The 115,343-nt window shown below is 42.3% G+C and carries 95 protein-coding genes (2 of these 95 cut by a window edge); 43 read left to right on the top strand and 52 right to left on the bottom strand.

Annotation, left to right across the window (positions count from 1 at the left end):
- Both NH462_RS02790 and NH462_RS02785 read right to left on the bottom strand, forming a co-directional pair.
- Positions 1–1,732, bottom strand: partial view of an ATP-binding protein gene (locus NH462_RS02790; RefSeq protein ID WP_253103745.1) — the 5' portion only. 965 nt of this gene lie to the left of the window's left edge; 1,732 of the gene's 2,697 nt are visible here — the first part of the coding sequence; the start codon lies at positions 1,730–1,732; its stop codon lies off the left edge, out of view.
- Positions 1,733–1,783: 51 nt separating this feature from the next.
- Positions 1,784–2,311 (bottom strand): hypothetical protein, encoded by a 528-nt coding sequence (locus NH462_RS02785; RefSeq protein ID WP_253103742.1) that lies wholly within the window; start codon positions 2,309–2,311, stop codon positions 1,784–1,786.
- Positions 2,312–2,956: 645 nt separating this feature from the next.
- Here NH462_RS02785 and NH462_RS02780 point away from each other — a divergent pair.
- A complete protein-coding gene (locus tag NH462_RS02780; protein WP_010379393.1) occupies positions 2,957–4,165 on the top strand; it encodes a site-specific integrase in 1,209 nt (402 codons plus the stop codon).
- Between the two features lie 69 nt (positions 4,166–4,234).
- Here NH462_RS02780 and NH462_RS02775 read toward each other — a convergent pair whose 3' ends face one another.
- Positions 4,235–5,788: a PAS domain-containing methyl-accepting chemotaxis protein gene (locus NH462_RS02775; protein ID WP_253103740.1), complete on the bottom strand. Its 1,554-nt coding sequence runs from the start codon at positions 5,786–5,788 to the stop codon at positions 4,235–4,237.
- A gap of 236 nt (positions 5,789–6,024) precedes the next feature.
- Here NH462_RS02775 and hemH point away from each other — a divergent pair, with 236 nt between their 5' ends.
- Positions 6,025–7,044 carry a ferrochelatase gene (gene hemH / locus NH462_RS02770; protein ID WP_253103737.1) on the top strand — a complete coding sequence of 340 codons (1,020 nt, stop codon included), beginning with the start codon at positions 6,025–6,027 and terminating at the stop codon, positions 7,042–7,044.
- Positions 7,045–7,100: 56 nt separating this feature from the next.
- Here the strand turns inward: hemH and NH462_RS02765 are convergent, their stop codons facing one another.
- The 4 genes from NH462_RS02765 to NH462_RS02750 all read right to left on the bottom strand — a co-directional run bounded on the left by NH462_RS02765 (position 7,101) and on the right by NH462_RS02750 (position 14,569).
- On the bottom strand, positions 7,101–9,647 hold the full coding sequence (locus NH462_RS02765; RefSeq protein ID WP_253103734.1) for a GGDEF domain-containing phosphodiesterase: 2,547 nt from the start codon (positions 9,645–9,647) through the stop codon (positions 7,101–7,103).
- A gap of 174 nt (positions 9,648–9,821) precedes the next feature.
- Positions 9,822–11,225 carry a TIGR00366 family protein gene (locus NH462_RS02760; protein WP_017216779.1) on the bottom strand — a complete coding sequence of 468 codons (1,404 nt, stop codon included), beginning with the start codon at positions 11,223–11,225 and terminating at the stop codon, positions 9,822–9,824.
- A gap of 94 nt (positions 11,226–11,319) precedes the next feature.
- Positions 11,320–12,909, bottom strand: coding sequence for a sensor domain-containing diguanylate cyclase (locus NH462_RS02755; RefSeq protein ID WP_253103730.1), 1,590 nt, complete (start codon positions 12,907–12,909; stop codon positions 11,320–11,322).
- Between the two features lie 475 nt (positions 12,910–13,384).
- Positions 13,385–14,569, bottom strand: coding sequence for an ectonucleotide pyrophosphatase/phosphodiesterase (locus NH462_RS02750; protein ID WP_253103727.1), 1,185 nt, complete (start codon positions 14,567–14,569; stop codon positions 13,385–13,387).
- Between the two features lie 249 nt (positions 14,570–14,818).
- Between NH462_RS02750 and NH462_RS02745 the strand changes: the two genes are divergently transcribed.
- Genes NH462_RS02745 through NH462_RS02735 form a run of 3 tightly spaced genes read left to right on the top strand, consistent with a single transcriptional unit; the run spans position 14,819 to position 17,717 of the window.
- Entirely contained in the window at positions 14,819–15,364 is a 546-nt protein-coding gene (locus NH462_RS02745; protein WP_010605404.1) for a MarR family transcriptional regulator, read from the top strand.
- A gap of 15 nt (positions 15,365–15,379) precedes the next feature.
- Positions 15,380–16,726 (top strand): cytochrome ubiquinol oxidase subunit I, encoded by a 1,347-nt coding sequence (locus NH462_RS02740; protein ID WP_010372946.1) that lies wholly within the window; start codon positions 15,380–15,382, stop codon positions 16,724–16,726.
- Positions 16,719–17,717 carry a cytochrome d ubiquinol oxidase subunit II gene (locus NH462_RS02735; protein ID WP_010372949.1) on the top strand — a complete coding sequence of 333 codons (999 nt, stop codon included), beginning with the start codon at positions 16,719–16,721 and terminating at the stop codon, positions 17,715–17,717. Before NH462_RS02740 ends, NH462_RS02735 begins: the two co-directional genes overlap by 8 nt.
- A 196-nt stretch (positions 17,718–17,913) precedes the next feature.
- On the opposite strand, the gene NH462_RS02730 is transcribed toward NH462_RS02735, so the two are convergent.
- Both NH462_RS02730 and NH462_RS02725 read right to left on the bottom strand, forming a co-directional pair.
- Positions 17,914–18,930, bottom strand: coding sequence for a lytic murein transglycosylase (locus NH462_RS02730; RefSeq protein ID WP_010372952.1), 1,017 nt, complete (start codon positions 18,928–18,930; stop codon positions 17,914–17,916).
- Positions 18,927–19,208, bottom strand: a complete 282-nt coding sequence (locus NH462_RS02725) for a YcgL domain-containing protein (protein WP_010372955.1) — start codon at positions 19,206–19,208, stop codon at positions 18,927–18,929. The genes NH462_RS02730 and NH462_RS02725 overlap by 4 nt, the downstream gene beginning before the upstream one ends.
- A gap of 135 nt (positions 19,209–19,343) precedes the next feature.
- Here NH462_RS02725 and minC point away from each other — a divergent pair, with 135 nt between their 5' ends.
- The 3 genes from minC to minE are packed head-to-tail and all read left to right on the top strand — an operon-like array spanning position 19,344 to position 21,125.
- Positions 19,344–20,048, top strand: a complete 705-nt coding sequence (gene minC / locus NH462_RS02720; RefSeq protein ID WP_010372958.1) for a septum site-determining protein MinC — start codon at positions 19,344–19,346, stop codon at positions 20,046–20,048.
- 5 nt (positions 20,049–20,053) lie between these two features.
- Entirely contained in the window at positions 20,054–20,863 is an 810-nt protein-coding gene (minD, locus tag NH462_RS02715; RefSeq protein WP_010372960.1) for a septum site-determining protein MinD, read from the top strand.
- Position 20,864: 1 nt separating this feature from the next.
- Positions 20,865–21,125, top strand: a complete 261-nt coding sequence (gene minE, locus NH462_RS02710; RefSeq protein WP_010372964.1) for a cell division topological specificity factor MinE — start codon at positions 20,865–20,867, stop codon at positions 21,123–21,125.
- Between the two features lie 125 nt (positions 21,126–21,250).
- Here the strand turns inward: minE and rluF are convergent, their stop codons facing one another.
- From rluF to NH462_RS02655, 11 genes are all read right to left on the bottom strand, one after another.
- Positions 21,251–22,237: a 23S rRNA pseudouridine(2604) synthase RluF gene (gene rluF / locus NH462_RS02705; protein WP_017216772.1), complete on the bottom strand. Its 987-nt coding sequence runs from the start codon at positions 22,235–22,237 to the stop codon at positions 21,251–21,253.
- A 65-nt stretch (positions 22,238–22,302) separates the two neighbouring features.
- Positions 22,303–23,376, bottom strand: coding sequence for an ABC transporter substrate-binding protein (locus tag NH462_RS02700; RefSeq protein WP_010372970.1), 1,074 nt, complete (start codon positions 23,374–23,376; stop codon positions 22,303–22,305).
- A complete protein-coding gene (locus tag NH462_RS02695; protein WP_248694138.1) occupies positions 23,369–24,466 on the bottom strand; it encodes a DUF418 domain-containing protein in 1,098 nt (365 codons plus the stop codon). Before NH462_RS02695 ends, NH462_RS02700 begins: the two co-directional genes overlap by 8 nt.
- Entirely contained in the window at positions 24,466–25,683 is a 1,218-nt protein-coding gene (locus tag NH462_RS02690) for an HDOD domain-containing protein (RefSeq protein WP_010372977.1), read from the bottom strand. Before NH462_RS02690 ends, NH462_RS02695 begins: the two co-directional genes overlap by 1 nt.
- 258 nt (positions 25,684–25,941) lie before the next feature.
- The gene (locus NH462_RS02685; RefSeq protein WP_253103725.1) at positions 25,942–27,477 is read right to left on the bottom strand and encodes a glycogen/starch synthase; all 1,536 of its coding nucleotides are present in this window, start codon (positions 27,475–27,477) and stop codon (positions 25,942–25,944) included.
- A gap of 16 nt (positions 27,478–27,493) precedes the next feature.
- The gene (glgC, locus tag NH462_RS02680; RefSeq protein WP_010372983.1) at positions 27,494–28,768 is read right to left on the bottom strand and encodes a glucose-1-phosphate adenylyltransferase; all 1,275 of its coding nucleotides are present in this window, start codon (positions 28,766–28,768) and stop codon (positions 27,494–27,496) included.
- A gap of 32 nt (positions 28,769–28,800) precedes the next feature.
- Positions 28,801–31,284 carry a glycogen/starch/alpha-glucan phosphorylase gene (locus NH462_RS02675; protein WP_253103722.1) on the bottom strand — a complete coding sequence of 828 codons (2,484 nt, stop codon included), beginning with the start codon at positions 31,282–31,284 and terminating at the stop codon, positions 28,801–28,803.
- The gene (gene glgX, locus NH462_RS02670) at positions 31,277–33,328 is read right to left on the bottom strand and encodes a glycogen debranching protein GlgX (RefSeq protein WP_253103719.1); all 2,052 of its coding nucleotides are present in this window, start codon (positions 33,326–33,328) and stop codon (positions 31,277–31,279) included. Before glgX ends, NH462_RS02675 begins: the two co-directional genes overlap by 8 nt.
- Positions 33,322–35,562 (bottom strand): 1,4-alpha-glucan branching protein GlgB, encoded by a 2,241-nt coding sequence (glgB, locus tag NH462_RS02665; RefSeq protein WP_253103716.1) that lies wholly within the window; start codon positions 35,560–35,562, stop codon positions 33,322–33,324. Before glgB ends, glgX begins: the two co-directional genes overlap by 7 nt.
- On the bottom strand, positions 35,563–37,542 hold the full coding sequence (gene malQ / locus NH462_RS02660) for a 4-alpha-glucanotransferase (protein ID WP_253103711.1): 1,980 nt from the start codon (positions 37,540–37,542) through the stop codon (positions 35,563–35,565).
- An 8-nt stretch (positions 37,543–37,550) separates the two neighbouring features.
- On the bottom strand, positions 37,551–37,850 hold the full coding sequence (locus NH462_RS02655) for an isoamylase early set domain-containing protein (RefSeq protein ID WP_010372991.1): 300 nt from the start codon (positions 37,848–37,850) through the stop codon (positions 37,551–37,553).
- A gap of 556 nt (positions 37,851–38,406) precedes the next feature.
- Here NH462_RS02655 and NH462_RS02650 point away from each other — a divergent pair.
- Positions 38,407–40,308, top strand: a complete 1,902-nt coding sequence (locus NH462_RS02650; RefSeq protein ID WP_253103708.1) for an EAL domain-containing protein — start codon at positions 38,407–38,409, stop codon at positions 40,306–40,308.
- 139 nt (positions 40,309–40,447) lie between these two features.
- Here the strand turns inward: NH462_RS02650 and NH462_RS02645 are convergent, their stop codons facing one another.
- Positions 40,448–40,876 carry an Lrp/AsnC family transcriptional regulator gene (locus NH462_RS02645; RefSeq protein ID WP_010372995.1) on the bottom strand — a complete coding sequence of 143 codons (429 nt, stop codon included), beginning with the start codon at positions 40,874–40,876 and terminating at the stop codon, positions 40,448–40,450.
- Positions 40,877–41,060: 184 nt separating this feature from the next.
- Here NH462_RS02645 and NH462_RS02640 point away from each other — a divergent pair, with 184 nt between their 5' ends.
- The 3 genes from NH462_RS02640 to NH462_RS02630 all read left to right on the top strand — a co-directional run bounded on the left by NH462_RS02640 (position 41,061) and on the right by NH462_RS02630 (position 44,202).
- A complete protein-coding gene (locus tag NH462_RS02640) occupies positions 41,061–42,266 on the top strand; it encodes an aspartate aminotransferase family protein (protein WP_253103705.1) in 1,206 nt (401 codons plus the stop codon).
- Positions 42,267–42,296: 30 nt separating this feature from the next.
- The gene (gene astA, locus NH462_RS02635) at positions 42,297–43,322 is read left to right on the top strand and encodes an arginine N-succinyltransferase (RefSeq protein WP_010372999.1); all 1,026 of its coding nucleotides are present in this window, start codon (positions 42,297–42,299) and stop codon (positions 43,320–43,322) included.
- 76 nt (positions 43,323–43,398) lie between these two features.
- Positions 43,399–44,202, top strand: coding sequence for a DUF1338 domain-containing protein (locus NH462_RS02630; protein ID WP_010373001.1), 804 nt, complete (start codon positions 43,399–43,401; stop codon positions 44,200–44,202).
- A gap of 79 nt (positions 44,203–44,281) precedes the next feature.
- On the opposite strand, the gene NH462_RS02625 is transcribed toward NH462_RS02630, so the two are convergent.
- Positions 44,282–45,172 carry a hypothetical protein gene (locus NH462_RS02625; RefSeq protein WP_010373003.1) on the bottom strand — a complete coding sequence of 297 codons (891 nt, stop codon included), beginning with the start codon at positions 45,170–45,172 and terminating at the stop codon, positions 44,282–44,284.
- 226 nt (positions 45,173–45,398) lie between these two features.
- On the opposite strand from NH462_RS02625, the gene NH462_RS02620 reads away from it, so the two are divergent.
- A complete protein-coding gene (locus NH462_RS02620) occupies positions 45,399–45,758 on the top strand; it encodes a hypothetical protein (RefSeq protein ID WP_010373005.1) in 360 nt (119 codons plus the stop codon).
- 161 nt (positions 45,759–45,919) lie between these two features.
- Here NH462_RS02620 and NH462_RS02615 read toward each other — a convergent pair whose 3' ends face one another.
- A complete protein-coding gene (locus NH462_RS02615; RefSeq protein WP_010373007.1) occupies positions 45,920–46,462 on the bottom strand; it encodes a cysteine hydrolase family protein in 543 nt (180 codons plus the stop codon).
- A 229-nt stretch (positions 46,463–46,691) separates the two neighbouring features.
- Between NH462_RS02615 and NH462_RS02610 the strand changes: the two genes are divergently transcribed.
- Both NH462_RS02610 and NH462_RS02605 read left to right on the top strand, forming a co-directional pair.
- Positions 46,692–47,582 (top strand): SUMF1/EgtB/PvdO family nonheme iron enzyme, encoded by an 891-nt coding sequence (locus NH462_RS02610; RefSeq protein WP_010373010.1) that lies wholly within the window; start codon positions 46,692–46,694, stop codon positions 47,580–47,582.
- A 145-nt stretch (positions 47,583–47,727) separates the two neighbouring features.
- Positions 47,728–48,666 (top strand): SUMF1/EgtB/PvdO family nonheme iron enzyme, encoded by a 939-nt coding sequence (locus NH462_RS02605; protein ID WP_253103702.1) that lies wholly within the window; start codon positions 47,728–47,730, stop codon positions 48,664–48,666.
- A gap of 23 nt (positions 48,667–48,689) precedes the next feature.
- Here NH462_RS02605 and NH462_RS02600 read toward each other — a convergent pair whose 3' ends face one another.
- Entirely contained in the window at positions 48,690–51,593 is a 2,904-nt protein-coding gene (locus NH462_RS02600; RefSeq protein ID WP_253103699.1) for a hypothetical protein, read from the bottom strand.
- 371 nt (positions 51,594–51,964) lie between these two features.
- Between NH462_RS02600 and NH462_RS02595 the strand changes: the two genes are divergently transcribed.
- Both NH462_RS02595 and NH462_RS02590 read left to right on the top strand, forming a co-directional pair.
- Positions 51,965–52,795, top strand: coding sequence for a hypothetical protein (locus NH462_RS02595; protein WP_010373016.1), 831 nt, complete (start codon positions 51,965–51,967; stop codon positions 52,793–52,795).
- Positions 52,796–52,798: 3 nt separating this feature from the next.
- A complete protein-coding gene (locus NH462_RS02590; RefSeq protein WP_253103696.1) occupies positions 52,799–54,112 on the top strand; it encodes a DUF2252 family protein in 1,314 nt (437 codons plus the stop codon).
- On the opposite strand, the gene NH462_RS02585 is transcribed toward NH462_RS02590, so the two are convergent.
- On the bottom strand, positions 54,109–55,062 hold the full coding sequence (locus NH462_RS02585; protein WP_253103693.1) for a ribonuclease Z: 954 nt from the start codon (positions 55,060–55,062) through the stop codon (positions 54,109–54,111). The two genes, NH462_RS02590 and NH462_RS02585, sit on opposite strands and share 4 nt — an antisense overlap.
- A gap of 103 nt (positions 55,063–55,165) precedes the next feature.
- On the opposite strand from NH462_RS02585, the gene NH462_RS02580 reads away from it, so the two are divergent.
- The 6 genes from NH462_RS02580 (at position 55,166) to NH462_RS02555 (ending at position 60,375) form a co-directional block, all read left to right on the top strand.
- A complete protein-coding gene (locus NH462_RS02580; protein WP_223193527.1) occupies positions 55,166–55,705 on the top strand; it encodes an isochorismatase family protein in 540 nt (179 codons plus the stop codon).
- Between the two features lie 44 nt (positions 55,706–55,749).
- On the top strand, positions 55,750–56,013 hold the full coding sequence (locus NH462_RS02575) for a DUF3081 family protein (protein WP_010373027.1): 264 nt from the start codon (positions 55,750–55,752) through the stop codon (positions 56,011–56,013).
- Entirely contained in the window at positions 56,006–56,335 is a 330-nt protein-coding gene (locus tag NH462_RS02570; RefSeq protein ID WP_253103690.1) for a hypothetical protein, read from the top strand. The genes NH462_RS02575 and NH462_RS02570 overlap by 8 nt, the downstream gene beginning before the upstream one ends.
- Positions 56,328–57,806, top strand: coding sequence for a deoxyribodipyrimidine photo-lyase (locus NH462_RS02565; RefSeq protein ID WP_253103687.1), 1,479 nt, complete (start codon positions 56,328–56,330; stop codon positions 57,804–57,806). Before NH462_RS02570 ends, NH462_RS02565 begins: the two co-directional genes overlap by 8 nt.
- Positions 57,807–57,930: 124 nt before the next feature.
- Complete coding sequence (locus tag NH462_RS02560) at positions 57,931–59,535, top strand: AbgT family transporter (RefSeq protein ID WP_026345549.1); 1,605 nt, start codon at positions 57,931–57,933, stop codon at positions 59,533–59,535.
- A gap of 222 nt (positions 59,536–59,757) precedes the next feature.
- Entirely contained in the window at positions 59,758–60,375 is a 618-nt protein-coding gene (locus NH462_RS02555; RefSeq protein ID WP_010373036.1) for a glutathione S-transferase family protein, read from the top strand.
- Here NH462_RS02555 and NH462_RS02550 read toward each other — a convergent pair.
- Genes NH462_RS02550 through NH462_RS02540 form a run of 3 tightly spaced genes read right to left on the bottom strand, consistent with a single transcriptional unit; the run spans position 60,372 to position 62,119 of the window.
- Positions 60,372–60,821 carry a DMT family transporter gene (locus NH462_RS02550; RefSeq protein WP_010373038.1) on the bottom strand — a complete coding sequence of 150 codons (450 nt, stop codon included), beginning with the start codon at positions 60,819–60,821 and terminating at the stop codon, positions 60,372–60,374. The two genes, NH462_RS02555 and NH462_RS02550, sit on opposite strands and share 4 nt — an antisense overlap.
- A gap of 2 nt (positions 60,822–60,823) precedes the next feature.
- Positions 60,824–61,459 carry a nitroreductase family protein gene (locus NH462_RS02545; RefSeq protein ID WP_253103684.1) on the bottom strand — a complete coding sequence of 212 codons (636 nt, stop codon included), beginning with the start codon at positions 61,457–61,459 and terminating at the stop codon, positions 60,824–60,826.
- Positions 61,460–61,519: 60 nt separating this feature from the next.
- On the bottom strand, positions 61,520–62,119 hold the full coding sequence (locus NH462_RS02540; RefSeq protein WP_253103681.1) for a Crp/Fnr family transcriptional regulator: 600 nt from the start codon (positions 62,117–62,119) through the stop codon (positions 61,520–61,522).
- A 53-nt stretch (positions 62,120–62,172) separates the two neighbouring features.
- Here NH462_RS02540 and zapE point away from each other — a divergent pair, with 53 nt between their 5' ends.
- Positions 62,173–63,255 (top strand): cell division protein ZapE, encoded by a 1,083-nt coding sequence (zapE, locus tag NH462_RS02535; RefSeq protein ID WP_253103678.1) that lies wholly within the window; start codon positions 62,173–62,175, stop codon positions 63,253–63,255.
- Positions 63,256–63,473: 218 nt separating this feature from the next.
- Positions 63,474–63,851: a nuclear transport factor 2 family protein gene (locus NH462_RS02530; RefSeq protein ID WP_253103675.1), complete on the top strand. Its 378-nt coding sequence runs from the start codon at positions 63,474–63,476 to the stop codon at positions 63,849–63,851.
- A 159-nt stretch (positions 63,852–64,010) separates the two neighbouring features.
- Here NH462_RS02530 and NH462_RS02525 read toward each other — a convergent pair whose 3' ends face one another.
- From NH462_RS02525 to NH462_RS02500, 6 genes are all read right to left on the bottom strand, one after another.
- A complete protein-coding gene (locus tag NH462_RS02525; protein WP_253103673.1) occupies positions 64,011–66,185 on the bottom strand; it encodes a jacalin-like lectin in 2,175 nt (724 codons plus the stop codon).
- A gap of 355 nt (positions 66,186–66,540) precedes the next feature.
- Complete coding sequence (locus NH462_RS02520) at positions 66,541–67,737, bottom strand: alpha/beta hydrolase-fold protein (RefSeq protein ID WP_253103670.1); 1,197 nt, start codon at positions 67,735–67,737, stop codon at positions 66,541–66,543.
- 239 nt (positions 67,738–67,976) lie between these two features.
- Positions 67,977–69,764 (bottom strand): CDC27 family protein, encoded by a 1,788-nt coding sequence (locus tag NH462_RS02515; protein ID WP_253103667.1) that lies wholly within the window; start codon positions 69,762–69,764, stop codon positions 67,977–67,979.
- Positions 69,765–69,894: 130 nt separating this feature from the next.
- Positions 69,895–70,791 carry a helix-turn-helix domain-containing protein gene (locus NH462_RS02510; protein WP_253103665.1) on the bottom strand — a complete coding sequence of 299 codons (897 nt, stop codon included), beginning with the start codon at positions 70,789–70,791 and terminating at the stop codon, positions 69,895–69,897.
- A 245-nt stretch (positions 70,792–71,036) separates the two neighbouring features.
- Positions 71,037–72,320, bottom strand: a complete 1,284-nt coding sequence (locus NH462_RS02505; protein WP_017216738.1) for a DEAD/DEAH box helicase — start codon at positions 72,318–72,320, stop codon at positions 71,037–71,039.
- Positions 72,321–72,375: 55 nt separating this feature from the next.
- On the bottom strand, positions 72,376–73,290 hold the full coding sequence (locus tag NH462_RS02500; protein ID WP_017216737.1) for a dihydrodipicolinate synthase family protein: 915 nt from the start codon (positions 73,288–73,290) through the stop codon (positions 72,376–72,378).
- 174 nt (positions 73,291–73,464) lie between these two features.
- Here NH462_RS02500 and NH462_RS02495 point away from each other — a divergent pair, with 174 nt between their 5' ends.
- Positions 73,465–74,118: a DUF6058 family natural product biosynthesis protein gene (locus NH462_RS02495; protein ID WP_017216736.1), complete on the top strand. Its 654-nt coding sequence runs from the start codon at positions 73,465–73,467 to the stop codon at positions 74,116–74,118.
- A 46-nt stretch (positions 74,119–74,164) separates the two neighbouring features.
- Here NH462_RS02495 and NH462_RS02490 read toward each other — a convergent pair whose 3' ends face one another.
- A complete protein-coding gene (locus NH462_RS02490; RefSeq protein ID WP_010373062.1) occupies positions 74,165–74,419 on the bottom strand; it encodes a hypothetical protein in 255 nt (84 codons plus the stop codon).
- A gap of 457 nt (positions 74,420–74,876) precedes the next feature.
- Between NH462_RS02490 and NH462_RS02485 the strand changes: the two genes are divergently transcribed.
- Together NH462_RS02485 and ykgO are read left to right on the top strand one after the other, a co-directional pair.
- Positions 74,877–75,134 carry a type B 50S ribosomal protein L31 gene (locus NH462_RS02485; protein WP_010373063.1) on the top strand — a complete coding sequence of 86 codons (258 nt, stop codon included), beginning with the start codon at positions 74,877–74,879 and terminating at the stop codon, positions 75,132–75,134.
- 5 nt (positions 75,135–75,139) lie between these two features.
- Positions 75,140–75,280: a type B 50S ribosomal protein L36 gene (gene ykgO / locus NH462_RS02480; RefSeq protein WP_010373066.1), complete on the top strand. Its 141-nt coding sequence runs from the start codon at positions 75,140–75,142 to the stop codon at positions 75,278–75,280.
- A 55-nt stretch (positions 75,281–75,335) separates the two neighbouring features.
- Here ykgO and NH462_RS02475 read toward each other — a convergent pair whose 3' ends face one another.
- The 4 genes from NH462_RS02475 to NH462_RS02460 all read right to left on the bottom strand — a co-directional run bounded on the left by NH462_RS02475 (position 75,336) and on the right by NH462_RS02460 (position 82,579).
- Complete coding sequence (locus NH462_RS02475; protein ID WP_253103660.1) at positions 75,336–77,411, bottom strand: basic secretory protein-like protein; 2,076 nt, start codon at positions 77,409–77,411, stop codon at positions 75,336–75,338.
- A gap of 17 nt (positions 77,412–77,428) precedes the next feature.
- Entirely contained in the window at positions 77,429–80,257 is a 2,829-nt protein-coding gene (locus NH462_RS02470; protein WP_253103657.1) for a TonB-dependent receptor, read from the bottom strand.
- Positions 80,258–80,452: 195 nt separating this feature from the next.
- Positions 80,453–81,901 carry a basic secretory protein-like protein gene (locus tag NH462_RS02465; protein ID WP_253103654.1) on the bottom strand — a complete coding sequence of 483 codons (1,449 nt, stop codon included), beginning with the start codon at positions 81,899–81,901 and terminating at the stop codon, positions 80,453–80,455.
- Positions 81,902–82,186: 285 nt separating this feature from the next.
- Entirely contained in the window at positions 82,187–82,579 is a 393-nt protein-coding gene (locus NH462_RS02460) for a cytochrome b562 (RefSeq protein WP_010373073.1), read from the bottom strand.
- A 189-nt stretch (positions 82,580–82,768) separates the two neighbouring features.
- Between NH462_RS02460 and NH462_RS02455 the strand changes: the two genes are divergently transcribed.
- Entirely contained in the window at positions 82,769–83,830 is a 1,062-nt protein-coding gene (locus NH462_RS02455) for an ABC transporter substrate-binding protein (protein WP_253103650.1), read from the top strand.
- Between the two features lie 142 nt (positions 83,831–83,972).
- Positions 83,973–85,616: a S8 family serine peptidase gene (locus NH462_RS02450; RefSeq protein WP_017216730.1), complete on the top strand. Its 1,644-nt coding sequence runs from the start codon at positions 83,973–83,975 to the stop codon at positions 85,614–85,616.
- A 21-nt stretch (positions 85,617–85,637) separates the two neighbouring features.
- On the opposite strand, the gene NH462_RS02445 is transcribed toward NH462_RS02450, so the two are convergent.
- From NH462_RS02445 to dnaK, 6 genes are all read right to left on the bottom strand, one after another.
- Positions 85,638–86,468 (bottom strand): EamA family transporter, encoded by an 831-nt coding sequence (locus NH462_RS02445; RefSeq protein ID WP_253103647.1) that lies wholly within the window; start codon positions 86,466–86,468, stop codon positions 85,638–85,640.
- Positions 86,469–86,471: 3 nt separating this feature from the next.
- Complete coding sequence (locus NH462_RS02440; RefSeq protein ID WP_010373082.1) at positions 86,472–87,410, bottom strand: phosphotransferase; 939 nt, start codon at positions 87,408–87,410, stop codon at positions 86,472–86,474.
- A 399-nt stretch (positions 87,411–87,809) separates the two neighbouring features.
- Positions 87,810–90,065 carry an acyl-CoA dehydrogenase gene (locus tag NH462_RS02435; RefSeq protein WP_010373084.1) on the bottom strand — a complete coding sequence of 752 codons (2,256 nt, stop codon included), beginning with the start codon at positions 90,063–90,065 and terminating at the stop codon, positions 87,810–87,812.
- Between the two features lie 277 nt (positions 90,066–90,342).
- Entirely contained in the window at positions 90,343–90,801 is a 459-nt protein-coding gene (ybaK, locus tag NH462_RS02430) for a Cys-tRNA(Pro) deacylase (protein WP_010373086.1), read from the bottom strand.
- 139 nt (positions 90,802–90,940) lie between these two features.
- Positions 90,941–92,077 carry a molecular chaperone DnaJ gene (dnaJ, locus tag NH462_RS02425; protein ID WP_017216728.1) on the bottom strand — a complete coding sequence of 379 codons (1,137 nt, stop codon included), beginning with the start codon at positions 92,075–92,077 and terminating at the stop codon, positions 90,941–90,943.
- Between the two features lie 153 nt (positions 92,078–92,230).
- Positions 92,231–94,153, bottom strand: a complete 1,923-nt coding sequence (gene dnaK, locus NH462_RS02420; protein ID WP_010373090.1) for a molecular chaperone DnaK — start codon at positions 94,151–94,153, stop codon at positions 92,231–92,233.
- A gap of 262 nt (positions 94,154–94,415) precedes the next feature.
- On the opposite strand from dnaK, the gene NH462_RS02415 reads away from it, so the two are divergent.
- The 4 genes from NH462_RS02415 to NH462_RS02400 are packed head-to-tail and all read left to right on the top strand — an operon-like array spanning position 94,416 to position 98,695.
- Positions 94,416–95,210 (top strand): thioesterase family protein, encoded by a 795-nt coding sequence (locus tag NH462_RS02415; RefSeq protein WP_253103644.1) that lies wholly within the window; start codon positions 94,416–94,418, stop codon positions 95,208–95,210.
- Between the two features lie 60 nt (positions 95,211–95,270).
- Positions 95,271–96,464 (top strand): PqiA/YebS family transporter subunit, encoded by a 1,194-nt coding sequence (locus NH462_RS02410; protein ID WP_010373094.1) that lies wholly within the window; start codon positions 95,271–95,273, stop codon positions 96,462–96,464.
- The gene (gene pqiB, locus NH462_RS02405; protein WP_253103641.1) at positions 96,461–98,116 is read left to right on the top strand and encodes an intermembrane transport protein PqiB; all 1,656 of its coding nucleotides are present in this window, start codon (positions 96,461–96,463) and stop codon (positions 98,114–98,116) included. Before NH462_RS02410 ends, pqiB begins: the two co-directional genes overlap by 4 nt.
- Positions 98,117–98,695, top strand: a complete 579-nt coding sequence (locus tag NH462_RS02400) for an ABC-type transport auxiliary lipoprotein family protein (protein ID WP_253103639.1) — start codon at positions 98,117–98,119, stop codon at positions 98,693–98,695.
- On the opposite strand, the gene NH462_RS02395 is transcribed toward NH462_RS02400, so the two are convergent.
- Together NH462_RS02395 and NH462_RS02390 are read right to left on the bottom strand one after the other, a co-directional pair.
- A complete protein-coding gene (locus NH462_RS02395; protein WP_253103636.1) occupies positions 98,690–99,199 on the bottom strand; it encodes a GNAT family N-acetyltransferase in 510 nt (169 codons plus the stop codon). The genes NH462_RS02400 and NH462_RS02395 overlap by 6 nt on opposite strands.
- 118 nt (positions 99,200–99,317) lie before the next feature.
- Positions 99,318–102,203 carry an insulinase family protein gene (locus tag NH462_RS02390; protein ID WP_253103633.1) on the bottom strand — a complete coding sequence of 962 codons (2,886 nt, stop codon included), beginning with the start codon at positions 102,201–102,203 and terminating at the stop codon, positions 99,318–99,320.
- Positions 102,204–102,320: 117 nt separating this feature from the next.
- Between NH462_RS02390 and NH462_RS02385 the strand changes: the two genes are divergently transcribed.
- The 3 genes from NH462_RS02385 (at position 102,321) to ushA (ending at position 104,690) form a co-directional block, all read left to right on the top strand.
- The gene (locus tag NH462_RS02385) at positions 102,321–102,743 is read left to right on the top strand and encodes an MAPEG family protein (protein ID WP_010373104.1); all 423 of its coding nucleotides are present in this window, start codon (positions 102,321–102,323) and stop codon (positions 102,741–102,743) included.
- Between the two features lie 102 nt (positions 102,744–102,845).
- Positions 102,846–103,037 carry a hypothetical protein gene (locus NH462_RS02380; RefSeq protein WP_039495063.1) on the top strand — a complete coding sequence of 64 codons (192 nt, stop codon included), beginning with the start codon at positions 102,846–102,848 and terminating at the stop codon, positions 103,035–103,037.
- A 63-nt stretch (positions 103,038–103,100) separates the two neighbouring features.
- On the top strand, positions 103,101–104,690 hold the full coding sequence (gene ushA, locus NH462_RS02375) for a bifunctional UDP-sugar hydrolase/5'-nucleotidase UshA (RefSeq protein ID WP_253103630.1): 1,590 nt from the start codon (positions 103,101–103,103) through the stop codon (positions 104,688–104,690).
- A 51-nt stretch (positions 104,691–104,741) separates the two neighbouring features.
- On the opposite strand, the gene NH462_RS02370 is transcribed toward ushA, so the two are convergent.
- Positions 104,742–105,668: a hypothetical protein gene (locus NH462_RS02370; RefSeq protein WP_045990333.1), complete on the bottom strand. Its 927-nt coding sequence runs from the start codon at positions 105,666–105,668 to the stop codon at positions 104,742–104,744.
- A complete protein-coding gene (locus tag NH462_RS02365; protein ID WP_253103628.1) occupies positions 105,658–106,395 on the bottom strand; it encodes a PhnD/SsuA/transferrin family substrate-binding protein in 738 nt (245 codons plus the stop codon). The genes NH462_RS02370 and NH462_RS02365 overlap by 11 nt, the downstream gene beginning before the upstream one ends.
- A 378-nt stretch (positions 106,396–106,773) precedes the next feature.
- Here NH462_RS02365 and NH462_RS02360 point away from each other — a divergent pair, with 378 nt between their 5' ends.
- Complete coding sequence (locus NH462_RS02360) at positions 106,774–107,634, top strand: S1/P1 nuclease (RefSeq protein WP_017216714.1); 861 nt, start codon at positions 106,774–106,776, stop codon at positions 107,632–107,634.
- 34 nt (positions 107,635–107,668) lie between these two features.
- Entirely contained in the window at positions 107,669–110,833 is a 3,165-nt protein-coding gene (locus tag NH462_RS02355; RefSeq protein WP_253103625.1) for a TonB-dependent receptor, read from the top strand.
- A 401-nt stretch (positions 110,834–111,234) separates the two neighbouring features.
- On the opposite strand, the gene NH462_RS02350 is transcribed toward NH462_RS02355, so the two are convergent.
- The gene (locus NH462_RS02350) at positions 111,235–111,720 is read right to left on the bottom strand and encodes a MarR family winged helix-turn-helix transcriptional regulator (protein WP_253103622.1); all 486 of its coding nucleotides are present in this window, start codon (positions 111,718–111,720) and stop codon (positions 111,235–111,237) included.
- 112 nt (positions 111,721–111,832) lie between these two features.
- Between NH462_RS02350 and hmgA the strand changes: the two genes are divergently transcribed.
- Positions 111,833–113,128 (top strand): homogentisate 1,2-dioxygenase, encoded by a 1,296-nt coding sequence (hmgA, locus tag NH462_RS02345; protein ID WP_253103619.1) that lies wholly within the window; start codon positions 111,833–111,835, stop codon positions 113,126–113,128.
- An 8-nt stretch (positions 113,129–113,136) separates the two neighbouring features.
- Positions 113,137–113,763, top strand: a complete 627-nt coding sequence (gene maiA, locus NH462_RS02340) for a maleylacetoacetate isomerase (protein WP_026000885.1) — start codon at positions 113,137–113,139, stop codon at positions 113,761–113,763.
- A gap of 74 nt (positions 113,764–113,837) precedes the next feature.
- Here the strand turns inward: maiA and NH462_RS02335 are convergent, their stop codons facing one another.
- The gene (locus NH462_RS02335; RefSeq protein ID WP_010373121.1) at positions 113,838–114,068 is read right to left on the bottom strand and encodes a TIGR02647 family protein; all 231 of its coding nucleotides are present in this window, start codon (positions 114,066–114,068) and stop codon (positions 113,838–113,840) included.
- A gap of 60 nt (positions 114,069–114,128) precedes the next feature.
- On the opposite strand from NH462_RS02335, the gene NH462_RS02330 reads away from it, so the two are divergent.
- Together NH462_RS02330 and NH462_RS02325 are read left to right on the top strand one after the other, a co-directional pair.
- Positions 114,129–114,410, top strand: a complete 282-nt coding sequence (locus tag NH462_RS02330; RefSeq protein ID WP_017216710.1) for a DUF1496 domain-containing protein — start codon at positions 114,129–114,131, stop codon at positions 114,408–114,410.
- A 32-nt stretch (positions 114,411–114,442) separates the two neighbouring features.
- Positions 114,443–114,685 (top strand): VF530 family protein, encoded by a 243-nt coding sequence (locus NH462_RS02325; protein WP_017216709.1) that lies wholly within the window; start codon positions 114,443–114,445, stop codon positions 114,683–114,685.
- A gap of 16 nt (positions 114,686–114,701) precedes the next feature.
- Here the strand turns inward: NH462_RS02325 and NH462_RS02320 are convergent, their stop codons facing one another.
- Positions 114,702–115,343 carry the 3' portion of a transporter substrate-binding domain-containing protein gene (locus NH462_RS02320; protein ID WP_039495054.1) on the bottom strand. Its footprint extends 69 nt past the window's final position, so 642 of the gene's 711 nt are visible here — the last part of the coding sequence; its start codon lies beyond the right edge, outside the window; it ends in the stop codon at positions 114,702–114,704.

The following is a 115,343-nucleotide window of genomic DNA, read 5'->3' as shown; positions in this document are numbered from 1 at the left end:
CAGTAAACTCCAAATAGGTTTTACCATCCAGAGTGACACTTGTTACCTTTGGCGCATAAAGATCGACAGAAGGAGCCGTTGTGAGCTCAAATATAAAGTCTGAACTGGCAGCATAAAGTTTGTCGCCCAAAACCTTAAGGCTTCCGATAGTAAAAGAGTGTGCCTTTGTACCTGGTACCAATTTTGTGTGATCTGCACCTCTTTCTAAAATGTGGACACCATTGTTGGTCGCTAAATACAAATTGTCATTAAACTCCACGAATTCTTTTACAAAACTTGGTGAGCTTAACTTTTGCCAAACTCCACTATTGGGTTTAAACCAGACGCCTTTTCCATAAGTCGCTGCAAATAGGCCTTCCTCTGTGACATAGCTATCAGTGACAACTACACCATCTTCAAATAGACTGCGCGTCCAGTCTTGTGTATCAACAACCAACAAACCTTGTTTGGTGCTTGCATAGATATAATTACCACTATGATTTATGTCTAAGACTTCCAGGCTAGGAAGCAACTGCCTAAGTTTTTTGTCTACTATTAATTCCAAGTTTGAGTTAACTTCAACAACTCCATAGCCATTTGTAGCGATATGCAATGTATTATCAATCACTGAGAAATTAAGCACATAATCATCATGAACTTTTGTTATTTTCTTACTCGCTAAATCAACGAAATAGGTGCCCATATCGGTTCCTATCGCAAGACCGCGATTGAAGAGTTGAAAAGCCGTAACCTCAAATGCTTGAGCTGATATCTGGCTATTTAACCAAGCTAATGGTTCAACACTATTTCTGCCAGCCTTTTGAAATATACCTTTGGTAGTACCAATCCACAATTCTCCTGCAACGCCTTCAAGTACATTATATTTAGACCCTAAAGACAACTCCGAAGACTTAAGACCAACTTCGATAGGCTCGAATGTGTTTAGGCCTAAACCCCACACCCTATTTTTGCCATCCACATGTAGTTTGCTGTAGTTCTTTTTCTTGGTGTTAATGCCTGTTCTTGTAATATTTAGGTCTGTGAGCGTAACTTCATTAACGCTTTCGTTATCTGTAAAATAGATAAAATAGGGAGCTGCAAATACGATATTATCAGCATTGTCTATTTCCATATTAGAGATAAGCTGCTGCTGTAGGGTAGAGTAGTAACTCATCCTATTATTAACAAAATAAACAACGCCATGCGGTGTTGCCGCTAAATTGCCATTATCGATGCTTAGTGCTTCAACGGTTTTTATTACGCCATCTTGTATTAAAAAAACACCTTCTGTTGTCATCAAATAGGCTAAATTTGCAAACGCGTCAATGTCTAAAACTCTGCTTGAGCTACTGTATATTGTGCTGACTACTCCTGACTCAATATCAATCCTTTTAACATCATATCTTCCTAGAGTGAAAAGCGAAGAGTTTGTTAACGCTAGTTTTGTCGCCTCCACAGAAGCTATTTTTTTCGATTCTAGACTCGTTAGATTCGTGATCCAAACGTCACCATTAGAATACAAAGAAAACAATGTTTTATGTTGCAGTTTGATATCACGAACTAAGCCTCTGGGTAATCCAGCAGCTTTGCTTAAAGGAAGAAAATGACGGCCATCGTATCTATATACCCCATTGTGTGAGGACAAATAAAAGTTGTCGTTTGAGTCATGAACGACACCATTTAAATGTTCAAATTGGAACGCTTGTAACTGCAACGAAAAAGCAGCTAGGAATAAAAGTACGAAGAAACGCATGAGACAATCCATTAATTAAATGCGGCCAACCACAAGAGCTGGCCTTACTTCCTAGTTGACCTCGTATGCATTGTGATCTCTTACGCCACAACCCGCTACGACAACAGGCAAATCGACTTTAGTATCATCAACTACCGTTTCATCAACCATATTACGCTTCATTGTAACACTTTTTAAGCTTTTGTTAAGTTTTTGATTTCCACTTTGTGACTTTGTCCAATTAAATTGTTTTTCGCGCTCTGCTAGCACAAACAAATAGGTGGGTTTACGAGGATCAGTTTCATTCTTTTTGTTATTCCAAGAATGCATTACTGCTTCGCCAGCTTCAACACCATATAAATGTGTGTAAGCAGCCGCTAATAACTGAGCGCCAGAATCACTCATCACCATCAGTGCCGTATTCTTATAGTCGCTACCACAATCGAATGACACGTCTACATTTAACGTAGAACCATCAGGCAACAGCAGATCTGCATTCATCCTAGAAACTCGAGCACGATCCTCTAGTGGAGTTAGGGCGTTAGCCGCACTAATACAAAACATAGTTGCAGCGATTGGAAGTAGTATCTTTTTAAACATAGAGATTTCCTTTTAGTCATAAAATATGCGTTCCTTCATCAACAGTTCCAACCATTACGTCATTGAGTTATATCTAGGTACTTTCTCCTACAATAATGGTAAGGATTGTTTATGTCTTAGAAGGCCACGCTCAGGTGAACAGATCTTGCCTTAAAACACAATTTTGCAAGACCGCATCAACCATCTTATTTGCAGCTAAAATATCTTCAACTACAAAAATACTGTGAGCTCAATATTTAGAGATCTTCTCTTTACTATTGTTGACTTGTAGAACACTAACTGTAAATACTTAGTTAAGAAATAATTCTTTATTTTATAATATCTATCCAAAGTAAACGATGCCTTTTGCTATTAATTATTACGACGACTAAAAAAGTTACTTGCTATTATGGAGATACAACATTAGCGGTGTTCTGAACAACTGCATGATTGGTGATATTAACACCCAAGCTTCTGCTGTAATGCGACGTAGAAATTAGAATAGGGGGCCTGAATATTTGAAAAATAAAGAAAAACCTACAGGATGAGGAATTTTAGCCCCCACAATTTAACATAACGTAAATTATAGGCTTGTTTATACAGTATTGCATAACAGGTATCTACATCACTATAATATGTCCAATACTAACCAATATCGGACTTACCATGATTTTACCACTGGTTGACACCTTAAAGCAGCTTAGGTATCAAATCGCCCATCTTGAAGATGATACGCTTGCGCATGAGTATCCTGAACTGACAAAGTTCTTGGCTAGTCATGGTAAATCACTACCTGTACATAACGAGCTGCAGTTCTTATTTCAGTTTTTGTATGTTTACGGTCGTAAGTCTGAAGCAACTTTTAACCGTTTTCGTAATGAGCTTGAGCGCTTTTATTTATGGTCTTGGCTGGTTGCTGAGAAGTCAGTGTTTGAGCTAAAACGCGAAGACATCGAGGCGTATGTAGATTTTGTGGTAGAGCCAGATAAAGCATGGACGCAAACTTCTGTACAGTGGCGTTATAAGCAAAACCAAGGAATCCGTCAGGTTAACGAAAATTGGCGACCCTTTGTTCTCAAAGAAAATGGTGCTAGCCAGCAAACGTTGGCCGCGATGTTTACCGCGCTGAATGTGTTTTACAAGTTTGCTATTTTAGAAGAAAAGTCGTTCGCTAATTTTGTTCCGGTGGTTAAGAAAAATAGCCCGTATTTAGTTGTTCAATCGCAAATCAATCTTCCTGATACGCTGAGTGATTTGCAATGGGAATATGTTTTTGGTGTAACTCGTGATTTAAGTGAACAGCAACCAGACCTTGAACGGAATCTCTTTGTATTAGCTTGTTTAAAGGGTTTGTATTTACGTATTTCAGAGCTGTCAGACCGCCCTCATTGGTCACCGGTAATGAGCCATTTTTGGCAGGATCAAGATGATTTTTGGTACCTAAGAATTATGGGTAAAGGCAATAAGCTAAGGGATGTAACGCTTAGCGAAGACTTCATCAGCTATTTAAAGCGTTATCGTCAGTACCGAGGATTAAGCGCCCTGCCTCGCGTTGATGAGCCCTACCCAATTGTTCATAAACTAAGGGGTCAAGGCGGTATGAACGTTCGTCAATTACGCCGTATTGTTCAGCAAAGTTTTGACTTAGCAGTGGCTAAACTAAAGGAAGATGGCTTTACGGAAGAGTCAGAGCAACTCGAAGCCGCAACTTCACACTGGCTAAGGCATACAGGTGCAACACATGATGCACAACACCGCCCGCTAAAACATCTATCTGAAGATTTAGGTCACGCCAAAATCGCGACAACCGATCAAATTTATATTCAAACCAATATTAAAGAACGCGCCAAATCGGGCTTAAAACGGAAGTTATAAATATAAGAAAAAAGGACATTCGAGAATGTCCTTTTGAATCTTCAATGAATAAGTGCACGACGCTAAAACTCACTTACGCTTAAAACGAACAATCAATTCGTGCATTTCTTTTGCGGTAGATTCTAAATCTTTACTTTCTTGATGCACTTTGTCTGCGCTATCTAGGCTGTTGTTTGCAAGCTGGGCAATATTCACCACCTGCTGATTAATGTCATCAGACACGGCTGCTTGTTGCTCAACCGAAGTCGCAATTTGCATCGACATATCACTAATTTGGATAACAGCTTGGGTGATTTGCTGTAGCATATCGGTGCTTTGATTCAGCTGCTCAATACCATGGAGCGATTCTTCTTGGCCTTGCTGAGCAATATCTACTGACGCTTGTGTGCTGCTGGTTAGCTCTTCAATAATTGCATGGATCTCTTTCGTCGACTCTTGAGTACGCTGTGCTAGATGTCTAACTTCATCAGCAACTACTGCGAAGCCCCTACCTTGCTCACCAGCTCGCGCAGCTTCAATTGCTGCATTTAGTGCTAGCAAATTAGTTTGCTCAGCGATTTGTTCAATAATCTGTGCGGCAGCAGCAATTTTATCAGTTTGCTTAGAGACGCCTTCAACAGAATTGCGGATGTCGGCAATGGTATTACTTAAATCACCAAAAGCAATTTTGGTTTTATTAGCGATCTGTTCTGTTTGAGAAGTCAAATCAAGGGAGTTCTGAGCATCTTTAGCACTCAATTGCACGCTGTTAGAGACATCGTTGATGGTTGTTGTCATTTCATTCATGGCAGTGGCAACAAGCTCAGTCTCAGTTTGCTGCTTTTGTAAATCGGCATAAGTTGCTCGCGCTTCTTTACTCGCTGTATGCGCTCCTTTTGACACGTTTTGCGCCGCATGTTCAACACGCGTAAGAATTGTATCTAGGTGTGCCCTTTCACTCTTTAAACGAACTTGGATTGATGCCATGGTGCCATCCCAAGTCGAATAAACTTGCTCAGATATCTCATCGCAAAAACTGTGCGCCAACTCAGATTCTAGTCGTCTCAGCTGTTCTTTATCGCGCCAAGTTGCATAGGCTGAATATGCCAGCATATTGGCCATTAACCAAAAAAAGCCTGCAGATTCTGAAGCAAAATACCAAAGTGCCAGTGACGAGACGATGTTAAATACTGGCCAAACGAAACGTAATTTGGGAAGACTGAAACTGCTTCCTTTATTAGTATTTACGTTTGTATAAAGTTGACTTGCCCGTTCAACCGTCGCTCTATCTGGGCAGCTTCTAACCGACTCATAGCCAATGATTTTGCCATTTTCTGTTATTGGCGTTACATAGGCATCGACCCAGTAGTGATCACCATTTTTACAGCGGTTTTTTACGATCCCCATCCATGGCTTACCTGTTTTAAGCTGCGTCCACATGGTTTGAAAAGCCACAGGTGGCATATCTGGATGTCGTACTATATTATGAGGTTGACCAACTAACTCATCACGGGAAAATCCACTAACATCGATAAACGCTTGATTGCAGTCAACAATATTACCTTTCAGATCAGTGACAGAGATAAGCTTTACATCGCGAGAAAAGGTTTTTTCTCTTTGGGTTACTGGGTGGTTGGTTCTCATTAGACATGTCCAAAACTAACAAAAAATTGATTTTCCCTTAAAGATTTGCAGGAAAATACGCCCTCAATCCATGAATAGCAATAGAGAAGGGATTAATTAACGATAATTACAACTATAGTGTGAGTTAATTTTAGGCGCAAATTGATTTATGCCAGTTTAGATCGAAATTAGGCTTACTACCGTATAGCCTTTCTTGTAAAATAATCCTATTAAAATGATAATCTAAGGAGCGTTAGGTGTCTCGCTTTTCAGCCATAACAGATAATCCCCATGAAGGCCGATTTAATTCCAAAACGGGTATTCTTATTACAAATTTAGGTAGCCCAGATGCACCAACGGCTAAAGCACTTAGAATTTATCTCGCGGAGTTTCTCTCCGATCCCCGTATTGTCGAAATTCCAAGACTAATTTGGTTAATGATTTTGCATGGCATAATTTTACGTGTTCGCCCTAAAAAGTCAGCACATGCCTATCAATCAATTTGGACCGATGAAGGCTCCCCTTTGATAACCATTAGTCGAGCGCAAACTGATAAAATAGAGAAGCAATTACGCAGTGAAGGTTTTGAAGACATCGAAGTTGAGCTTGCCATGCGCTATGGCAACCCGTCAATTGAATCAGGGCTTGAGAAGTTAAGAGATAAAGGCATCACACGAATTATCATCGTGCCGCTATATCCCCAATATTCCAGTGCAACGACAGGCTCAACCTTTGATCAGATCTCAAAGGTCCTAAGAGGTTGGCGCTGGGTACCTGAACTGCATTTTATTAATGGCTATCACAAACATCCGCTTTATATTGAATCTTTAGCTAATTCTATTAGAGAAGATCTTGAGGCAAATGGAGAGCCGGATAAATTGGTATTTTCATATCATGGCACACCAAAGCTATTTTTAGATAGAGGCGACCCGTATCACTGTTTTTGTCAGCAAACGACTCGCTTAGTCGTTGAAAAACTTAATCTTGATAAAGAAAAAGTGATGACGACCTTCCAAAGTCGTTTTGGTAAAGCTGAATGGTTGCAACCTTATACGGACAAAACACTCGAGAGTTTTCCGAGTCAAGGTATTAAAAATGTCGCTATTTTAAGCCCTGCTTTTAGTGCCGATTGCTTAGAAACGCTCGAAGAGTTAGAAGTTGAAAACCGTGAGGTATTTGAGTCTGCTGGCGGTGAAAAGTATCGCTATATTCCAGCACTAAACGACCGTGATGATCACATTAAAGCGATCACAGCGCTGATAAAACCACTGTTGTAATAAAGGCGCAGAAACAATCTGCTATTTCTGAGGTGTGATATCAAAATATCACACCTTTATTTTTCTAATGCACTTTGTGTTTGTTCAGCAAAAGCGTCTGTTGTGAGTAACTCAAGACAGGAATCTATTGGTTTTGCGGGACTGTAAAAGAATCCTTGAATGTGATGACAACCGAGCTCTCGTAACTTTTCTAGTTGAGTAAACTGCTCTACCCCTTCGGCTATCACACCAATTCCCAACTTATCACTGAGCTTAATGAGGCAGTCAATCATTACTTGTTTGTTGTAATCAGACATTAGGCTGTCGACAAAGCTCTTGTCTATTTTTAGGTAATCCACCTGATTTTCTATCAAGTTACTTAATGATGAATAGCCAGTACAAAAATCGTCAAGCGAAACCTTGATCCCATGCTCCCTCAGTTGATTAAGCGTTTTCCAAGTATAGCGATTTGTAGCAAGCGATTCGGTAACTTCAATGGTAATTGCTTCATACGGGATCTTGGCTTTTTCAATGGCAGAGGTGATTAGCTTCACCTGATTAATACTGGCTTTAAACTCACTAACAGAACGGTTAATAGAGATCCCAACCTCTGTAAAACCAGCTTGGTGGATTTTTGCTAAGTCTTGGCAGCTACGCTCAAGCACAAACTGTCCAACTAAATGAATAAGACCAAATTCTTCAGCGATAGGAATAAAAGTGCCAGGCGAAACCATGCCGTACTCATCGTCAAACCATCGCACTAGGGCTTCAAACTTTGTGATGTGGTTGGTATCAGCATTAACGATTGGTTGATAATAAACGGTAAGCGCTCCTTCTTTCAGTGCTTGTTTTAACTTGTCTTTAAGCTTTATTTTATTTAAATAGGCATTTTGAATTGCCGCATTGTGTAAGGCTACCTGTCCGCGCTCGGTCTTTTTCACGCTATTAAGTGCATGTGCTGCGTTTCTGAGTAAATTTGCTGCGGTGATCCGAGAGCCTGCTTCAAGCTGTGCAATGCCTGTAGAACAAGTGACTTCTATGGTAATTTCATTAAATACATAAGGCTGAGAAAGTTTCTGTGAGAGCTTTTGAGCAATCTTTAGCGCGCTTTCCACATCGCTGCGCGTAAGTAGTAACGCAAACTCGTCACCACCGTACCTTGCGATAATATCATTTTGGCGAACCGCATTTTTCAATCGTTTAGCTACAGAAATAAGTACCTTATCGCCAATCTCCGGACCAAAGACATCGTTGACTTCCTTGAACCTATCCAAGCCAATAAAAAGCAGTGAGCAACTGGTATTGTTACTTCTAGAACCCGATATTTGTTCTTCTAAGCGCTGCATAAAGCTACGGCGATTTAACAGCGCAGTTAATGGTTCATGGTTAGCGTAGAAGGTAAGTTGGGATTCATTACGCTTCCATTCGGTAATATCTCTAAAAATGCCGACGTAGTTAACGACTTTACCTTGCTCATCCTTCACCACGCTAAGTGTTAATTCTTCAGGATAAATCTGACCGTTCTTGCGACGGTTGTGGATCTCTCCTTTCCAGTGACCAACCGTACTCAACGATGCCCACATGGCTTCATAGAATGATTTATCTTGCTTACCAGATGATAGCACCGCAGGGTCTTGGCCTAATAATTCGTAGCCGGTATAACCCGTTAGTCGCTCAAAAGCACGATTTACCATAATGATTTTATTTTCATTGTTAGTGATCATGATGGCTTCTGTTGCATGCTCGAACACAACATTAGTGAGTTCGAGCTGTTTATTTAGCGATGAAATATAGCTAATATCTTGAATGGTCGCAGTGAATACAAGCTCATCGCTATGCTGCTCATCAGACTCTACTTGACCAATAATTCTTAATAACCCGTAGTGTTCGGTGCGAGAGGCCAACGAAACTTGTAAATCAACATGCCGAGTTCCACTTAGTCTGACTTTCTCTAAAGCTATCCGCAGTCGCTCACTATCTTCTATCGTAAGTTTATCTAGTAATAATGATAGAGAAAGAGAATCAGTTTTTGTCTTAATTAGATGATTAAGATGAGAGGAAAAGTAGTGTTTGTTCTGTTTAAGTTGCCACGTCCAAGTGCATAAGTCCGCTATTTGCTCGCCTTTTGCAAGTTGTTTGAGCAAAATTCCTTGTTTGGTCAATTCTAAATTATGGCTTAGCTCCGTTGAGATCAGGTGTCCTAACTCTTGAAACCATAGTTTTTCTTCTAGGCTGACTTGTTTTTCTTTATTAAACAAACAGACCATGATTCCAATGGGTGTATGATCTAATGCTCGCAAGGTTAAACCAAGATAACCTTCTATGCTTAAAACGCGAAGGATCTCATCCTCTTCATAAAGTTGCTGTAAACCACTTGTGACGCAACATACATCATTGCTTGCTTTAGCATCAAAACAAGGTGTCCCTTCAAGGTCATAAATAATATTATCGACTTCTTTACCATTCGCGAGGTACATCACGGTCTTTACGCGCTTATCGTTATCGATAAACTTACCCACAAAACAATGATCCGCATCAAATCGTTCATACAACTGTTTCAATGCGAATTGATATCGCTGATTAGTAGATGTTAAATTGTAAAAATGGCTAAACGTTAAATTCATAGAAGTCTGTATGGCTCATTCCCGACCAAGATTTTTGTTTAATAAATAATAATAGCTTATTAAACTACATAGAATATAAATACAGATCAATAAATTTGCTTTGTGTTGAGAAATTGAGTCTAGTAAAGGCGAGATAGCGCCGATTGACGCTATCTAAGAAGAAAATTTGTTTATCTACAGTTGCGGTTGTACGTCCAAACCATAACCAAACATCACAGCGAGTACCAGTACAGTTGCCGCAGCGACCATGAGTTTAGCCATCAACGGCATACAAAATCTAAACCAATGTGTATAAGGAACGCCGGCCATACCGAGTATCCCCATTAATACCGCATTTGTTGGCACTATCATATTTGAGAAGCCATCACCAAACTGATACGCAAGTACCGCAACCTGTCTTGGTACACCAACTAAGTCGCCCACAGGCACCATCAATGGCATAGTCACATATGCCTGACCTGAGCCCGACGGAATAAACATATTTAAAAGCGTTTGGATAAGTAACATACCAACAGCCGAAACTTCTGCAGCGACATAAGAAAGAGGAGTTGAAAGTCCATGTACAATCGTGTGAAGGATTTGACCATCTTCAAGAATAAGGGCAATACCACGAGCTACGCCAATAAGCACGGCAGTAGTGACCAAGTCTGAAACTCCTTCGATAAAACGATTTGCAGCTTCGTCTGCTGACAGTTTACCAAGAATTGAAATCACGACACCCCACGCAATAAATAAGCCACCTAGCTCGTATAAATACCACCCCTGAGTAGCAATTCCCCAAACTGCGCAAACAAGTGTCACAATAAAGGTAAGCAAAATGGTTCTATGACGACCGTTAAGCTGCGGATAGCTTGGCGCGGCCTGACCCGCCAGTGGGCAAGGCACATCTTTCATCATCGAGTGTTCAGGATTTTGTTGTACCTTTTTTGTATAGCTCCATACATGATGAAAGCCAATCAGTACAAATGGAACAAAAATAGCAAATCTTAACCATATGCCCGAATATACTGGTACTTCAGCAATTTGCTGAGCAATTAATACCGTAAATGGGTTGAATGCTGACACACCGTATCCAATACCGTAGCCTGCGATGATCATGCCAACGGCAGTCATGGCATCGAGCTTCATAGCCTTACAAAGCGCAACTAAAATCAGCACAAACGGAATGTATTCACCTGCAGTACCTATCGCACTTGACGCGATTGCAAAACAGAACACCACCATAAAAATCAGCTTTTGTGGTTTATCGCCATTCTTCTCAAGTAAGCGCCCGATCAACGCATCAACAGTGCCTGTTGCACGTGCAATTGCGAGTACACCACCCACTATCATCACAAAGAAAATAACGTCTTGCGCAGCAGCAAAAGCACGAGGAATAGCTTTTAACAGATCCCAAGGAGTAAGTTGAACAGATTCTTCTGCAATGTGGTAGGTACCAGCAAGTACAACTTGTCTGCCAGTATCAGTGGTTGCAGTATCAAAAAAGCCTTGTGGAATAATCCAGGTCGACAGCAATGCAATTAGCATCATACCTAGTAGCAGGACTAGTGTATGAGGAACTTTCAATGTTTTTGCCATGGAAAGTACAGCTCCAAATTAGGTAACGGTAAAAATTGCAACGCATCTTACCGATATTCGGAGCAGATTTCACTTTTTAATATCAAATTTCCAATTATGCTACATTGTGATTGGCTAAAACGGCATGTTCAACACGGTTCCTGCCGTTTGCTTTCGCTTGGTATAGACTACGGTCCGCTAGTTTGAGTGCGTGATGCAAATCCTCAGAGCACAGCGGCCAATGAGAGACCCCAAGAGAAATAGTGATATGCCCGGCTTCACCAAACTCAGTTTCAGCGGTACATGCGCGCAGACGTTCAGCGATCCTATCTGCTTTGTCTATATCTACATGCGGTAGAAACATTAAGAACTCCTCACCACCACTACGACATAGGTGATCTTGTTCACGTGCATTAGTGCGCATCAGCTCGGCGAGTTTTCTGATCACCGCATCACCAACATCGTGGCCGTAAGTATCATTCACATGTTTAAAGTGATCGATATCAAGCGCAATAATGCTAAACGGAGTTTGCTGCTCATAGGCTGTTTCTAGCCACTTCTCCATTCCTCGTCTATTGAATAAATGAGTCAGCTGATCTTGCTTTCTCTCATCGTCAAAGCGTTGGATCTGTGCTCCTAAGTTCTGAACACTACTGTGCATTGCCTGATAAAGCCATGCTGCTTCATAATACCATGTGGATACGTGTGGAAAATCGATGTTTCTGCCATCTTCGACTTGTTCTGATAACTTAGCTAATCGCCATAAAGGCTTAGCAATTAAAGTTCCGAGTCCAAGCACACAAATCAACAAGAATACAGTAAACGGAATGGTCGTTTTTAAGACATGCTGCATAGTGTTCGATAATTGTGACATCGTGACCTCTAATGGGCGTTGTGCCACGACCCCCCAACCACTTGTCGGTACAGAAGCATATCCAGCGAGCATTGCTACACCTTGGGTATTGACTATTTGGGCGGAACCTGAGGTTTTGCTGAGTAATGATTCAACGACCTCATTTTTGGTGACGTCTTGCCCAATGCGATGATCATCGTGATGATAAATGAGTTTACCGTTGGCCCCGGTAACATAAATATAGGTTTTGTCTTGGTGATGATGGTTTGCTAATAATCGGCCTAAGATATTGTCACCTTTAAGATAAATCCCAGCTGCGATAAAACCTACGAATATTCCTTCTTGGTCAAACATTGGATGAGTTGGGCTCACCATCAAATTCCCAGCCGGCGAAACAAATGGACCTACAATAAAAGGGGCTTTTTCACGAAGTGGCAAAGTTTCGACTTCATTTTTGAGTGTAGCTCCTATCACACCAAGTGAACTTGGTTGGGCACCGATAATTTCACCTTTTGCGTTTACTAACACGATAGAGTCAAAACTATGTGTCCTTGTAAGCATTTGACTCAATTCTTTATTAACCACCTCAGGGTTATCTAGCTGCGTCGCAATGGTTTCGCTCGACGCTTTTAGTTGCATCAATACTGATTGTAAGAAGAGATCGGTAACATCTGCTAACTTAGTTGCATAGGCACGATTTGCCTCTAACGTATCTTTTACCATCACTTGTTTTTGCACTTGGTAGCTCGAAAACAATGCGTTTAGTAACGATGTAAATACGCATAATGTGGCAAGAATGAGTATCAGCTTTTTAAGGTCTAACCAATGTTTTGCTTTATTTATTTGTACCACTAAGAACTCTCTTTAATGTACTTCCATGACATTTTAGCTATTCGTCTGAGTAAAACAGTTAATCTATATCAAACTCTGGTCAGACCAATAACGAATTAGCACGTCCACATTCTGTGTGCCCGTATTATAACCACATGGTCAAAAATATTTAGTTTTTTGAACGGATTATTGGTATTGTCTCAGTTATCAGGTGTAAAATAATCTGAACATAAATACAGCGAAGTTCTTAATGAAGAAAAAGACTACCAATCCACTAGTTGGCCACTTTACACTTGCTTGCCTTGCGCTTGCGGCGATATGGATGTTCGTATCTGATAAAGATGCATTGCTTGTCCTTAATTCCTTGGTTCTTGTCTATATTGTATTTGCTTTAGCAAAACGGCTAATGAAGTCTTCCAATAAAAAGTAACTTACTCTACTCACCTAGTTCAGAGCTAAGTTACTCATTAGCCCTGAACATGATAGATAGCCTGTTTTACGGCCTAACCAGCTTTAATAGGTTCTCTCCCTTACTATCAAGCTCATTAAGTGGCTTAAGCCCCATAATGCGTGTAAGTGTTGGGTAAACTTCTAAATTGCTCGCTTGTTCTATCGTTACACCCGATTTAAAGGCGGGGCCACTTGCGACAAAAAATGCGGCCATATCAGGTGTTACCTCATACCCATGCGTACCATAATAGCCTTGCTTACCTTTCTGCACGAAGACAATAGGTGCTTTTGCCTGCAGGATAATGTCACCGATACGAGAAGACTCACCGCCATTTAGTTGCTGTTTTCGCTGACTATTCAACACCTCATAACGACCCTCCGCTTTTTCACGTAACTGCTGCACAAGCGTCTCTGTTTCAAGGACTTTATCACCTAACGCATAAAGCGATACCCTCGTTCCGCTATTTTTTATCGTCCAATCTTCAGGTATATCTAGCTCTTCAAGGATCACGGCTTTGCTTGGTTCTACACTTGCCATACCGTGGTCAGAAACGAGTACTAAGTTCACTTTAATTTTGTCCTTTTTCAAAGCTGCGACAAAATCTCCAATTAAGCCATCAACAAATTGTACTGCTTCTCTCGTTTTTTCATGGTCCGGTCCGTATCCATGACCCATTGTATCCACTAAAGAAAAATAGCTGGCAACAAACAATGGTTTTTCGCTTTTTGGTAATTTTAGCCAATTGTGTATTTCATTAAGACGATTCTTGTAATCGGCTTTCTTTGAATAATGATAGTAATAGTCAGGCGTCATACCATTGATTCTAGCGTCTGATTCTGGCCAAAAATAAGCGGCAGATTTATATCCATGCATTTTTACAAGATTCCATAAGGGAATACCACTTATCCACGAGCTATCGACTTTACCCATCCCCATCTTATAACACTCTTCACGCTTCTTATCGCAAAAGTAATTATCGACGATGCCATGATTGATTGGTTTTAAACCCGTAACAATAGACAGGTGATTTGGAAATGTCTTAGTCGGATATTGAGGCCATAGCTTGGTCGCGCGGACGCCCTGCTTCGCAAGATTTGCAATATTCTTTGCATCGTGTTTTTCAATGTAGTCCCATCTAAATCCATCGATGGAGATCAATATGGTTGTCGCGCGCTCAGCAAAAGCAGTGCAACTAACGATAGATAACGTGAAAAGGAGGATTCTTAGCATGTATAAATTCCCGTGTCATGTGAGTACCGCTGCAAAAGTAAGAGGCCGTGCAGCATAATCCGTGTGATTGCGGCCGCATTAAATCACAATGATTTGAAATTTATATTGATTTGCGGTCAGTGGATGGCAATTATAGATATTCGGGGAAGGTTAACTTTCACTATGTTGTAGTTGAGCTTAATTAATGCTTGATCTAAGTCAAAGTGACCTTTATATTAAAGTTTCAATAATTACTGAAAGTTTAAAACAATGAACTTATCACCAAAAATAGAAAATTTTGTACTTCATTGCGGCGAAATGGGAAGCCGTTGGGGTTTCAACAGAACTATAGGGCAAATGGTTGGTTTGTTGGTTATTAATGAAAAACCATTAACAGCGAACGAAATCGCCGATGCATTAAAAATTTCACGTGGTAACGTGAGTATGGGAATAAAAGAATTGCAATCTTGGCAACTAGTTAAGGTGCATCATATTCCTGGCGACCGTAAAGAATACTACTCTCCAAACGGCTCTATTTGGGATCTCGCTAACCGCGTATTTGAAGAGAGAAGAAAAAGGGAAATCGACCCAACACTCACTCTACTTCGTGACCAAATCCTAGATAGCGCTAACTCACCAGAAGAAGTGTATGCACAGCAGCAAATGCAATCCATTCATGACCTACTTGAAACCGTCACTAAGTGGTCAGCGGAACTTCAACGCCTATCACCAGAGCAATTGCAATCGTTGATGAAGCTCGGTTCTTCTGTGAGTAAAGTAATAGATTTAAAGGATAAATTATTACGTAAGTCTTAAAGTGCGAGGTGCGTCATGCTTGATACGTTGTTGTTGTCGCGAATACAATTTGCAGCAAATATTAGTTTTCATATTCTCTTTCCCACGATAACCATCGCGTTAGCTTGGTTTCTGGCGTTTTTTAAACTCAAGTATGACCTAACCGAACACCCGGTTTGGTTAAGAGCTTATCGCTTTTGGGTCAAAATTTTTGCATTGACCTTTGCACTCGGCGTCGTAAGCGGCATTACTATGTCGTTCCAGTTTGGTACAAACTGGCCCGGCTTTATGGAGAAAGTCGGTAATATTGCAGGTCCCTTGCTCGGTTATGAAGTATTGACCGCATTTTTTATGGAAGCAACATTTTTAGGGATCATGCTGTTTGGCATGAAGCGCGTACCACCTAAAATACATACTTTAGCCACTTTTATCGTCGCCATAGGTACAACGCTTTCGGCATTTTGGATCCTGTCTTTGAATAGTTGGATGCAAACCCCGACGGGCTTTGAACTTAGAGACGGTATCGTATATCCCACGGACTGGTTTGAAGTTATTTTCAATCCTTCATTCGGTTATCGCTTCTTCCATATGTTATTAGCTAGTGCACTGACGGCCTCATTTTTGATAGCTGGTGTCAGTGCGTATCGGATGCTGAAAAACGATGAAAAACATGCCCCCAAAAAGGCGCTAACCGTTGCGTTAACCGTTGCGGCACTGCTTACTCCATTGCAAGCTTTTGTCGGCGATTTACACGGCCTAAATACACTAAAACACCAACCACAAAAAATTGCAGCAATGGAAGGGGTGTGGGAAACAGAAAAAGGTGCACCACTATTACTATTCGCAATTCCAAATGAGGAAGAAAGACGCAACGACTTTGCGCTCGGTATTCCTAACATGGCAAGTTTTATTCTTACCCACGACGTGAACGGTGAAATTAAAGGGCTTAATGAATTTAAAGGTGAACACCCACCTGTTAAGCCCGTCTTTTTCGGTTTTAGAATCATGGTTGGGATGGGCATGCTGATGATCTTAGTTGCGTTTGTCACTCGTTTTACATTATGGAAAAAGGGCGAGTTACCGAAGTGGCAACTGAAAGCGCTTGTTGCGATGACTTTCTCAGGTTGGGTGGCTACCCTCGCAGGCTGGTATGTCACAGAAATTGGCCGCCAACCTTATATCGTCAGTGGAATCTTAAGAGTTGAAGATGCAGTCACGACAATTGCCTCAGAAAACGTCTTATTTACACTCATTGGCTATCTGACGATATATGCAATCTTACTGTACGCTTATATTCGTACTTTGTTCCACACTGCTAGCAAATCTGTAGAAGTGGAAGAGTACGACATGAAGGAATTTGCTGAGGAGGTGACTCGTGTTTAATCCAGAATATCTATCTCTCATCTATGCCGGTTTGATGGCACTCGCAGTGCTTGTTTATGCAATATTAGATGGTTACGACCTTGGCGTTGGCATGATGATCCCGCTGGACGATAAAGAAACAGCAGACACTATGATAGCCTCTATCGGTCCATTTTGGGATGCTAATGAAACGTGGTTAGTTTTAGCTGTAGGCCTAGCATTTATCGCATTTCCTCAAGCCCATAGTATGATCTTGCAGGCGCTCTACATTCCTGTTGTGTTTTTACTCTTTGGCTTAATTATGCGTGGTGTCGCTTTTGATTTCAGAGCAAAAGCGAGAGTTAAACGCCAAAGGCGGTGGGACAAAGTATTTAAATTTGGGTCGCTACTCACCTCGTTCGCGCAAGGGTATATGCTGGGGCTTTATGTCATAGGCTTTGAAAATACCCCTCTTGCCCATGCATTTGCGGTCTTTAGTGGAATTGGCGTTGTCTGCGCGTATGGCTTGATTGGTTCAGCATGGCTAATTATGAAGTGTGAAGGGCAATTGCAGCAAGATGCGATTAGCTGGTGCAAAAAATTTGCGAGAGTAGCCTTTGTTGGGGTGTTGCTCGTTTCTATCATCAACCCAGCGATTAATGAGTGGATCTATGAGCGTTGGTTTGACCTCCCGATGGCCTTAGTCGTATTACCAGCCCCGATTATTTGCTTGTCGCTCTTTGTAATTTTAGAACTTGTGTTACAGAAACTACCAAAGTCACCAGATAATGGAGCTTGGTTACCGTTCCTGATTTCAGCATTTATCTTTGTGCTTTGCTTCTTCGGCTTAGTTTATAGCTTTTACCCATTTGTAGTGCCTGGCAAGCTAACCATCTTCGAAGCGGTCGCTGACGCGTCAGCTCTTACTTTCTTATTATATGGCGTAGTCATTGTGGTGCCGACCTTAATTGCATATACGTTATTTTCGTACCGAGTCTTTTGGGGCAAGGTTCAACCTTTGTCCTACTATTGACACTTGCATACATTAGCCCAACCAAAAGGCAGCGAGTTGGACGCTGCCTTTTTTATTGCATTAAGAATAATACTCGCCTCTGCTATATGTCTTTTTTGTTTACTGCAAATTTAATGGCGGCGTAGCAAGCTATATCCTTTAATAAATAGGCATAAAAAAGCCCGTTGCTAGAACGGGCTAAGTCAGACTTTCGCGGCTAAATCTTTGGATAACCTATTCTGTCAGATAAATACCCAACGCTCGAAGCAAAATAATAAGACCTATTCCAATTCATCAAAGCCTTGTAATTATCATAAGCTAGATACATACGGCCATTGGCGTCATCTGGCATCACTAATGCTGCTGTGATATTCACTTGTGGCAAGTCAGTGCCGTCCATTCTGCGAAGACCAAGCGCTTGCCACTCCTGCAATGAACGCTCTGATTTACGCCATTCACTAAGCCACTCTTTGTGTGATTTGGTGCCACGTTTTAAAATGTAGCTATTGTCAAAACCTTCAGGTAATTTAACTTGGCGACCCCAAGTCAGGTCATCGTTCCAGCCCACACTTTTCAGGTAATTGGCTATTGACGCAAAAGCATCTTCTTGTGTCGTCCAAATGTCTTTGCGACCATCTTTGTTATAATCAACGGCATAAGACGTAAATGAAGTTGGCATAAACTGAGTTTGACCCATTGCTCCTGCCCAAGATCCTTTGAAATCATCCAGACCGATGTGACCATCTCTTAAAATATCCAGCGCAGCCCACAACTGTCTTTTATACAAAGCTTCTCGACGACCATCAAAAGCAAGTGTCACTAACGCACTAATGACTGGATAGCCGCCTTGAATACGACCAAAGTTACTTTCAAGGCCCCACAGGGCAACAATAAACCGTGCCTGTACGCCATATTCTTTTGCTATTTTTTCTAAAGATTCTTGGTGTTCTTTGTAGAGTTTGCGGGCCTGTTGGATTTTCCATTCAGGGACGCGCTTGGGTAAATAAGTTTCTAGTGTTTCGACAATTTCTGGCTGGGACTTATCAGCCTTAATCACCTTTTCCTTAAATACTGCTGTTGCAAAAGCCTCATCAACTAATTGTTGTGTATAGCCCTTGTCAATCGCTTCTTGTTTTAAGTTTTTGAGGTATTCATCAAACTTCGCTTGAGTGTTAGCAAAGACTGATGTGGACAAGCAAACTGAGGCCACTAGTAGGGAAATTTTTTTTATCACGAATCTGTTACTCCGTTTTGCTTTCTAAATTCATCGAGCAAGCTTTCTGTATGCGGTGGAAGTTGCAAGTAAAACCCATCGTCAGTTAATTTTTGCTTAACCGTTTCAAGATCAGCAATTCCCAATTTTGTTCTTCTCGCAAGGTCAATAATCATGACATAGATAGGAGTGCCGAAAGTTTCCATTAACGGTGCAGGGACATTGGAAAAATCATCTCTTTTAGTTACAAAAAGATAGGTATCCGCTTTTTTTGGACTTTTGTATATGGCAGTGAGCATTATAAGCCTATAAATTCTTGCTAATCATGGGCGGTCACTATACCATGCTATTAGTAAGTTGTGGAAAGTTTTACTACGCGCTAAAGTCAGCTAGATAAGGCTTTAGCGGCGGTTGTAACAGAAATTTGAGTACATATGGCAAATCAAACATTCGAACTAAAAGGAAATCTATTTACACTCTCTGTGCTGCAGTTGTTTTCTTTAGATCTGACCAAGTTAAGGCAAGATCTTGATAGCAAAATTTCGCAAGCGCCTAAATTTTTTCAAGGTGCACCAATTGTAGTTAATTTAGCTGATGTTCAGGAGCAAACTGTAGAATTCAAAGAGTTAAAGCAAACACTGGTCGATTTACAGCTCAATCCAGTGGGTGTGTGTAGCGGTACTCAAAGTCAGCACGACTTAGCCAAAGAAGCCGGGTTTTCTGTACTAAACTATTCAAGGGATGTGCAACCGAGTACCCCATCACAATCTCAAGCAGCTGAAGTAGTAGAAAAACAAGTTTATCTTCCTGCTCAAATTGTGAACGGAACGGTACGTAGTGGTCAGCAAATTTATGCTAAAGACCGTGATCTGATCGTGCTAGGTGCTGTAAGTCATGGTGCAGAAGTTATCGCCGATGGTAACGTGCACATTTACGGTACTTTACGTGGTCGTGCAATCGCAGGCGCGCAAGGCCAAGAAGACACTAGTATATTCTGTCAGCGCTTAGAAGCTGAGCTAGTGTCTATAAACGGGAGTTATTGGATCAGTGATTCGCTGCAAGGTGAACACTGGGGTCAAGCTGCTCAAATAACACAACAAGACGAATCATTAAAAATTACAGCTTTGGTCAAAGGATAAATCAGATGGCAAAAATTATTGTCGTAACTTCAGGTAAAGGCGGTGTTGGTAAGACAACGTCAAGTGCAGCAATTGGTACTGGCTTAGCGCTAAAGGGTTATAAAACAGCCATTGTCGATTTTGATATTGGTCTTAGAAACCTCGACTTAATCATGGGATGCGAGCGTCGCGTTGTTTATGATTTTGTCAACGTTATCAACGGTGAAGCAAATTTAAATCAAGCATTGATTAAAGATAAGCGCGTTGAAAAACTTTATATTCTTCCAGCTTCTCAGACTCGTGATAAAGACGCCCTCACTCGAGAAGGGGTTGAGCGTGTGCTAAATGAGATGAAAGAAGAATTTGATTTCATTATTTGCGACTCACCAGCGGGTATTGAAGCAGGCGCAATGATGGCATTGTACTTCGCTGATGAAGCCGTGGTAGCAACTAACCCTGAAGTTTCATCCGTTCGTGACTCAGACCGCATTTTAGGTATTCTACAAAGCAAGTCGAAGCGCGCTGAAATGGGCCTAGAGCCGGTTAAGGAACACCTATTGCTTACACGTTATAACCCAGAGCGTGTCGATAGCGGTGAAATGTTGTCGGTAGACGATGTTAAAGAAATTCTAGCGATCGACTTACTAGGTGTAATACCTGAATCAAAAGCAGTACTTAATGCGTCGAACTCAGGTCAACCGGTTATCTTAGACCAAGAGTCTGATGCAGGCCAAGCGTATAGCGATGCAATTAACCGCTTATTAGGTGAAGTCGTTGATTTCCGTTTCTTGCAAGTTGAGAAGAAAGGTATCTTCAAACGGATCTTTGGAGGGTAAAGTGTCATTACTAGATTATTTTCGTTCTGAGAAAAAAAATAGCGCATCATTAGCGAAAGAGCGACTGCAAATCATCGTTGCGCACGAACGCTCAAAGCGTGGTACACCTGACTACTTACCACAACTTAAGCAAGACATCCTCGATGTTATTCGCAAATACGTAAAAGTAGATTCGGATGCCGTCAACGTCCAGTTTGAACAAAACGAGGATGATTTAGCAGTATTAGAATTGAACGTTACTCTACCTGATGATGAAAAGTAACAGTTTGAGTAAATGTAATAAGGGCTATTTCTATAGCCCTTATTTATTTCGTTTTGCCCATTCTAATTAAGCTGTCAAGGGGCTTTACATTGCCCTACTCTTTGCTTAATTATCCGAACTTCAGGTCACTTATTCTTATTTAAGGACAAAGTACCTTTGACCCTTTTTGCAGGCTTAGTATTGTGCTTTGGGCTTGACTTACGTTTGTTGTGACTGTGATTTTGTTCACCATTTCGCGTTTTTGGCTTAGGCTTAACGCTATTTTGTTTGTCGAGTTCAGTTGTTCTATCTTTGCTGTTATGCGCTCGCCTATCTTGCTTTGGACGACCGACCTCACTAACTTCACTTCTAGGCTTATCATGCTGTTTTCCCGCACCAGCACCCGCTGATGCCTCTTGCGTTTTACTCGATGACTCTGTGGCGTGATTAATCGCTCGCATTTCGTTTTCGTTAAGGTGACGCCACTTACCAGAGCTAAGGCCAGTTAGATCGATATTCATTATCCGAATACGTTTAAGGTGTGTTACTTCAAATCCTAGATATTCACACATTCTACGAATTTGACGATTTAAGCCTTGGGTCAACACAATGGTAAATGACTTAGCCCCGGTTTTACGAACTTTACAAGGCTTTGTGACAGTGCCAAGGATTGGAACACCTGAGGACATACGTTTTACAAAGCGCTCATCAATGGGCCTATCGACCACAACCTCATACTCTTTTTCATGGTTATTGCCGGCGCGAAGGATTTTATTGACCATATCGCCTTGGTTGGTCAAGAAAATTAATCCTTCGGATGGACGGTCTAAGCGACCAATTGGGAAAATACGCTCAGGATAGTTAATTGCACTGACAATATTACTTCTGATTTTACGCTCGGTGGTACAAGTTACACCAACAGGTTTATTATAAGCAATAAATACAGCCTTTGGCTTTGCTTTCAGAGGCTTACCATCAATGATGATAGTGTCAGCATCAGACACTTTGGTGCCCATTTCTGGTAGAATTCCATTTACTTTGACACGGCCTGAGGCGATTAGGTCATCAGCTTCTCGACGACTGCAGAATCCAGTTTCACTGATGTATTTATTGAGGCGCTTTTGCTCTGTCACGATACAACCACTTTGAGTAAAAACCCGTATTGTAATCGCTTCAACCGCTTTACACTACTGCATTTCTACTTTTGCAAACTTTTTCTTAATAGCTCAGGAGAAAAATGATACTGCTCTTTAGGTTTTCCTCTAAGGCTCATTGCCTTGTAATCAATAGATTGCCAGTTTTTCGCTGACTTTATCCAGTAATAGTCCGCTAGATTTTCCTTGGTGATCACACTTAAGTCAAACGCAAGCTCTGTGTTGTCTTTCCAAAAGGGATGCCCATAATAATGATCGTACACCGAAATCAACGCCCAAGCTCCCATCATAAAGTGCCCGCCAACGGATGCTTGCATCTCATTATGTTCAATAAGGTCAAAAGTATCCGACAACCAATCAAACCCACCAAACACTATTTGTGAAGTGCTTGATGCAGCTGCGGTGATAGCTCCCATCGCCATCAAATCTGACGCACACCAAATCAGGTTTGTTTCTGGATAGCGGTGCAACAATTTCTTAGTCTTATCAAAGGCTTGTTCTTTTGACCACCCGGCATAAACGGTTTGCTGAACCACCACGCCAACTTCATCAAAAAAGCGCTTTGCACCGTTGCTTCTAATATCTGACTCTGTGCCATAGTGACCATTGATAGCAATAGGGTAAATTGTCTCATGACCGTTAGTTTTAGCCTGTTGGTATAGTTTCTTTGCCAGATCATAACCAGCTTGGTCATTATCATGATGCACTTCCCCAAGCCAATACTTATAGTGTTCTTTTGGATTACCTATTGCGAGCCTTTCAGGGCCAGAAATCGTTTCTTCTAAAGTAATATGATTGATCCCATATTTTTCTAAAAGCTTTAGGCTTTCTTCGGCACCACCGGGATAATTAATGAGGATGACGTAATCGGGAGTAGCACGATAACTCAAATATTTTTTAAGCTCAGCGAGCTGTATAATTCGGTTTCCTTCTCCATAAATCACATCTAGTCTAATATCGAATTGATCCGCAGCCGCTTCTGTAATGCCTTGAACGCGCTGCCAAAATGGTTCACCAGGCACAGAAGGATTAACAAACAAGACATTTAAAGACTGTTTAGCATCAACACTAAAACACACCATCCATAGCACTAACCCAATTAGTACTTTTTTAATCATAGCGGGCTCTTCGTAGCACTAGTACCTTCAATAACTTCTCAAATGGACCTTGCTTAAACAGCTTACAATATACCACCGCAAGGGCTAATTGAATTATAGACGCAATTGCAAATGCCGTGAAATAATCCACCCGCTCCCAAGTGCTGATAGCGCTCGGGTTTATAAAGTAAAAATAGCTTACAAACACAATTGACTGGAGAAGATAAAACGAAAGCGCTAGACGCCCAACACATTGGAGACTCCAAAGGTGATGTTTTGCACCTCGCATTGCCGCCTTAATTACGACGACATAAAACAACGCAACAGGTACTGCAAGGATCCAATCTATTCCTTCAAAAAACTCGACGCCTAGCTTACGTTCAAGAACAAAACCAACAAATGATAAAATAATGGCTATCACGGCAAACAAGTTAATTTTATGAACAGGTTCAGTACGCTCTAAATCAAACATTCCACTTCGATATAAACGCATACCGAGTAGCATTAACCCAGCGGTATACCACAAAGTAATAACCGGGATAAGTAAACTGATAATGATAAAGTAAAGGCCATTAAGGGTGAGCAGTTCTAGGTAGTTTGCTGGAATTTGCTGCAAAAACTCAAGGTAGACTTCTGAAGTTCTATTTATTTGTGGTTCTGGATCAATTAACAGCAATAGGCTAATAACAATAGAAGGGGCTAAAATGAACCCTATTGCATAGCGACTTAACTTTTTGTCACTTGCATTAATAAACCGCAGCGCGACAAATCCACTCAACGCATAATTAAATAAAATATCTCCAGGCCAAATCAACACGCCGTGTAACACGCCAAAGACCATTAGCCATGTTAGTCGATGTCTTGCAAGGCTCTGATCATCCTTCTTTGCTACCTGAATGCATAATGCCGCTCCAAATAACATTGCAAATAAGGTTCTGAATCGACCATCAAAGAAAATACTATTAACCATTGCGAAGAACGGATCAAGATAGTGGGCTGTTTGGGCTGGTACATAGCCCAACTCAAAATTGGCCATATGTACCATATTCATGGAAAGCAAGCCAAGCAGCGCGAACCCGCGGATCGCATCCATCGCAATAATTCTATTCATCAATACACACGGTTTTTATACATATCAGCCCAGTTTATCGCAGCAGCATGAAAATCAGGAAGGTTTTCGTCTTTGTAGTTTAGATAACTGCACGCATCCTGCAGAGTCCACCAGCTTCCAGACTCATAGGCTCTAACGATATTTAAGATATAATATAGCGTGTTGGGTTTACCTATCAAAGCATCATGAAGCTGCTCAGGAAAAGGTAGCTTGTTTACAACCTGCTCCATTGGCCTGTCAAGAATGGCATCAAGCAGAGAAAATAACCCTGTCATAAAACTCATATTGGCAAGTCCTGGCGAAATTTGCTGCGCGATAAGCTCACAAAACCGAGAACGAACAATAGAAAGACGTGTTAATTCTGTTGGCTTTCCCTCGGCTACGTGGGCTGTCATAATTAAGTTTACAAACTTTTTTACACGCTCGTTCCCTAAATATACCAAGGCTTGCTTTAAAGATTCGATACGACTTTTGATTGGAAATACGCCGGAATTAATTAGCCGTAGCAGTTTGTACGCAAGCGCAGTGTCTTGAGCAAACAACTCGGCTAATCGTGTAATACTCATATTCGGTTTAAGTGCTTCTTCATAAATAAGCATGACAATCACATAATTGATAGTAATGTCTTTTTGCTCAATCATCTTTGGTTTTGCAAAGAAATAGCCCTGAAAGAACTGAAATCCCATCTTTTTAGCTTGCTCGAATTCTTCTTCGGTTTCGACTTTTTCCGCAAGTAGTTTGATGTTCTTTCGCTCTTTGATCATATCAATCACTGGCACTATGGTGTCCAGCGGATGTTCCATGACGTCGAACTTGATCAGCCTTACGAGCTTTAAGAAAGGTTCCCATTCTTTTGAGTACTCAAAATCGTCCAACGCGAGTCTAAAGTTGCTGTGAAATAAGCCTCTTATCCGCTCATAATTTTGTTTTGTTGGCGGAATAGTCTCCAATAGTTCCAAAATCACATCGTTTGCTGGGAGAAACTCACACAGCTCCTGACGTAACGAGTCTGGACCAATATTAATTAGCGCTTTCTTTCCCGAAGTGAGATATCGCATGCCGAGGTTAAGTTGATTATTCATTATCAGCTTGGCTGTCGCTGCATCATCTGCAATATTTGGAAAGCTATTTTTTACACCATCGCGAAACAACAATTCGTATGCAACAACTTGTTTTTTACGATTAAATATGGCTTGGCGGGCCACAAAAACCTTCAAACAAAAACTCCTTCGTACCTAAAGTGAACAATCGCACTTTTGGTTTAGCAATTTTTAGATTTTAACCCTTTATGATGATAAAGAAAATCAACCTAAGCTATTAAGAATCAAAATAATAGCTTAAAAGATAATGCAAAATGATAAAAAAGAAAGGCCAAAGCTATCTTTTGATACCTTTGACCTAGTTTTTTGTTTAGCAACTGAGCCAATTGCTAAATACTTAACACAGATGAGAAAATTTTTTTATCTACATTTTCGCTATCTATATAATTGTTCGCAGTATTTTTGTGCAACATCGGACCAGTCAAAGCGCTGCATACGAGCTTGCAGCCTGAGTTGTTGATATTTTTCGCTATCGTTCATCAGATCAGCAAGCGCTAATTCAAAAATCGCAATAAGCTGACTACCTTGCTCAGCGAGTGTTTCTCCTTCAAAGCAATAGCCGGTTTCATTGTGTTTTACTGTATCAGATAGTCCACCCACTTTATGCACGATACAAGGTTGTCCAGCGCGCATCGCAAGCATTTGGCTGATACCACAAGGCTCAAAGGAGCTTGGCATTAAAAACAAATCACCTAACGGGTACAGTTGTTCGCCGAGTGCTTTACCATAACCATTTAAAAACAAGACATTGTTATGGCGTGCCATTACTTCGGTAAATAGCTGCTCAAGACTTGGATCACCAGAGCCAACAATCACAATACGTGCTCCTTGGTGCTTGGCTATTTTTGCGATGTCATCGAGCACAATGCCTGATTGGGTAGGCTGTCTTAAAATAAGTGCTTTTTGATCGGTGAGACGACCGACACTTGTAATTAGCTTGCCGCGAAAGGCTTCGTCACGCCAAGCGAGTATGCGTTGGTGGGCAATGTAAAACCGAGATAATACTTGGCTAGATTTCGCCATCCATTGAAACACATGCTGCTCAGCAAGCGCCAAATAGTCAGCAAAAGTTAGATTCTCTTCGTCACCTGACTCATCATACACACAACCGTTTAAAATACCTGCTAACCGTCCTTCATGAGACGCATGCTGCATGTCGCTTTCTAACCCTTCGCCACCAAAAAAACCAAGCTCAGGGTGGCTTGGGATCATCACTTCTTTGGCGTAATTAGGAGAAACAACATGCACTTTGTCTGACAGATTAATAGCCGCTCGCATTGGATTAAAGCAGTGAGGATATTTAGGATCGCAAATACTGAGTCCATCATAGGTGAGTGTAGGAAACCAAGACTCAAGGCTGGAAAAGTCATGATTAAAAGGCCGGCTCCCTTGAAGCGCAAGGTTATGCACAGTATAAACCGTCTTTAGCGTCTTTAAGCGTTTGAATCTAGGACTAAACTGACGAAGTACAGCAACAACAGCTGCATGCCAGTCATGTAGGTGTACAACATCTATCTCCGCTACCAACTCATGTTCAATAAGTTCAGCAACTGCCGCACTAAAAAACGCAAATCGATTTGCATCTGTCGCAAAAGGCTGGTGGGGATCATTACAGTAAATAGCGCCGTGATGCTCACTAAACAATGAGTGTGAAATGACATATTGAGTGACATTGTCACTTTCTTCAACAGACCAAAGCGTCGCCGTTTCTAAATGTTGACGAAAAGGGACGGCAATATCAGCGACTAAGTTTCGATTTAAAGCAGCTTGGCCATAATCAGGTGTGACCACCGATACTTTAATGCCAAGCTGCGCCAATGCGTAAGGCACGTCGCGTATTACATCTGCGACGCCCCCCACCTTACAATTTGGCAACCGATCGTTTTCGGCTGCCACTAAAATTACATGCATAGTACCTCTACATGGATCATTTATTATTTTTTTCCGCAAGCTCTGCGAGCATATCTCGGGTCACCAATACGATCCCCTTATTCGACACTCTAAAGCCATTCTCTTTGTCTAAGTCAGTATCGTAACCAATGGTCATCCCCTCTGGTATTTGACAACTGCGGTCAATGATTGCGTTTTTGATTTTGCAGTTACGCCCGATTTTGGCACCCGGCAACACAACGGCTCCTTCAATTTCACAATACGAGTGAACATGCACATTGGAAAACAGCAATGAACGCTTAACCTTAGAGCCAGAAATAATACAGCCACCAGAAACCGTTGAGTCTACGGCCATACCGCGTCTATCATCATCATCAAATATAAATTTAGCTGGTGGTAACTGTTCCTGATAAGTCCAAATTGGCCAATGAGGATCATAGAGATCAAGTTGTGGTTCAGGAGAAACCAACTCCATATTCGCTTCCCAGAATGAATCTAGCGTCCCTACATCTCGCCAATATGGCTGCCCTTCATGTGATGGGTCGCAAAATGGATACGCATACACATTATGCTCTTCTATGATGGATGGGATAATATCATGACCAAAGTCACGACCCGACCCTTCTCGTTCCGCATCCTTTTTTAACTGCTCGAATAAAAACTCAGTGTTAAACACATAGTTACCCATAGAAGCCAAACATACACCTGGCTTTCCAGGGATTGACGTCGGATCTACCGGCTTTTCATCAAAACGACGCACCCGGTTGCTTTCATCTACAGTCATGACACCAAACGTTTTTGCCGCCTCTTCACAGGGCACTTCAATACAACATACGGTCATATCTGCACCTGTCTCAACGTGCTTTGCAAGTAAGCCACCGTAATCCATTCTGTAGACATGGTCACCCGATAAGATCATAACGTATTTGGGAAGCTCATGACGAATAATATCCATATTCTGGAAAACTGCATCTGCTGTGCCGCAGTACCACTCATCACCATATCGCTGTGATGCTGGCAATATCTCTACAGATTCTCCCAGCTCCTTTTTAAAGTGTCCCCATGCGCGATTAACATGGCGAATAAGGGAGTGCGACTTATACTGCGTGGCAATGCCAACCCGACGGATCCCTGAGTTAATGCAGTTAGACAGTGGAAAATCGATAATTCGATGTTTGCCGCCAAAATAAACAGCAGGTTTCGCTCGCCAATTGGTGAGCTCGTGAAGGCGCGAACCTCTTCCACCCGCAAGTATTAAAGCATATGTTTCTCGAGTGAGGGTACTAATATAACGATTCGCATAATTAGGCATTATTTCTTCTCTCCATAACTTTTTTGCGGTGACTACTGCATTGGGCTCAAGCGCCAAATATCATCGCTGTAATCTTGAATTGTTCTATCGCTAGAAAATTTTCCACTTGCTGCGGTATTGAGAATACTCATACGCAGCCAATGTTCCTTGTCTTTGTATGCTTGGGCCGCATGCTCCTGGCTCTCAACATAGGAAGGAAAATCTTGTGCCACTAACCAAGGATCGGTACTACTCTTAATTGAGTTGATTACGTCATCAAAGATATTAGGCTCAAATAGGTTAAAGTGCCCACTTTCGAGCAAAGCCATAACGCGTTTTAGGTCATTGTTGCTTTCTATTATCTTAAGGGGCTGATAATTTTGGCGCACTTGCTGTGCTTGTTCAGCAGTTACACCAAATAAGTAAAAGTTGTCTGCACCAACACATTCTCGTATTTCGATATTTGCACCATCTAAGGTGCCTATGGTGATTGCGCCATTCATCATAAACTTCATGTTGCCAGTGCCAGACGCTTCTTTTCCTGCGGTTGAAATTTGCTCTGATAAGTCTGTTGCAGGGCAAATCACTTCCATTTTTGATACATTGTAATTGGGCATGAAAGCCACTCGAAGATAGGGCCTCGCCGCGGGGTCATTGTTGATAACATTAGCAACATTATTGATTAATTTAATGATCTTCTTCGCCATGTAATAACCAGGTGCAGCCTTACCTCCAAACAGTACGCAACGAGGAACAAGCTCTGCCACATCACCACGACAGATCCGATCGTAAAGATGGATAACGTGCAATACGTTAAGTAGCTGGCGCTTGTATTCATGAATACGCTTGACTTGAACATCAAACATCATAGTTGGGTCAAACTCCACCTGACATTCATGGGCAATTAGCTCAGCCAGACGTTGTTTGTTGTTTTGTTTGACTGTTAGCCACTGCTTTTGGAAGGCGTAGTTATCGTAAAAACGACGTAGTTCACTAATTTTAGAAAAATCAGCTTGCCACCCGTCGCCAATTTTATCGCTGATCAATTGCGCCAGTTCTGGATTACAGTGCGATAACCAGCGTCTTGGCGTCACCCCGTTGGTTTTATTATTAAACTTCTCTGGGCAAAGTTGATAGAAATCGTTAAACAAACCAGCTTTTAATAGCTCGGTATGCAGTGCAGCAACACCATTGACAGAATAACTGCCTACGATCGCAAGATACGCCATGCGAATTTGAGGATGACTGGACTCCTCAATGAGTGACAGCGCACGCTGTTTTTCGATATCACCGGGCCATTTCAGTGCAACTTCCGACAAAAAGCGGGCATTGATCTCATAGATAATTTCTAGCAGCCTTGGTAACAAGCGCTCAAATAAGCTCACTGACCAGCGCTCTAATGCTTCAGGCAATAAAGTATGATTGGTGTATGCCATGGTTGATGTCGTTATCTTCCATGCGGCATCCCATTCCAGCTCGTAATCATCTAATAAAATTCGCATTAACTCTGCTACGGCAATACTGGGGTGGGTATCATTGAGTTGGAATACATGATAATCCGCAAAATCACCGAAATCATCGCCATATTGCTCAACCCACGTTGCGATCACATCTTGCAAGCTCGCGCTGGATAAAAAGTACTGCTGCCTTAGTCTCAGCTCTTTGCCATTTTCACTGGCATCATTGGGGTACAGCACCATCGTTATCTGCTCAGCGAGATTCTTTTTCGCTACCGCTTCTGAGTAACTACCGGCGTTAAATTCGTTGAGGTCAAACTCATCAGTTGCCTCTGATTTCCATAGTCTTAATGTGTTTACCACCTCATTACGATATCCAGGAACAGGAACGTCGTAAGGCACCGCGAGAATATCTTGCGTATCAAGCCACTCACGATGCTGCCTACCATTTTTGTCGGTATGCACTTCAACATGACCAAAAAACTTAACTCTTCGAGCTTGTTCTGGTGCGGCAAGTTCCCATGGATGACCTTCACGGAGCCAGTTATCTGGCTGTTCTACTTGGTGACCCTGTTCACAGGTTTGGTTAAACATCCCAAATTCATAACGCAAACCGTAACCAACAACAGGAAGGGCTAATGAAGCACAGCTATCCAAAAAACAAGCTGCAAGACGGCCTAAACCACCATTACCAAGACCTGCATCATGTTCAGCCTGCGCGACCTCTTCAAGCTCAGTACAGTATTCTTGTAATGCCGCTTGAACTTGTTCTTCTAAGTCTAGATTTAACACCGCATTAGACAGCGCTCTACCCATTAAAAATTCCAACGAGAGGTAAGCTGCTTTACGCGTCTTTTTACTCTTAATGTGCTCTTTGGTTGCCCGGCAACGGGCGACTAATCGGTCACGAATAGTCAAGGCTAATGCATGGTACAAATACAGTCGCGACTCTCCTACTTTGTCCCGACCTAAGGTGTAGTAAAAGTGACGAGTCAAATCATCACTCAAGGTGTTTTCATCTATCTTTGGTGCATCTTGCCAATGTTTTACGACGCATACTGGCGCACTTTTATTAGCCATGCTTTTCATCCCCTTTGATTGATGTAAATATCCATGCTGACTTAGCTGGAACCTGTAAATATGAATCTAACTCTGGTTTTTGCGGTTCAACCGCGGTGGTAATTGCTTGCTGCCAATGAGATGAAAATGCACTAAACGGCAACTTTATTTGCAATGTACTCTCACTGGCGTTCAATATTATTAGCAGGCTTTGCCCGAGCTGCTGATCGGTGATGGTGTAACTCAACCATTTACGGCTTGGCTCTCGCCACTGTTCAGGCGATAACGGCTTTGCTTGTTCATTAAACCAATTCACCGCAAAACGACTGTCACTGTCATGGACATAAAATGAGTGAGAAAACGCGGCAAATTGCTTACGAAGCGCAAGTAAATCTTGAATAAAAAAAGTTAACGTATGGTGTTGCTGGTGGTTTTTCCATGCCAGCCAGCTCGTGCAGTTGTCTTGGCAGTAAGCATTATTGTTGCCACTTTGCGTATGTGCCATTTCGGTGCCCGCACAAATCATCGGGATCCCTTTGGATAAAAACAAAGTGAGTAATGCATTTTTCTGCATACTGAGGCGCAATTCATTGATTTGGGGATCGGCACTGAACCCTTCTACCCCACAATTAAATGAAAAGTTTTCACTGTGGCCGTCTCTATTTGCCTCACCGTTTGCTTCATTATGTTTATGCTCGTAAGCCGTCCAATCAAATAATGAGAAGCCGTCATGACTGGTAAGAAAATTTATGGAGTTCAAAGGACCCCGTAAGTTATGTTCAAACAGGTCACTGGAGCCATGAATACGCATCGCAAGCTCTGGCAATACTCCCTCATCGCCACGCCAGAAGCGCCTAACGGTATCTCGATATTTATCATTCCACTCACGCCAAGGAGAAGGAAATTGTCCAAGTTGATACCCACCAGGACCAATATCCCAAGGCTCGGCAATCAGCTTTACTTTGCTAAGCACAGGGTCTTGATGGATCGCTTGCAAAAACGCATGTTGATTTGAAAATCCCGAGGCTTGACGAGCAAGGATCGTCGCCAAATCAAAGCGAAAACCGTCCACCCCCATGTATTCCACCCAATAGCGCAAGCTGTCCAATACAAGTCTTAATACCACTGGATTCGAGATATTTATCGTGTTTCCGCAGCCAGTGTCATTAATGTAGACATTGGGCTTACTCGGCAAGGTGCTGTAATAAGTCAGGTTATCAAACCCTTTAAAGCTTATTGTCGGGCCATCCAAACCACCTTCCGCAGTATGGTTAAACACCACATCCAAAATAACCTCAATACCGGCTTGATGGAGCCGCTCTACCATTACCTTAAATTCGTTGATGTCGTCGTTAACGAGATAACTTTTGTGTGGCGTAAAAAAGTTGAGGCTGTTATACCCCCAATAATTTTTTAGTCCTTTGGTCGTCAGAAACTGCTCATTGATAAACGCATGCACAGGTAGCAGCTCAATCGCAGTAACACCAATATGCTTTAGGTGATCGATAAAGATTTGTTCAGCAATCCCTAAATATTTACCTTGGTGTTTAGTTGGAATATCTGGGTGTCGAACAGTTGCCCCTTTAACATGGCATTCATAGATCACCGTTTTACTCCACGGCGTCTTGGGTCGCTTCCCTTGATACTTCTCAATCGCTGTCACTTTGCTCTTTGGCATATCACAGGCGTTATCTGAAGGGTTTAAATGACCTACTGGCAAATGGCAAAAATGCCGTTCACTCCAAGTAAACTCACCAAAAAAGTCGCGGCAATATGGGTCTAAGAGTAACTTATTGGCATTGAAAAGCAGCCCTTTTTCCGCACTATACTCCCCGTCTACCCGATAGCCATATAAGTCTCCGACTTTTGCTCCTTCAATAAACAATGACCAATTTCCGCCCTCATGCCGAAACATCCCTATCCGATTCACTTCGCTATGGCCGCTTTTGTCGAACAGACACAGGGTTACACGTTTCGCTTTCGGTGCATAAACACAAAAGTTAACGCCTTTATCACTAGCCGTTGCACCTAATAATTGATGATCGCCGCGATAACTGGTTAGCATGTGCCACCAGAGATCAGCTGCAAATACACGGTTGCCAAAGGCGGAACGGTTATATCAATACTTTGCTCAAGGCCATGACTTGCTATGTTTTTCGATTCAATGAGTTGTTGTTTATGTGCAACAACTCCAACGCCGCTCCCCCAAAACGCTTTGTCATCCGTGTTTAAGATAACTTGATACGCACCCGCTGACGGCACGCCTAAACGGAATTGAAAATGGGTTTGTGGCGTAAAGTTTGCTATCACCACCAGCGGTGTAACACCATCTCGTCCGTAGCGTACAAAACTAAATATGCTTTGCTCAGCGTTCCCCCCATCAATCCAATTAAATCCTGTTGATTTGTTATCACACTCGAATAGTTGCGGCGTTGATTTATAGGTCGTATTGAGCGCTTTGACACACTTATACACGCCTTGGTGTGCTTCACTTTCAAGCAACTTCCAGTTGAGTTGTTGGTTATGATCCCACTCCTCTCGGGGGGCAAGTTCAGCGCCCATGAACAGCAACTTTTTACCTGGGTGGGCAAACATAAAGCCATAGTAGGCACGTAAATTAGCGAATTGCTGCCAATCGTCTCCTGGCATTTTGCTTAGTAGCGCACCTTTGCCATGTACCACTTCATCGTGACTTAATGGCAAGATGTAATTTTCAGAATAGGCGTACACCATCGAAAAGGTCATTTCATGGTGATGGTACTTGCGGTGAATTGGGTCTTTGGACATATAGTTTAGCGTGTCATTCATCCACCCCATATTCCACTTATAACCAAAACCCAAACCATCGTGTTCAACACTGCGGGTAACGCCGGGCCAAGCTGTGGATTCTTCAGCGACCATCATAATACCTTCGTCAACACCATAGCATTTGGTATTGACTGATTTGAGGCACTCTATTGCACCTAGGTTTTCACGACCGCCATATTGATTTGGCACCCACTCCCCATGTTTACGGCTGTAATCCAAATAAAGCATCGATGCCACAGCATCCACTCTTAAACCATCGATGGCGTATTCTTTTATCCAATACATTGCATTCGACAGCAAAAAGCTTTTTACTTCAGCGCGATCGTAGTTAAAAATATAGGTATTCCAATCTGGGTGAAACCCTTGCCGCTTATCAGCATGTTCGAATAGATGCGTACCATCAAACTTATGTAAACCATGGGGATCTGATGGAAAATGTCCCGGTACCCAGTCGATAAGTAATCCGAGCTCTTCACGATGACAGCACTCAACGAAGTAAGCAAAATCCTCCAAGCCACCAAAGCGACTGGTTGGCGAGAATAACCCCACTGGTTGGTAGCCCCACGAGCCATCAAAAGGATATTCACTGATAGGCATCAGTTGCAAATGGGTAAATCCCAGTGCCTTTACATAGGGGATAAGGTCGTCCGCTAACTCTCGATACGTCAGATAGCGATTACCTTCTTCCTCTCGGCGCTTCCACGAGCCCAAATGCACCTCATAAATACTAATGGGTGCATTGACTTTATTACGCAACGATTTTTTATCATGCTCAGCTTGGCTCAACGTGAAAGCGGCTGGTCGCGCCTGAGTTATACTCGCCGTGCCTGGTGCTTGTTCCATTTTAAATGCAAATGGATCGGCCTTTTCTATGCGCTCACCCTCAAATGTGGTGATTGCAAATTTATAGCAACAATCAACCTCCAGAGCTGGAATAAAAAGCTCCCATACACCACTGGCTGGATGTAATCGCATTGGATGTTGCACAGCCTGCCAATGGTTAAATTCACCTATCACAGAAACAGACAAGGCATTTGGCGCCCAAACACCAAATCGAAACCCAATTACTCCCTCTATCTCTACTTGATGTGCACCTAGATGCAAATAAGCTTGGGCTTGTGTCCCTTCATTAAATAAGTACAAGGCATCATCCGCCAAGCAACTATCAAAACTATATACATCTCTCCCAGTAACGGTTTGCTCTGGGTAGTGCACTTCAAGAAGGTAATCTTTACTGATGTCATCCGCTTTAAAATCTAATGTGAATAGCGCACTTTTGCGAAACCGTTCAAGAGCGTAGCTGCTATCGCTGGTAAGCACCTTAACTTCTGTCGCACCTGGAATAAAACAGCGCACGACTGAGCGCTTGGCATCTAGCTGGTGTAGCCCTAAAAAGGCAAATGGGTCGCGACACTTACCGGCTTCCAAAGCGGCTAATTGACTGATGTAGTCATCTACTTGGGCGTCTTCTATTTTTGCTCTTGTATTCATCTATTCTTTCCTGCTGGTTACCGCATCTCGGATCAGCGGCCGAGAACTTGCAATAATTTCCGCTGATGTCTGATTAAGTCGCCTTCTCCAGTTTGGATACTCTTGGTCAGTACCAGGAATATTCACTGGTAACTTCTGTTCGTCGAGGTCATCAAACTGAATTGTCAGCATTTTTGCAGGCGACTTGGCGAGTACATTGATCAGCGCCTGATACACATCACGGGCTTCGCTCGCAAGGCTGACATTCACCTCACCATAGCGTCCAAGCCAATGACAAAGCTTTTCTCGCTCAGATGTTCGCTCTTCATCCGCTTTTGTTAGTTGGGGTTCGCTCAATAACTGATATTCACGTTTCAACCTAAGGTCATCATGGCTCCACCAGCCAAAAAATGGCGGGACGTCATGGTTAGCTACCATGAGTAACGCATTGTGCTTATAATGCGAGGGTGCTAAAAACTGACCGTGATAATCCTTCTCGAAGTAAAAAAGAATATTGCTGTATATATGAGACTCATACATTGCTTCTTTGATTTCGATTGGAACAACCCCTAAGTCTTCACCAATGATCATCACTTGATGTTTGACGGACTCAATTTTGAGGATCGCTAAAAGGTACTCAAATGGATAATATACGTAGCAACCTGTTTGCTGCTGATCTTGATAAAAGCACCACCACAACCTTCTTAGGCCCATCACATGGTCAATTCTTAATGCCCCAACACCGGTGATGTTCGCTTGGATCAGCTGTTTAAAAAATGCAAAGCGCTGCGCTTTTAACTTAACGGGGTTTAACGCTGGTAACCCCCAGTTTTGACCGAGCTCTGCCCAAGGGTCTGGAGGCGCGCCCACGCGAGCATATTCGGCATACAAATTTTTATTGCTGTTGTATTCGCTTGAGCCGTCAGCACAACCAACGGCTAAGTCATTGATTAAGCCTACGGCCATACCGGCATTCAGTGCCGAAGATTGGCATTGCGTTAATTGTTCAAACGCAAGCCATTGTAAAAATTTAGCAAAGTCATCGTCCTCAAATGCCTTAAGCTCTTGCTGCTTAGCCTGGCAAAATCGAGCAAAGTCTGCACGCCACGCTCCAGTTTGTTGACACAATAACTGCCACGCAAAACGTAACGCACTAAGCTTACTTTCCATACAGTGAGTCATATCAAGATATGTCGCGTTCAAGTCACTCTTTGAGACGTCTAAATAGCCGGCGAACACACTCACATCTAAGCCAAATTGTTCACACAAAAGCTCTATAGAAATGTAAAAAGGGTGCAGTAGGCGGCGGTCATTTGGGCTGTACGGACTTGCTTTTTCTGGTTCATCAACAAACAACAAATGCATTGGGTTTAACAAAATATAGTCAACCCCTTCAGCTGCGCTAGCCTCAACTAATTGCTTTAGATCATAAAAATCCGCACTTAGCTTGCTGCCAGCAGGCTTTAACGAATATAGCTGAATAGACAATCCAAGGAGCTTTTTATGTTGTTCAATTGGGTCATAACACTGTTTAGGCGTCACCCAAAGTTCTGTCTCAAACCGCGCACCATTTAACATTACCTCAGCGCTATGATAACCCACTTCAATCGCGTTTATTGGCACTTCAAGTTGAACATAACGTGTATCTTGATAGCGGTAATCCCCAACCGCGACTTGCTTGTTTGGATCGCAAACACAGCGATAACCCAATGCGGGGATCGACACAGTTAATTCGTTAATTTGCAGGCCGGTATCCACTCTTATCGTAATAGTTGGCGTCTCTTTGCAAACCAAAGAAATGGCTTCAACTGGCGTTAACCACTTAGCAATATCCAGCTCAAAATTGAGTGTATTTATTTCATCTAGATTGCTGACATCAACACCGCACTCCTGCAATGCCTGTAGACGAGTTTGGTGATCAAATACCACATGATCACCGGTGTATTTATGGTATTCATAACCAATACCATAGAGATAAAGAAGCTGGGCAATGTTGTCCATTTATAATGTTACGCTCTCGCTGTGGACACAACACTGTTGTCTTCTCCAAAGCCGTTGGGCACATAATCATCTGCTTGATGATCATTGTCCCAGACTTCACCATCAATCAAATATCTGAAGTGGTAATCTTTGTCGGTTGGTAAACGGTGTTTGAGCTTGAACGCACTGTCTTTTTTGATGAATTTCATCGGCTCGGGTTGCCAATCATTAAAATCACCAGCAAGTTCCACCGTTTTCGCTTCTGGGTGTGAAAATGAAAATGTAATTTCTGCTTCGTCTTTTGTTTTGAAAAACCGTTTAGTGAGCATATAACCCCCGTTTACCTTTTGTGAGTCCTTATTTCACAGCGACGTACGCTAATACTGCAAACGACTGGTAACTGTGTACGATTTATGTCGAGCATATTGAAATTTAAGTGAAACTAGATGACAACTCACCGTTCGCTTTAAAAATCAACAGCCCTAAGTACAGCAAACAAATATTGAGTTTGTATGACAGTACAAATTTGGTGCAATTTTGCACCGCTTTGGCGCAATCTAAATCAGATAAGCAGTGATTTCAGTTTGCTATGAGTTCCTTGCAATCACTGAGCCAATCACATTAAGAGTCAACAAGAAAGCTAGTTAAGAATGGTTATCATGTAAAGTGAATTTAACTAATAATTGATCCCGCTCATATAAAGCAGTCTGCAAAGTGAAATTTTTAGTACTTTTGCACGATGAAGTTTGCAACTGAATGCTAAAGTGTGTAAAAAACTAGGTTAGCAACTATAATTTCAGATTACATTTTTTGCGATGAAGGTCGCATCTACGTATTATTACTCCGTAATATGCAAGAGTCTGAATTACTAAGGAAAGCCTATTCATGCCAAACGCGATAAGACTAACAAGTACCCTATTTCTGGGCACATTATTTGTTGTCATATTGCTGCATCTATCTTTTAAGGCTCACGTGCTTGAGCTGATCGCTATAACCCCGGCAAATGAGCACCTTACAGCATCAATGGTATCACCTTGGTATTCCCCACTACTGCACGGTTTGAACTTTGCAGCAAGCGGAAACCACACTTATGTTGCGGTAGAATCAACACTCGGAATACCCAAATATTTGGATGTAAGTACAGTTTGGTATGCCGTATTTACTTCTCCAATCACTCTCATTTCAATTGCAACTTTACTCGCGATTGTTGCGTATCTTTTTAAAGCAGAGCGCCGCTACCGTAATCAAGATGAAGATATCAGCGAGGTGAATAAGGACGTAGGTGGAATATTGACGCGTTTAGAGGTCGACAGTGCGCCACTGCACCATAAGTCCTCTCTTGCCAAGCTCAGCCATGCGATCCACGATTTGTCTAGCCATCTTGCACGCGTAAAACGCCATTCAGAGTCTCAAATTTTTCAAGACAAGCTCACAAAGCTTATAGATAGACATGCATATATTGACCATATTGAGGCAAAGTTAAAGCAAGCTGAGTTGGCGCAACAAAAATGTGGCCTGCTATTTATTGATTTGGACGGCTTTAAGCAGGTCAACGATTCCTTTGGCCACAGTTTTGGCGACGAAATTCTGATCCAAGTTGCTGCTCGGCTCGCAAAAGTGGTTCGCCAATATGGTTTAGAAGATTGCCACCCTATTCATGGCCTTGAACAAAACCTTTCAAGACTCGGCGGCGATGAATTTTCGCTATTTATTCCCAAATTAAACAATCCAAGCTTGTGCACAGAAATCGCCCAGTCCATTCTTAGTGATATAGAGCGTGATTTCTTACTTGGCAATAAGCTTGTCAAAATTGGAGCAAGTATCGGCATCGCGGTATACCCAGATAGTGCGGCAACACCGAACTCGTTATTACAGATGGCTGATGTTGCCATGTACAGAGCAAAAACGGATGGTCGTGGAATTTTTAAAGTTTATTCCCCCGAAATGGGGTCGAAAATGCGACGTTATCATTACCTATTGGAAGAGTTACGACTCGCTATCTCTGCGCAAAGCTTTTATCTGTCATTCCAACCGATAGTGCATGTTGAAGATTGTGCTATTGACTATTTTGAGGCGCTTATTCGCTGGAACCATCCGATAGAAGGGCAAATTCCACCGGCCGAATTTATTCCAATTGCAGAGGAGTCTAATTTAATTTTAGAGCTTGGTGATTGGATCCTACTTGAGTCGTGTAGGCAAATGTGTGCATGGCATAATGCAGGGATGAAAAAGGTAAAAATCTCAGTTAACGTTTCTGGAATACAACTAAAACACAGAAAGGTCTTTGAATGGGTAAATGCGGCCCTAGAAAAAACCGGTCTACCAGCCACTGCTTTGATGCTGGAGATCACGGAATCCACTCTTATCAAGGCCAGCAATGAAACGATTTCACAATTGCAACAATGCCGAGATGCAGGAATAAGTGTCGCAATAGACGACTTTGGAACAGGTTTTAGCTCGCTAAGCACCCTCGCCGATTTACCTATCGATGTGATAAAAATCGATAAACTGTTTATTACTCAAGCCAATAGCAACCCTAAGTATCGTAAGATCCTCAATTCCATCAGTGAACTTGGGCAGCAGTTAGAATTAAAGATTGTTGCCGAGGGCGTTGAACAAACCGAACAATTTGAGCTAGTTAAAAACTTAGGAATTAGCTGTGTACAGGGGTATTTAGTGAGTCGGCCTGAAAGCTCAAATAATGTGGGTAGCAAAGTGTTAAATGGCAATGTGAATCATATTGCAGCCACTGGCACCAGCATTTGGTTACCAGAGCAAGTTGGGTAGCTGCTGTTAATAGTTAAGCGAAAAAAGTTAGCTATATACTGCACCTTCCACGCTAGGAAACCTATTATGCTATAAGTTGGGTGCTTGGCAAATCGTGATGAACGCCCACAGTATTTAATCTGAACCAAGGTAAGGTTATTTATCGCTTAAATTTGGTTTCTAGGATAACCGACGAATTGGTACGCTCAATCCCCTCTAAATTACCGATTTCATCTAGCAGATGACTCAACTGCTCCAAACTCTGTGCTTCAACAATAGCAATCAAGTCATATTCCCCACTAATGGCATAGAGTGCAGAAACATTTGGCAACTGCTGCAATGCTAAATTCGCCTTTGTAGTGAGTTTTTGTTTTACCTTAATAGAAACGTGTGCCGATACTAAATCGTCCATATACTGCTCAGCAAACTCTACGCGATAGCCTTTAATTACGCCATTTTGCTCTAATTTTGCGATACGATTTTGTACTGTGGTTCTGGAAAGGTCTAACTTACGTGCCAACTCAGAGATGCTCTCTCGTGCGTTATTACGCAACAGTGCAATGAGCTTTTCGTCTTGTGAACTAATCATTTTGCAATTTAACCATGTTAATTTGACATAAATGATAGCAAATATGTGAATTATTGCACTGCAAATTATTACAAAAGCGCGTAATAATGAAGAAATAGCAAGTTGGCTGTGAGCAGAACAACAAGTAAACAGCTTCTGCACGACAGTAATACCGCAAAATGATAACAATTTAGGAGAAAGCGTCATGCAAGCAAATCGCGAATTATTCGATGAAGTCATGGTTCCAAACTACAACCCGTCAGCCGTTATTCCAGTTAAAGGCCAAGGCTCTCGCGTATGGGATCAGACAGGTAAAGAGTTCATCGATTTTGCAGGCGGTATCGCCGTAAACTGTCTAGGCCATTGTCATCCTGCGCTCGTCTCTGCACTTAGAGAACAAGGCGAAAAAATTTGGCACTTATCAAATGTGATGACCAACGAGCCGGCGCTTCGCCTTGCCAAAAAGTTAACTGATGCAACGTTCGCAGAAAAAGTCTATTTCGCAAACTCAGGCGCTGAAGCAAACGAGGCGGCACTTAAACTTGCGCGTCGTTGGGCTCTGGATAAATTTGGTGCAGAAAAAACGCAAATTATCGCATTCAACAAAGGCTTCCATGGTCGCACTTTCTTCACGGTAACGGTTGGTGGTCAAGCAGCCTATTCTGATGGTTTTGGTCCAAAACCTGCTGATATCACTCATATCGACTATAACGATTTAGCTGCATTTGAAAAAACAATCTCAGACAATACTTGCGCAGTCATGATGGAACCGCTTCAAGGTGAAGGCGGGATTATTTCTCCAAATGCTGAGTTTGTCCAAGCTGTGCGCGAACTATGTGATAAACACAACGCGCTACTTATTTTTGATGAAGTACAAACGGGTGTTGGCCGAACTGGTGATCTATATGCTTATCAAGGACTGGGTGTAACACCTGATATCCTTACTAGCGCAAAAGCACTAGGTGGCGGTTTCCCTATTGGCGCTATGCTTACCACCACTGAAATTGCAGCTCACCTTAAAGTCGGCACCCATGGCTCAACTTATGGTGGTAATCCACTAGCATGCGCGGTAGCGGAAGCTGCATTTGACACAGTAAATACAGAATCGGTGTTAGCTGGCGTAAAAGCCAAAGAGCAACTATTCAGAGATGGTCTAAATGCCATTAACGACAAATACAATGTATTTTCTGAAGTGCGCGGTAAAGGTCTTCTTCTAGGTGCAGTGCTCAATGACAAATTTGAAGGCCGTGCACGCGACTTCCTGGTAGCAAGTGCAGAGCACGGTTTAATGTCGTTAGTTGCTGGCACTAACGTAGTTCGTTTTACGCCTTCTCTTGTGATCACTGATGAAGAGATCCAAGAAGGTCTAGCACGCTTTGAACAAGCGGTTGCTGCAGTAGTAAACGGCTAAGGAGCTGGGGACCTCGGTCTCCTCTTTCTCATGTTAGTATTAAGACCAATACAAAAAACTGACTTCGACGCGCTAAAAACCATTGCGGTTGAATCTGGCCATGGGTTTACCTCACTGCCAGTAGATGACGAATTGTTGTCTAATAAAATTAACCGCTCAGTTGAAAGCTTTGCAAAGTCAGTGTCAAAACCATACGACGAAGGCTATTTGTTCGTCCTTGAAGACACACAAACGGGCGAAATTATAGGCACCACTGCGATTGAAGCTGCGGTAGGTATGTCTGTGCCTTTATATCACTATCATCTTGGCAAAACAGTACATCACTCAAGAACTTTGGGTGTCTATAATACCGTTGATATTCTGTCGATGTGTAACGACTACACCGGAAGCTCTGAGATCTGCACGCTATTTTTACGTGAAGGTCATCGCCAAGGGTTAGCTGGTCGCTTTCTTTCAAGAAGCCGTTTCTTATTTATGGCAGAACATGCTGAGCGCTTTAGCGATACCGTTATTGCAGAAATGCGTGGTGTAAGTGACGAACATGGCCATTCGCCATTTTGGCAGTGGCTGCAAGAACACTTTTTTAGCATTGAATTTCCGCAAGCAGATCACTTGGTCGGTCTCGGGGACAAAGTGTTTATTTGTGAACTTATGCCCAAGTATCCCATCTATGCAAATCTACTAAGTCCAGAAGCACAAGCTGTGATAGGTAAAGTGCACGAGAAAACCAAGCCTGCTTTGCGTTTATTACAAAAAGAAGGGTTTGAACACCGTGGCTATGTTGACTTGTTCGACGCAGGTCCAACGGTAGAAGCCAAGCTAGACAACATTAGAACGGTTAGAGAGTCGTTTAAAGGTGAGGTTGAAATAGTCGCTTCACTACCAGACAAGCTCCCTAGCCTTGCTATTTCAAATGGTCGATTAGACGCGTTTAAAGCCACGTTTACCGATCAGGCATACCTCTGCGAAGCAGAAGAAAAAATTCAGCTGACCGCAGAGGTAGCTAATGCGCTTGATGTCACTCAAGGTGAACTGATAAACGCATTTAAACTATAGATTTCAATGTCGTGCTGATACCAATTGGTATAACGTTTAACAAGCTGTCACCAAGACAAAAAATTAGGAAACCATTATGCACAACAACGTAGATACACTATTTGAACACCTGTGGGATAACTACCTAGAAGTAACACCTTCTGCCGTTAAAGTTCATGAACTTCTCGGCTCAACGCAAAAAGACGACGTGATCAATGACCACATTGCATTGCGTACCTTTAATATTGAAAAAGTAGGCCTAGAAAAGCTCGCTGCACATTTTAAAGCTGTGGGTTATACAGAGTGTGGCGAATACCACTTTGAAGCGAAAAAGCTATATGCTAAGCACTATGAACACCAAGATCCAACTAAACCAAAGGTGTTTATCTCTGAGCTGCTCGTTGAAAAATGTTCAGAAGAACTACAAGCTATCGTTAAAGACATGGTTGAGCAAATCGACGAGTCAGCAGTAACAGCTGAAAACTTCCTGTATTCTGGCACCCACTGGCGTGTTTCTCATGAGACATACAAAAAGCTACTCGCTGAGAGCGAGTATGCCGCATGGATGTCTGCATGGGGCTACCGTGCAAACCATTTCACGGTAAGCATCAACTACCTGAAGAACTTCACCACAATTGAAGCTGTAAACCAAGCGCTCAAAGACAACGGTTTTGAACTAAACACCTCTGGCGGCGAAATCAAAGGCTCTCCGGAAGTGTTACTAGAGCAATCTTCGACGCTTGCTGATCATCAAAACGTACAGTTTAACGATGGTGAATTTAGCATTCCAAGCTGCTTCTATGAGTTTGCTCTGCGTTATGCCAAGCCTGACGGCGAGATCTATACTGGTTTTGTTGCAGCTTCTGCTGACAAAATCTTTGAAAGTACTAACGCAAGATAATCGCGTTTAAAATCAGTGCTTGCCTAAGCACTCTGCCCAAATTGTAAAGCAGCCTTTATGGCTGCTTTTTTAGTTAATATTAGCCACAACTCCAATCAAACTCGCGGTTTACCAAATCAAGCATACCTATCCCTCCGCCAAAGTTATGCCCACCTAAGATCTCTTCGAATTCAATGTAGTAAGGTGTAAGAAAATCTGGGATCCCTTGACCGTTTAAACTCGTCCCGCCTAAATGGTTTGGCGAAACACTCTCTAACCACTCAGGGTCGCCTTCGTACAGGTCAATATAACCTGTATCTTCATATTCGCTGGGCGTCTTGCCCGCATTAGGATCACTAGGGTTGGCAACAAGCGCAATTGCACGGTTAAAACTCAGTGCTTCTGGGGGAATTCCACCAAGCTCGCGATATATTTGGTACTCTTCAGCTGGCAAACTGAGGTACTGGGAATAGTTCATTTTCCAAAAGCAACTCGCCCCACCCTCGACTAGCCATTCAGGAACGCAAACATCATCTTCAAAATGCCGCTCAATAATAGTTGGCGGTGAACAGAGCTCGCCGTAAAACTCAGCTTCACTAAGCAGGAGCGTTGCGTAATAACAATCTAGCGTATCCGCTGCAAACTTACAGCTAGGATGAACAGTTTGCATCGCCTGCCAAAAGGGTTCGAATAGCGGTTCATCTGGCGACTGCTCAGCAAATAACGCCACTTCTAACCCTTCAATATATTCGGGTCCGCCATCATTATGCTCAACCGCGATTGCAAAAAAGCTAACCGCATACGCATTCTCATCAGTGCGATAGCCCTCTGGCAATTTTAGTGTAAAGCTGTGCTTTAGCGGATAACCGGTATGTGGGTCAAGCGGCCATTGATTGGCTTTAATTCCGGGGGGCAAACCAAATACCCAGCCATCAAAGCGTGTTTTATCGTCAATGGATTGTTTCAATATTTCGATATTATAAGCATTCATTACTATCTCCTTATTAAATAACGTTGCTTACTCGTAAGTTAGGGCCTGTTTATCTTTCAAGTTTGTTTTTGCAGCAGCAAGGATCAACAGACCCTAGTATAAAAGTATTAACCCCACAGTTGAAATAGGTACTTAGACTTTTACAGTGTTTGAGACACTTAAAAATATTGCTTATATTCATTACCTGTTGATGAAGAGTCAGTAGGATTAGACAAGGATACTAGTTATGAATTATTTTGGAACGTTTGGTTCAACAGAAGAAGAGGCGCTTAACCTTCTCATGCCTGTTGTCGACAATGCTTTGAAAGCGCATGAGAGAGGAAACTATCAAGCATATTTATCTGTAATAACCGCCGACTTAGCCAAAAAGGTTTCTGAGGAGGGATTTTTACGGGCATACCGTGAAATCGCGCCGCAGCTTGGCCGCTTAAAATCCAAAACCTTGTTAGCGTCTCTTCGAAGAGGTCAGGATCCAATGCTGATATTTGCAGCGAAATACGAGAACACGCAAGACGATATCGTAATTAATATCACATTTAAAAACGCGACTACCCCGCCTTTAATTGCATGGATGTGGATTGAATAGTCCTTCGGTTCAAAGGCTTAGATTAAAACTTATAGGAGGATCGTTTCCGGTTTGCTTCACACTTGTGTAATAACATGTATAACCCTTAACAGTCGGTTATTAGGACGAGTAAGTGAAAACAGTGACAGGAAATGGTAACCCCTCAACAAAATTAGACTGTATCAGTCACCTAAAGCGATAACTTTGGCAGTAGACACCGCGGATATTTTCACTCCAAAACTGGAGATATTTGGCAGTGTGGCATTATGGTGTATTCTTATTTGTTCACCTGACATGTGCTTTTTGCAATGTGTGGTATGGGCATCCGCCACTAATGTAACTGCATAACCCAAACCCGCGGCTCGCCGACTCGTTGTATCAACACAAAACTCTGTAGCATAACCACAAACATAAATATGTTGAGCTCCATGTTCTTCAAGTATGTTAGACAGATTTGTGTTTAAAAATGAATCAGGGGTGGTTTTACGCACGAACAGATCATTGGCGTCAACTTGAAGTACCGATTGTAATTGCCAACCTTCACTACCATACTCAATCGCAGTACCGCTTTGCTCATGTTGAATATAGATCACCGGCATGCCTTGCTTTCGAGCCCAATCTGTCACTAAGTTAATTCGGCTTAACACCTCTTCACTTGCATACGGTTTGGGCTCTGGGTCGAATAAAAGGCACTGTACATCAATTACCAATACTGCAGATTTCATAGCATACTCTTTTTGGGCATAATCTTGCTTATAAATTCAAAAGCCGCCAACACCTTGAACAGCATTCATTCTTTCAAAGGGTTGTAGTGCCCAAACAATATAAATTACAAGCGTTATATTGTCATTTTAATATTTATACATTGGTCTTACTGCCACATTAGCTATGTCTCAATACAGCTAAACAAGTTATGATAAATGTGTATGCAAAGAACTTATGGATAGCACACTTATGGACAAGATTGATCATCAGATATTACCCCCTTTAGCGACATTACTATGCTTGGTCATAAGCGGGTGTGACGACCTTGGCCAACAAATAGACGCGCTTACTGGCGAGCAAGACAAACAAGTGCAAGCACTTATTGAGCGCTCAAAAGCCCAAATGGTGTTTGTTGAAGGCGGCAGCTTTATGATGGGCGATGGCGGTGGCCCTAATAACTTGCCTTGGACCATAGCCCGCGATAATAAGCCCGCTCATAAGGTGACCCTTACCAGCTATTCGATGGGCGCTTATGAGGTAAGCTATGGCGATTTTGATTTATATACCGCAGTAAATGACCTACCAAAAACCATGTGGACAAAATGGGATAAAGATGAAATTTGGCGTGCTCCTGAATTCTCTGCGGGGGTGAACTGGTATGATGCCAAGAACTATTGCTTATGGCTGGCAAAACTCACACAACTCCCAATTGATTTACCAACCGAAGCACAGTGGGAATTTGCAGCACGAAACCGTGGTGAAAACATTTTGTTTGCCACCAATACTGGTATGCTTGAACTCGGTGTAAATTACTCTCTCGCCGAAGAGCCTGAACCGCATATTAGTGGCACCTATCCACCTAACCCATTGGGGTTTTATGACTTAAGCGGCAATATGATTGAATGGGTCAATGACTGGTGGGCTGAGGATTACTATCAACACACCCCAGAGCAGGATCCCAAAGGACCAAAAGAAGGCACAAAAAAGGTTATGCGTGGCGGGATGTTTTTAGAGTCTCCCCGTGGCAGTAATGTATATACACGGCAAGAATCTGAAAAATTGGAAAAAGCATATAGAGTTACTGGTTTTCGTTGTGCTCTAAATCAAGCGAAGCCAATTCCTGTTCAATCAGTTAACTAGCTCATTGCCATCGCATTTATCACCGTAAAAGTCAGCGTTTATTCAAACTACTTACTTTATGCTGTCGCGATTTTGATTTCGCCTGTACGCTTGGTATGCTTGAGCTGCACTAAGGATAAATAAGTAACATACGGAAAGTCACCATATGGAAAATAAACGGATACATTCACTCTCCCACTTTGCCAACATTAACTGGCGCGATATTCTTGCCAATCAATACACAACCATTCCCAGCGTTACATTACTGTGTGTGGTAATGACTGGGTGCGACGACCTTGACCAACAAATAGACGCGCTTAATGGCGAGCAAGACAAACAAGTGCAAGCACTTATTGAGCGCTCAAAAGCCCAAATGGTGTTTGTTGAAGGCGGCAGCTTTATGATGGGCGATGGCGGAGGCCCTAATAACTTGCCTTGGACCATAGCCCGCGATAATAAACCCGCTCATAAGGTGACCCTTACCAGCTATTCGATGGGCGCTTATGAGGTAAGCTATGGCGATTTTGATTTATATACCGCAGTAAATGACCTACCAAAAACCATGTGGGAGGATTGGGGTGAAGGGGAAGTTTGGCGCGCACCTGAATTCCCTGCGGGGGTGAGTTGGTATAGTGCAAAAAACTATTGCTTATGGCTCGCTGAGCTAACCCAGCTACCCTTTGATTTACCAACAGAAGCACAATGGGAATTTGCAGCAAGAAACCGTGGCGAGAATATTCTTTTTGCCACAGATAACGGGTGGATAGAAGAAGGCCGGAATTATGAACTAAATACTGATTATGCGGAGCCTTCTGGCACATACCCCGCTAACCCATTAGGATTTTATGATTTAAGCGGCAATATGATTGAGTGGGTCAATGACTGGTGGGCTGAAGATTATTATCAACACTCCCCAGAATTGGATCCCAAAGGGCCTAGCTCGGGAACTAAAAAAGTAAGGCGTGGCGGGATGTTCTTGGAATCACCTCGCGGTAGTAATGTATATACCCGCCAAGAATCTGAAAAATTGGAAAAAGCGTACAGAGTTACTGGTTTTCGTTGTGCTCTAAATCAATCTAATCCCCTAGTTGTGCAGTCAAAGTAACAGCTTTGGCTGCACAACATCTATTACACCATTGCAACAAATGGATTTGTATTGAGCATAGCTACTGCAACAGAACCGGAACGTGCTCGACTTGGTAGTTTACGTCTCCATGCATCAAACTCACGCTGCTGAGCACCTTCTAAAATACTATTAAGCTGAGATAAGCCCTCTTCTCGGCTACATTTTGCGCCGCCCTCTCCCATATGCTGTAATACTTCATCTAACTCTTCAGTACAAAGAATATGCTTAAGTACAATAATAATGGCATTCTCGCGCTGCTCATTTAAGCCAGACCAACTATAGGTACCCGAGTCAATTAAACTCGCTAAATTTGGATTAGCGAGTAAATTTAACATTGCTCCTTTACCCTCAGGTACGGTGAATTTGAGCATTTCTGGTTTCAGCCGTACCCTACCCATAATTTCCCTTGCTTGTTCATGAATAAACACTTTTGTCTGCCACCACTCATCTATATCCTCAGCAGAACCGCCAACAAACTCCATAATATCTTTACCTGTTGCTATATGCATCGCCACAGCTTTGTAGAGCACTTTAAAAGCATCTTCTTGGATAAATGCTAGGTAATCATAATCATTATTTTTAAGCTGGTGATAAACAAATTGGGCAAGCGTGACAATTTCATCTACACCTATCTCACAAACTAATTCTCCGCCAGCACCTACGCCCCAGATAAGTCCCAATTTCGCGCGAAGTATAAACTTTCCGTTTTCATAACCAATAAAACATCCAGCGTGTGCACCGGCGCCAAATGCGCCTTCTGCCTTTCCACCTAGTTTAGCTAGATCACAAAAACTAGATTTACCAGATTTTTCTGGATTATCCCACTGCAAAGCACCCGTTAACTCACAGCCTGCCGATACCCCAGCAAATGCGCTGAGCTCACCTTTTACAGGTTCAAACTTGCGATCGGCACGGCTAAGTGCTTTTACTTGTTCAGGGGTTAACCCCTCAAGCATCATTTTACCTTGCTTTACTGTACAGCCTACATTTGCCGCCGCTTGTAATTTAGCACCTGCATAGCCAAAAAAGGCAATGGTCGCATTTAATCGGATCGCGCCTAAGTTTATCTCACGCTCTTTGGTCGTATTTTTAAGCGGCATCATAAACTTAAATTCATAGCCCTTTTTATTAGGGTAGTAACCACTCATTGCAGCTTTTGCTTCACCGACAGCAAAATCGACTTTGCCATCCGCTTGAAATGAAAAGACACCATCCTTTGGGCTAAAGTTTGCAGCAATGCCTGCACCATGGGTGTAGCGCATTAATCGCGCCTCTGCACTGGCATCAAAATAGTCGCTTTTTTCAAACCTTTTTATATTTAGATCTTTATTAAGCTCCCTAGCCCATTCGCCCCATATGGTTGTATACGTGTCGACGAGCTTCTTATCATACTTAAAATTGACCTTTAGCTTGCTCAAATCATTTTTAAGCGCTTTGTTCAGTTTCTTACGGTCTAAGTTGCCATTCGCATCGCTAAAACGACGACCGTTTCGAATGTCCGTATCAATTTTGTAGCGTCTAAAGTGGTTGGCCATTTTATCACTACGCACATAGGTATACTTTCGGCCTTTAAAGCCAATGACTTCGGTAATTTTATTAGCGGTAGGGCCTGAAACAAGTGGTTTTAAAGTCTCGTTTAACGCCTTTTTGGCATCAATTACTTTATCATCTTGCTTCGAGAGGTCTTGTTGTCCAGCCAGCGCTTGCTTTAACTGCTCCATGGGAGGGTTAAGTACTTCCATTTCTTGCTCTAAAATATCGGCAAGTGACTGGGTGACTGCTATAAAGCTGTTATCTTCTGGAATATATAAAAAGCCAATAATTTCCAGTTGGTCTTCGGATTCTTCAACCGAAAAACTCACTGAGTGCGTCGCACCTCCGGCTTCAGCGGTTAATGTGTATTCCCCCGCCACAAGCGGTAGCGCCAACTCCCAATCGTAGCCTCTGTCTGGTAGATATTTGCCATTCACTTGCTCCAATATGGCTGATTTTGAACCCGACGTTGGTCCTTTCCAGATTAGGTTAACGCTATTGCTGTTATAAAATTGCCCTTTAACGAGTACATCAAAGCCGGTATTCACCCTGACTTTATCACCCGCTTTGGGAGGATTTTTTATAGTAAACTGAGGATGGTTGAAGCCATATATACGGCTTTCATTCGGTGTGCCAGTATACTGCTCGACAACACTCGCGGCAGTTTCTCCCGGCCCTAATACATGATTTGCAAAACGTCTTTTAGTAGCTTGGTTTTGCTCTAATTTTACGATTTGCTTTGGATTTGGTTGACCAATAATGACAGATGGCGCAATAGTATCTATGGGTTGTGCTGTACTTTCTAGCTTAGTGGGTGTTTTTTTAATGCCAGCGTTACTCTTACCCATTGACGGTCGCGTTGTACCTACTCCTTGGCTACTATTGAAGCCCACACCATCATTTTTTGAGGCATCGCTTGTAGCAGCATATTTAACTGCAGCACCTAAATGTGCACCGTTTTGGCTTAACTCTCCCGCCCCACCCGAGAAGCCTTTACTGCCACCAGAACTGAGCTGACCTTCCACGTTAGCCTCAAGCGTTGACTTTTTAATAAACGCAAAGATCTCCTTTATATTGCCTTGCGAAACCGTTTTGAGACGTTGTGCTTGGTTATTTGAAATAACAAGTAGTTGTCTATCGTCATGATGATGAAGTCCCCCATGCCAGTAACGAGCGTCTTTTGGATCAATACGTATATAGTCAGTGTGATGGGGGTTAAGTGCTTTAAGAATGATGGTGGGCACTTTAGCCATCGGCAACCTGGTTGGTTGTGCCGAATTTTTTACGTCTGAATCTGACTGAAAAAGTGAATCATCGAATGTACCTTGCTGTGCGTCTTGCACAAGCGCAGGCCACTTGTCAAAAGGCTTCATGCCAATCCTTCCTTGTTTATTCCGGTTGTTCCTCATCAATGCAATTTGCTACTCACCAATGAGCGCGAGATATTATTCGGGGTAGATTTTATACCGATGGAGTCAGTTATTCAATCAAGGAAAAATTTTGCCATTTACCTGTTCTAAATGATGAGAAATTTTTAACGCCGTTAGCGCCTGATTATCTCCCTCAAATTAAGGAAGTGTAAGACAAAATGGTATGACATATCATTGTCAAAAAGTCCCTGTAGAGTTTAATCTAGGTTACTCTAACACGCTCAAAAGTTAGTTGGTGCGGTAATATTTTCGCGTTGAAAAGCACTTTGATAGCAACAGGGCCAACTTAACCAAAGGCGATTAAAGGAGTTAGCATGACCAGTTATGTATCAGAAATAAAGGCGCTGAATCGTGGGCTAAGTGTAAAGCCTCCCATGACACACCCCGCTATTGATTCAAAAAAACACTACAAAAGCGAGTTAAAGTACTGGCAAACCCAACTATTACATGTGCAACAAGCCTATTTTCATCAAGGGAAGCGCGCTATTTTAGTGTTTGAAGGCTGGGATGCGGCTGGTAAAGGAGGCGCTATTCGCCGCATGACAGAAAAGCTCGATCCACGCGGCGTTAAGGTTTACCCAATCGCAAAACCAACGCCTGAGGAACAAGGCCGGCATTACTTATACCGCTTTCAAACTAAGCTACCACCTCGGGGCACTATGACTATTTTTGACCGTTCATACTACGGCCGAGTGTTGGTAGAACGGGTTGAAGCATTTGCTAGTGAGCAAGAGTGGCGCCGCGCCTATCAAGAAATCAATGAATTTGAGCGTCTGCTGACGGATGATAATGTCCGCATCGTTAAGCTATTTTTACACATTAGCGAAGACGAACAACTCAAACGCTTTACAGAGCGTTTAAATAATCCGTATAAGCGCTGGAAACTAACGGAAGAAGATATTCGCAACCGCCAAAAGCGACAAGATTATGAGCAAGCAATTGATGATATGTTTGCTAAAACCGATACGAATTTAGCGGGATGGCATTTGATCCTCGCGGAACATAAATGGTATGCCCGCGTACAAGTGATGAAAACCATTGTCGAAGCACTAAGCAAGGGGGTTGATATTAGTCCCCCACCTATCGATAAAGCCGTTGTAAAACTGGCAAAATCTCAATTGGGTATTGTTCAAAGGGAGGACTAATCCATGAATCGTCACGACTATCTTGCATCTTACTTTAATGAGCGTGAAGGCATTCACGTAAGCAATGAGTGCAGTAAATTCGACAAAATGAGACTCAGTCCATTTCGGTTCTTCCGTGGTAGTGCCGCGCTTATGTATAAGGACTTACTGGAGCAACAACTACAGTTACCTGAAGCGGCCACCATCCTGCCACTCACCTACGTAATGGGCGATTGTCATACGGGCAATTTTGGCTTTCATAGTGAAGAAGGCAGCCACGGCGATACCCTAATTTTTGAACCTAATGACTTCGATGATGCCTGCGTCGGACACGCTGTGTGGGACCTGTTTCGCTTTTTAGTGAGTTTACCGCTTACCCAACTAGAAGGTGGCCGTATTCAAGAACAAGCACAGGATATTAAAGACAGAAGTAAACCTTTGGTTAGTAAAGAGCTAGTTGCCCAAGCACAATTGGACTTTTTACACAGCTACCTAAAAGCTTGTCAGTTGTCGCTGGAACATAAGGTCGATAGCAACACAGGCTTAACCGAGTTTGATAATAACCATATATTACATAAACGATGGCAAAAAGGGTTGCAAAGAATGGCGGGGGGCGCCGCGTTTACGATTAAAAGTACACTTGCTAAGGAAATCGACCTCAGCATTAAACCGCTACGTTTTCGCGAAGACAAACTGAAGTTTAAGCAACTTGACCCCGATTTAAAAGAAAACCTTATTCATCACTTTGCGCCCTATGTTGATGACGAAATTTTAGATTGTGTTGAGCGTATCGACCAAGGCACAGGCTCATTGCATCTGAGCAGATATTATTTGTTGGTTGGCCCAAACGTACAAAAGCCCACTAAAGATATTTTGCCGCTATGCCACATTGTGGAGGTAAAACAACAGCAACTCGCTTCGCCTCTTGCTTACTTTGCAAATTTAAGCCCAGTGAATCGCTTAGATCCCGCACACTTAACCGTCAACAGTCAAAGAAAAATGCAGCGCCGTACCGATCTCATTTTAGATAATGCACTGTGGCAAGGCAGTCACTGGCTGGTACGCTCGCGCCATCATGCTCGCGTTGGTATAGACCCAGAAGACATCACCATTGGTAAGCGTGCAGCGACTAAGTCGGGCTTTAGCCAATATGCAGAAGCTTGCGGTGAAGCCCTTGCCCTTTCACATATGCGAGCAGATAGACGCTCCTTACAATTTCAAGAAGATGCAGTAGCCATTTTGCCTAGTCTCATCGATGAATTGGTCAAATCGGCCAGTCATTACAGCGAACAAGTCGTAGCCGATTGGCGTTGGTTTTGCGAGCAATCCCAGAGCTAAGCAGTTGCGCACTCAACTTGCTTTTGCTTTGGAATGTCTACAATCAGACCATCCTCTGCGATGATGAGTGCATTGCTAAAGTGCAACTTGGCCTCTTCTATAAGAGGCTGCAGCATGCCCTCACCATGATAGCGCACGCTAAAATGAGTGAGCGCGAGCATGGGCACTTGATGCAATTGTGCAAATTGAGCGATGCGCTTGGCATCGCTATGCCCTGTATGAAAGCCCACTTTATGAAGATCTGCAGCGGTAAAGGTAGCTTCATGAACAAGAAAATCGACTCCTTTTATCATCTGCGATAGCAAGCCGGGCTTTTCGTTATCACCACAAATTATTGCAACTCGAGGTTGCCAACTATAAAAACTGTAGTCATCCGAGGTTAAAAGTCGGCCTTGATATTCTACGTCTTGGCCCTTTTGCAATAGGTTGTAGTGGCCGCCAGACGCAATGCCATCTTGCTGAAGTTTGTCTATTTTCAACTTGCGAGGAATGCACTTTTCCGTGAGTTTATAGCCAACACTGGGCACTCTGTGTTGTAGCGCTATGGTTTCGATATCGCAACATTCAAGTTGTAACTTATCGTTTATTTCTTCAAAGGCGATGGTGATTAAGTCAAAACTCAACCTCACCTCTGTCAGTGTAAAACAGCTTTGCACAAACTGAATAACAGCCCTCGGCGCAATTAATTTTAGCGGCGCTTTGCGAGAGTTTAACGCCATGGATGAAATGAATCCGGGTAATCCATAGCAATGATCCCCATGAAGGTGAGTAATACAAATTGCTTCGAGATGATATAGGGTTAACTCACTGTGTAGCAGTGCATGCTGGGTCGCTTCGGCGCAGTCAATTAGTACCCAGGCTTTGGTATTTTCAAAGCTTACTGCCGCTGCCGACATATTACGTTGCTTAGATGGGCTACCTGAAGAAGTGCCAAGAAAATGTACTTTCACGCCAAAACCGTTTACTTTTTAAGTGGGTATACCATTGTAACGAATATATAACGTAATAGCGAAGCGCGCGTGCTCGCCTTGCAACGTAATCTCTAAGGAGAAGATGATGAATTTGATACCTTCGGACAGCATGATCTTAGTGATCGATATTCAAGAAAAATTTCGTCCTCATATTGAGGTATTTGGCGATATCGAGCGCCAAGTAACCACCTTGCTACAAGCTGCAGAACATTTGTCTGTTCCTGCACTGATTTTTGAGCAATATCCCAAAGGACTTGGCCATACAGCACCGAGCTTACTTGAATTTAATCTCCCGGTTATCGAAAAAACCGCATTTAGCGCCTACCACGTTGAATCTTGCAAGCAAGCTATTCAAGAATATAAACGCGACACCATCGTCGTGGTTGGTCTCGAAAGTCATATCTGTGTACAACAAACCGTCAATGACCTGCTTGCGGACAATTTCAACGTGGTGATTGTTGCCGATGGTATTTGCTCACGTAATCCAAAACACACAGATTGGGCGCTAATGCAGATGCAGGCCGATGGCGCACGCTTTTTGGCTTTAGAGTCTATTTTATTTCAGTGGCTAAAATCGGCCAAGAATGAGCAATTTAAGGCAATTTCAGCGTTAGTTAAGTGATCGGCTAGCACAGTGAAAGCGTATTCCAAGTATCGAGGTGAACAATGAAAAATGAATTAGATAGCAAGTTCTTGTTAACGGTGTTCGAGCATATTCAAAAGCACGGTGAAGTAACCGAAGAAGGTAAACGCTATGAGGGCATAGTGGCCTATTCAGATCCAGATGGTTACACCATATACCTGCAAGGCAGTGGCGTGTTACTGCGCTCTGGGTTTCATAATACTTATCACTTGGATTATGAACAAGATAAGCACAAAGACGATTTTATTAAGAAGCTAGATTACATTTTTAAAGAGGCGAATGAGTAGCTTATATCCAAATACCAACCGAGGGCGTCGCATTAGACGTCCCCGCCCTGAAAGCAAACAAACCCGCGCATACGTAAACATGGTAGTCGAAGCGCTTAGGGAAAATCCAAATAAACTCAAGATAATCAAAGATAACTGCGATGAATTTCGCCAGCAACGCTTTTTAAAACGTGGCTTTTTGCTCGCCATTGAACGCTTTGATTGGGTGTTTGCAGTGGACGGTGACGTAGAGCGAATTTGCCAGCAGATCCTCGCTGACGACTACATAGGCAAACGCCTACGCCGTTACCCTTTATTATTTAAGGGTGTGTTAGATGATTAATCTCGTTTGGCTCAAACGTGACTTAAGAGTGTTCGACCATAGACCACTTTACGAAGCGTGTAATAATGGCAGACCAACCCTGATCTTGTATGTTGTTGAGCCCGAATATTGGCAACTCCCCGATACCAGCGAAAGACAATTTCAATTTGTAAAGGAGTCGCTGCTAAGCCTTGCTGAGCAGTTGCAGCTTTTAGGTGGCACGCTGACGATTCGCCAGGGCGATATCATTGAAATACTTGAAAAGATCCATCAGCACATCGCGATCGCAACCCTTTATTGCCATCAAGAAACGGGGAATACATGGACATTTGAGCGCGATTTGCGTGTTATTGCCTGGTGCAAAGAAAGACACGTATCGTATGAAGAATATCGCCAACAAGCCGTATTCAGGGGAAAAGTGAATCGTGATAAGTGGCAACAGCAAGCCGAAGACTGGCTGCAAGGCGACTGTCTACCGACTCCTTCAAAAATTAATCCTCTGCTGCAACAGCACAGTGGCGTTGCACTTTTAAATGACTATCCAGGAAATGACAGCAACTCAGCGCCAAAGCCACAATTAGGTGGACTCAAAGCCGCGCAGCAAACCCTAAATAGCTTTTTTAATCATAGGATAGACAACTATTTATTTGGTATCTCAAGCCCGGTAAAAGCTGTAAACAGTAGCTCCAGACTCAGTCCGTATTTGGCTTATGGCGTGCTTAGTCTCAAAGACGTGTTACATCAAACTCTTGCATTAAATGTTGACTCAAAACGCAATAAGAGCGGTTTTTTATCACGGCTTTACTGGCATAGCCATTTTGTGCAAAAGCTCGAATCAGAACCGCTTTATGCAGAGCGTGCTGTGCATGCATCCTTAATCGATATGCGGGCTAGTGAATTTAATCCGCAACGCTTTGAACTTTGGGCTCACGGCAACACGGGCGTCCCCTTTATTGATGCCTGTATGCGAATGCTGATCACCACAGGCTGGATAAACTTTCGCATGCGCGCCATGTTGATGGCGTTTTCAAGCTATCACCTATGGCTTGATTGGCAACAACCAGCAGCAAGACTTGCCACTCTATTTATAGATTATGAACCTGGGATCCACTATCCTCAGGTACAAATGCAGTCAGGCACTACTGGGATAAATCCGTTTCGCATCTATAACCCCATAACGCAGGGGCAAAAATATGATCCAGAAGGTCAATTCATTCGCCGCTACATCCCTGAGCTTAATCACGTCCCAACGCATTACTTACATACACCATGGTTTTATAACGGCTTAAAAGAAGACCAATATCAGCGGCCTGCTATATTACCCGATGACGCAGCAAAAATTGCCCGTGAAAAAATCTCCGCATTTTATAAGCAACATCTAGATAAAGATGAAACAGGCAGAGTGCTTCACACTCACGCTTCAAGGCGCCGCTCAAGTCGTGGGCGCAAAAAACAAGTAAGTTCTGATAAAAATCAGCTTAAGCTATTCTAACTGTTCCGTTTTTGCACAATGTTCCGCCTTTCACCCTAAAAAGAGGACAAATAGCCGCTTAAGCATGACCTCATGTAAAAAAAATGCTAAGGTTGCGCCATTTTTTGGAACTGAGAATTTAGCTATGTCAAATGCTGTAGAGACGCAAGCTGATAGTCAGGACCAACAGGGGCAAAAAGGGGGATTATTTAATCGCTTCTTGGCAACTGTTGAGTTCTTAGGGAATATGCTTCCCCACCCTATTACTTTGTTTGCAATGTTTTGTATCGCCATCGTGGTATTCAGTGGTATTGCCGATTGGATGGGGTTATCTGCCATCGATCCTCGCCCAGAAGGCTCCGCGGGTCGCGACCCCGACGGTGTTATTGAAGTCGTAAGCTTGATGAGTGCTGAGGGTCTGCAACGCATTGTGACAGGTCTTGTGACTAACTTTACTGGCTTTGCACCGCTTGGCACTGTACTTGTTGCATTACTGGGGGTTAGTGTTGCAGAACACTCAGGCATGCTATCTGCTGCAATGCGCGGCATGGTAATGGGCGCTTCAAAACGCCTTGTTACGTTCATGGTTGTATTTGCCGCTATCTTGTCTAATACCGCATCAGAACTTGGCTACGTTGTACTTATTCCGCTTGCCGCAATGATTTTCCATAGCCTTGGTAGACACCCACTTGCTGGCTTAGCCGCTGCATTTGCTGGCGTATCCGGTGGCTACAGCGCAAACTTATTGCTTGGCACCATAGATCCGCTATTAGCTGGTATTACGACGCCTGCTGCGCAGATGATTGACCCAACTTACCAAGTAGGACCTGAAGCGAATTGGTACTTCATGATGATTTCAGTATTCCTAATTGCCATTGTGGGAACCTTAGTCACCGAGAAAATCGTAGAGCCACGTTTAGGGAAATACGACCCTAAAGAAGCCAGCGTTGATTTAAGTGAAAACAATATCGAGAAGCTTTCAGTAAAAGAAAAATCAGGCCTCAAATGGGCGGGTGTATCACTACTCGTAGTAAGCATTCTACTTGCATTAACCATAGTGCCTGAAGATGGCATCTTACGTCACCCAATAACAGGCGAAGTGGCGGGTTCACCATTTCTAAAAGGGATTGTGGTATTTATCTTTGTAACCTTTGCTATTCCGGGTTTTGTGTACGGTCGTGTGGTCGGCACCATGAAAAATGACCGCGATATTATTGATGCAATGAGTAAAAGCATGAGTTCGATGGGCATGTATATCGTGTTGGTATTCTTTGCCGCTCAGTTTGTTGCATTCTTTAAGTGGACAAACCTAGGTACTATCCTTGCGATAAATGGCGCAGCACTATTACAGGCGCTAAACCTAACTGGTCCTGAAGTATTCGTACTGTTTATATTCATGTGTGCACTCGTGAACCTAAGCCTTGGTTCATCATCAGCTCAATGGGCTGTCACGGCACCGATATTTGTTCCAATGCTGATGCTTATCGGCTATGCGCCAGAAACCATACAAGCAGCGTACCGAATTGGAGATTCAGTTACTAACCTTATCACTCCGATGATGAGTTACTTTGGTTTGATATTAGCGGTTGCGACTAAATACAAAAAAGACATGGGTATAGGTACTCTAGTGGCCACGATGTTGCCGTACAGCATGTTCTTCTTTATCGGCTGGGTTGCACTATTCTACGTGTGGGTATTTGGCTTTGGTCTACCTGTTGGACCTAACTCTCCTATCTACTACAATCCGTAGCTAATACTTTAAAATTATCTAAATGCCAGCATTTGCTGGCATTTTTATTTGTGAAAACCTCAACCCTCACCTAAGGTTGAATAGGAGACAGCGAAGAAGGAGCCGATTTTGGATACCAATAACATTGCAATTATTACATTGGTATTAAACTAACTTCACGTGATCACTGTTATTTTATGCCCTGTTCCTGAGTGATACACGTGACCTAACATTAGGTGAATTATGTACACACTCTTTTACTATCCACAAAGTGCGAGCCTTGCGCCTCATATTTTATTAGAACTCATTGGTGAGCCTTATCAACTTGAACTGGTGGATATCAAAAAAAACGCCAACCGTAGTGCACAATACTTAACACTAAGCCCTGCCGGACAAGTACCAGCCCTCGTTGACGACGACTTTACCTTATTCGAAAGCGCTGCAATTTCTCAGTACCTAGCTGAAAAGCACATCGACAAGCAGCTTATCCCAACTGAGCTAAAACCAAAATCACAGTGCCTGCAATGGATGCATTTTATGAGCGCTTCTATTCACAGCGACTTATTGATGTACACCTACCCCGAACGACACACCCAAAGTGCTTTGATGTATGACGACCTTATTCGCTCGCAGCAAGGCCGACTAGAAGAAGGGTTTGGTATTATTGATACGTTACTTGCAGACAATCATTACCTGTTTGCAAATCAATTTACGCTATGCGACAGCTATTTATTTATGCTTTGTGAGCGTGCGAAGACATTTTTAGAAAAAACGCCTTCGCTTAAGAATGTACGCCGCTATTATCGCCAAATTGCGGCAACACCAGCTATTAGCAAAGCCTTAGAAATGGCTGAGTTTTAGTTTGAACGATTAACGTTAATAAGTACAATACCGGTCAGCACAGCTATCACGCCCACGACTTTTTGCAGGTTAATAGGCGTATAAGGTACACCAAAGAGACCAAGCTGACCGATCGCCATCGCTACCACCATTTGGCCACACAAATAATAAGCCATTAGGTTACCTATACCCATTTTAGGAATTAAAAAATAACAGAGTCCCACCCCAGTTGCACTTAGCACCCCACCTAAACACCACAAGTACCAAGGCACCGCTTTTAGCTCTGAGGTTGCTGGCAGCACGTTATCAGATACCCGAAAGGCAATAAAGGCATAGAATGCGCTGACGGTAAACGCCACTCCTGCAGCCAATATCGGACTTTTTAATAAACCGCCAAGCTGTGCATTCATGCTTGCCTGCACCGCAATTGCACCGCCTGCGAAAACAGCTAATATGGCAAAAATCATCATCACACCTCAATATGCAGCAAGTCTCTCGATTTCCTTACTTTGCTGGTATTCGCGTTCACATCCGTACTGTCACGAATGCCAATTGGCGCAATTAATACCGTGCGTAAATTTAAGGATGAAAGACCCAACACATCATCGTAGGCAACCTTATCGATACCGGTCATTGGGCAAACATCTATTTCCATACTGGCGGCTACCAGCAGCAATGTACCGAGGGCCAAGTGAGCCTGCTCAGAACACCAGCTATATTGAGACGCACAATCCATGGTGTGTAGCGCGTCTTTCATACCCAATTCCATCTGTGCATAGATAAGCTCATCAAGGTTTCGATTCGCCTTAAAGTCTTGAATGTAGCGCTCTACTTGGCTATCTAAAGGTGACATATCCGCAGCAAAAACTAATAGATGACTATTATCAAGCACCTTTTGTTGTCCATACGAATGCGGTAGTAATGCTTTTTTTATCGATTGCTTGGATATTTGAATAATCTTATAAGGCTGTAAGCCAAATGCTGAAGCACTCAACCCCGTCAATTCGATTAACTTATCGACTTTGTCCTGAGCAATGGTTTGCTCAGAAAATTTGCGGACGGCGTAGCGCCAATTCAATAACGATTCTAGTTGTGATGTGTTCATAAGTTGCTCTCCATTATGTCTGAGGCAACTTTAACAAGGTGAAGAGCTTGGCTCATTTACCTATGTAAACGAACCTGAATTTTTTAACGATTTTCTTATTCGGCTTAACTGTGTAGGAGTGATCCCAAGGTGTGACGCTAAATGGTATTGCGGTACGCGCTCAGCAAGTTCTGGCTGCTCTTTTAAAAATGCGAGATAGCGCTCTGTGGCGTCTAACTGCACCATATAAAGCTCTCGCTTATCCTTTTCTAACAACCAGTTCTTTTCAAGATACAGTATTTGAAATCGCATTAATTCCGGATTATCCATTAATAGTGCTCTAAACTGCTTGAAATTGATTAGGACTATCTGTGATGTTTCAAGCGCTTGGATCCCTTGATTGGCGGGCTCTTGGCGATGTAGCGCACGCATTACACCAGGAAATTCCCCCGCCACAAAAAAACGCTTATTGTATTCCTGCCCAGCAGCATTGGTGTTTACTAATCTAACTAACCCTTGATGTAAAAATGCAAAAGTAGTCAGATACTCACCTTCTTTGTAAAGCCACTCATCTTTCGCGAGTAATTTGAAGCTGGTGATCGCAGCAATAGCGGACCAGGTTTCTTGAGAAAGTGGATAATAGGCGTCTACCGCTTGTTTTAATCTTGTTAGTGCATCCATGAGTTCTAGCTTTATGATATTATTCGGATTAACTATTCCTATTTGCAGTGTCTATGTCAATCTCTAGCCATTATCAAGCACAAATTGAATGTGGAAATCTTACTCCTGATGCAGCGCAGCAAGCTGCAATTTCAGCCTTAGATGCTCTTTCTCAATCACTCGCTAGTGGTCATTCGACTAAAGGCATCTATTTTTATGGCCCTGTCGGGCGTGGCAAGACAATGCTGATGGATTGGTTTTATGAATTCACTGACGTCACAAATAAAACTCGCCTACACTTTCACCATTTTATGCAACAGGTGCATAAAGAGCTGAATCAAATTCAAGGTGTGAGAGATCCTTTAAAGCGGATCGCCCAAAACTGGGCTGAGCACACTTCTGTGCTGTGCTTTGACGAGTTTTTTGTCACTGATATCGGCGATGCCATCATTATGGCGAGATTGTTTGAAGCTCTTTTTGAAGCTGGCGTGACCTTAGTTGCAACCTCTAATTGTCATCCAACCCAACTATACAAAGATGGATTACACCGAGACCGCTTTGAGCCAACGATAGCGCTACTTATAAATCACTGCGATGTCATATCTGTATGTGGTGAGACAGATCATCGATTTAGCAAAGGCACAAAGGCAAACCACTACTTTGTCAATGATAAACAAGCGTTTTGGGACGCCTTTACTAATGCCGGTGGCATATTCAAACCAGGCGTCCTGGAGATTAATCATCGTCTAATTAACGTGCTTGGCGTAAATGAAAGCGTCGCATGTTTTGATTTTATGGAGATCTGTTCAAGCCCTCGCGCTATCAATGACTATATTGAGCTTGCACAGCAATTTAGCTGTATTTTTATCTCTGAGTTACCGCTACTTGGTGTTACTCCAGAGAATAAAGGTGTAGCACAAGGAACTGAGGAAGACTATATCCGTCCAAATAATTCGATGCAACCAAGGATTGGCGACGATGAGGCCAGACGCCTAATTGCGCTTATCGATGAGTGTTACGAAGCCAAAGTACTGGTTGTTTTTTTGGCAGATGCCCCGATTGAGCAAATTTACCAAGGAGAGCAGCTAGCATTTGCATTCGCTCGCTGCATTAGTCGAGTGACAGAAATGCAAAGTTGGTCTCTTAGCGCCTGCTGAGCTTACAATCCTTGTGATTATATAAATTACAACCGAGTGCTAACCTGGTGCAAATAATAATAAAAAGGGATATTCTCATGAAGAAAACCACACTCATTGCTCTTTTTATCTCATTCAATTCGCTAACAACAGAAGCACTATGCGACAACACGTGCATTTCCCGGTCGAAACGTTGCATTCAATACAGAGTAAAAAACAATAAAGTAAGGAAAATCATAATGAAAGTTCGGTATGCACTGCTGCCACTCATGCTGGTTTCAAGTCTTTGCTCCGCAGATACACTGAACGACAAAGTCAACGCTTACTTCGAGGCACAAAAAGCCGTTGAACACCAATATTCAAAAGAGTCTGATGTTACCCACCTACTTACGCTTTTGACGCCAGACGTCTCATTCGAGCACCCTCGCTTTAATGCCGTATTATCAAAAGAAGAATACAAAAAAGGCCTACTCAGCTATCTGGGCCAATATGGCAAATGCGATATCGAAGTCACAAATGTCATTGAAGGCCTTAATGCAGTGACCGTTGAGTATCACATCCTTGCGTTGATCAGCAAGGTAATACGGATGAAAAAGAAAATAAGCAAAAGCTTATAACACTGTTTGAGTTTAACGGCGAAAAAATAAAGCGTATTCGCCACTATTTTTAATACTATCTGGTATTTAATTAACTGTTAAATAACTTCAAACGCCCGATATTCTAAACTGGACATTTGAAGTTAAATCCACGTCAAACTAGTTCTCAACAACTACCTGCTAATGTACGCACTTTTCATTGGTAAAAAAGTACTTTACTTCATAATCTTCACAGGTTGTATAATTACTACTGCCACCATTACTTGAGTTTAAGCACCTGAAGCCGGGACCATCGTAAACCAACGTTTGTCCTGTGAGTCTTGAATCTAGCTTATTTCCAACGACTCTGGCAATAACACCGGCAATATCATCGGCAGAGCAAGCGCTACTAATGCTTCCTTCACTTTGATGATTTGCGAACAGTTCATTGTCACCATTACTTGGATCATCTCTATCCAACCAAGGTGTTGCGTAGAGCCCTTTATCAAGTAAAGAGAGACCTATCTTATAGATACCTAAAGCGTTAATGTCTGAACCAGATGAGCCATGGAATCCAAAGATCTGCTGACTTGCTGTACTTGAATACGTTGAGCATGTCCCATTCTTAGACCCTCCCGCTATAATCTGTCCTGAGCTTGATTTCATACTGACATAAAATATTGAGTCATAGCCGTACTTTATACTAGAGCGGCAAATCTCTACTTCTGCTAAATATTCGCCTCTGGCTGGTATCACACGTAACGGGCCACTCCATACACCATTCGTACTGCCGTGCGTTATACATTGAGTTTGTGGACTTGCGCTCGCATGGCTTACGGTTTGCTCTGATTTATAACACGCTTTGATCCCTCTAACCGTGTCAGCAAAGTTTATTTGTACATAACTTAAATTATATGCACCAGTAACCAATGCTTTGCGTTTTAGCATAGCAATCCCATCGAACGCACTACCTTGGTTAGTGCTACCTAACGCATTTTTTTTCACAAATCCAAAGTCTATGTATTCTACAGAATTTGCCAACCAGAAATCTTCAAACGGATTGTAATAATTTACCCAAGCCTCTTCTGTTGTATTTGCTTTTACAGCTGCTAACTTAGCATTTTCATAGGCATTATACGGCATTCCAAATTTGTAACTCCCACCGAGACTTTTACAATATGAAAAACCGCTTTGCCAAGAGCCCTTTGATGTAGATAGCTTCCAGTTACGGTTGTCATCGACACAAGCGTGGAAACGTGAGTTGTTGCAGGCATTGTCAGACACCATGTTGTTTGCACCAATGCTAGCGCAACTTCCAGTACCATTTGGTCTATTTGGATTCCATGACCAAATATAATCTTCTATTTGTACTTCATTCGCGCCATAACCACTCGCTGCACTGGTATTATTTGCTTCGACTAGGGCAAGCTCTAGAATTTGAGCACCGCCTTTTGCCCATCCATTAATAACATTCCCGCCTCTTTTGTCTGGATCAGGACCATCTGGGTTCAACTGAGTCGCAGCATCCAGAACAACGGTCATATTATTTGCTTCATACTGTGACGTGATACTTGAATTGACACATTTATTTCCATTGTTTTGACACAAAGGCTGATTGCTTTGCAAATTTCCACTACTATCAAATGCGTCGACCCCGATGAACACGGTATTCCAAAATTTAGAGTAGTTTCCCTTTTTATGGTAAGAGCACAAATTACCACTCTCTCTGGGAGTTTGTACCACTGCGACAAGCTGCTTGCCTGCCGCTAAAATATCCCGTTTGGATAAATGAGAAACAGGTAATGACGCGCAAGTTTTATCTGTATATCCCCAGTCTGATGGGATAAATAGGATATCACCAACATCTTTTTGTAACCGTTCACCAATTTTATTGTGCCAATTACTATGGTGATTGCTTTTATAGGACTCAATTTTGAGCATAATCACCTCATCGGGGTTCGCTTCCAAAAAGTTCTTAATATCGTCTAACCCCTCGGAAAGCTTGGCATGAAAAACCGAACACACCGCACCTTCTTCTGTACTGTTGTGACACAACATCGGGGTTGAATCAAATGTTGCTTCGGGGTAGATGTCGTATTCAATTACTCTCATCCCTCGCCAAAGTAAACTTTCAGGTGAGTAATATTGATTCACATCAGTATACGTGCCCTTATTCCACGCGTGAGAAGCGTAAGCATTGTGTGCTCCAGCCCAAAGCGTTTTTGAGAACGGGGCAAAATTATCAATCTGTCCCTGCAAGTCCAGTCTTTTAACTTTCTCATCGCTTTTATCGATCGCGCTATTTGCCAAAAATGGCGTCGTTATCAAAGCTAAACTACCTGATAACACGAGCGCTAATTTACTAAAATGTTTCATTGTAAAACTCCTCTCCTTCTTACGGTATGGGTTGGGTCCTTAACCTGTTAATACACTCATTGAGTGCCAGTACAAGCAACCGATAATAAGGCTAGGTTGCAAAAGTGCAGCGAATGTGGAGAGGAACCTAGCTAAATTGACCTTTTACCGAGCTATAGTTTTATCTGCGGGCGAGAAAAAGCATGCCTAACGCAATGATTTTTAAATAACTAAATGTAGTTGTAGAGAGTTGAACGTCATCCCTAAAAAAGACAGGTGTAATGTAGTGTAATAAGTTTGCCGATTATATAGAGTACGATAACCAACAAATAGGCCACATCGATTACCTAAGTGGCCTATTTACGCTTTTTGATTATCACTCACCAAGTAATTTAGTTAGCCGCCCTTTTCGAGCAACAAAGACATCGTAGCCACCATCACCCTTCGTTGATAATGCCAGCGCTTTGTTTACTTGCTCTAAAGATGCTTGGTATTGTTTGTCGGTTTCATAGCCATATGCTAAGCCGTTGTAGGCATCTGCATTATTTGGATAGCGTGAAACGCCAAACTTAAACAACTTAATTGCTTCTTTCACGTTACCCATGCTTACGTGGTAATAGCCAAGCTCTCTGATCACGGCTTCCTGTGGTTCAAAAGCCTCGCCATATTGAGCAGACAGTTGTTGATAATACTTAGTAATAGAGCTCAATTCACCAGTATAAGCACGCGCAGGCATTCGGGTTGGCAAAAACAGCTTTTGATACGCGCTAAAAATACCAGCTGCAGACACAAGTCCATGCGGAACATTGTCGTAGGCCTCACTGAAAAAGCGCAAATCATGTGGTTGATTTGCTGCTAGAAAGCGCGCCATATCGTCGTATCTTTCGCGCATCACGCCGCCTTCCTCACCAATCGTGATATATAGAAAGTTATCTAACTGCTTCGTTTTGGAAATAAACGCTTTAGTACTCTTTGCTGTCGCGCCAAAGTTCCACCATACCGCTGGACTATAAGCAATATGCGCTTGAAATAGCTCGGGCTTTGCCTGCAAAGCATAAAGCGCAAAAGTACCCGCTGCAGAAGCACCTGCAATAACTTTAAAATCATGAGTGCGATAGGTCTCGTTCACATAAGGAATAAGTTCAGTCTCGATAAACTCTAAAAACTTAGGTGCCCCGCCGCCAATATCCATAGGTCCTGCAGGCTCTTTATTCTTAGTTGGATAAAGATCTCTTAACCTGTCTGTATTTTCGATTGCAACAATAATAACTTCAGGTGCCGCAGAAACGTTTGCTCCTTGCAAACGCTCAAGTACTGCGGTCATCAACGGAAGGTTGCCTTTACCATCAAGGCGATAAATCACAGGATATTTTTTGTTGGAGTTGGTGTGATAATTTTTGGGTAGTTGAATGGTAAAAGTTCTCTTTTCATCAAGCACTTTTGACATCAAGGTTTTTGTTTGTTGCTCATATTCTTGTTTTATCTTTTCTTCGGACTCTGCTATCGCTGATCCCGAAAAGAGCGCCGCTAAAGTCACAGCAAACAAGCACTGAACTGCCTTACCAATTCTCATTATTATTATTCCATTTAGTTGATTTCACTAACAAAGCTAGCATACTGATTCAGGAATTGATAGCACCCTATGTCCCTCTTTTTGCTAGCTTACTTTTTAGATAGTCAGCGCATACACTTAAACAGAGAAATACAGCAAAGCAGCAATCACAAAGAAAACAACAATAACGCTGCTGCAGTTATCATTTCTGCCACTTCCTTTTATGATTTGGCCTAAAAAGCGCTCAACTAACGCGATGGTTACTTAACCAAACCATCGACGTTTTTATCTAAGACACTATAAATGGCTTTCATAGCGGGATCGACACCATTGAAGTAGCTTTTAGAGTCCGGCAATACCGGCATGTGAGGTGCAATCCAAATACGGTGGTCTTCTGCGCGAGAAGTTTGATGAAACTGCGACGAAACGAGTCCAAACACCCCACTGAACGGTAAACGGAACCTTCCAGCTTCACCAATATGGTTTGGCCGAGAACCACTTGGCTCTCCAACCAATATGGCATTGGTAAAACTATCAATATTGGTTAAGAGGTTTTGCGCTGCTGAAAAGGTATTACGTCCCATCACTACAAATAACTTGCCTTCTGGCTTTGCCGCTTCAAAATAAATAAGTGCCTTTAGTAATGGTGGTAAGATGGAGCCATTGCCGCCACTATTGTGTCGTAAATCCAGCACCAAGTGATTTACTTCACCATGTTTTATTGTCTCTATCAACTCCGTACTAAATTGCGCTAGCGACTGCGTTTTCATCTGTGCAACGGCATTAAACTGTGCGTACAAAACCCCGTTGCTTTTATCCACTTCGTACCAGTAAGGTTTGGTAACACTTTGTAGATACTGTGGGCTTTTTTGATGATTATTCGGCAAAGTCGGAAAACCGCGAAATTCAAATGTTCGACCACTAAGGCGAATGGTCTTTTGCATGCTCTGCGCATTTTCTACCGTGATAAACACTTCATTTGACGCATCGCTCAACTCTAGTCCAGCGAGTACTTCGGGCATGGCGAGATAATAAGGCGCAAGCCACAGCTGCTGCATTTCATTATCTCGCGGGTTAATCTCAGCAACTTTCGCCATTGCTTCTGCGGTTGGTGTTTGTCCAAAAGCTGTAACTTTATGACCGATTAAATCACTAAACTCAGCTTCGGCATCAACAATGTAAAGGCCATCGATAAAGGCATAAAACTGCACTGGCAAACGAGTGAAATTCCCTTTTTCTCCGAAAGTCGGCACGATAAAATTATGCCCGTTACCAAGCGTGCCTATCATTTTCATCATACCGAAGACAATTTGCTGATCAGTTAACTTGGGTATATCTGAGCGCAAATTATTTGCCAACGCAATTAAATCAGGGTTGTTACTTGCCTGCTCGTTAACATGCAACCGCTTAATTTCTGAGAGTAAGAAATCTAAATCCGCATTCCACAGCTGCTCTCGGTTGAGCGAAGTGTCTTTATAGTTACCTGTAAGACGCTGAAATTGCTCATTATCTTTGATGGAGTCGAAAACACTTCTAGTTGCTAAGCTACTGCGTTCGTCGTACCGCGCTGACAAAGACTTACTCAGCCACTCATTAGCTTCATTCACTTTACCCTGTGCGGCATACGCGCCTGCAATTTTTATCATAATGTCATTCGAGGGGCGCGAACCGGTAGGAATATTAGTTAGGTTTACACCCAGTGACAATGCCTTTTTCAGCGCAATGATAGCTTGCTCATAATGCGTTAATTGTATTTGCGTTAATCCCAATAGATACCAAGTGTCTCCGTCATCTTGATACGACTTAGTGAGCTTTTGCAATTGTGGTAACGCCTGTTGCCAATTTTTGCTCCGTACCAACGCGAGTGCGTTGATCCGTGTATTTAGGTAATCTACAGGGGATTTAACAGTTAGTTGCTGTGCAACATGCGCTTGTTCGCTCGTGGATGTCAGCACCCGAATAGGTTCAGCCTTCGCAGGCTGCGCGATAAACAAACTACTAAAAGTCAGGCAAGTGGCCACATGAGTGAGAAAACTTGAATACATCATCTTTATCCTTGTTATCGATTTAACCCCAGATTACCTATAACGACTTTATATGGCGTGCAATATCAGGATTTTGTACTTCTACGACTTTAAAAAACATTCAGAACAAAGTCTAAGTAATTGTTTAATATGCTTATATTAATTTTAAAAATTGAGTTGGAGTGTAACCCGTTTGCTTTTTAAAAACACTGTTAAACGAGGATTTTGAGTTAAACCCAGCATTCATTGCGAGTGCTAATAAGTTGGGGGTTGCTTCCTTTTCGCACTGTAGTTGCTGTTTTACCTCATCGACCCGCAGGCTATTGATATACTCATTAAAGTTATAACCACCACAAGTATTGATGGCCCAAGAGATATCCTTTACCCCAAGTCCAATAATCTCAGCAACATCGTGAATAGTCAGTCGTGGCTGACGATATAAATAGTGCTGCATAATCGTGTTATGAATTGCATTGAATATCTCGGTTGGATCTTCTGCCTGTTTACCCATCTCATTGAACGTTATTTCTTGGGCTTGCGTTATCGAATCTTCGAGGTGTGGTTGATTGTGTACTTTGACAACCAGATAAAGATTAATTGCAAGTAACCAAACTAAGTCAATAAAATACCAGAGTGCTTTCGTGGTGATGTCGTTGTATGTTTGCATATTGAGCCTGACTAAATCCACCAAAGCAAAGAGCACAAACAAGACAACCGTTGTTCTGATCCACTGCAAATCGCGCGTGTTAACGTCCGCTCGGATCTCCGCTGATGCTCGCTGATAAAGGCCAACAAGCTGTACCGTAAAGGCAAAATAAATCAACTGACTGACAGTACCAAGCGCAATCAAAAGTTGGGTGTACTCCGTAAATGGAAGCGCCAGCAAAACAGGTAGGAAATGTATTAACCTTCGCTCTTGCTTATCCCGATTAGCATGCAGTAGATTTTTAAACAGAAAATAGACTAAAGGCCCAGTAGCTAGGGTGAATACAGGCGTGATAAGTAAATAGCTTCTAACCCCTAACGCTTCTTCAGCAAAATTGGTTGCCATCAGCACACATTGAAATAACAAATAGATGACGAGCATTCGTGCGCGTGGTTGATTGGCAAAAATTAATATTGCGAGGAGATAAGCTCCAACAGAGACGAGTTGGATTATGTTAACTGGAACAATGTGAAATGACTGAAGCACAAGCCGTATTTTTATAATTATTTTTCGCTATTGTACGCCACATTGGCTAAAAACAACAACGCCAGCGTACTAGCTGGCGTTGTGAATAAAGCAAATAAACAATTTTACTTCTTCTTTTGCTGCTTACGTACATTTGCAATACGAGAGCGGTTTTTTAATCTTGCTTCTGCACTTGCTTGATTCGAAGGCTTATTCACCCGCGCCTTACGACGTTGATGCGCGGGTTTCTTCTGGATAGTCTCAACCAATCTTTCACGGTTTGCTACTTCGTAGCCCGGCAGATAATAGCGTGAAATTTGCTGCTCAATTAACTGTTCAATATGAATAAGATCAGATTCTTCTTCACGGCTTACAAAGGTGATCGCATAACCAAACTGACCTGCGCGACCTGTTCTTCCGATGCGGTGAACATAATCTTCGGCAAGGTAAGGCACATCGTAGTTAACCACGCGTGGCAGGCCAACGATATCCAATCCGCGAGCTGCGACCTCGGTTGCAACCATAACGCGTACTTTGCCTTCGGTGAACTCTCTTAGAGCGCGACGACGAGCGCCTTGAGTTTTGTCGCCATGACATACATTTGCATCTATGCCATCAAGCTTTAGCTCTTCAACTAGCTTGTCTGCGGTTTCTTTCATATTGACGAACACCAGCACTTGTTGCCAATTTTTGGTCCCGATCAGCTCAGATAGTAACTCGCGCTTACGTTCTTCTTTAACTGGATAAACAACGTGGCGAACCGTGTCGGCTGTACTATTTTCTGGCGTCGCTTGGATTAACTTAGGGTGATCCAACACTTGTTTCGCGAACTGCTTCATTGCAGACGGGAAAGTTGCAGAAAACAACAATAGCTGCTTTTGCTTATCCACCAGCTCAATGATTTTTTGCATATCGGTGATAAAGCCCATGTCTAACATGCGGTCGGCTTCGTCTAACACTAAGTGTTTAACGTTACTCAACGTGACATTACCTAAGCGGATATGGTCTAACAAGCGTCCAGGGGTCGCTACTAAAATATCCACGCCCTGCTTTAAGCGCTCAGCTTGGCCATTGGCGTTAACCCCACCAAACAGTGCCTGCACTTTTAAGTCTGTGTACTTTGCAAATGTCGCACAGTTGTTGGCGATCTGCTCGGCAAGCTCACGCGTTGGCGCCAAAATCAACGCTCTTGGCGTCGACTGTGCTTCAGCCTCAAGCAATTTTTGGATGATAGGTAATGCAAAAGCTGCGGTTTTCCCAGTTCCAGTTTGCGCTGTTGCGAGCACATCACTACCTTGACGGACAGCTGGGATAGCCGCCTGTTGAATTGGCGTTAATGTATGAAAATTGATGTCTTGCAGCGCATCTAAAAGAGGCTGTGCGAAACTAAATGAAGAAAACGTTGCCATAATAACCTACGACCGAGTCAAAAACGGTCGCAGATTATAAATGACAAACCGACTTTTAACAAAACTTAAGCAAGGTTTCGTCAATTAATTTTGGTGTCGAGCCGACAAAGTCACTTTCTTTTAACTGAGAGAGGAGTTCAATTCCCTCTTTTTGTTGAGCTTGCGACAGTGGCACATAAGGTAATCTAAATACCGGTTTGACCGCACCGGTCATAATCAAAGCCGAATTGATAGCGATTGGATTTGGTTCGCAGAACAGCCAGTTCATTAACGGTTGTAGTGACTGGTTTAGTTCTGGGCTCGGTGTATCCATTAATTGTCTAAATAAACCCGGAATGATGTTTGAAGCAACAGAAATAACGCCATGAGATTGGCTGTTATGACGGCTATCGTGGGCTTGATCATCGTTACCTGACCAACACGCAATGCCTTTCGCTTCATAGTGCGCGATACGCTCATCACCCGCACATTCTTTCATACCAACAAAATGCTTGTGGCTGGCCAGCGGCTCTATAATATCAGGCGTAATATCTTGTCCCGTTCTGCCGGGCACATTGTAAATAAAGCCAGGACCGATTTCCAAGACTTCTTTCAAGTGTGCCTTCACACCGGTAATTGAGGTTTTACCATAATACGGGTTTATTTGTAATGCACAGTGCATACCTGATGCAAACCCATATTCAGTCGCTTTTTTTGCTTCTCTGGTGTTATTGCTGCCAGTGTTACCAACAATGAGCAATTTATCACCAAATTTATTCGCAGAATGGGCAATGAGCATTAAGTGCTCTTCCCAATTCATCAGTTGGCCTTCACCTGTGGTGCCACCGACAACAATACCATCGACACCGCCTGCTATTTGCGCTTCGACTAGCTTGTCGTAAGTATCTAAGTCAATTTCACCCGCCATTGTGTAAGGGGTTTTAATAGCGGTAATTAAGCTTGCTTTTTTTATTGATTGGATCTGATGCATGGTCTTTCTATTACTCTTCCAGTTGACAGCCATTTTTACCATAAATCTGACTGAGATCCGACCCATAAACCTGAGTAAATCGGTTAAATCTAACGAAATTTAACTTTAGTGCTTGTTATTTGCGTAAAGATCCAGCAAAATCCAAAGTACTGTATATTTATCCAGTTTAATTTTATGGGACTGACACATTTTCTAAATACGCACTTTTATACCACTTTGGAGCTGAGCAGCAGCTTAAAGATACCTGAAGAACAGCTCTTAGAATGGCAACAAATGAGCCTATTCCCAAATCCGAGTTATAGTATTCAAAATCAAATTAAGTGTAGTTCGTACTTTGGCCTGTACGAATGTGAAGAATATACTGATTTTTATGCCCGAGGCCTACTCAATTGGGGGCAACTTTTACTTAAACATAAAGTAGATCAATCAAGTAGTGCATTTGAGTTATTTCAACAGCGTTACTGTGAAGCACTTGCGAAATGTATTGAAAAAGGCTTTTACACCGAAGATCCAAGCTTTAGTGATGATCTTACAGAGCATGTACAGCAAGTTTGGCAACAGTTTTTATGTGGCAAGTATGGGGTGATCAGCCAAAATGGTCTCGTAGAGGAAGCGCTTTATATCGACCTAGGGCGCGCGATTATCGACGACATTACAGAAGCAAGAACCGCCAGCAGCATTGCCCCAGAGCAGCGTAGTCAAGTACACAGCGCCATGAAGCTACTAAACAAAGCATTGGCAGCCAATACTCAAGCTGAGCAAACAGAGTCGCTACGCACTCGATACATTGACCAATTGATTAGTAAGTACGACTTATCAATCAAATAATCTGCCGTCTGGCGCACAACCGTTTCGCCAGACAATCTATGCGTATTTATATTTGCTGTTCTATGTGCGCACGAATTATCTCAAATGCTTTTAAGACCTTTAACTGATCTTTACATAAGCTGTCGTACCAAGCATCGAACAGTTCATCATCTTGCTCACTGAGCGTTTGATACTGTGCCAGTAGTGTCACTATGTCACTATGTGTGCAAGAGAGTGTGTCTAATTCTTGCTGTAACGCGCTGTCATCGCTGCTGTGAAGCTTAGCTAAAATTGAGTTATCTAACTCAGCATGTTTATCCATAATAAATGCTCTATATCTGTATTGCGTTGGCGAACAAAGTACCTTCGCGAACGTACTAGGTTTTAATTATTTGCTAGGCCTCTCTCATTTAGTGAAGGTTATTAACCGTTAAGCCAGCCTCAATTGGATCTCACTCTTTTATCTCATATCTATCAAACCAAAAGGCTTACATCGATAGCTATATTCCAAAAAAGTCTATTCGCTACTATTCCGGTTAGGTGTCAACACCAATATGACTACTTGAGAAACTATCTAGAACTAGTTATATCAGGCAATTTTAAGGAAAGTAAGCCCCTTTTAATCAACTGCTCAAGATGCATTCAGTTTAGTTCCGCATGCGTCGACAAATTAGGCGTATCGCACTAAATAGCGGCAACGACAAATTAGTTGTTGAGAATAGTTTTTATTTGATTTATATTGATACAATATAACAACACATTTTTTAGGAGTCGTTGTCGTGAAACCCAATATCCACCCTGATTATCAACTTGTTGCCTTCCATGATACATCGGTTGATAAGTACTTTATTGTTGGTTCAACCATTAAATCAGACAGAACCGTTGAACTAGATGGTAAGACTTACCCTTACTTCCCAATTGACGTCTCTAGTGCGTCTCACCCTTTCTACACTGGTAAACAGAAGTTGGTGGCAAGTGATGGTCGAGTTGCACAATTTAACCGTCGCTTTAAAAACCTTGCGACTAAAAAAGGATAAACCAGATGAAAGTACTGAGCTCACTCAAAAGCGCTAAAAATAGACCGGGGTGCCAAGTCGTAAAAAGACGCGGTCGGGTTTACGTAATTTGTAAATCTAATCCGCGATTTAAAGCGGTTCAAGGTAAAAAGAAGAAGAAACGTTAAAGGTCAAAATAAGTACGTTTTAAAGGTGGGCATTGCCCACCTTTAAACTAAAAGGCTAGTCTTTTGCTTCCCACAATGAGAATTCGCCTAGTTGAATTAGCCTTCCGCTAGCGCCGCCAATTCCACCGCTTTCACGGGTATGCTCAAGTTCCAAACGATACTGGGTATACGCATTTGGACTCTCGATAGCAAAGCTATAGTATTCCATCGTATTAGGTAGTTCGTTGAACTGTTGAGTATCCAGCGTAATCCAATTCGTACCGTCATTTGAGCCCTGTAGCTGCCACGCATTAGGAAAGCGATGAGGGTTGTCTCCCGCTGTCGCTAATGAGTAGTATTTTGCTGTTTTAGCGCTGTCAAACACATAGTTAACCTGGGCCTTATCAACCTGTTTTATCGGTAACAAGTCAGGCGCATATTGTGCAAGCCAAGCGGGGGCTTCCAACACCACATTAAATTTAGAGATAATATTTCTATCATTAAGCTTATCTGCTCCCTCATTAAAAGGCACAAGTGCAGTACCGTTTGTTGTTACCTGAGTGCTAGTGGGTGCAAAGTTCTGATAGCCAAGTGGTACTGGTGGTAACTTACCGACGCTTGCAAGGTAGACTTGATACTCTTCAAATACCGTATCAATCCCACGTTGTTCACCAAATATAGATTTAAAAGCGGTGTCTAAACTCCACGCATCAAGCGTTTTTGCTGCCGCATTAAACTTGCGGATAAAATCGGTGTTACGGTGACTTTTTTCTACCCACTCAAAGAAGAATGCTGTTTGATCGTAAGCATCAACATTGTAGTGTTCCATCCAGCGAACTCCACCGCGTCTATGCTCTAAGTAACCAGCATCTATTCGAATAAAGTTAGCTAGCGCTTCAAGATAGGTGTGATAATCCGTGCCCGGACGATATTCACCTTCAGCCGGAACATTATTGTAGCCATGAGTCAGCTCATGCCACAGCACGCCAATGACTTCGTTACGGATAGCCTCATCTCCAAGACCCTCTAGATTGGCGATGTGCTTAACATCAAACCTAAGCTCCATAAATTTGCCTTCACCAGCCTTTGAAGCAGGCGCGTCAAAGTCTCCAGTGATAAAAGTAACGTGCTCAAAAACGTTTATTTCGGTTACATTATTAAATAAGCGCTTGGCAATCTTCAAAGAGATCTCATGAATAAGGGCATTTAGATCTGGTACCGCACGTTCAAGCGCCAGCTGTCCTGGGTGCTCTGGTAGTTCCTTTTTCACTTCAATCACAGGCTCTGGAAACCCTGCCCATGGCGAGACTGGATCCCACACACGGATAAAGTCTTGCTGAACTAATGTCGCTTCCCCTTTGTCGTTACTCGCAACCAGTGTAATGGTTTTTGGCCCTAAAGCTTCAAACTTAACCAATGGGCTTTGCTCTGTACTTGTCGCAGGAATACCACCTTCAAACGTCCACAGCCAGCTAGTCGGGTTAACTAACGACTCATCTCTAAAAACAATATACTCAGAGACTTCTGGAGTCGTGTTTGTTGCATTAAATGCAACGATAGGAATATCCGATACCGTTTTGATTTCGAGTTCCGCTAGTTGCGTAATATCAGCACCATAGCTATCTGTACCACCATGTACTAAATCAAATTTGAAGTAGCGATACTTTTCGCCGCTTTCGGCCAATTCAAAATTGCGAGTCAGTCCTCGAGCAGAGAATATTTCTCCCGCTCTTGAGTCCAGCTCAATCCAATCTGATTTATCATTTGAGCCGTATACTACCCACTGTTTTGGATCTCGGTTCGCTTCATCGTTTGCTGACGTAAAGCTATATTCTCTAAGTTCAATCTCTGTAGCAGCTTTAAACACTACAGTGACGTTTGACGCAAAAGCCAGGAATTTTGTACTCGTGTTAGCGTCGATAAGTTTGTCGACACTTTCACCTGCGGGCGAGGCTTGTACACCATCCGCTAAAATAGCCTCAATCTCAACCCCAGTATCTGAGGTGATATTACGCAGTGCGCCAGAGTCTGGCTGCCCGGATGATTGAGTTTGCTCTGGCTTATCACGTTCAACAAATTCAGACCCATCATTACAGCCTATTAGTGTCGCAGCGACGGCCATTGCCACCGTTGATAGCATTAATTTTCTCATTTCGTTACCCTTTATTATTAAAATTGGTAGTTAACTTTTAGTAAGAATTCGCGACCGTTCGTGTCATAATTACCCGCTTTATAGAATGGGTAACTTCTAAACGAGTCGTCTTGAGGTGGCATCGCATTTAATAAGTTTTGTACCGTAAACATCACTCGCGTGTTGTCATTAATGTAATGACCAATGGTTAGATTATGCTTTATCCATGCAGGTAACTTTTCTCTTTGACCAAAATCAGCACCGTTCCAATTTTTTCCTTTATAATTTACCTGCCATGAAATTGCGGTCTTTTCCAACTGCCAAGTCAGGTTAAACGATGCCATATCTTTGAAGTTATAGTTATCTTGACTGTCTAACACATCTTCAAGCGGATCTTCGGGACGAAGCTTTTCTTTTTTCTTTAAAACATGGCTGTAATCAAGCTTATAAATAAACTCGCCAAGTTCTGACTCAAACGTACCTTTCACACCAAAATTGACGCCGCCATGTTGTCTTTCCGCGGCGTTTATATAACCTTCTCTGATAATTGCTGCGGTGTACGGTAATCCTTTTTTCGTGTTCCCTAACCAGTCGGTTGCCAAACCATCTTGGTCAAAACGCTGTACTCTGTCTTGCATATTGGCGCATTTAGCAGAAGACGAATCAATTAAGCCGTTTTCACACTTCCAGACATTATCAAGAATTTCGCCAGACCCAAGTCGAGTAATTTTGTCTTTAAGGACAATGTCATAAACATCAACATTGAATGACAGCTCAGGGGAGTACTCATACACAAGACCAAAGGTTAATGAATGACCTGACTCTTCTTTTAAAGTTGGATCGCCTGCCGAGATTGTCTCAAAGTCAGCATCTAACTTTGGCTCGTTGATATTTGTTGTGTCTAAGTCTGCGCAGCTGATAGTTAATGCATCAGCATTATATTGAGCGGGATCACCTGTGGTTTGAAAGCGTAGGCAAGCATCTGCAATCACTCTGTCCGAGCCACGTCCAAAGTTACCAGCAAACCCTTGATATACTGAGCTCATGCTAGGACCTCGGAACGTTGTTCCATACGCACTTCTTAGCATCAGCGCGTCAGTGGGAGAGTATTTAAAACCGACTTGATAAGTGAATGCCCCACCAACATCAGAAATATCATCATAGTGGTCATAACGCAGCGCAATTTCACTAGAGATCTGTTCGGTAATAGGGATCATAAATTCTGTCGCCGCTGCATAACGGTTACGTTCCCCATCGGTGATAACACCAGTCAGACCGACAAATTCTTTATTTAGTATTCTGCTATCAGGTGTCGCCCTCGTCCCTTCTTTCATCAGCTCAATATATGCTGCAAAAGACACAAATCCAGCTGGCAATTCAAATAAATCCCCGGACAGATCTGCGGTTAGCGTTTCATTGAACGATAAGCCATCATAGGTTGCCCAATCAGCCATGTTATACATATTGTCTTGGGTCAGAGGCGCAAAAAAAGCTTGGTAATTTGGACGGTAGATTGGCATGCCGTCAACCTCTCCCAACTTTGGTCCTTTTAGCCAGTTATTTCCTTCAACCGTGTGATGCAAGTACCTATCAGAGAAATCGTATTGTGAACGGCTGAAGCCAACGGAATAATAGTAATCTGCTATTTCCCCTTCAAGACCAAAACTAAATGAATAAGATTTATCATCGTATACCCGGCCTAAGCCATCATTTGTATATTCTGAATCATTCACTATCCGCCACATATACTTAACTGGAGCGCCGTAGCCACCAGCTTTATTTTTGATATCAGGATCCCAAAACATGGAACCGTGAATTGACTCTGCATGAGCAAAGAAGAAAGGATTTCGTGCCCCTTTCTTTTCTTGATCGATATAAAATCCGTTAACAAAGAAGCTGTGTTCGTCGTTAATGCTGTACACCGAGTTGATATACAAACTCATGGATTCAACTTGGTTTCGTAGCAAATTATTACCGGTTTCATCCCACCCACAGCTTAGGCCGTAATCATTGCGGCTTATAAAGTGCTGAACTGCAGTTGGGTGTGGATTATCATCTGTATTACAGTACTGCGCTGAATATTGATTTTTGAACTCGGTGTTCTCAGCCCATACGGTAATTGAACGATTGAGTTCTCGTTTGTTTGTTGGGTCTGGATTATCCCAAACGCTGTCATGAAAAGGTCTGTCGGCACCTGTTAGCGCTTCTTCCGTCTTGTATTCTAGCGAGTAGTCAAACGTAAAGTTGTCTTGTTCAAAACCACCAACAAACGACAAGCCTTTTTTATCACCCGTACCATAGGTATCTTGGCCGTAGAATGCTTCAACGACATGCTCGTCCATACCTTTTTTGGTGATAATATTGACTACCCCAGCCATTGCGTCTGAACCATAGATTGCAGAGCCGCCGCCGGATTGAATATCGATGCGCTCAACCATCGCCGTTGGCAACATATCGAGATTAACAAAATTAGTTTGGCCACCGTAAGGCATTGGGTAATAGGCCAAGCGCTTGCCATTAACGAGAATAAGTGTGTATTCAGGTCCAACGCCTAATAGGTTTAACTCTTTGGCGCCAGGTGTATAGGAGCCAGTTTCTACTTCACCGAGGACGGCACCACTGGCGGCTGAAATGCTACTCAGTGCGTCATACACTGTGTTAAAGCCACTTCTTACCATATCAGCGGAAGAGAGACTTTGAACATTGGTAACACCTTCAATGGCGATACGCTTAATACGAGACCCTGTCACCTCAACACGTTCTATTTCTTCTGCTTGTTCATCTGTTGCGGCTGTTACTGAGTTAGTTGTTACCGCTGCAAGAACAGCAGCGGCGATCAGGCTATGTTTATACATTATTGTTGTCATAAGACCCCCACAATTTAAAGGAACGTTCCAATTTTTTATTAAAATTCTATTTCTCCCTTAGCAAAACCAACAAAGTATTAGGCAGAAACCAAAAAGGGAACGTTCCAATTATGAGCAATAAAACAAACCTGTCAACAAATTATGTACATTTACAGTACAGTGATGACAAATTGTAATCACCTAGTTCTTGCTAGTTCATTGCAATTTCTTGGTATTTAGCTCACTTTGGTAACGAGACCAAAGCTTATCAAGGGACTCTCCAGTAACTGATTTTATTGCATCTTCAAATGACCAATCTTCTAGTTTTACCGCAGTTTGATTAAAACGATAGGCAAAATCAGGATGAGACTCAGCGAGCCATGCGAGAAAGAACCCAGTATTTGTGTATCCACCAACCCAAGAATCTGACGGCTTAGGTGAACGGGTTTTATGGAATCCAGCTTGAATGCGAATGAGATCAGCCATTCCTTCAATAAATGCATGGACATCGGGTTCAGCATAACTTCTTTCTTTTGGAAATAGCTGATATCCATGGGTAAGTTCGTGCCAGAGCACACCAAGGAGTTCGTATTCCACTTGCTCATCTGGTTGTGCAGCGAGTTTTTCGGTGATGTACTTTGAGCTAAACACGATTTCCATATTTGTTTCGTCTCCAGAACGATACGCTATTGTGTCCATCCACTTTAGCCTAAATGTAACTTGCTCAAACTCTGGCAGCTCTGCAAAGTGTTTGTACAACCTAGGGGCCAATTGGCGAGTTACGTCATCCACCGTACTGGCTATATCAGGAAAGAGTGCTTGCAGGCGTTTCGACCCTGCCGACTCAGTATCTTCGATAACCACTTTGACCTTTGGCGGCTCAAAGCCTTTCCAAGGGTGATTTGGATCGTAGATTTTTAAATAGTTCGCACGGGTTTTAAGGTCGGAGCCATGCGCATTTTTAGTCATTAGAGTAACATTGTAGTTACCTGGCTTGTCATAAACTACTTCAACACTTTTTGTGGTTGGCAGCGCCGCTTTGCCCTCAACCTTCCAGTTCAGTGCTGTAGGTGAGTTTGCAGATATCGACTGCAGAGAAATTGGCTCATTAAGCTTGGCAACCGTTTTATCTGCAGTAAAGTTCGCCAGTGGTAAGTTTGTTTGTGCATAGAGCGCCAAATCAGCGATTTGCAAAAAGCGGTCGCCCCACTGCGTTTTACCTTCTTGTGCTATCGTAAAGCGCACGTACCTCGCATCCGTTGTTTTGGCTAGGTCGAAAGCGAGTGTTTCACCCCGCCTTGAAAATACGATATTGTTGCGTTTATCAGCCTCTTGCCATACCTTACCATCTATAGATACGGCAACAGTCCAATGCTTTGGGTCTCGAGCGGGTGCATCTTGGGCTGAGGTGAGACTATATTGTCCAAGCGCTTTGACGTCTTTCAGATCAAATACAATCTCAGCGCTAGATTGCTTAAATAAGAATTTGCTTTTTAACGATCTATCAACTAATTGCTCTATTCCCTCACCTTGGATTTGCTCCTTTACGTCGCTCGTTACAGAGAATGCATCGCGTTCGGTGATGTCGTAGAGCGCATTGGCATTCGCTGATGAGGAGCCACAAAATGAGAGTAAAATTAGACTGGCTATTGAGGAGGTTTTCATCAAAATTTCCCAGATTAAAAACAAACATACTGGATCGTTCCAATTAATAATGCAACTTATTTTGAGCAGATTTTTATGTAATTTCTAATAAGTACAGAAAAGGATATCGCTATTTCACCGCTTTTGGAGCTGATGGAAAACTAGCGAGTGAGCCAGAAAGATCAAGCCACGACTCGCTAGTCTTTTTGCCATGTTCAACTAAAGCCAAGACCGATAAGCTAAGCCGCTGTGATAGCACAAGGAATAACCACAGCGATAGGATAAGTTAACTATTCGAATCTCAGCTTAGCTACCAAATAGTAACTCCCAAAAGCCCGGTGGCTCGTGTAGTTTGTGGTATTGCTTTCTCAGTTCATCAATTTTTAAAAGCATTTCACGGGCTTTTTCAACTCTTCCCGAGTCTACTTCTTGGCTCGCCTCAGTAATGGTTTCGAGTACTTTATTCAAGCCCTCAACTGACTCGGCAGACACCTCTTGCTTAAACTGAAATTGCTTACTTTCATTAACGAGTGTAGTCAGCTCGGTTAAGTGTGCTTGCATTTCTTGAGCAGATTGCGCTTTCATAGCCTGCTTATAAATATGGCCCATTTCCTTCATGGTTTTATTCAGTTCGCTTGACTCATGCGCCCCCCCTGACATCGAAAACAACAATACGAATATAAATACGATTTTTCTCATCAAAGTCCCCTTACTCTTTGCGCGCTAGTATAAAGCAATTAACGCATGAGCTAAATTCAATGCTATGAAAAATATGCAGGTTCCGAATAACATTCAAAAAACAGGCAGATAGCGCAACGATTCTAGCGTAAGCTATACTTGTAGCGTATTTAGCAGCACACTTTTTGAATATCAAAAATGTAGAGACTTATGATCCGAAAATTGTTGTTCATCTTTTTATTTTTATCACCGATGGCCGTGCTATCTGCACAACGATTCAACGTTCAGTTTGTAAACCCCGGCTTTGCAACAAAAAATCCTACAGGGGATTTTTGGTATAACGTCAGCAACGTGATGACTGCGGCAGCTACTAACATGAATATTTCCCTTAAAATAAGTTATGCGCAGCGCAACCATATTTTGATGAAATCGCTCGTAGAGCAAGCCTTGAAAAGTGATGCTGATTACCTTGTGCTGGTTAACGAAAAGTCGAGTGTCGTTCCCTATTTGTTAAACACCAAAGCCACCAAAATCAAGATTATTTTCTTGCTCAACGGACCGACTAAAACAGAGGAAGTAGCTCTGTTAAAGTCAGGACACCAACTCATTGGCACCATTGAGCCAGACAATTTCCAAGCCGGTTTTAAGTTAATGCATCAACTTGCGCGAAAAGCGCTTAGATCTTCTAATCCATCACAGCATGTATTAGCTTTGCTCGGTGATGTGGCGACGACTGCGGCATTAGACCGACAAAAAGGCATGCGCGCTTATCTTGAGCACCATACAGAGCTAGAATTAATTGCAGAGGCAAATTGTCAATGGTCTCAGAATGAAGCTTATCGCCTCACTAAAGCGTGGTTACAGCGAGATCCCGCAATCACAACTGTTTGGGCTGCCAATGATCCTATTGCTTATGGCGCATTACTCGCGGCTAAAGAGTTAAACCGTAAGATCGTCATAGGTGGGATTAATTGGGATGAAGGTATTGCGCCTAAGTTAGATGTTTCGATTGGAGGGCATGTGTTGCTTGGGGCCTATACCTTAGCTCGATTAGCACAATATCATAGAGACTTCACACCGATAGACAGCGTGACCTTATCTATATTCGAACCGCTGGATGACGCTCACTTACCTTTGTATCATGCCATACATGGAAACTTTCCTGAACACCTGGACTTTTTACGTTACATTAACGACCCAGCGCAATTTACCATTACAGAACTAACTCACTCACTTAATAAAAATAACCACAATAATAATATAAAAAATTGAGAATTTAAGAACGATTAATTAATGCATTAAACAAAACCCAGAAAGATAATGCAATTTAAACCTGTCCAATCTTTACACATTGACAGCGATGTCAACACCTGTTTTAGTAACAAACGTAAACAACATGTAAAACAGGTGAAATATGAAAAACAGTAATACAGTAGTAAAACTTCTTAAGCTTTCGACCCTTAGTGCCTGCGTTTGTGCAAGCCTTTCAGTTGCTCACGCAGATACACAGCGCGTTATTGTCACATTAAAAGACAGCGCAACACCAAATGTTCTGCCAGTGCGCTTAAATCAAGCAGAAGCGGCGCAGTTTAAAGCGCAGGCTTTGTCTGAAGCTGCCTACTCCACCTTAGGTACAGCGGCTGTCAACACATTGCCAAGCATTAATGCATATGTCGCCGAAGTTTCTTCTGCGCAAATGCAACAACTACAAGCAAGTGGCAATGTTGCGCAAGTAGAAATTGACCCTAAACGTTATTTGCCAAGCGTAGAAACTTCGGCAATTGATTTACTTGCTGAAACCACACCTTACGGTATTAATATGGTGCAAGCTAACCAAGTATCTGACGGCTACAGCGGCAACCGTAAAGTCTGTATTATGGATACAGGTTATACGCTAGGTCACCAAGACTTACCTAGCACAGGCGTTACTGGTAATGACGGCTATGGTAACTACGACACAGGTGTGTGGAGTAACGATGGTAACGGCCACGGAACACACGTTGCCGGCACAATAGCCGCTTTAGGTGGTAACGGCACAGGTGTGGTCGGGGTAAATCCATCAGGGCAACTAGGTCTTCATATTGTTAAAGTGTTTAATGACCAAGGCCGCTGGGCATACGGTTCCGACCTCATTAAAGCAATTGAACAGTGTGAGCAGGCAGGCGCCAATGTAACCAGCATGAGTTTAGGTGGTAGCGGCAGCTCTACAGCAGAGCGTAATGCGTTTGAACAAAGTTATCAGCGTGGCATGCTACATATCGCAGCCGCTGGCAACGCGGGTAATAGCTCGTTGAGCTACCCAGCATCGTATAATGCAGTTGTATCTGTGGCAGCGGTCGATAGCTCTGAGTCAAAAGCCTCTTTCTCTCAATACAACAGCCAAGTAGAAATTGCAGGTCCGGGGGTTGGTGTAAACTCAACATGGAATAATGGCGCGTATCGCAGTATTAGTGGTACTTCAATGGCAACGCCGCATGTTTCTGGTGTTGCAGCTTTAGTGTGGAGCCACTTCCCGCAATGTACTGCTCAGCAAATTCGCCAAGTATTGAATACAACAGCAAAAGACAAAGGCCAAGCAGGTCGTGATACTTCTTACGGCTATGGTATTGTGCAAGCAAAAGCGGCGGTTGATTATCTAACAAATAATGGCTGTGATACTTCAGGTGCAGTCAATGCAAACTTTAACTTCACTGTATCCGGTCTCACTGCGACATTTAACAACCAATCAACAGCAGGTAGTTATCAGTGGGAATTTGGTGATGGTGCAACAAGTTCACAAACCAATCCAGCACACACCTATGCTAGTGCTGGCACATATCAAGTGACACTCACTGTGACAGCTTCAAATAACAGAACTGCTTCTAAAACACTGGCAGTTACCGTTAGTGATGCACCAGCCGGGTGTAATGGTATCCAAGAATGGAGTGCAACTAAGTTCTACAATACGGGCGACCGGGTTTCATTCAAAGGCTTTGAATATCGTGCTACGTACTGGTCACAAGGCGCAAGCCCAGAGATCTACTCAAACGTTTGGACTAAAGTCGCGCAATGTAAGTAAGTTAGTCATTTTAAGTGGCGCTTAAGCGCCACTATTTAATGCCAACATTGCACTACAACACAAAATAACAGAGATCATCAGCCATTCTTTTATTGAAATTGCCTCTTTAAAGAACCACATCCCAAGCATACTCGCGCTGACTATGCCAATGGCTCTTTTCAATCCTTCAACAAGCCCCGGCTGAATTTCGGTTAACGCCTGCATTTGAAAGATAACAGCGACAGCGAATACCACAGAAGAAATAGCCCAGAGCAACCAATGTGCGCGGAAATCTTGATTTTTAAATTGTGGTCGTAACAAGATTAGATTAACAAAAAATACCATAAAGGTTAGAAACCCAGCATGAAAAGAGAGCGAGCTGTGTTGCAAAGCCTGTTTATCGAACACGATACAAAGCCCCCAGCAAAAAGAGGTGATTGCAACTTGTTTTGCACCAGGCTCTTGAAAAGAGAACCTGCCTCCTTGCAATAAAAACGAAGCGAGAACAATCGCAGCGATTAGTATTGACTGCAGTGTGGTTAAAGGTTCCCCAAGTAGCAACCAAGCAAACACACCTGCAAGTGCTGGAGTGATGGATAAAAGAGGCAGGATAACCGCCATTCGCCCAAGCGCAAGGGCCTGAATAAAGTTTACGCTACCAATTGCAGCCAAAATTCCGCTAGCTATCGCAGGTGCTAGATAAGCAGAACTTGGAAGCTGTTTGTCAACAACCAACCAATAGCCTATGTATGCAGGTAAGACTAGCAAACTAAATATCACCGACATTTGCGCGGCTGAATAATGGCTCGCTAGTCTTTTTCGTAAAAAATCAAATACAGCCCAATTTAACGCACTGAATAAGGCTATGACCATTCATTATCCCTGTTGTAATGCGATTTCCGTTTGAAATTTCATGTAATCATTAATTTTTACATGGTCCGGTTTCCAACCCAATAGAAAGCGATAGAAGTCAGCCCACACTACAGGCCACAACGACTCCCACTCAGAAAGGATCTGAGCGATATCAATAGAGGCTGCTTTGCCCAATAATTCTATTCTCAACATATCTAAATACAACTTGAGATACTCATCGGCATGCAGGAGCTGTTCCTTTTCGTCTAGTACCGACGTAATAAACAGCATTAAGTCTGACACACCAATACCCTTTCCGACATACTGAAAATCGAATCCCAGAGCTTGGTTGCCATTAAAGGCAAAGTTAGCAAGCTTAGCGTCGCCATGGATCCAAGTATGCCAATGGCTATTTTTGATACGATCTCGTAATCGTGGTGCCGCTTGTTTAATGCTACTGTGCTGCATTCGCTCAAGCTCATCTGGCCGTGTATCCAGATGCCAATAGTTTCCTTGCTCCCACACATGTTCTGCTGGGCTTTGTAAAAAGTGAGCATGGAATTTAGCTAACCACCCTATCACCGCTAATATTTGTGACTCGGACGGGTTAGCAGTTTGCGAAAAGCCTTGAGTTGAAAAGTCTCTAAAGACGATGTAGTCCATCCCTTCACTTACCCCTTCTCCTAAATAGCTAGGTGTATTGCAAGGTGAAAGTAACTCGCATGCATGATGTTTGTAAAAGTGACGTTCTACTTGATAAGACTTAGCTTTACGCGCAAGCGCTACAGAAGATTGTTCAATTCGCCGATGTGCAATGTCATTAGGCACTTTAGTGCGCTTAATTGCAAGCTTCCCAGCATCATGATTGATAAATAACATATCACCACAACCGCTCCATAATTGTTGCTCTTGCTGTGTTGACATAGGCGCAGAAATTACATCGTTCGGAATACTTATTTTCACTGTGTTACACCTTTTTGTTATTCAACCTGAGAATTGTTCAATAAACAGCCAAGCTTTTTATTGTATAACTCAGGTTACTGAAACACAGTACAACCCTTTACTTACTATTACGAATACCAATTTGCTTAATTAAGTGACCTATTTTGAGGCGAGAAAGTCTTGTCAATAACAGGCAAAAATTTTTCTATTTAGTTGTTCTAAATAAGAAATTTTTAACGCTGTTAGCGTCAGATATGCACCTTCAAATTGAGCAAGTATTAAAACAAATTGGTATAATAAGCAAACCGTTTTACAGTGCTCGATAATTATAGCTGGTGTTATTATCTTTACCCAACATGAAAAAGCCCTTAACCAATTGGTTAAGGGCTTTTACTTTTACAAAAAAGTTATTTGTTTAACTTACTCATTCACGGCTTGCTTGACTGTTTCTTTCGCGCTTTGTTCATCTAACAAGTTTAAATCGAAGTCGAACTCATCTACTCGGATTGCTTTTTCACGCTTGCGGTTGTAATCAACCAGCTTTGCGTACTCTTCTTCGTTGATAAGGTTACCAACGAGCGCATTATCTAAAGTTTGCTCGAAACGAACACCTGGTTGGATCTCGCGCTTGCGAACTGCCTTCTTAACTTTGGCAAGCAGGTCAAGGCAACCCATCTTAGCCTTATATGCTTGTTCATTGATATCATGACCATCACCTGCGGTAGGCTTCACAAGATGAGTAAGCTGCGCTTTGATTGGCGTATCCATTTGCGCCGCGGCCGCTAATTCTCTGATCATATCATCATTAATTTTAGGCATTTGTTTGCCACTAAACTGCATCGTGATCACACGCATAAATTTACGAGTACCACTTGCCGGGAAGTTGTCTAAGAACTTATGTAGCGCTTCTTCTGCACTAACAAGTGCATGCCTTGTCGCATAATGGAAATAAGGTGCTGCCTGCTCACGCTCTGCTACCGCTACTTTTTGCTCGTAGTATTTGATTGAAGCCATCGCTGCATACAAGTGACTCATTACATCACCAAGGCGTGCTGACAGCATCTCTGCTTGTTTCAGTTTTCCACCTAGTACAAGCAATGAAAAGTCTGCGTATACCGCAAGCTTAGCTGCTAATCTATGCGCGGCTTTTTCATACGCACGCACTTCAGGTAATGGTGATTTTGCATCAGCAGTGAATGGCATAAGACCATATTTGAAAGCACGTAAGCTGTTGGCAACACTATAGCTAACTGTTTTCGTCAAAATACCACGGAATTTACTGTCGGCGTCTTTCTCTTCGCTGTGAATAGATTCAACCATCGACTGCAAATATGGGTGACAGCGCATTACACCTTGACCAAAGATCATCAGGTTACGCGTTAGAATGTTTGCACCTTCTACGGTAATCGCTATTGGCTGTGCAACATAACCGCTTGCAAGGGTATTCTGAGGACCATTTTGAATAGCTTTACCTGCAAGGATATCCATCGCAGAGTCCAATACGTCACGACCAGTTTCAGTCATGTGGTATTTTGCAATTGCTGTTACTACAGATGGCTTAAGACCCATACCTAAACCTTCTGTTGTTAATACCCGCATCGCCTCTTGCATGTAAGCTTTACCTGCAATATCAGCAAGCTTTTCTTGAATACCTTCAAACTGACCGATCGAGAGACCAAACTGCTCACGTACCGCTGCATATTCAGATGCCGATTTCAGTGCGACTTGACTAGTTGATACACCTAGTGCTGGTAAAGAAATACCACGTCCAGCACCTAAGCAGCTTACCAACATCTGCCAACCGCGACCAATATTCTTCTGGCCACCGATGATAAAGTCCATTGGGATAAAGACTTTTTCACCACGTGTCGTACCATTATAAAAGCGTATCCCCATAGGGTCATGACGGTTTCCAAGTTGCACACCCGGATGGTCATGGGGAATTAACGCACAGGTGATTCCTAGTTCTTTCTTACCGCCTAGTAATCCCTCAGGATCCAATACTTTAAAGGCTAAACCGAGTACTGTCGCAATCGGCGCAAGTGTGATGTAGCGTTTGTCCCATGTTACTTCAAGACCAAGTACTTCTTCACCGTTATGCATGCCTTTTTTAACAATACCTTGGTCCGGAATACCACCGGCGTCTGAACCGGCTTCAGGGCTTGTTAACGCGAAGCACGGAATATCACGACCGTTTGCTAAGCGAGGAAGGTAGTGCGCTTGCTGCTCTTTAGTACCATAATGTAACAATAACTCACCTGGGCCTAGTGAATTAGGAACCATCACCGTTACCGCAACCGCTGAGGATTTAGTCGCTATCGTACCTACAATCGTTGAGTTTGCGTAAGGGCTAAACTCTAGACCGCCGTATTCTTTTGGAATGATCAAGGAGAAAAATCTCTCTTTTTTCAAAAATTCAAGCACATGCTCTGGCAGGTGTTTGCCATTTTGAATTTCCGAGTCATCGATCATACCCATTAATTCTTTAACTGGACCTTCTAAAAAGGCTTGCTCTTCTGCACTTAGCTTAGCTTCAGGTACAGCACGAAGCGCCGAAAAGTCAGGCTTACCTTGATAAATTGACCCTTCTAACCAAACATCACCGGCATCTAATGCTTCTTGTTCTGTGATTGAAATGCTTGGGAGGATCTTTCTTAAATTCGTTCTTAGGCTCATAATTAACTCATCCGACCAGATAGATATACCTACATTACGGCATAAAAAATCGTTTAGATCAATTACTCTACTTAATTTTTTAACGGCTTTTTTACTGAGTTATCGAGTGATTAATATAAATGACTGCTAAATTAATGGCTTACAGCTGTAAGTCGAAAAAAGTAAATTACTGTTCTTAGTGAGAAAATAGGAGTGAGCGAGGAGGTTTGACAGCCTTAGCAGTTCTAGACTGACATTTTATCTGTAATCAAGTTGGTTTTTAAAACAAGCACTGCCACTAAAACAGTGCGATTTTTGCTTTGCATAGCTGCTCTATCGTAGCAGGTGAAACAACGACTTCAACCCCCCGTTTGCCTGCACTAACGTAAACTTGCTCATATGCTAAAGCACTCTCGTGAAGTAAAGTTGGCAACTGTTTTTTCTGCGCAAACGGGCTTATACCGCCAATTAAATAACCGGTTACCTTTTGCGCGTTCTGTTGATCTGCAAGCTGTGCTTTTTTCCCCTTACACGCTTTAGCAAAAGCTTTTAAATCCACTTGTTGCGTGGCGGGAGAAACGGCTACATGCAATGTACCATCAACGTCAATCAGCAGGGTTTTAAATACTTTTTCTCGGTCTAGATTGAGCTTTTTCGCCGCTTCATTAGCAAAGTCGTGATCGTTAGGGTCATGCTCAAATTGCAGCACTTGGAACGCCACTTTAGCTTTTTTAAGTAGGTTAATTGCAGGTGTCATTACAAACTCCTTTTAAGCAGATGTTGATTTCTGTTATACCAAGAAACAAACGCTTATGCTATCGCCTTACGATGAGACGCATCACCCGTCAAAACAAAAATGCCCGCTATCGCAGCGGGCATTTTCAAATAAACTTAAGTTACTTAGTTAAGTCATCAAAGAACTTCTTAACGCCGTCAAAAAAGCCTTGTGCTTTAGGACGGTTCTTACCGTTGTTTTCACCCATTGACTCTTCAAACTCTTGCAGAAGCTCTTTTTGACGCTCGTTTAAGTTTACTGGCGTCTCAAGAACAACTTTACAAATTAAGTCGCCTACCGCACCGCTACGCACAGACTTCACTCCTTTACCCCGCATACGGAACATTTTGCCCGTTTGACTTTCCGATGGAATCTTCAGTTTTGCGCGGCCATCTAGGGTCGGCACTTCAATCTCACCACCGAGTGCTGCCGTTGTGAAGCTAATTGGCACTTCACAGTATAAGTTGTTGCCGTCACGTACGAAGATTGGGTGCTCTTTTACACTCACTTGTACGTACAGGTCGCCAGCTGGAGCACCATGCGCTCCCGCTTCACCTTCGCCAGACAAACGTACTCTATCACCCGTATCAACCCCTGCTGGGATCTTAACGTTAAGTGTCTTCGTTTTCTCTACACGGCCTTGTCCGTGACAGCTGTTACACGGATCTGAAATGATCTGACCTGTGCCCTGACAAGTTGGACAAGTTTGCTGTACCGCAAAGAAGCCTTGGCGCATTTGTACTTGACCTGCACCATGACAGGTTGTACAAGTTTTAGGCTTAGAACCTGCTTTCGCACCACTACCATCACATGGTTTACAGCTCACCCAAGTTGGTACTTGGATATCAACCTGCTTACCACGTACCGCTTCTTCAAGACTTAACTCTAAGTTATATCTTAAATCCGCGCCACGCTGTTGTCTTGATTGACGACGACCACCACCGCCACCAAAGATATCACCGAATACGTCCCCAAAAATATCGCCGAAGTCGCCAGCGCCGCCAAATCCACCATGACCAGCACCACCACCTTGTTCGAAAGCTGCATGGCCGTATTGATCATACATCTGGCGTTTTTGACTATCAGTCAATATCTCGTAAGCTTCTTTTACTTCTTTGAATTTCGCTTCGAGTTCGGTGTTACCTGCAGTACGATCTGGGTGATATTTCATTGCAAGACGCTTATACGCCTTCTTAATGTCACGTTCACTGGCGTCTCTTGCAACACCTAATACTTCATAATAGTCAGGTTTAGACATTTTTATCACACTACTCTTTCTTGGCAACTTATGTCGTTGCAGACTCTGATGAGCCCTGTCGCTTGCAAATTAATGCTAGACAACAGTCTAATTTATAAACACGTAGGGCGCGACAAGCCATACAGCCAGCGCGCCCTCCTTCAAGACCTACAATTACTTGTCGTCTTTAACTTCTTCAAATTCAGCGTCAACTACATCGTCGTCTTTTTTCGCTGAACCTTGTTGGGCACCTGCGTCACCGCCAGCTTGTTGAGCTTGCGCTTTTGCTTGAGCGATTTCCATTAGCTTTTGCGATTTCTCTGCTAGTGCTTGTGTCTTAGCATCGATTTCGTCTTTGCTATCGCCCTTGATTGCTGTTTCTAGCTCGCCAAGCGCGGCTTCGATTGCAGTCTTGTCATCAGCTGGAAGGTCGTCACCCGCTTCTTCAACTTGCTTGCGTGTAGCATGAACAAGTGCATCAGCTTGGTTACGAGCGCCAACTAGCTCTTCAAACTTTTTATCTTCTTCTGCGTTTGCTTCCGCATCACGTACCATTTTTTCTACTTCTTCATCACTTAGACCTGAAGAAGCCTGGATTGTGATCTTCTGCTCTTTACCTGTGTCTTTGTCTTTCGCAGACACATGTAAGATACCATCAGCATCCACATCAAAAGTAACTTCGATTTGTGGCACACCGCGCTGCGCTGGACGAATACCTTCTAGGTTGAATTGACCTAGAGACTTGTTATCGCTTGAGCGCTTACGCTCACCCTGTAGTACGTGAATTGTTACTGCAGACTGATTGTCTTCTGCTGTTGAGAAAGTTTGCGACTTCTTAGTTGGGATAGTCGTGTTTTTCTCGATTAACGCAGTCATTACTTGACCCATAGTCTCAATACCTAGAGACAGAGGACAAACGTCAAGTAGTAGTACGTCTTTCACGTCACCCGCAAGTACACCGCCTTGAACCGCAGCACCAACTGCTACCGCTTCATCAGGGTTTACGTCTTTACGAGGCTCTTTGCCAAAGAATTCAGCTACTGTTTTCTGTACCAGTGGCATACGTGTTTGACCACCAACTAGGATGATGTCATTTACGTCGCTTACAGAAAGGTCTGCATCAGCAAGTGCACGCTTTAGCGGCTCGATTGATTGCGCAACTAAGTCTTCAACTAGTGACTCAAGTTTTGCACGAGTTAGCTTAACGTTCATGTGCTTTGGACCTGTTGCATCAGCAGTAACATAAGGTAGATTTACCTCAGTTTGCTGTGCTGAAGACAGTTCGATCTTCGCTTTCTCAGCCGCTTCCTTAACGCGCTGCATCGCTAGCGGGTCAGTTTTTAGGTCGATGCCTTGGTCTTTCTTAAATTCTGCAACTAGGTAGTTGATAACGCGGTTATCAAAGTCTTCACCACCTAGGTGAGTGTCACCGTTAGTTGCTAGTACTTCAAAGGTGTGCTCGCCTTCAACTTCATCAATCTCGATGATTGAGATATCGAATGTACCACCACCTAAGTCGTATACTGCAACAACGTTGTCGCCTTGCTTCTTATCCATGCCGTAAGCAAGTGCTGCTGCTGTTGGCTCATTGATAATACGCTTAACTTCAAGACCTGCGATACGACCTGCATCTTTAGTTGCTTGACGCTGTGAATCGTTGAAATATGCAGGAACTGTGATAACAGCTTCTGTTACTGGCTCACCAAGAAAGTCTTCAGCTGTTTTCTTCATTTTCTTAAGAACTTCAGCTGAGATCTGAGGTGCAGCTCTTTTCTCACCACGCACTTCAACCCAAGCGTCGCCGTTGTCCGCTTTTACGATGTTGAAAGGCATGATGCTAAGGTCACGCTGCACTTCTTCATCTTCAAAACGACGACCAATTAGACGCTTGATCGCGTATAGTGTGTTTTTAGGGTTAGTCACTGCCTGGCGTTTTGCTGGCTGACCGACTAGTGTTTCACCATCATCTGTAAATGCAATAACAGAAGGAGTTGTGCGGTCGCCCTCAGCATTTTCAATAACGCGCGGCTTGTCACCATCAAGTACCGCTACGCAAGAGTTAGTAGTACCTAAATCGATTCCAATAATTTTACCCATGAATCATCTCCGACTTCAAAATTCGTTGTTCAGTTAGTTGATTTGATAAATAAGGTCACCGATTTGTAATTCAAGCGTCACAACTAAAAAAAAATGAAAAAAATTGAAATTTTTTTGCTTTTCGAACGTTTCGGTCAAAAAAACACCCTTAATTGCTTATTTTGAAACAAGTGAAGAAGAAAATACGATGTATTTGACGCTTGATTACCTGGTTAGACCAGTTATGCTAAATGCAACATAATAAATAATGAGAAATGACAACATGACATTTGATGAAATTATTCAGTCGGAGCATTTACAGCAAGCGCAAACACAAATGACGTTTCCTGCAAGTTGGTGTCAAGGCCGCACTGCGTTTGGCGGATTGTCTGCAGCAATAGCAGTGCAAAGCATGAAGCATCAACTGACAGAGCCTCGTCGATTGCTCTCTGTGAGCGTAAATTTTGTCGGACCACTGCTAGAAGGCGCACCATTTACCGTTGCAACAACGATTTTGCGTAGCGGCAAAAATGCCACTCAAATGCAAACTCAACTGATCCAATCAGGCGAGGTTTGTCTTATTGCTATCGGGTGCTTTGGCAAGGATAGAGCATCCGCTATCCAAGTTACAAATGTCGATAGCCCTACTCTTTCAGATGTTAATCCAAAGGCAGTTCTTCCATACCAAGAAGGTGTGATGCCTGCATTTTTCCAGCATGTCGCGCTCAATGCCCAGCAAGGAGCTTTACCATTTTCAGGTGCACCATCTTCGAATCTAGGTGGTTGGATGCGATTTAAAGCACAAACTACATCGGTAAATGAACTGCATACACTGGCTCTCGCTGATTCATGGCCGCCAACCTTACTCCAGATGTGTAAAGCGCCAAGCCCCGCCAGCAGTATGTCTTGGTATATAGAATTTTTGTGTGATATTTCACTCGACTCAGACTCTTGGCTGGGCTTTGAAGCCGTGACCCACCATAGCCAAAATGGTTATGGTATTGAAGATGCTAAAATTTGGTCACAAGATGGCAAGCTGCTCGCCCTAAGCCGCCAGACCGTCGCAGTATTTGATTAACATTGATAAATTTGGGCGCATCAAGCAAACTAGCATAAAAGGAAATCAACGGATTTTTGTGTGATTACAGCTTGCCCTGAATGCGATACGCTTGTTGAAATAGACTCTATCGAGTCCCAAAAGCGTGCGGTGTGCCCAAACTGTCGATGCGTGTTGTGTCATGTACAAGGACATCAAAACCAATTAGTACAAGCCTTCAGCTTTTCTGCATTACTATTTTTATTCGCAAGCTTATTTCCAGACTTTATTTCCTACACGCAACACGGTATCACTCAAGTTGTGAGCCTCTGGCAAGCGCTCATATTGTTAGCTGAACATTACAGCTATTTTCTTGCTGGATTATTTGCCTTCACTATTTTAGTTATGCCTGTTGCAGTATGCTCCTTGCTACTGCTTGCACACACCGAGTATTGGCAAATCATCAATGCGCACAATGCCCGGCATTTAGCCAAATTACTTTCAGCACTGAAACCGCTTAATCTCACGGATATATTTTTAGTCGCCGTGCTCGTAAGCGCTTTTAAATTAATGTCTTTCGCTGAATTAGAGATGGGCCTTGGGTTTTGGGCCTATATTCTGTTCGTTTTGTGTTTTATTGAAGCGCTCTCACTTTTCGATCACGAGTATATGTGGCGTAATCAGACTCAATGTAATCGTCACCTAGTGGAACCGAAGAATTTATCTTCTACGCTAAAACGTTGCAAGGTTTGTGGCTTTTTGGGTGAAGGTGAAAAGTGTGAGCGCTGCTACGCTAAACTAAAATACCGAAACTCCCAATCAACGCAAAAAAGCTTAGCTTGGATGCTCACCAGCGTCGTGCTACTTATACCTGCTAATTTTCTACCCATCATGGATACCATTAGTCTCGGGCTCCATACGCCTGCAACGATTTTTTCAGGCGTTCAAGTGCTTTGGGAAGCCGGTTCTTATCCTGTAGCAACACTTATTTTTCTCGCAAGTATATGTATTCCTATCGCAAAAGCGTTACTATTGAGTTACTTACTTGTACGAGTTAAAAAACCAAAAGACCCAATCACAGCAACAAAAGTGTACCGCTTGCTCGAATTCATTGGCCGCTGGTCCATGATTGATGTGTTTGTCGTGATTATCTTAGTGTCTCTGGTGCAGCTCGGTACGGTGCTAAATGTCGAACCGGAAATTGGTATCGTGTTTTTTACTTTGATGGTGCTTTGCCAAATCGCAGCCGTTAATAGTTTTGATCCAAGATTATTGTGGGATAAAAATAATCAATGACTACTCAAGCTGATATAGAAGACAAACCAACGTTTTCAGTGATATGGATTATTCCAATTATCGCGTTGCTCATCACAGGCTGGATGTTATATCAACATCAGGCAAATAAAGGCCACACTATTTTTATAAAAATGACTGACGCAGATGGCATTATTGCCGGCAAAACTGAAGTGAGAGTAAAAAGCGTTAAGGTCGGGTTAGTCGAGTCATTAAAGCTTGAATTAGAACAAAATGCAGTGGTTGCAAAAGTTAGGATTTTACAGCCCTACCGTGATTTATTGGCTGAAGATTCTACGTTTTGGGTAGTAAAACCTAGAATTGATGAATCCGGCATCTCAGGCATGAATACGCTACTCTCTGGCGTATATATAGAGCTCTCCCCTGGTGACGCAAAAACACGTTCGAGCATCTTCACCTTAATGGATGAACCTGCATTAATTGGCTCAGAGGTGCAAGGAAAGCGCTATCAACTCGTGGCTTCAGATGCTGAAGTATTAGACGTTGGCTCCAGTATTTTTTTCCGCAATTATAAAGTGGGTCAGGTTGAGTCTGCACACTTTAGTGTCGAAAGCTTAAAAATGGAATATGGTATTTTTATCTATTCGCCATACGATACGCTTATCACAGACAACGCTATTTTCTGGATTAGCTCAGGCATTGATTTTAAACTATCAACGGAAGGCGTTGAAGTGTCAACAGGATCGCTAGCAAAGATGATCAAGGGTGGGATTTCTGTTGACTATCCACCAACTATGCCAAGCGGCACAGTAGCGCTCGAAAACAAAACCTACGCCTTACACAAAAACTTTGCAATGGCTTTAGAGCAACGTTTTGATCACTTTGATTACTATCTCATTGAGTTTGAGCAATCAATTCGAGGACTTCGAGCTGGTGCACCAATTGAATATCGAGGTATGCGAATTGGCACGATAGAACAAGTTCCTGCAACTGGTGTTAGCGACGATAGACCTTTATACTTTCAACAAAATAACACCTCTGTGCCTGTATTGGTTAAAATTGAGTACGGCCGCATTTACGAAGATGCGCAGCTTGCACAAACATATTGGTCAGAAAATATAGACAAATGGATTAGTAGTGGCCTTAGAGCGTCACTAAAAAGTGGCAATTTGTTAACAGGTGCGGTATATATAGAGTTAGACTTTTATCCAAGTGCAGAAGTCGTTAGTTCAAACAAAACGACTATTTATCCAGTATTACCCAGCGTTCCGAGCGGTATTACAGCACTTTCTGAACAGGTCACAAGCTTACTGAACAAGTTAAATGGGTTACCTCTTGAAACAACTGTTAAGGAACTAGAAGGTGCCCTTCAGCAACACAGGTTACTAGCAATGGAAATGAATCAACTCGTAGAGTCTATTAATAATAACAAGATAACAGACAAGGTTGGCGGTAATTTAACGAGCTTAAAAGATACGTTAAGCCAGCTCACATCAAGCTTGAAGCAATTTGAGCAAACCATGACTCAGTACCAAAAAGGTTCGGGTGTTATGGATCAACTTAGTAATACCCTTGAAGAACTTGAAAGTTTGTCAAATCGCTTAAAGCCTATTTCTAAAGGGTTGAATGAGCAACCTAATATGCTTATTTTTAATAAAGAGAGCGGTGCAGACCCAATCCCAAGGAAAAAATAAATGAAGACTGGCTTAACGACATTTTTGCTTTTATTTTGTTTAACGGGCTGTATAACGAATCCATCTCAGCCGGTTAGTTATTATCAGTTAGAAGCAAAGAGTGTCGCTGACGAAAAGCAAGTTGAGCTCAATCACGTTCTTTTGGTTGATAAAGTGCAGTTAATTGAATTATTTGATCAGCAAGCTTTAGTGCAATATCAACCAGAGAACAAAGTAAATATCGCTAATTTTCATTTTTGGGCTCAGCCACCTTCAGATATGCTGACGTGGAACTTAGTAAACGCATTAAATGCAACCAACCAAACCACTGCAATTAAAAGCGATAAGTTTTATCGCAACACGCAAGAGCATCAACGCCTCGTTGTAGAAATTAACGAGTTTGCAGGGCACTTTGACAAAGGCGCTGTGATGAGCGGGACTTGGTATCTTTACCAATACAAAGAAGGGAGCTATCAACTAACTCAAGTGCAACCATTCCAATTTGAAACAAAGCTTGAGCAAGATGGCTTTAGTGCACTTGTATCTGCACATCAACAAAACTTTAACCAACTAACTGCACAAATAAGTCTGCGTTTATAGTTGGTACTCAAACACCACTACAGGTGTTAAGTCGTTATCAATTATAATTTTACCAATACGACTAAATCCCACTCTGCTAAGTAGGTTAATACTGTTGCTGTTGCTTTCTAATGTAATAGCAGCTAGCTTGGTGTAGCTTTGTTCTAATTTCGCATATTCCATAAGTAACCTAACGGCCTCAGACGCATAGCCTTTTCCGGTGAACTCATCTAAAAGCGCATAACCTAAGTCTGGAATATTAAAAAAAGGTCTTTGATACAAACCACACAATCCGATACTAGTGTTGCTGCTTGCTTCTACAACGATGTAAGCTGCGGGCGTACCAATTTGATAGGGAATAAGATAAGCTTGCTCGACATGCTCCTCAGCTTGTTGTTGCGTTTTTATGCCTTTATCGCGGATGTTAGCGATAAAGCTTTTCTGGTTCAAAAGCCTGAGTAAGAAGCCCGCATCATTTAGAGTTGCTTTCCTTAAAAAGATCCGCTTTCCCGTCGCAATCGTCATTCTGCCTCCAAAAATATCATAATTAACTTCCATAGGAACTTTAGCATTTACATAAGCGAATAAAAAAGCTGGGAAACGAATTTGCCCAGCTTTTAATTACTATTGAAATACCGACAGGTTACTGTTGGAACTTGACGTTTTTATACATTTGCTCAACTGAGTCTAGCTTAGTTTGCTTAGGTAAATCTGCAAACGGCTCAGCTTGGAACTTAGCGCCACGTAATTGAATATTTAATCTAGCAGCATCGGTGTTCATTACAGTTTGCTGATAGTACGCTTTAATATCTTCTAATGTGACCACTTTAACTGCGGCGATTAACTTAGCTTCGGAGTCAAATGCCATATTTTCTTTGAACCAATCGCCTATTAACGGTTGTAGTTCTTCAGAAAGGTTTTTTGGCTCTTCGGTTAATGAGACTAACACTGCATTTTTTAACTGCTCGAATGTTGCCTCATCTAACGCAGCTAAGTCTTTAGCGTATTCATCTTTATACGCGTCAAAACGAGCTTGCATGCTTTTAGCATCTTTTACTGGTGTTTGAATATAGAAACCTAGCGCTGAATATTCGTCAATAGCAACACTCGTTGCACCAACTGCATAGGCTAGCTGCTCTTCGGTTCTCAGACGTTCAAATGCCGCCGTTCTTAAGTGCCCTTGAAGCACCATCGCCGCCGCTTTTTGCGCATAGCCTTTGATTGGGTGCACTGCAAAATCGATTACAGCAACATCAGCAACATCAATGTCTTGCTGCCATACAAGTGTCTGCTTTTGCTCTGGTTGCCAATATTTAGCACGTGCGTAATTGGTCACTTTTTGGCGTTTAGGCAGCGCATTGTCGAGCGTCTCTTTTACTGTTTGCAAATCGGCTTTATCGTAGTTGCCATAGGCAAAAACACGAACTTGATTATTCGTCAGAATTTGATTTTGCACTTTATCTAAGTCGGCCAGAGTCAAAGCTTTAGCTGCTGATATCAATGCAGAATCATCATAACTTCCTGAACGGATAAGTTTTTGATAAACACCGAAAGCTTGTCTGAATGGGAATTCTTTCTCCTGGTTTTTAATGCCACGTACATAACGATCAATGGCTTGATCAAATGCTCGTTTATTCGTTTCTACACGAACACCAGAGAGCGCATCCTTTATTAATAAAGCTTGCTTATCAGTAAAACCCGAAATATCTAGCATTATCCCATTTGCAGGAGTCAGCCCAAGATGCATACCCGCTATGCTCGCTTCCGTCATTAACTTTGCTTTATCCAAACGGTATAAATCAGCCCAAATCGACAGTGCAACCTCAGTTTTGATGTCTTTTAATGCACTTGGGTTATTGACGTAAATTTTCAGACTACCTTTAGGCTGTTGGTAGAAACGCTCACTCGCAGCATGCCAAACCGTTACGCCATCCGCATCAATAACCTTCTGAACACCCTTTTTCGCATCATCCGCAGATGTTTTCAGTGCGAAGTTTTCAGGTAACAAGGTATTTACACTAGGAAGAGCTAAATCGAAATTTGCCTCTTCTTTCCATTTATCAAAATCGCTGCGCTTTAAGTCTACAATCTGATATTCACCATCATAGAAGTGTAGTTTTGCATCAGTAGGTTCATCTTTACTGATATACCATACCCGCATTTGATCAGGTGTTAATTGCTTCAAGACGGCATTAACAGCATCAGCATCAAACTGCGCATAGTAGTAGCTCGCATTGATAGCGTGGTTCATTGGGTAATGCTGCATGCTATCCGCAAGGTTACTGACGTAACCAAATTCATCGCCTTTTTCTAAAAACCTAAATTGATTATTTAGCGACGTTTGGATTTCCTTGAAGTAACGGCTATCGACTCCTTTATCACGGATCATATCGATATAATCAAGTACCGTACCTGTAATTAACTCGCGTTGCTTTAAGCCCTCATCGGTTAACTGAATATCAATCTGTAATGTGCCGTAGTTACCATAACTATTCGGTGTCGAAAATGCACTTAACGATGAGATTAAGCCTTTATCTTTTAGTACTTGAGCAGGGCTACCCGCCATTTCATTACTTAGAAGATAGGTAATGAAATAGTTCGGTTTAACCGCAAACGCACTTGCGTTGTTTTTGATAGTGAAATCAAGCTGTAGCGTCTTAACGTCTTCATTTGGTTTATAATGGACCAGCTTTTTCCCAACGTTATCGAAGTTAAGAGATTGTTTAACCTCTGGCTTCTCGATGTTTTTATTCTTGATTGTCGTGAAATGCTTTTTCGCTTTTGCCACCATCTGCTCAATCGGCTCGTTAGAAATCATAGCTAACTTCATGATGTTCGCAGAGTAGTACTTATCATAAAAAGCAACGGTCTCTTGGTGTAGTTTGCTACCTTCTTTATCACCTAACGTTTCTAGGTTACCAATAAGAAAGCGGTTAGCTGGATGCTCTCCCATCATGTTTCGTGCAAGTTTAAATTGACCAAAAAAGTCCATTTCACGACGCATCGACCACTCTGCGTTTACTGCATTTTTTTCTTTTTCTGTGTACTCAGGGTAAAGCTTTGGAGATTTAAAGAAGTCGGAAAATCTGTCTAATGCCTCGTCATAGGCATCGTTGTTCACTTTGAACATATAATTAGTAATATCCAGCCAAGTGTAAGCATTGTGTGCCCCACCGTTTTTGGTCATGAACTCAGAATAACCTTTGCTATCCGGATATTTTTCTGTACCAAGGAATAGCATATGTTCAAGATAGTGCGCCATCCCTTGCTGAGACATAGGATCGTGTAGTAGACCAACGCCAACACTCAGCGCTGCCGCTGACTTCGATACAGAAGGATCTGATACCAAAATGACTTCAATGCCATTTTCCAAGGTTAACGTTTGATATTGTCTATCATCATTAGGACTTACAACCAGTTGCTCTGAAAGAAGATTCTCAGTCGTGTCTGAATGATTGAGTGAAGAAGTTGTACCACATCCAGTCAAAACTGCTAAGGTAAGTGTGCTAATTGCGAATAGCTTTTTCATAAAACAATCCATTATTGTGATAATTACTTTTTGGAACCAGACTATCATCGTCATTCGACTAAGCTTTTGCAATATAGAAATTTTTTGTTTTGTAACACTTCGTAAACTGAGGAACCTATGCCGACATCCATTTATTTACTGCTCGCTGCGCTATTATTACAAACTCTACTGACCTTAGTTATCATGGTCATAATGGGTAAACGTCGATTTAAAGCTGCGCGAGAGAAACAGATCCAGTTTGATCAGTTCAAAACCATGGCGCTCGACAACGCGCCTGAAGAAGTCATTCTGGCATCTAGAAACTTTACTAATCAGTTCGAAATTCCCGTGTTGTTTTTTGTGGTTTCTCTTGCCGCACTCGCAATGAAACTTGTTACGTTGTGGTTCAGCATATTCGCCCTACTGTTTGTAATTAGTCGTATTGCACATGCCTATGTTCATATCGGTAGTAATCATATTCGAACACGTTTTCGCCTCTACCTTGCAGGGTGTGCCTTCATTGTGTTGCAGTGGATCACATTACTTTTAACACTTATATAACTAAAAATAATAAAAATGCCATCCGATTTAGCTAATTGTTCTTTAATCTCTGAGCCAATTTGTTAGCATGGCGATGGCAAAAAGAACAACAGGGGCACATAGATGAAACAGGATAATGATATCTGCGATTTTGGACTTCATGCTGGAGAGCCATACTCCACGCTGCCAGCGAGCTTTTTAAACTGGATGATAGAAACAGACCATGCAAAATGTGAGTTAGCTAAGTTTGAACTGGACAGAAGAGTATCTGCGGTGGCACAAAACACCAGAAAATATAGCAATTTTGAGTGTTAGCACTATTAAAATAATTATAATGATCTAGAATACGCGCATAATTTATCAAATAGCTTCTAAATTATGCGCAACTTACTTATTCTTTCAACGGCTTTGCTATTATCAGCATGCCATTTTTCTTCTCCTAAGCAGTCGCAACAAGCAGAATACCTAACCGTATTACACACCAACGATAATCATGGTCGTTTTTGGCAAAATGAAAAAGGTGAATATGGTATGGCTGCCAGAAAAACCTTAATTGACCAATTAAAGAGTGATGCCGAAAAAGCTGGACATGCCGTTATATTGCTTTCTGGAGGCGATATAAACACGGGTGTACCAGAATCTGATTTACAGTTTGCCGAACCTGATTTTAAAGGAATGAATAAACTCGGTTACGATGCCATGGCAATTGGTAACCATGAATTTGATAACACTCGAGATGTGCTAGCGAAACAAATTGAGTGGGCAAGCTTCCCAGTACTGTCAGCAAATATTCTTGATAATACAAATCAAATGCCAGCATACGAGCCTTACACAATTATTGAGCGTGCAGGATTGACCATTGCTGTCCTTGGACTTACGACAATTGATACTGTTAAAATTGCCAATCCAAAACATGTTCATGGCCTTACTTTTATTGAGCCTTTAGCAGCCACAGAAAACTGGGTTCCTAAGATCAAAGCCAAATACCACCCAGATGTAATGATTGCTGTTACACATATGGGCCACTATCACGGTGCCAATCATGGTATCAATGCACCCGGTGATGTAACGCTTGCGCGCCGGCTTCCTAAAGGTATGCTTGATTTGATAGTCGGTGGACATTCTCAAGAACCTGTCTGTGTTGACGACAATGGTAACGAGGACACAGCTTTTGCTCCTGGCAAAACATGTAAGCCTGATAATCAAAATGGTGTTTGGATTATGCAAGCACATGAGTGGGGTAAGTATGTGGGTAAAGCCGTATTTAGGATTGATGGTGATACAAAAACCTTAATTAGCTATAACTTAATCCCTGTGAACTTAAAAAATAAAGCGGGTTCTGTGATTGGTGAAACTATTCAAGAAGATCCTCAAATGCTCGCTTTTTTAACACCTTTTCAAAAAAAAGGGCAAGCGCAAATAGCTGGTGCAGTGGGATACGTTGATAGTTTCTTAGATGGCCGTCGCAGTACAGTTAGATTTAAGCAAAGCAACCTCGCAGATCTTATCATTAACGCGCAAATGGCAGCTGTCGAAGCAGACTTTGGCATTATCAGCGGCGGCGGGATCCGAGATAGTATAGAGCAAGGTGATGTCAGCTACAAAGATGTGCTGAAAGTTCATCCATTTAAAAATCGCATTACTTATATAGACTGGAAAGCAAGCGACCTAATTAACTACTTAAACATTGTCGCCAAGTTCCCACCTGACTCTGGTGCTTACTTACAGTTCCACCATATTACGTTTGATATCAAGAACGATAAGGTAACCAATGTTCGCATAGCGGGCGAGCCATTGACTGACGGCAAGACCTACCGCATGAGTGTGAATAGTTATAATGCATCAGGTGGTGACGGTTATCCAAAGATTAATCATCTTCCAGAATATACCGCTACCGACCTAACTGATGCACAGGTCCTCAAAGATTACTTCCAAAAGAAGAGCCCTATAAAGGCCGTGGATTTATAAAAAGACACCTCATATAAAGCGGTGTGATGCACCGCTTTATATGCATTCATTCTATTTACCAATAATATCAATATCTGACTTTTTCACTCCACTCAGTCCGTAACTATGTAATTTAGAACGAGACCCTTCGCCATGTGCTTTCGGCGGATAAAACAACACCTTTTTTTCTGGACAAGCGTCTAATACCTCATCTAGCGCAGCTCTAATTTCACTTAATGTTTTTTCTAAACTATTAGTAAAGTTGGGCCGTTTTCTAATGGTATGCCCAAGCTCAACTAAACGGTAAAAGTATTTATCAGCGAGATCCAACAACTCCTTCGGCATCTCTTTGTTTTGATTGAGAACAGTATCGGGATTTACATCGCAAAACTCAACAAGCGCTAAATAGAAGCATAATGGTTTGTTGGCAAGCTGGACACTTACTAGTTTGTCTCTATTCGTCGTTACTGTTTTTGAATACAAATCAATAACAAGCTTAAATTCCGGTAACTTTTCTAGCGCTTGGTTTGAACTTACCTTCGCTTCAATACCTTTTCTTCTCACCCAGTTGAACACTGCAACGCCGATAAACGCCATAATCAGTGGAAAAATATAGGCTGATTTAGGTTTAGTATCATCTAATGAGACCGCGACATAGAAGTTTCTGTGTGGCGCTGATAATGTTAGTACTTCACTTTTTTCACCCTGTCCTGCTCCAGATGTATTAATGTCAAGAACAGTTAAACGGGCATCTTGGGCGTCTAACACTGTATTGAGTGAGTTTATATATTCTCTTAACTCAGTTTCATTACCTGCATAATGTAAAAAAGGATCTGCGACAGGTAAACGATTCATATCAATAGCAACACGAAGCGCAACCGCTTCTTTTTGTTGCTTCAAAACCCGCTTAGTTTCAATACTTTGAGAAATGTAGAAAATGCCGCTAAATAACAGTGCCAAAGCAATAAAAACGGATATATTACGCTGGCTAACTTCCATCTTCTTCTCCGATAAAGCCATAAGGAAAGGCTTCACATTGCCAGTATCTATCTACCTTATCAAAGTAACTAGATGTTCTTAATTGAGCCACCTGGTTAATAATTCCCTGCATTGCACAAGCTAAGTCAGTGTTATTGTTGTTCATTTTTAAATACCATTTACTGCCACTAATATTATTTGCAATTGGCGTAATGTAATTCTTCGAAAACCGCTGCTCATCTTCTTCGGACCAATAAGAAGCTATAATATCAACTTCGCCAGCAGCCAACCGATCGCGGAGCGCTTGATGCGAGCTTAAATAGGTAATATCGAGCGCATTGATATCGATATCTAACTCTTTAAACGCACTTTTTGGTAATATGTGGCCAGAGCGACTTGTTGGATAGTCAAGCAAACCTATTTTTTTATCTAAGAAATACGATTTAGATAGTTTAGGTTTTTCTGTGTTTGAGATAAAAAAGGCGGAATAAGCCGGATAACCGATAACAGGCTTATAACTATGCGTTGATTCGGCCATCAAAGCCGACATGATGTTGTCTTTCGTTAAAATAAGATCGGCGATCCCCTTTGCAAGAAACTCTATTTGCTCAGCGAGACTTCCGCCCCAATACACTTTCACTTGCCCATATTGCCTAGTGACCACTTCATCTTCACACGCTCTAACTAATACGTCTAACGCGAGACTTTTAATCGGAACATGTATTTTTAACGTGTTGATATTAGACACGGAACGTGTTTTGCAGGTATTTGAATACTGGACGACGGGATCAAGAGTTAGAGGCTTTGCCGATATTAACCGAGCCCCTAAAATCCAGCACAATAATGCGCTTATAAACAACAAAGATACAATTGTTGATTTACTAGTCAAAATGTTACTATATATCACTAATTGGAATAACCTATCCTTTCTTAACCGCTATTAGATCAATTTTCTTTACTCATTGCAATAGGTAATTTTACCAATAACTCATAAACACATGAATTTATTACTTTATTGACAAGAAATTATGAATCTTATTGAGTCCTTTTATTTTGTTGAAAAATACGGACAATTGGCCTCACTTTTCGGTTGGGAAGATTGTTCCCTTTTCTACAAGAGATACAAATGTTACGTAAAAGCTTGTCATTACTTTTCGCTGTAGGGATGACTATAACGACGTCAAGTGCACACGCCTGGGGTCAAAATGGTCATAGGATCATTGGCGAATTGGCTGAGGCACATTTAACCGAGCAGACTCGCGTTGCGATTCAACCTTTATTAGAAGGTGACTCTCTGGCTGAAATTTCAACTTGGGCTGATGAGATGCGTTCGGATCCAAGCACGTTTTGGCGTAAACAATCTTCGAAGTGGCATTACATCAACATCGACAACCCAAAAGCAATGCATGAGCACGTTCATGCTGATTTGAATGACAAAGAGAAAGTAAAACACATCCTAGATGGCATCTACTATTCCATCAATACGCTAAAATCAGAATCTAAATCAATTGATGAAAAGCGTTTTGCATTCCGTTTCCTAGTTCACCTTGTAGGTGACAGCCATCAACCGTTTCACGCAGGTCGCGGCAAAGACCGTGGCGGTAACATGATTAAAGTAAAGTTTTTTGGCAGTGATTCAAACTTACACAGCACTTGGGACACCAAATTAATCGAAAATGAGAATCTTTCATTTACCGAGTTTACACGTTTTATTCAAACCACAAATAATGAAATAATTGCTGAATACTTAGACAGCTCGCCAGCAGATTGGTTGCTTGAGTCAAATAATATTGCTGAAAAAGTTTATAACAGCAATGAAACTGAAATAAGTTACGGTTACATTTATAAATATATGCCAACAATTAAATTTAGGCTGCAACAAGGTGGCATTAGATTAGCTGGCCTATTAAACCAAATTTATGATCCTAATTCTAAACCGCTGGTTTCATCATTGAAGTCAGCAAATAAAATAACAGTTAACCATTAGTTTAAAATAACCTACTAACACGGGAAACAACATAATGAAAATCCAACTTCGCAAAAATGCACTTACGCTTGCTATCGCTGCAAGTTTAGGCATGAGTGGCATGGCGGTTGCGGCAGATACATCTTCGTCTATTAAAGGACAGATTGTAGGACCTCAAGGTAATCCAGCTGCAGACACTAAGATTATCATCGTTCACGAACCGACAGGTACACGCCGCGTTGTTACAACGAATGACACTGGTACGTACAACGCATCAGGTCTTCGCGTTGGTGGTCCATATACCATCACTATCGACTCAAACAAATTCCGTGACGCTGAGCTGCGTAACGTTTACCTATCACTAGGTGAAGCACAAAAGATCGACCAGCAGCTAAGCGAATTGCAAATGGAGTCTATCGTAGTTACTGGTACTCCAGTACTATTTAACTCCTCTGCAAACGACACTTATTACGGTGCAGATGCAATCAAGAGCACACCTAGTATCAATCGTGATATTAAAGACGTAGTAAGAAATAACCCGCTAGTTGTTATCCAACCTGGTAGCGACAGCTCAATGACAATCGCAGGCTCAAACCCGCGTACAAACTCTATTACTGTTGATGGTATTCCGCTAAACGATGACTTCGGTCTTAACTCTGGTGGTTACCCAACACAACGTAACCCATTCCCTCTAGACGCACTTGACCAAGTAACCGTTCAAGTAGCACCAACAAATGCTAAATCAAGCGGCTTTACTGGCGGTAACGTTGACGCGGTATTTAAGTCTGGTACTAACGAAATCACCGGTAGCGTTTTCTATGAGAAAATGACTGACAGCTGGGCTGGTACTCCAAAAAACAATGGTAAAGAAGTTCCACTAGAGTTTGAAGAAGAGAACTATGGTTTCTCAATCGGTGCGCCTCTTATCGAAAACAAACTATTCTTCTTCGGTGCTTACGAAAAGTATGAATCTCCTCAGTCAATTGAGTGGGGCCCTGCAGGTTCTGGTATTGGCGCTAACGAGACAAAAATCACACAAAACGACTTAGCTGCAGTACGCAAAATTGCTTCTGAAGTATATGGTGTTGATAACATCGGTGGTGCAGACACCCAACCACAACTAGAAGATGAAAAATATATCATCAAACTAGATTGGAACATCAACGACTATCATCGTGCAAACTTTATCTACATGTTCAATGAAGGTAACCGCACAAATAACATGACTGATGATGCTGATGATCTACACCTAAGCACTTATTGGTACAATAAATCTGAGAAACTAAATAACTTCAGCTCAACGCTATACTCTGACTGGACAGATGATTTCTCAACACAAATCAGTATCACAAGCAAATCTGTTGAAACTGGTCAGATTTCACTTGATAGTGCACTTGGTTTAGGTGATATCAGCATCAGCAACATCGATGTAGATGGTGATGGTGTTACAGGTGACATCAGCTTTGGTTCAGATGCTAGCCGCCACTCAAACTCACTAGAAAACGACCTAACAACATTCAAGTTTGACGGTACTTACCTACTTGACGAACATACACTAGAGTTCGGTATCAAGTATGACATTCTAGACGTTGAAAACCTTTATCTAGATGGTTCAAAGGGTGTTATCACATTTAACAGCCTAGAAGACTTTGCTGCACGCCAAATTTCAAGATACACATACAGCAACGGTATCGGCAATAACCCTGATGCAGTTGCAGCGGCATTCAAACGTAAAGACCTTGCACTATACGTGAACGACCGTTGGGACTTCAGCGATGAACTAGCGTTTAGCTTTGGTCTTCGTTACGAGCGTTTAGGCTCTGACGACAAACCAGCGTTCAACCAAGACGTATTTGACAGAACGGGTTTTGATAACACTTATAACCTAGATGGCGCTGACATTTGGTTGCCTCGTGCAGGTTTCACTTACTACATGAACGAAGACGTCACTATCCGTGGTAGCGTAGGTCGTTATGCAGGTGGTAACCCTAACGTTTGGATCTCAAACTCTTACTCAAACGATGGCTTCAGTCGTCAAAACTTCTCTGCTAGTGATGTTACTGCTCCAGCAAATATCCTAAATACTATTCCGCCAGAAGCTATCGAAGGTATTAACAATGCGAATCGTGGTTCAGTTTCGAACTTTATCGATCCTAACTTCGACATTCCATCACAATGGACTTATATGCTAAATGCGGATGTAACACTTGACATCCCAGGCCTTGGTGACGGATTCGCGTGGACTACGACTGCTATCTTCACAGATAAAGAAAATACCGCTGAATGGGTGAATGCAGCACTTCTTCAAGAAGGCGATGTAGTAGGTTCTACAGCTGATGGTGCATTACCATTCTACGATACCCGTGAACTTGAGATTATGCTAACGAACGCAGACAAAAACGGTCGTTCAATTATCTTAAGTACTGGTCTTTCTAAAACGTGGGATAATGGCTTCAAGTTTGATATGTCTTATACTCACCAAGATATCACTGAAGGTAACCCAGGTGGTTCGTCAACGGGTCGTAGTAACTACCGCTACGGTCACTTCTTAGATCACCAAGAAACACAAATCGGTACTTCTTCTTATGAAACTGAGCACCGTTTTGTCCTAAACCTTGGCTATTCAACAGAGTTCATTGAAAACTATAAAACGAATTTCAATCTATTCTTTGAACGCCGTTCAGGTTCAGCATACAGCCACCTAACAAGATGGCAAAACCTAACTGGTGGTCGCTTCTTCGATCAAGATCTAATTCAGCCTTCAGGCTTTGGTTCAACGTTCGGCGGTAACTACCTAGCTTATGTTCCAACGGCAAACGATGCAAACGTACTTCGTTACGAAGGTACAACTGAGGCAGAAGTGCTTGCTCATTATGAGAGCTTAGGTCTGTCTGGCTATGCAGGTGGCTTCGTTGACCGTAGTGCGGCTACATCGCCTTGGACTACGACTATGGATCTGTATGTTTCTCAGGAACTTCCAGGTTTCACTAAAGATCATAAAGGTGAAGTTTACTTCGTAGTGAACAACTTACTAAACCTGATTGATTCTTCAGCTGGTAAAGTTTATACGCAAGACTTTGGCACTCGTAATACGCTAAATATGGATATCGACCCTGCGACTGGTAAGTACATCATCGGCGCACCGATTACTAGCGACTATAAGTTTGAAGCAGAAGACTCAACTTACCGCATCAAGATCGGCGTACGCTACAACTTCTAATATCTAACACGTAATTAGATAATCTCCCAAAGGCCAGCGAAAGTTGGCCTTTTTTATATTTAATCCAGCTTAAGATTATTTTCTAATTAATTAACCTTTATAAATTCCTGATATTAAATATAATAGAATCAGGACAAGTCATTGCTTCTGAAGAAGCAACCATACTAAATGTTAAAATGAAAGGATTATCAATATGATAAGGGATAAATTATGTTAAAACGTAAAGCTTTTATCGGCTTTGTAGTCACGATGTTAGGCATAGCTATTGATTTTTTAATCATCTCTCTATCCAATCATTCACTAAAAAGCAGCGCATTTGAAATATCCATGCTCTACATGATCTATATGACTATAATATCATGTACAGAAAACCGTACGAGATAACATTCAGCGGTACGTTACTATATAGAGCTTGCTCTAAATGAATGAGCAAGCTCTTTTTCATCTACTGCAGACTGTAATAATTTCAGTAGTTGTACGAACTTCTCTTTCTGCTCATCGCTAAAACAACTAAGTAGCTCAGCTTCCCATGCCAATGCAAACGGCGTTAACATTTGATAAAGCACTCTCCCTTGCTCTGTCACTGCAATAGTTTTTGCACGTTTATCACTTGGACTCACTAACATCTCAATCAACTCTCGGTCTTGTAACTGCTTAATTGCTCTTGAAACGGTTGATTTATCCATGCTTGCCAGTTCGCAAATGTGCTTTGCAGTACTCCCCTCCTTCTGTATTGCGTGTGATAACACCCGCCATTGTGGCTGCGTTAACTCTCCCTTTTGTTCATAGACGTGTGCAAAGTCATTGCTCACTTTTGTTGACAGTGAAACGAGCTGATACGGCAAAAATTCGTTTATATTCAGCAGCTTTTCATTATTTTTAGACATTATTTCACACTCCCAACTGTCACTATTACTTTACAGAGCGACTAGATGACAAATATTGAAAATACTCTCACATGAGAGTATCTTACTATAAAACACAAAGGAGTCGAGACACATGAGCCAAGAACTTCAATATTTAACTGGATTTGGTAATCAATTTGAAAGTGAAGCACTGCCGGGCGCTTTACCTATTGGTCAATTTTCACCGCAAAAAGTAAAATACGATCTTTATGCAGAGCAATATAACACCACCGCTTTTACAGCGCCTCGTGCTGATAATCGTCGAAATTGGTTCTACCGTATTCGCCCTTCTGTTTTACAAGGTGAATATGAAGCGATGGATAATGGCCTATTGCGCACGGCACCAATAACTGAAGCCGTTCCCCCCCCTTCCATGTTGCGCTGGAACCCTATCGATATACCACAAGAAAAAACAGACTTTATCGATGGCTTAGTGACGATGGCAGCTAACGGCAGTGCCAATGGCCAAAGCGGGATTGGTATTCATGTTTACGTTGCTAACGCATCAATGGAAGGTCGTTATTTCTATAATGCGGATGGCGAGTTGTTATTCGTCCCACAGCAAGGTGAACTCATTTTACACACTGAGTGTGGAAAACTCGCAATTAAACCAGGTGAGATTGCCGTTATCCCTCGTGGTATCAAATTCAGTGTAGAGCTTTTAAGCGATACGGCGCGTGGTTATATTTGTGAAAACTACGGACACCCTTATATTTTGCCTGAGCGAGGCCCTGTTGGTGCGAATGGCTATACCAACGAACGTGACTTTCAATACCCCGTTGCCGCCTTTGAGGACAAAGAAGGCGATTTTGAACTCGTTGCAAAGTTTAATGGTAATCTGTTCCGCTCTGAGATTGGCCACTCACCGCTTGATGTGGTTGCATGGACAGGTAATAGCGCCCCATACAAATATGATTTAGCGCGATTTAATGTAATGAACACCGTAAGCTTTGACCACCCAGATCCGTCAATCTTTACCGTACTTACTTCTCCATCAGGCACACCTGGTGTTGCAAACGTAGACTTTGTGATCTTCCCACCGCGCTGGATGGTGGCAGAAAATACATTCCGTCCGCCTTATTATCACCGTAATATCATGAGTGAGTTTATGGGCTTAATCGAAGGGGTATACGACGCCAAAGAACATGGTTTTGTGCCCGGTGGCATGAGTCTACACAACTGTATGTCTCCTCATGGGCCAGAAGCTGATGTATTTGAAAAGGCGAGTAATGCAGAGCTTGCACCGCAGCGCTATGAAAACACACTCGCGTTTATGTTTGAGTCACGTTACATTATCTCTCCAACTAAGTATGCTTTAGAAGGCAAAGCGCGTCAGCCTAACTATGCTGATTGCTGGAAAGGCATTAAAAAGTACTTTAAAGGAGCATAAAGATTATGTTGAAACTCTATACTTATTTTCGCTCATCTGCAGCCTATCGTGTGCGTATTGCTTTAAACCTTAAAGGATTAGACCACGAGTTAGTCCCAGTAAACTTGCTTAAATCGGAGCAAAGCGGCGAGGCATATTTAAGTAAAAACGGTCAAGGGTTACTACCGGCTCTGGAAACTGAGCATGGCGTTCTTGCACAATCTTTAGCGATATTGGAGTGGCTAGAAGAAACCCAAACTGGCCAAGCATTGCTACCACAAGATCCTTGGCAAAAAGCGCAGGTAAGAAACTTTTGCTACGCCATAGCCTGTGATATCCACCCTATCGATAACCTGCGTGTGCTTAAATATCTATCAAGTGAGCTAGGCGCATCTGATGAACAAAAAAATGAGTGGTATCGCCACTGGGTTATCGAAGGCTTTAAAAAGCTAGAGCCTATGATTGGCGACGGTCAATTTTGCTTTGGCACGGAGCCCACACTCGCGGATGTTTGTTTAGTACCACAAGTATTTAATGCACTGCGCTTTAAAGTAGATATGACTGCATTTCCTAAGATCAGTCGAGTGTACGAATATTGTAATACGCTTGATGCGTTTTCTGATGCGGCGCCTGACAATCAATTAGACGCACAATAAGGCAAGTAAGCGATAAGCCAATTAAAAAGAGTGATATGCTAAGCGTATCACTCTTTCAATCAAACGAGCGTTTGTTATTTCAGTGCGCTATAGACATGATCAAAATGGCCAATAAGGTCGTGACCAAGATCAGTCAAATAACCCCCATCTGGGCTGTCAATGACCCCTTTTTCAAATAGTCGCATCGCTGCACCTTGTATACCTTCAGGCGCACTGCTATGAATTTTTATCCCCTGATGCAAACTATGTCTTGGAAATCTAGCTAGTAAGGTCAACTCATCCAACAATTTTTGGTCTAATGCCATTGTCATTTTTCCTTATTCTTCTATAGTCATTTAACACTCTAGTTCAAAAAACCAAATTTGATGAAGTTTTTAATTTGTTTAATCGCTGTTAATTTGATCTCACTGCCTATTTTGGCTACAACGCCCACTGATTTGAGGTTATATGGAGAAATACCAAAGCAAGTCTGTTGGTATGAAGGAAAGTCATATAGCGAAGGCGCACTATTGCTACAGTTTGACATGCTGTTTGTCTGTGCAACGAAAAAGTATAACGAAGACAATGGCAAACTTGTGTGGGTAAAGGCTGATGCGTCTGGTGCACCAATTAGACCTGAAATTTCGGATAAAATTAGGGTAAACTAGGCGTAATATCTAAAGTTATATAGAAGTAGAAGATGACGACCCAAGCAAATAACCCCCTTCACGGTATCAAGTTAGAAGAAATTATTGTAAAACTTGAACAGCAGCTAGGCTGGAAAGAAATGGCAGCCGCCGTAGATATAAACTGCTTCAAAGATAATCCAAGCGTTAAATCTAGTCTCAAGTTTTTGCGTCGCACACCTTGGGCAAGAACCAAAGTGGAGCAACTGTATCTAGATACCTTCCACGGCTTTCAGTGGCCAGATATAAAAAAATAACCCGTTTTCTCTAAGTTTATTTGGCTACATAAAGCACGTTGTAAGTTTCCTGAAGCTTATCAAGAATGTGCTTGGGAACATTTTTATTACAGGCTAGATAAAGAGACGTATTAAACTGATCTAATGTATATACCGGCTCAAGTAATTGAGCCGTTTGCTCTTTTGCACTTCGAAACCTAAACTGGGCATCACTTAATATCACCAAATCAACAAAGTCTTTGCGCGTCTTGAGTAGCTCAAAAACCTTATCAAAAGAATTAATCAGGATCAGCTGCTTCCCTTCTTGAAAACCATGTTCCATTAAAAATTGGTGGCTAAAATTATCTCGGATCACCGCTGTTCGATAAGCTTGCGCATCTTCTAGTTTATTCAGCTTGATTTTGCTTTCACGTAGCGCATAAAAAGAGGTGGTAAAAGTGTCAATGGGAAATACCCAAGTAAACTCATTTTCGCGGATGGTATTTCTGGCTGTTGAAAACACACAGGTATCTTCTTTTCTTAATGCAGCATTATAGGCTGCAGGCCATGAAAGTACGTTGATGGTGTAATCAATGCCAGAGTCATCAAGCACCGCCCTGACTTTATCCGCTGAACGCCCAATTAGTTCTCCTTTTTCATTAAGGTATTGGAAATCAGGAAAGTTCTCAGTGACTATATT

This window comes from Pseudoalteromonas sp. OANN1 (genome assembly GCF_024124685.1).
Taxonomy (GTDB): Bacteria; Pseudomonadota; Gammaproteobacteria; order Enterobacterales; family Alteromonadaceae; genus Pseudoalteromonas; species Pseudoalteromonas piscicida.
Note: the sequence above shows the minus strand (reverse complement) of the source record. Positions and strands in the feature narration are given on the sequence as shown.

Bases quoted from the DNA above. Each gene is read 5' to 3' on its own strand.
- NH462_RS02470 (WP_253103657.1), bottom strand. From the start codon at position 80,257: ATGACAACAATAATGTATAAACATAGCCTGATCGCCGCTGCTGTTCTT.
- NH462_RS02540 (WP_253103681.1), bottom strand. From the start codon at position 62,119: ATGGATGCACTAACAAGATTAAAACAAGCGGTAGACGCCTATTATCCA.
- NH462_RS02645 (WP_010372995.1), bottom strand. From the start codon at position 40,876: ATGATTAGTTCACAAGACGAAAAGCTCATTGCACTGTTGCGTAATAAC.
- NH462_RS02725 (WP_010372955.1), bottom strand. From the start codon at position 19,208: ATGCTCACTGCCATATACAAAAGTCCAAAAAAAGCGGATACCTATCTT.
- NH462_RS02575 (WP_010373027.1), top strand. From the start codon at position 55,750: ATGAAAAATGAATTAGATAGCAAGTTCTTGTTAACGGTGTTCGAGCAT.
- NH462_RS02745 (WP_010605404.1), top strand. From the start codon at position 14,819: ATGAACTTATCACCAAAAATAGAAAATTTTGTACTTCATTGCGGCGAA.
- NH462_RS02610 (WP_010373010.1), top strand. From the start codon at position 46,692: ATGGACAAGATTGATCATCAGATATTACCCCCTTTAGCGACATTACTA.
- NH462_RS02640 (WP_253103705.1), top strand. From the start codon at position 41,061: ATGCAAGCAAATCGCGAATTATTCGATGAAGTCATGGTTCCAAACTAC.
- NH462_RS02650 (WP_253103708.1), top strand. From the start codon at position 38,407: ATGCCAAACGCGATAAGACTAACAAGTACCCTATTTCTGGGCACATTA.
- NH462_RS02515 (WP_253103667.1), bottom strand. From the start codon at position 69,764: ATGATGTATTCAAGTTTTCTCACTCATGTGGCCACTTGCCTGACTTTT.
- NH462_RS02740 (WP_010372946.1), top strand. From the start codon at position 15,380: ATGCTTGATACGTTGTTGTTGTCGCGAATACAATTTGCAGCAAATATT.
- NH462_RS02510 (WP_253103665.1), bottom strand. From the start codon at position 70,791: ATGGCAACCAATTTTGCTGAAGAAGCGTTAGGGGTTAGAAGCTATTTA.
- NH462_RS02490 (WP_010373062.1), bottom strand. From the start codon at position 74,419: ATGGATAAACATGCTGAGTTAGATAACTCAATTTTAGCTAAGCTTCAC.
- minC (WP_010372958.1), top strand. From the start codon at position 19,344: ATGGCAAATCAAACATTCGAACTAAAAGGAAATCTATTTACACTCTCT.
- NH462_RS02445 (WP_253103647.1), bottom strand. From the start codon at position 86,468: ATGGTCATAGCCTTATTCAGTGCGTTAAATTGGGCTGTATTTGATTTT.
- astA (WP_010372999.1), top strand. From the start codon at position 42,297: ATGTTAGTATTAAGACCAATACAAAAAACTGACTTCGACGCGCTAAAA.
- NH462_RS02695 (WP_248694138.1), bottom strand. From the start codon at position 24,466: ATGAATAGAATTATTGCGATGGATGCGATCCGCGGGTTCGCGCTGCTT.
- NH462_RS02450 (WP_017216730.1), top strand. From the start codon at position 83,973: ATGAAAAACAGTAATACAGTAGTAAAACTTCTTAAGCTTTCGACCCTT.
- NH462_RS02495 (WP_017216736.1), top strand. From the start codon at position 73,465: ATGGGACTGACACATTTTCTAAATACGCACTTTTATACCACTTTGGAG.
- zapE (WP_253103678.1), top strand. From the start codon at position 62,173: ATGTCAATCTCTAGCCATTATCAAGCACAAATTGAATGTGGAAATCTT.
- NH462_RS02590 (WP_253103696.1), top strand. From the start codon at position 52,799: ATGAATCGTCACGACTATCTTGCATCTTACTTTAATGAGCGTGAAGGC.
- NH462_RS02325 (WP_017216709.1), top strand. From the start codon at position 114,443: ATGACGACCCAAGCAAATAACCCCCTTCACGGTATCAAGTTAGAAGAA.
- ushA (WP_253103630.1), top strand. From the start codon at position 103,101: ATGCGCAACTTACTTATTCTTTCAACGGCTTTGCTATTATCAGCATGC.
- NH462_RS02460 (WP_010373073.1), bottom strand. From the start codon at position 82,579: ATGAGAAAAATCGTATTTATATTCGTATTGTTGTTTTCGATGTCAGGG.
- NH462_RS02615 (WP_010373007.1), bottom strand. From the start codon at position 46,462: ATGAAATCTGCAGTATTGGTAATTGATGTACAGTGCCTTTTATTCGAC.
- NH462_RS02750 (WP_253103727.1), bottom strand. From the start codon at position 14,569: ATGCTAAGAATCCTCCTTTTCACGTTATCTATCGTTAGTTGCACTGCT.
- NH462_RS02775 (WP_253103740.1), bottom strand. From the start codon at position 5,788: ATGAGAACCAACCACCCAGTAACCCAAAGAGAAAAAACCTTTTCTCGC.
- NH462_RS02580 (WP_223193527.1), top strand. From the start codon at position 55,166: ATGATGAATTTGATACCTTCGGACAGCATGATCTTAGTGATCGATATT.
- NH462_RS02570 (WP_253103690.1), top strand. From the start codon at position 56,006: ATGAGTAGCTTATATCCAAATACCAACCGAGGGCGTCGCATTAGACGT.
- dnaK (WP_010373090.1), bottom strand. From the start codon at position 94,153: ATGGGTAAAATTATTGGAATCGATTTAGGTACTACTAACTCTTGCGTA.
- NH462_RS02520 (WP_253103670.1), bottom strand. From the start codon at position 67,737: ATGAGAATTGGTAAGGCAGTTCAGTGCTTGTTTGCTGTGACTTTAGCG.
- NH462_RS02780 (WP_010379393.1), top strand. From the start codon at position 2,957: ATGATTTTACCACTGGTTGACACCTTAAAGCAGCTTAGGTATCAAATC.
- NH462_RS02675 (WP_253103722.1), bottom strand. From the start codon at position 31,284: ATGGCTAATAAAAGTGCGCCAGTATGCGTCGTAAAACATTGGCAAGAT.
- NH462_RS02455 (WP_253103650.1), top strand. From the start codon at position 82,769: ATGATCCGAAAATTGTTGTTCATCTTTTTATTTTTATCACCGATGGCC.
- NH462_RS02385 (WP_010373104.1), top strand. From the start codon at position 102,321: ATGCCGACATCCATTTATTTACTGCTCGCTGCGCTATTATTACAAACT.
- hmgA (WP_253103619.1), top strand. From the start codon at position 111,833: ATGAGCCAAGAACTTCAATATTTAACTGGATTTGGTAATCAATTTGAA.
- NH462_RS02555 (WP_010373036.1), top strand. From the start codon at position 59,758: ATGTACACACTCTTTTACTATCCACAAAGTGCGAGCCTTGCGCCTCAT.
- NH462_RS02330 (WP_017216710.1), top strand. From the start codon at position 114,129: ATGAAGTTTTTAATTTGTTTAATCGCTGTTAATTTGATCTCACTGCCT.
- NH462_RS02655 (WP_010372991.1), bottom strand. From the start codon at position 37,850: ATGCTCACTAAACGGTTTTTCAAAACAAAAGACGAAGCAGAAATTACA.
- NH462_RS02595 (WP_010373016.1), top strand. From the start codon at position 51,965: ATGACCAGTTATGTATCAGAAATAAAGGCGCTGAATCGTGGGCTAAGT.
- malQ (WP_253103711.1), bottom strand. From the start codon at position 37,542: ATGGACAACATTGCCCAGCTTCTTTATCTCTATGGTATTGGTTATGAA.
- NH462_RS02505 (WP_017216738.1), bottom strand. From the start codon at position 72,320: ATGGCAACGTTTTCTTCATTTAGTTTCGCACAGCCTCTTTTAGATGCG.
- NH462_RS02760 (WP_017216779.1), bottom strand. From the start codon at position 11,225: ATGGCAAAAACATTGAAAGTTCCTCATACACTAGTCCTGCTACTAGGT.
- NH462_RS02620 (WP_010373005.1), top strand. From the start codon at position 45,399: ATGAATTATTTTGGAACGTTTGGTTCAACAGAAGAAGAGGCGCTTAAC.
- glgX (WP_253103719.1), bottom strand. From the start codon at position 33,328: ATGCTAACCAGTTATCGCGGCGATCATCAATTATTAGGTGCAACGGCT.
- NH462_RS02565 (WP_253103687.1), top strand. From the start codon at position 56,328: ATGATTAATCTCGTTTGGCTCAAACGTGACTTAAGAGTGTTCGACCAT.
- NH462_RS02600 (WP_253103699.1), bottom strand. From the start codon at position 51,593: ATGAAGCCTTTTGACAAGTGGCCTGCGCTTGTGCAAGACGCACAGCAA.
- NH462_RS02355 (WP_253103625.1), top strand. From the start codon at position 107,669: ATGAAAATCCAACTTCGCAAAAATGCACTTACGCTTGCTATCGCTGCA.
- NH462_RS02370 (WP_045990333.1), bottom strand. From the start codon at position 105,668: ATGGAAGTTAGCCAGCGTAATATATCCGTTTTTATTGCTTTGGCACTG.
- NH462_RS02395 (WP_253103636.1), bottom strand. From the start codon at position 99,199: ATGACGATTGCGACGGGAAAGCGGATCTTTTTAAGGAAAGCAACTCTA.
- NH462_RS02785 (WP_253103742.1), bottom strand. From the start codon at position 2,311: ATGTTTAAAAAGATACTACTTCCAATCGCTGCAACTATGTTTTGTATT.
- NH462_RS02530 (WP_253103675.1), top strand. From the start codon at position 63,474: ATGAAAGTTCGGTATGCACTGCTGCCACTCATGCTGGTTTCAAGTCTT.
- NH462_RS02700 (WP_010372970.1), bottom strand. From the start codon at position 23,376: ATGATTAAAAAAGTACTAATTGGGTTAGTGCTATGGATGGTGTGTTTT.
- NH462_RS02630 (WP_010373001.1), top strand. From the start codon at position 43,399: ATGCACAACAACGTAGATACACTATTTGAACACCTGTGGGATAACTAC.
- NH462_RS02400 (WP_253103639.1), top strand. From the start codon at position 98,117: ATGAAGACTGGCTTAACGACATTTTTGCTTTTATTTTGTTTAACGGGC.
- NH462_RS02435 (WP_010373084.1), bottom strand. From the start codon at position 90,065: ATGAGCCTAAGAACGAATTTAAGAAAGATCCTCCCAAGCATTTCAATC.
- NH462_RS02475 (WP_253103660.1), bottom strand. From the start codon at position 77,411: ATGAGAAAATTAATGCTATCAACGGTGGCAATGGCCGTCGCTGCGACA.
- NH462_RS02625 (WP_010373003.1), bottom strand. From the start codon at position 45,172: ATGAATGCTTATAATATCGAAATATTGAAACAATCCATTGACGATAAA.
- NH462_RS02500 (WP_017216737.1), bottom strand. From the start codon at position 73,290: ATGCATCAGATCCAATCAATAAAAAAAGCAAGCTTAATTACCGCTATT.
- pqiB (WP_253103641.1), top strand. From the start codon at position 96,461: ATGACTACTCAAGCTGATATAGAAGACAAACCAACGTTTTCAGTGATA.
- NH462_RS02525 (WP_253103673.1), bottom strand. From the start codon at position 66,185: ATGAAACATTTTAGTAAATTAGCGCTCGTGTTATCAGGTAGTTTAGCT.
- NH462_RS02380 (WP_039495063.1), top strand. From the start codon at position 102,846: ATGAAACAGGATAATGATATCTGCGATTTTGGACTTCATGCTGGAGAG.
- minD (WP_010372960.1), top strand. From the start codon at position 20,054: ATGGCAAAAATTATTGTCGTAACTTCAGGTAAAGGCGGTGTTGGTAAG.
- NH462_RS02765 (WP_253103734.1), bottom strand. From the start codon at position 9,647: ATGAATTTAACGTTTAGCCATTTTTACAATTTAACATCTACTAATCAG.
- ybaK (WP_010373086.1), bottom strand. From the start codon at position 90,801: ATGACACCTGCAATTAACCTACTTAAAAAAGCTAAAGTGGCGTTCCAA.
- NH462_RS02605 (WP_253103702.1), top strand. From the start codon at position 47,728: ATGGAAAATAAACGGATACATTCACTCTCCCACTTTGCCAACATTAAC.
- NH462_RS02560 (WP_026345549.1), top strand. From the start codon at position 57,931: ATGTCAAATGCTGTAGAGACGCAAGCTGATAGTCAGGACCAACAGGGG.
- NH462_RS02685 (WP_253103725.1), bottom strand. From the start codon at position 27,477: ATGCATGTAATTTTAGTGGCAGCCGAAAACGATCGGTTGCCAAATTGT.
- NH462_RS02335 (WP_010373121.1), bottom strand. From the start codon at position 114,068: ATGGCATTAGACCAAAAATTGTTGGATGAGTTGACCTTACTAGCTAGA.
- NH462_RS02550 (WP_010373038.1), bottom strand. From the start codon at position 60,821: ATGATTTTTGCCATATTAGCTGTTTTCGCAGGCGGTGCAATTGCGGTG.
- ykgO (WP_010373066.1), top strand. From the start codon at position 75,140: ATGAAAGTACTGAGCTCACTCAAAAGCGCTAAAAATAGACCGGGGTGC.
- glgC (WP_010372983.1), bottom strand. From the start codon at position 28,768: ATGCCTAATTATGCGAATCGTTATATTAGTACCCTCACTCGAGAAACA.
- NH462_RS02350 (WP_253103622.1), bottom strand. From the start codon at position 111,720: ATGTCTAAAAATAATGAAAAGCTGCTGAATATAAACGAATTTTTGCCG.
- NH462_RS02360 (WP_017216714.1), top strand. From the start codon at position 106,774: ATGTTACGTAAAAGCTTGTCATTACTTTTCGCTGTAGGGATGACTATA.
- NH462_RS02390 (WP_253103633.1), bottom strand. From the start codon at position 102,203: ATGAAAAAGCTATTCGCAATTAGCACACTTACCTTAGCAGTTTTGACT.
- dnaJ (WP_017216728.1), bottom strand. From the start codon at position 92,077: ATGTCTAAACCTGACTATTATGAAGTATTAGGTGTTGCAAGAGACGCC.
- NH462_RS02465 (WP_253103654.1), bottom strand. From the start codon at position 81,901: ATGAAAACCTCCTCAATAGCCAGTCTAATTTTACTCTCATTTTGTGGC.
- NH462_RS02415 (WP_253103644.1), top strand. From the start codon at position 94,416: ATGACATTTGATGAAATTATTCAGTCGGAGCATTTACAGCAAGCGCAA.
- glgB (WP_253103716.1), bottom strand. From the start codon at position 35,562: ATGAATACAAGAGCAAAAATAGAAGACGCCCAAGTAGATGACTACATC.
- NH462_RS02545 (WP_253103684.1), bottom strand. From the start codon at position 61,459: ATGAACACATCACAACTAGAATCGTTATTGAATTGGCGCTACGCCGTC.